The sequence below is a fragment of the Abiotrophia defectiva ATCC 49176 genome (assembly GCF_000160075.2).
Classification (GTDB): Bacteria; Bacillota; Bacilli; order Lactobacillales; family Aerococcaceae; genus Abiotrophia; species Abiotrophia defectiva.
The window spans coordinates 1380739-1496081 of the sequence record NZ_KI535340.1; the positions used below are offsets into that span (position 1 = coordinate 1380739).

Annotated in this window: 107 protein-coding genes (2 of these 107 only partly in view); 96 read left to right on the plus strand and 11 right to left on the minus strand. The window is 44.9% G+C overall.

The features are described 5' to 3' along the window. Window positions 1–479 carry the 3' portion of a hypothetical protein gene (locus GCWU000182_RS06395; protein ID WP_023391993.1) on the plus strand. It extends 985 nt beyond the left edge of the window, so the window shows 479 of its 1464 coding nt (coding positions 986–1464); its start codon lies beyond the left edge, outside the window; it ends in the stop codon at window positions 477–479. A 63-nt stretch (window positions 480–542) separates the two neighbouring features. Here the strand turns inward: GCWU000182_RS06395 and GCWU000182_RS06400 are convergent, their stop codons facing one another. Both GCWU000182_RS06400 and recU read right to left on the minus strand, forming a co-directional pair. Continuing rightward, complete coding sequence (locus GCWU000182_RS06400) at window positions 543–3140, minus strand: PBP1A family penicillin-binding protein (protein WP_023391994.1); 2598 nt, start codon at window positions 3138–3140, stop codon at window positions 543–545. Window positions 3141–3164: 24 nt separating this feature from the next. Next, a complete protein-coding gene (gene recU / locus GCWU000182_RS06405) occupies window positions 3165–3806 on the minus strand; it encodes a Holliday junction resolvase RecU (protein WP_023391995.1) in 642 nt (213 codons plus the stop codon). 197 nt (window positions 3807–4003) lie between these two features. Here recU and GCWU000182_RS06410 point away from each other — a divergent pair, with 197 nt between their 5' ends. From GCWU000182_RS06410 to GCWU000182_RS06495, 18 genes are all read left to right on the plus strand, one after another. Continuing rightward, window positions 4004–4681: a cytochrome c biogenesis CcdA family protein gene (locus GCWU000182_RS06410; protein ID WP_035364243.1), complete on the plus strand. Its 678-nt coding sequence runs from the start codon at window positions 4004–4006 to the stop codon at window positions 4679–4681. An 18-nt stretch (window positions 4682–4699) separates the two neighbouring features. Continuing rightward, a complete protein-coding gene (locus GCWU000182_RS06415; protein ID WP_023391997.1) occupies window positions 4700–5281 on the plus strand; it encodes a redoxin family protein in 582 nt (193 codons plus the stop codon). A gap of 35 nt (window positions 5282–5316) precedes the next feature. Further along, window positions 5317–6438 (plus strand): peptide-methionine (R)-S-oxide reductase MsrB, encoded by a 1122-nt coding sequence (gene msrB, locus GCWU000182_RS06420; RefSeq protein WP_023391998.1) that lies wholly within the window; start codon window positions 5317–5319, stop codon window positions 6436–6438. Between the two features lie 144 nt (window positions 6439–6582). Further along, a complete protein-coding gene (gene tig / locus GCWU000182_RS06425) occupies window positions 6583–7863 on the plus strand; it encodes a trigger factor (RefSeq protein ID WP_035364246.1) in 1281 nt (426 codons plus the stop codon). A gap of 108 nt (window positions 7864–7971) precedes the next feature. After that, window positions 7972–9246, plus strand: coding sequence for an ATP-dependent Clp protease ATP-binding subunit ClpX (clpX, locus tag GCWU000182_RS06430; protein WP_023392000.1), 1275 nt, complete (start codon window positions 7972–7974; stop codon window positions 9244–9246). Beyond that, window positions 9243–9830 carry a ribosome biogenesis GTP-binding protein YihA/YsxC gene (gene yihA / locus GCWU000182_RS06435; RefSeq protein WP_023392001.1) on the plus strand — a complete coding sequence of 196 codons (588 nt, stop codon included), beginning with the start codon at window positions 9243–9245 and terminating at the stop codon, window positions 9828–9830. Before clpX ends, yihA begins: the two co-directional genes overlap by 4 nt. Before the next feature lie 11 nt (window positions 9831–9841). Then, the gene (locus tag GCWU000182_RS06440) at window positions 9842–11092 is read left to right on the plus strand and encodes an MFS transporter (protein ID WP_023392002.1); all 1251 of its coding nucleotides are present in this window, start codon (window positions 9842–9844) and stop codon (window positions 11090–11092) included. A 26-nt stretch (window positions 11093–11118) separates the two neighbouring features. Then, on the plus strand, window positions 11119–13017 hold the full coding sequence (dnaG, locus tag GCWU000182_RS06445; RefSeq protein WP_023392003.1) for a DNA primase: 1899 nt from the start codon (window positions 11119–11121) through the stop codon (window positions 13015–13017). Window positions 13018–13027: 10 nt separating this feature from the next. Further along, on the plus strand, window positions 13028–14167 hold the full coding sequence (rpoD, locus tag GCWU000182_RS06450; RefSeq protein ID WP_023392004.1) for an RNA polymerase sigma factor RpoD: 1140 nt from the start codon (window positions 13028–13030) through the stop codon (window positions 14165–14167). A gap of 352 nt (window positions 14168–14519) precedes the next feature. Continuing rightward, window positions 14520–15413: a glycine--tRNA ligase subunit alpha gene (glyQ, locus tag GCWU000182_RS06455; RefSeq protein ID WP_023392005.1), complete on the plus strand. Its 894-nt coding sequence runs from the start codon at window positions 14520–14522 to the stop codon at window positions 15411–15413. Between the two features lie 3 nt (window positions 15414–15416). After that, window positions 15417–17462 carry a glycine--tRNA ligase subunit beta gene (gene glyS / locus GCWU000182_RS06460; protein WP_023392006.1) on the plus strand — a complete coding sequence of 682 codons (2046 nt, stop codon included), beginning with the start codon at window positions 15417–15419 and terminating at the stop codon, window positions 17460–17462. A 37-nt stretch (window positions 17463–17499) separates the two neighbouring features. Beyond that, window positions 17500–18804, plus strand: coding sequence for a GTPase ObgE (gene obgE / locus GCWU000182_RS06465; protein WP_023392007.1), 1305 nt, complete (start codon window positions 17500–17502; stop codon window positions 18802–18804). Window positions 18805–18813: 9 nt separating this feature from the next. Next, on the plus strand, window positions 18814–20667 hold the full coding sequence (locus tag GCWU000182_RS06470; protein WP_023392008.1) for an acyltransferase family protein: 1854 nt from the start codon (window positions 18814–18816) through the stop codon (window positions 20665–20667). Window positions 20668–20699: 32 nt separating this feature from the next. Continuing rightward, window positions 20700–21650, plus strand: coding sequence for a ribonuclease Z (gene rnz / locus GCWU000182_RS06475; protein ID WP_035364252.1), 951 nt, complete (start codon window positions 20700–20702; stop codon window positions 21648–21650). Further along, on the plus strand, window positions 21635–22444 hold the full coding sequence (locus GCWU000182_RS06480) for an SDR family NAD(P)-dependent oxidoreductase (protein WP_023392010.1): 810 nt from the start codon (window positions 21635–21637) through the stop codon (window positions 22442–22444). Before rnz ends, GCWU000182_RS06480 begins: the two co-directional genes overlap by 16 nt. A 3-nt stretch (window positions 22445–22447) precedes the next feature. After that, a complete protein-coding gene (locus GCWU000182_RS06485; protein ID WP_023392011.1) occupies window positions 22448–22969 on the plus strand; it encodes a LapA family protein in 522 nt (173 codons plus the stop codon). A 3-nt stretch (window positions 22970–22972) separates the two neighbouring features. After that, on the plus strand, window positions 22973–25306 hold the full coding sequence (gene recJ / locus GCWU000182_RS06490; RefSeq protein ID WP_023392012.1) for a single-stranded-DNA-specific exonuclease RecJ: 2334 nt from the start codon (window positions 22973–22975) through the stop codon (window positions 25304–25306). Further along, window positions 25306–25818, plus strand: coding sequence for an adenine phosphoribosyltransferase (locus GCWU000182_RS06495; RefSeq protein ID WP_023392013.1), 513 nt, complete (start codon window positions 25306–25308; stop codon window positions 25816–25818). Before recJ ends, GCWU000182_RS06495 begins: the two co-directional genes overlap by 1 nt. A gap of 53 nt (window positions 25819–25871) precedes the next feature. Here GCWU000182_RS06495 and lexA read toward each other — a convergent pair whose 3' ends face one another. After that, window positions 25872–26489 (minus strand): transcriptional repressor LexA, encoded by a 618-nt coding sequence (lexA, locus tag GCWU000182_RS06500; RefSeq protein ID WP_023392014.1) that lies wholly within the window; start codon window positions 26487–26489, stop codon window positions 25872–25874. 81 nt (window positions 26490–26570) lie between these two features. Between lexA and GCWU000182_RS06505 the strand changes: the two genes are divergently transcribed. The 16 genes from GCWU000182_RS06505 to aspS all read left to right on the plus strand — a co-directional run bounded on the left by GCWU000182_RS06505 (window position 26571) and on the right by aspS (window position 47774). Further along, entirely contained in the window at window positions 26571–26822 is a 252-nt protein-coding gene (locus GCWU000182_RS06505) for a DUF896 family protein (protein WP_023392015.1), read from the plus strand. Between the two features lie 67 nt (window positions 26823–26889). Next, a complete protein-coding gene (locus GCWU000182_RS06510) occupies window positions 26890–27105 on the plus strand; it encodes a YneF family protein (protein WP_023392016.1) in 216 nt (71 codons plus the stop codon). Window positions 27106–27232: 127 nt separating this feature from the next. Next, window positions 27233–27673 (plus strand): hypothetical protein, encoded by a 441-nt coding sequence (locus tag GCWU000182_RS06515; RefSeq protein WP_023392017.1) that lies wholly within the window; start codon window positions 27233–27235, stop codon window positions 27671–27673. Window positions 27674–27679: 6 nt separating this feature from the next. Next, entirely contained in the window at window positions 27680–28585 is a 906-nt protein-coding gene (locus GCWU000182_RS06520; protein ID WP_023392018.1) for a YitT family protein, read from the plus strand. Window positions 28586–28694: 109 nt separating this feature from the next. Next, window positions 28695–29426: an isoprenyl transferase gene (locus GCWU000182_RS06525; protein ID WP_023392019.1), complete on the plus strand. Its 732-nt coding sequence runs from the start codon at window positions 28695–28697 to the stop codon at window positions 29424–29426. Further along, complete coding sequence (locus GCWU000182_RS06530) at window positions 29423–30217, plus strand: phosphatidate cytidylyltransferase (RefSeq protein WP_023392020.1); 795 nt, start codon at window positions 29423–29425, stop codon at window positions 30215–30217. Before GCWU000182_RS06525 ends, GCWU000182_RS06530 begins: the two co-directional genes overlap by 4 nt. 131 nt (window positions 30218–30348) lie before the next feature. Beyond that, window positions 30349–31617, plus strand: a complete 1269-nt coding sequence (gene rseP / locus GCWU000182_RS06535) for an RIP metalloprotease RseP (protein ID WP_023392021.1) — start codon at window positions 30349–30351, stop codon at window positions 31615–31617. A 119-nt stretch (window positions 31618–31736) separates the two neighbouring features. Beyond that, complete coding sequence (locus GCWU000182_RS06540) at window positions 31737–36044, plus strand: PolC-type DNA polymerase III (protein WP_023392022.1); 4308 nt, start codon at window positions 31737–31739, stop codon at window positions 36042–36044. A 516-nt stretch (window positions 36045–36560) separates the two neighbouring features. Continuing rightward, a complete protein-coding gene (locus tag GCWU000182_RS09650; RefSeq protein WP_023392023.1) occupies window positions 36561–38414 on the plus strand; it encodes an SEC10/PgrA surface exclusion domain-containing protein in 1854 nt (617 codons plus the stop codon). Window positions 38415–38604: 190 nt separating this feature from the next. Beyond that, window positions 38605–40101 carry a YSIRK-type signal peptide-containing protein gene (locus tag GCWU000182_RS09655; protein WP_023392024.1) on the plus strand — a complete coding sequence of 499 codons (1497 nt, stop codon included), beginning with the start codon at window positions 38605–38607 and terminating at the stop codon, window positions 40099–40101. Window positions 40102–40216: 115 nt separating this feature from the next. Further along, window positions 40217–41419 (plus strand): hypothetical protein, encoded by a 1203-nt coding sequence (locus tag GCWU000182_RS09660; RefSeq protein ID WP_023392025.1) that lies wholly within the window; start codon window positions 40217–40219, stop codon window positions 41417–41419. 47 nt (window positions 41420–41466) lie between these two features. Continuing rightward, window positions 41467–42510: a serine hydrolase gene (locus GCWU000182_RS06560; protein WP_023392026.1), complete on the plus strand. Its 1044-nt coding sequence runs from the start codon at window positions 41467–41469 to the stop codon at window positions 42508–42510. Window positions 42511–42668: 158 nt separating this feature from the next. Continuing rightward, window positions 42669–42821, plus strand: a complete 153-nt coding sequence (gene rpmG / locus GCWU000182_RS06565; protein WP_035364257.1) for a 50S ribosomal protein L33 — start codon at window positions 42669–42671, stop codon at window positions 42819–42821. Window positions 42822–42990: 169 nt separating this feature from the next. Beyond that, window positions 42991–44367, plus strand: coding sequence for an N-acetylmuramoyl-L-alanine amidase (locus tag GCWU000182_RS06570; protein WP_023392027.1), 1377 nt, complete (start codon window positions 42991–42993; stop codon window positions 44365–44367). Between the two features lie 312 nt (window positions 44368–44679). After that, complete coding sequence (gene hisS / locus GCWU000182_RS06575) at window positions 44680–46008, plus strand: histidine--tRNA ligase (RefSeq protein ID WP_023392028.1); 1329 nt, start codon at window positions 44680–44682, stop codon at window positions 46006–46008. Beyond that, window positions 46008–47774 carry an aspartate--tRNA ligase gene (gene aspS / locus GCWU000182_RS06580; protein WP_023392029.1) on the plus strand — a complete coding sequence of 589 codons (1767 nt, stop codon included), beginning with the start codon at window positions 46008–46010 and terminating at the stop codon, window positions 47772–47774. The genes hisS and aspS overlap by 1 nt, the downstream gene beginning before the upstream one ends. Window positions 47775–47819: 45 nt before the next feature. Here aspS and GCWU000182_RS06585 read toward each other — a convergent pair whose 3' ends face one another. Further along, window positions 47820–48647, minus strand: a complete 828-nt coding sequence (locus GCWU000182_RS06585; RefSeq protein WP_023392030.1) for a pyruvate, water dikinase regulatory protein — start codon at window positions 48645–48647, stop codon at window positions 47820–47822. A 60-nt stretch (window positions 48648–48707) separates the two neighbouring features. On the opposite strand from GCWU000182_RS06585, the gene GCWU000182_RS06590 reads away from it, so the two are divergent. The 15 genes from GCWU000182_RS06590 to GCWU000182_RS06660 all read left to right on the plus strand — a co-directional run bounded on the left by GCWU000182_RS06590 (window position 48708) and on the right by GCWU000182_RS06660 (window position 63324). Further along, a complete protein-coding gene (locus tag GCWU000182_RS06590; protein ID WP_023392031.1) occupies window positions 48708–49223 on the plus strand; it encodes a Fur family transcriptional regulator in 516 nt (171 codons plus the stop codon). 138 nt (window positions 49224–49361) lie between these two features. After that, entirely contained in the window at window positions 49362–49535 is a 174-nt protein-coding gene (gene rpsU, locus GCWU000182_RS06595; protein ID WP_035364261.1) for a 30S ribosomal protein S21, read from the plus strand. Between the two features lie 142 nt (window positions 49536–49677). Next, a complete protein-coding gene (locus GCWU000182_RS06600; protein ID WP_035364263.1) occupies window positions 49678–50880 on the plus strand; it encodes a MalY/PatB family protein in 1203 nt (400 codons plus the stop codon). Window positions 50881–50892: 12 nt separating this feature from the next. Then, window positions 50893–51282: a Rid family detoxifying hydrolase gene (locus GCWU000182_RS06605; RefSeq protein ID WP_023392034.1), complete on the plus strand. Its 390-nt coding sequence runs from the start codon at window positions 50893–50895 to the stop codon at window positions 51280–51282. Further along, window positions 51282–51725 (plus strand): GatB/YqeY domain-containing protein, encoded by a 444-nt coding sequence (locus GCWU000182_RS06610; protein ID WP_023392035.1) that lies wholly within the window; start codon window positions 51282–51284, stop codon window positions 51723–51725. The genes GCWU000182_RS06605 and GCWU000182_RS06610 overlap by 1 nt, the downstream gene beginning before the upstream one ends. 162 nt (window positions 51726–51887) lie before the next feature. Next, complete coding sequence (locus tag GCWU000182_RS06615; protein ID WP_023392036.1) at window positions 51888–52874, plus strand: PhoH family protein; 987 nt, start codon at window positions 51888–51890, stop codon at window positions 52872–52874. Window positions 52875–52883: 9 nt separating this feature from the next. Beyond that, complete coding sequence (locus GCWU000182_RS06620; protein WP_035364266.1) at window positions 52884–55106, plus strand: HD family phosphohydrolase; 2223 nt, start codon at window positions 52884–52886, stop codon at window positions 55104–55106. Window positions 55107–55132: 26 nt separating this feature from the next. Then, window positions 55133–55663, plus strand: a complete 531-nt coding sequence (gene ybeY, locus GCWU000182_RS06625; protein WP_023392038.1) for an rRNA maturation RNase YbeY — start codon at window positions 55133–55135, stop codon at window positions 55661–55663. Continuing rightward, the gene (locus GCWU000182_RS06630; protein WP_023392039.1) at window positions 55647–56066 is read left to right on the plus strand and encodes a diacylglycerol kinase family protein; all 420 of its coding nucleotides are present in this window, start codon (window positions 55647–55649) and stop codon (window positions 56064–56066) included. Before ybeY ends, GCWU000182_RS06630 begins: the two co-directional genes overlap by 17 nt. 24 nt (window positions 56067–56090) lie before the next feature. After that, window positions 56091–56996 carry a GTPase Era gene (gene era / locus GCWU000182_RS06635; protein ID WP_023392040.1) on the plus strand — a complete coding sequence of 302 codons (906 nt, stop codon included), beginning with the start codon at window positions 56091–56093 and terminating at the stop codon, window positions 56994–56996. Between the two features lie 29 nt (window positions 56997–57025). After that, a complete protein-coding gene (gene recO, locus GCWU000182_RS06640; protein WP_035364270.1) occupies window positions 57026–57784 on the plus strand; it encodes a DNA repair protein RecO in 759 nt (252 codons plus the stop codon). 176 nt (window positions 57785–57960) lie between these two features. Beyond that, window positions 57961–59445, plus strand: coding sequence for an oligosaccharide flippase family protein (locus tag GCWU000182_RS06645; protein ID WP_035364272.1), 1485 nt, complete (start codon window positions 57961–57963; stop codon window positions 59443–59445). A 3-nt stretch (window positions 59446–59448) separates the two neighbouring features. After that, window positions 59449–60429, plus strand: a complete 981-nt coding sequence (locus GCWU000182_RS06650) for a glycosyltransferase family 2 protein (RefSeq protein ID WP_023392044.1) — start codon at window positions 59449–59451, stop codon at window positions 60427–60429. Beyond that, the gene (locus tag GCWU000182_RS06655) at window positions 60430–62607 is read left to right on the plus strand and encodes a LicD family protein (RefSeq protein ID WP_023392045.1); all 2178 of its coding nucleotides are present in this window, start codon (window positions 60430–60432) and stop codon (window positions 62605–62607) included. After that, window positions 62608–63324, plus strand: coding sequence for a LicD family protein (locus tag GCWU000182_RS06660; protein WP_023392046.1), 717 nt, complete (start codon window positions 62608–62610; stop codon window positions 63322–63324). It abuts the gene before it with no gap. A 64-nt stretch (window positions 63325–63388) separates the two neighbouring features. Here GCWU000182_RS06660 and GCWU000182_RS06665 read toward each other — a convergent pair whose 3' ends face one another. Beyond that, complete coding sequence (locus GCWU000182_RS06665) at window positions 63389–64792, minus strand: putative glycoside hydrolase (RefSeq protein WP_023392047.1); 1404 nt, start codon at window positions 64790–64792, stop codon at window positions 63389–63391. 16 nt (window positions 64793–64808) lie between these two features. Beyond that, window positions 64809–65447 (minus strand): YkyA family protein, encoded by a 639-nt coding sequence (locus GCWU000182_RS06670; protein WP_035364275.1) that lies wholly within the window; start codon window positions 65445–65447, stop codon window positions 64809–64811. A gap of 114 nt (window positions 65448–65561) precedes the next feature. Here GCWU000182_RS06670 and lspA point away from each other — a divergent pair, with 114 nt between their 5' ends. The 5 genes from lspA to GCWU000182_RS06695 all read left to right on the plus strand — a co-directional run bounded on the left by lspA (window position 65562) and on the right by GCWU000182_RS06695 (window position 72260). Continuing rightward, the gene (gene lspA / locus GCWU000182_RS06675) at window positions 65562–66014 is read left to right on the plus strand and encodes a signal peptidase II (protein ID WP_035364278.1); all 453 of its coding nucleotides are present in this window, start codon (window positions 65562–65564) and stop codon (window positions 66012–66014) included. 22 nt (window positions 66015–66036) lie between these two features. Then, a complete protein-coding gene (locus GCWU000182_RS06680; protein WP_023392050.1) occupies window positions 66037–66966 on the plus strand; it encodes an RluA family pseudouridine synthase in 930 nt (309 codons plus the stop codon). Window positions 66967–67002: 36 nt separating this feature from the next. Further along, entirely contained in the window at window positions 67003–67719 is a 717-nt protein-coding gene (locus GCWU000182_RS06685) for a DUF2786 domain-containing protein (protein WP_035364281.1), read from the plus strand. An 834-nt stretch (window positions 67720–68553) separates the two neighbouring features. Continuing rightward, window positions 68554–69372, plus strand: coding sequence for a hypothetical protein (locus tag GCWU000182_RS06690; protein WP_023392052.1), 819 nt, complete (start codon window positions 68554–68556; stop codon window positions 69370–69372). Window positions 69373–69404: 32 nt separating this feature from the next. Then, window positions 69405–72260, plus strand: a complete 2856-nt coding sequence (locus GCWU000182_RS06695) for a Cna B-type domain-containing protein (protein ID WP_023392053.1) — start codon at window positions 69405–69407, stop codon at window positions 72258–72260. A gap of 116 nt (window positions 72261–72376) precedes the next feature. Here the strand turns inward: GCWU000182_RS06695 and GCWU000182_RS06700 are convergent, their stop codons facing one another. Next, a complete protein-coding gene (locus GCWU000182_RS06700; protein ID WP_035364284.1) occupies window positions 72377–73186 on the minus strand; it encodes a Cof-type HAD-IIB family hydrolase in 810 nt (269 codons plus the stop codon). A 135-nt stretch (window positions 73187–73321) separates the two neighbouring features. Here GCWU000182_RS06700 and GCWU000182_RS06705 point away from each other — a divergent pair, with 135 nt between their 5' ends. The 30 genes from GCWU000182_RS06705 to dnaJ all read left to right on the plus strand — a co-directional run bounded on the left by GCWU000182_RS06705 (window position 73322) and on the right by dnaJ (window position 106420). Further along, a complete protein-coding gene (locus GCWU000182_RS06705) occupies window positions 73322–73645 on the plus strand; it encodes a metal-sulfur cluster assembly factor (RefSeq protein WP_023392055.1) in 324 nt (107 codons plus the stop codon). A 10-nt stretch (window positions 73646–73655) separates the two neighbouring features. Then, entirely contained in the window at window positions 73656–73940 is a 285-nt protein-coding gene (locus tag GCWU000182_RS06710) for a rhodanese-like domain-containing protein (protein ID WP_023392056.1), read from the plus strand. A 150-nt stretch (window positions 73941–74090) separates the two neighbouring features. Further along, a complete protein-coding gene (clpB, locus tag GCWU000182_RS06715) occupies window positions 74091–76694 on the plus strand; it encodes an ATP-dependent chaperone ClpB (RefSeq protein ID WP_023392057.1) in 2604 nt (867 codons plus the stop codon). A gap of 190 nt (window positions 76695–76884) precedes the next feature. Next, window positions 76885–78024, plus strand: coding sequence for an AI-2E family transporter (locus GCWU000182_RS06720; protein ID WP_023392058.1), 1140 nt, complete (start codon window positions 76885–76887; stop codon window positions 78022–78024). 122 nt (window positions 78025–78146) lie between these two features. Further along, window positions 78147–79760, plus strand: a complete 1614-nt coding sequence (locus GCWU000182_RS06725; RefSeq protein ID WP_023392059.1) for a DUF6612 family protein — start codon at window positions 78147–78149, stop codon at window positions 79758–79760. A gap of 74 nt (window positions 79761–79834) precedes the next feature. After that, complete coding sequence (locus GCWU000182_RS06730) at window positions 79835–80449, plus strand: NfeD family protein (RefSeq protein WP_023392060.1); 615 nt, start codon at window positions 79835–79837, stop codon at window positions 80447–80449. Continuing rightward, complete coding sequence (floA, locus tag GCWU000182_RS06735; RefSeq protein ID WP_023392061.1) at window positions 80449–81441, plus strand: flotillin-like protein FloA; 993 nt, start codon at window positions 80449–80451, stop codon at window positions 81439–81441. The genes GCWU000182_RS06730 and floA overlap by 1 nt, the downstream gene beginning before the upstream one ends. Before the next feature lie 34 nt (window positions 81442–81475). Then, window positions 81476–82057 (plus strand): hypothetical protein, encoded by a 582-nt coding sequence (locus GCWU000182_RS06740; protein WP_023392062.1) that lies wholly within the window; start codon window positions 81476–81478, stop codon window positions 82055–82057. 138 nt (window positions 82058–82195) lie between these two features. Continuing rightward, window positions 82196–83458, plus strand: coding sequence for an Mbeg1-like protein (locus GCWU000182_RS06745; RefSeq protein WP_023392063.1), 1263 nt, complete (start codon window positions 82196–82198; stop codon window positions 83456–83458). Next, window positions 83445–84971, plus strand: coding sequence for a class I adenylate-forming enzyme family protein (locus GCWU000182_RS06750; protein ID WP_023392064.1), 1527 nt, complete (start codon window positions 83445–83447; stop codon window positions 84969–84971). Before GCWU000182_RS06745 ends, GCWU000182_RS06750 begins: the two co-directional genes overlap by 14 nt. Window positions 84972–85173: 202 nt before the next feature. Then, window positions 85174–85938, plus strand: coding sequence for a 30S ribosomal protein S2 (gene rpsB / locus GCWU000182_RS06755; RefSeq protein ID WP_035364286.1), 765 nt, complete (start codon window positions 85174–85176; stop codon window positions 85936–85938). 119 nt (window positions 85939–86057) lie between these two features. After that, window positions 86058–86939: a translation elongation factor Ts gene (gene tsf, locus GCWU000182_RS06760; RefSeq protein ID WP_035364288.1), complete on the plus strand. Its 882-nt coding sequence runs from the start codon at window positions 86058–86060 to the stop codon at window positions 86937–86939. 87 nt (window positions 86940–87026) lie between these two features. Then, the gene (gene pyrH / locus GCWU000182_RS06765) at window positions 87027–87749 is read left to right on the plus strand and encodes a UMP kinase (protein ID WP_023392068.1); all 723 of its coding nucleotides are present in this window, start codon (window positions 87027–87029) and stop codon (window positions 87747–87749) included. A 156-nt stretch (window positions 87750–87905) separates the two neighbouring features. Then, a complete protein-coding gene (gene frr / locus GCWU000182_RS06770) occupies window positions 87906–88427 on the plus strand; it encodes a ribosome recycling factor (RefSeq protein WP_373690453.1) in 522 nt (173 codons plus the stop codon). Between the two features lie 110 nt (window positions 88428–88537). Continuing rightward, window positions 88538–89464 (plus strand): 2-dehydropantoate 2-reductase, encoded by a 927-nt coding sequence (locus GCWU000182_RS06775; RefSeq protein ID WP_023392070.1) that lies wholly within the window; start codon window positions 88538–88540, stop codon window positions 89462–89464. Between the two features lie 121 nt (window positions 89465–89585). Further along, window positions 89586–90059: a ribosome maturation factor RimP gene (rimP, locus tag GCWU000182_RS06780; protein ID WP_023392071.1), complete on the plus strand. Its 474-nt coding sequence runs from the start codon at window positions 89586–89588 to the stop codon at window positions 90057–90059. A 21-nt stretch (window positions 90060–90080) separates the two neighbouring features. Further along, window positions 90081–91274 (plus strand): transcription termination factor NusA, encoded by a 1194-nt coding sequence (gene nusA / locus GCWU000182_RS06785; RefSeq protein ID WP_023392072.1) that lies wholly within the window; start codon window positions 90081–90083, stop codon window positions 91272–91274. A 23-nt stretch (window positions 91275–91297) separates the two neighbouring features. Continuing rightward, window positions 91298–91603 (plus strand): RNase P modulator RnpM, encoded by a 306-nt coding sequence (gene rnpM / locus GCWU000182_RS06790; RefSeq protein WP_023392073.1) that lies wholly within the window; start codon window positions 91298–91300, stop codon window positions 91601–91603. Continuing rightward, window positions 91600–91896, plus strand: a complete 297-nt coding sequence (locus tag GCWU000182_RS06795; protein ID WP_023392074.1) for a L7Ae/L30e/S12e/Gadd45 family ribosomal protein — start codon at window positions 91600–91602, stop codon at window positions 91894–91896. Before rnpM ends, GCWU000182_RS06795 begins: the two co-directional genes overlap by 4 nt. A gap of 38 nt (window positions 91897–91934) precedes the next feature. After that, a complete protein-coding gene (infB, locus tag GCWU000182_RS06800) occupies window positions 91935–94232 on the plus strand; it encodes a translation initiation factor IF-2 (RefSeq protein ID WP_023392075.1) in 2298 nt (765 codons plus the stop codon). Between the two features lie 14 nt (window positions 94233–94246). Then, entirely contained in the window at window positions 94247–94606 is a 360-nt protein-coding gene (gene rbfA, locus GCWU000182_RS06805; protein WP_023392076.1) for a 30S ribosome-binding factor RbfA, read from the plus strand. A gap of 137 nt (window positions 94607–94743) precedes the next feature. Beyond that, a complete protein-coding gene (ppc, locus tag GCWU000182_RS06810; RefSeq protein ID WP_035364293.1) occupies window positions 94744–97440 on the plus strand; it encodes a phosphoenolpyruvate carboxylase in 2697 nt (898 codons plus the stop codon). Between the two features lie 99 nt (window positions 97441–97539). Continuing rightward, window positions 97540–98469 carry a tRNA pseudouridine(55) synthase TruB gene (gene truB, locus GCWU000182_RS06815; RefSeq protein ID WP_023392078.1) on the plus strand — a complete coding sequence of 310 codons (930 nt, stop codon included), beginning with the start codon at window positions 97540–97542 and terminating at the stop codon, window positions 98467–98469. Between the two features lie 5 nt (window positions 98470–98474). Beyond that, window positions 98475–99422 (plus strand): riboflavin biosynthesis protein RibF, encoded by a 948-nt coding sequence (gene ribF / locus GCWU000182_RS06820; protein ID WP_023392079.1) that lies wholly within the window; start codon window positions 98475–98477, stop codon window positions 99420–99422. 1 nt (window position 99423) lies between these two features. Beyond that, a complete protein-coding gene (hemW, locus tag GCWU000182_RS06825; protein ID WP_023392080.1) occupies window positions 99424–100596 on the plus strand; it encodes a radical SAM family heme chaperone HemW in 1173 nt (390 codons plus the stop codon). Window positions 100597–100599: 3 nt separating this feature from the next. Further along, entirely contained in the window at window positions 100600–101469 is an 870-nt protein-coding gene (locus GCWU000182_RS06830) for a YitT family protein (protein WP_023392081.1), read from the plus strand. 174 nt (window positions 101470–101643) lie between these two features. Next, complete coding sequence (gene hrcA / locus GCWU000182_RS06835) at window positions 101644–102633, plus strand: heat-inducible transcriptional repressor HrcA (protein ID WP_023392082.1); 990 nt, start codon at window positions 101644–101646, stop codon at window positions 102631–102633. A gap of 44 nt (window positions 102634–102677) precedes the next feature. Beyond that, window positions 102678–103274, plus strand: a complete 597-nt coding sequence (gene grpE, locus GCWU000182_RS06840; RefSeq protein WP_023392083.1) for a nucleotide exchange factor GrpE — start codon at window positions 102678–102680, stop codon at window positions 103272–103274. Window positions 103275–103331: 57 nt separating this feature from the next. Next, complete coding sequence (dnaK, locus tag GCWU000182_RS06845; protein ID WP_023392084.1) at window positions 103332–105164, plus strand: molecular chaperone DnaK; 1833 nt, start codon at window positions 103332–103334, stop codon at window positions 105162–105164. 98 nt (window positions 105165–105262) lie between these two features. Then, window positions 105263–106420 carry a molecular chaperone DnaJ gene (dnaJ, locus tag GCWU000182_RS06850; RefSeq protein WP_023392085.1) on the plus strand — a complete coding sequence of 386 codons (1158 nt, stop codon included), beginning with the start codon at window positions 105263–105265 and terminating at the stop codon, window positions 106418–106420. A 78-nt stretch (window positions 106421–106498) separates the two neighbouring features. On the opposite strand, the gene GCWU000182_RS06855 is transcribed toward dnaJ, so the two are convergent. The 4 genes from GCWU000182_RS06855 to GCWU000182_RS06870 form a co-directional block, all read right to left on the minus strand. Then, complete coding sequence (locus tag GCWU000182_RS06855; protein ID WP_023392086.1) at window positions 106499–107620, minus strand: tyrosine-type recombinase/integrase; 1122 nt, start codon at window positions 107618–107620, stop codon at window positions 106499–106501. Window positions 107621–107625: 5 nt separating this feature from the next. Then, window positions 107626–108105, minus strand: a complete 480-nt coding sequence (locus GCWU000182_RS06860) for a hypothetical protein (RefSeq protein WP_023392087.1) — start codon at window positions 108103–108105, stop codon at window positions 107626–107628. 14 nt (window positions 108106–108119) lie between these two features. Then, window positions 108120–108764 (minus strand): ImmA/IrrE family metallo-endopeptidase, encoded by a 645-nt coding sequence (locus tag GCWU000182_RS09665; protein WP_023392088.1) that lies wholly within the window; start codon window positions 108762–108764, stop codon window positions 108120–108122. 62 nt (window positions 108765–108826) lie between these two features. After that, on the minus strand, window positions 108827–109168 hold the full coding sequence (locus GCWU000182_RS06870; protein ID WP_023392089.1) for a helix-turn-helix domain-containing protein: 342 nt from the start codon (window positions 109166–109168) through the stop codon (window positions 108827–108829). Between the two features lie 326 nt (window positions 109169–109494). Here GCWU000182_RS06870 and GCWU000182_RS06875 point away from each other — a divergent pair, with 326 nt between their 5' ends. The 11 genes from GCWU000182_RS06875 to GCWU000182_RS06935 all read left to right on the plus strand — a co-directional run. Further along, window positions 109495–109725, plus strand: coding sequence for a hypothetical protein (locus GCWU000182_RS06875; protein WP_035364296.1), 231 nt, complete (start codon window positions 109495–109497; stop codon window positions 109723–109725). A 2-nt stretch (window positions 109726–109727) separates the two neighbouring features. Continuing rightward, a complete protein-coding gene (locus GCWU000182_RS06880; protein WP_023392090.1) occupies window positions 109728–111002 on the plus strand; it encodes an N-6 DNA methylase in 1275 nt (424 codons plus the stop codon). Beyond that, the gene (locus GCWU000182_RS06885; RefSeq protein ID WP_023392091.1) at window positions 111002–111424 is read left to right on the plus strand and encodes a restriction endonuclease subunit S; all 423 of its coding nucleotides are present in this window, start codon (window positions 111002–111004) and stop codon (window positions 111422–111424) included. Before GCWU000182_RS06880 ends, GCWU000182_RS06885 begins: the two co-directional genes overlap by 1 nt. 19 nt (window positions 111425–111443) lie before the next feature. Next, the gene (locus GCWU000182_RS06890; RefSeq protein ID WP_023392092.1) at window positions 111444–111635 is read left to right on the plus strand and encodes a helix-turn-helix domain-containing protein; all 192 of its coding nucleotides are present in this window, start codon (window positions 111444–111446) and stop codon (window positions 111633–111635) included. Window positions 111636–111645: 10 nt separating this feature from the next. Then, complete coding sequence (locus tag GCWU000182_RS06895; protein WP_023392093.1) at window positions 111646–111951, plus strand: hypothetical protein; 306 nt, start codon at window positions 111646–111648, stop codon at window positions 111949–111951. A 188-nt stretch (window positions 111952–112139) separates the two neighbouring features. Continuing rightward, window positions 112140–112352 carry a helix-turn-helix domain-containing protein gene (locus GCWU000182_RS06905; protein WP_023392095.1) on the plus strand — a complete coding sequence of 71 codons (213 nt, stop codon included), beginning with the start codon at window positions 112140–112142 and terminating at the stop codon, window positions 112350–112352. Between the two features lie 211 nt (window positions 112353–112563). Then, a complete protein-coding gene (locus tag GCWU000182_RS06915) occupies window positions 112564–112809 on the plus strand; it encodes a hypothetical protein (RefSeq protein ID WP_023392097.1) in 246 nt (81 codons plus the stop codon). Window positions 112810–112862: 53 nt separating this feature from the next. Further along, window positions 112863–113048 carry a hypothetical protein gene (locus GCWU000182_RS06920; RefSeq protein ID WP_023392098.1) on the plus strand — a complete coding sequence of 62 codons (186 nt, stop codon included), beginning with the start codon at window positions 112863–112865 and terminating at the stop codon, window positions 113046–113048. Continuing rightward, window positions 113048–113338: a VRR-NUC domain-containing protein gene (locus GCWU000182_RS06925; RefSeq protein ID WP_023392099.1), complete on the plus strand. Its 291-nt coding sequence runs from the start codon at window positions 113048–113050 to the stop codon at window positions 113336–113338. Before GCWU000182_RS06920 ends, GCWU000182_RS06925 begins: the two co-directional genes overlap by 1 nt. Further along, window positions 113328–114527 (plus strand): helicase-related protein, encoded by a 1200-nt coding sequence (locus tag GCWU000182_RS06930; protein WP_035364687.1) that lies wholly within the window; start codon window positions 113328–113330, stop codon window positions 114525–114527. Before GCWU000182_RS06925 ends, GCWU000182_RS06930 begins: the two co-directional genes overlap by 11 nt. 3 nt (window positions 114528–114530) lie before the next feature. Beyond that, window positions 114531–115343: the 5' portion of a lambda-exonuclease family protein gene (locus GCWU000182_RS06935; protein ID WP_023392101.1), read on the plus strand. The gene runs 99 nt beyond the window's last position; only the first 813 of its 912 coding nucleotides appear in the window; its start codon is at window positions 114531–114533; its stop codon lies off the right edge, out of view.

Sequence of the window (115343 nt, forward strand, 5' to 3'; positions counted from 1 at the left end):
ACCAGTACCAACTCGGTCAAAAGCGCTATAGCAAGACAGAAGATGGTAGCCTTAAAGAAGAAAGCGTGGAGCCAATCGATTTCTATTATTTAGCAGTGCAATCCTTGATAGATCATTCCGACCAGGTTCAAACCTTTAATCCAACTGATGAAGCTGGCCAACCCATTAATGACCCGGCAAGCGCCACAACGACAACCTATCGTTTGACCTTTGAGAATGACTACGATGGCCTAGCTAAATTAGCTGGCGCTATCGACATCTCCAATCTCAAACGCGAAGGGGAAGCCGTCTATGGCGTAGATTATGTGGTCAACAAGGCCAGTCTAGAGCTTGAAGGCTTCTACCTATGGAGTTTGACGGCAGAAGATACAGCTATCACGCATGTCAATCGCTATAGTTTCCGCCATCTCAATCAGCAGGCCCCATCTCTGATTCAGTTTTTGGTAGATCCTGAACTAGTTAAGGCAGTCAAACCATAAGAAATAAAACATAAGAAAATACCCCATCACCAAGAGGTGATGGGGTATTTTGATGAGCTTAGACTAAGGTTGCCCCGTGTTACCATTTTGACCAGGTTGATTTTGGTTGCCTGGCTGGTTACCGTTCTGGCCTGGGTGGTTTGGCTGACCTGGTTGACCTGGTTGGTTAGGTTGGTTTCCTCGGTTGTTAGGTGATTGCGGGTTATTTTCTCCTTGCTCATTCGGATTTGGTTGGCTACTTGAAGAGCTAGACTCGGACTTGAGACTCACAGTGATTACTAGCGTATCGGAACTACTGTTACCATCCACAATTCTCAGTCGTAAGACGTAATCCTGAATTTCATGGGCAGGAATATCAAAGCTTGTACCTGTCCCTTGGTAGACCACAGTCCCGTTGACGGATAATTCGAAGGTGCCGGAGCCAGTTAATGGTCCCCATGTGGCGTGAATGGTACGTGTTTGTTGGTTGTAGTTAGCGTCAAATCCAGTTGGTGCTGCAATATGGCGACCATAATTGAGGGATTGTTCCTTAGGTTCCGACCCCTTAATGAAAAGCTCGGAGGAAATCATTTCCCGCGGTGTATATGGGCCAGGGAGTAGCAAGGGCTCCGTGTATTTCTCAATATCAGCCTTGACCAAGCTGCTTGGCATGGTCCAGTCAGACTTGCTCTGGTTAGCCATAAGCGAGGTCATGAGTTTGGCATAGATTTTTTGAGGTAGGCGGGTTTGTTCTAAGGTCAGATAATTACCGGCTTCATAGGGATTATCGTAACCGACCCAAGTGACCATGGCATATTTGGTAGTAAAACCAGCAAACCAGCCATCTGGGGCAGCATAGGTGCTAGCATCCAGACCTAATTGGCTCAGTTGCTCTGCCGTATAGTTAGTTGTCCCGGTTTTACCCGCGTTAGGGATGCCATCTAGCTTGGCAGCCGCGGCGAATTCGCCAGGAACCCCTTTAAGGATATCGGTCAGCATATAAGCGGTAGAATCCTTCATGGCACGAGATCCTGGAGAATCGAAGTCACGCACAGTTCCAGCAGAGGTTACAACACGACGTACTGCATAAGGGGCATGGTATTCCCCGTAGTTGGCAATCGCCGCGTAAGCCGCTGAAAGCTGGATAGGGGAGACTTCCCCACCAATGGCGTTGGCTTCCACTAACTCTTTCTTGTCATTATTACTAATGTTAATGTTAAGTTTTTGCAGGAAGGCATAGGCATTGTCCATGCCGACTGCATGCAGCATCTTGAGGGCAGGGATATTGCGCGAACCAGCTAAGGCCTCACGGAGAGTCATCTTGCCCTTATATTCAAAGTCAAAGTTTTGGAGCTCGCCACCATTTTTATAGGTATAAGGCTCATCGACCACGGTGGTCCCGGTCGAGTAATTGAGGTACTCGAAGGCAGGCCCATAGTCAGCCAGTGGCTTCATGGTTGAGCCGATGCTACGGTTTAGCGTATTGGCCCGGTTGAGACCTAGATAGACGTTTTGCTTACGACCACCAATAACTGCTTGGAGCTGGCCATTAGTGACGTCCACAATGGAAATAGCTGTCTGCATCTTATCATTTGGGAAGAGAGAAGAGTCGTTGTTGACCAAGTCATAGGCTTGCTTTTGAGCATCCCAATTGAGGTTAGTATAGACTTCGACACCATCAGTGAAGATGTCCAGATTCATCTTATCCTTGACTTCCTTGGCGACCACATCCAAATAAGAATCTAAGACCATATCAGTGTTATCCATGGTGTTCTGATCCAATGGTTTGAGCATGGAGCTGACGGATTGGGCGACGGCCTCGTCGTATTGGGCTTGACTAATCAATTTGCGACGTAGCATGACACTCAGGACAGTATCACGACGTTCCTGAGCCGCTTCGGGAAAGGCATAAGGGTCATAAGATGATGGAGCTTGCGGAATCCCGGCTAAGAGGGCCGCTTCACCAACGGTTAACTGACTAAGCTCTTTGCCGAAGAAGAGGCGGGCAGCAGTCTTAGGGCCGTAGGTATTATTAGAATAGAAGAGCTTGTTGAGATAGAAGGTCAAAATTTGGTCCTTGGTGTACTCACGCTCAAGTTGCATGGCTAACCAGGCTTCCTGGACCTTACGTTTTAAGGTTTGGTCCTTAAAGTCAGTCGAGAAGACCGAGTTCTTGACTAATTGCTGGGTAATGGTCGAGCCACCTTCGGAGATTCGACCTCTGCGAATATTACGGACAAAGGCACCTGCAATCCGAATGGGATCAATCCCGTTGTGCTTGTAGAAACGACCGTCTTCAATGGCAATGACCGCATTTTTGAGGTTATCAGGAATCTCATTGGCCTGCATGAGGTCACGGCTCTGATTACCTAACTCTTTGATTAGATTGCCTTTTTGGTCATAGATTTTACTTGGCATCTGACCGACCAAATCTGCTTCCGTGATTTGTGGGGCAGAAGAGGAGTAGTAGATAAAGATGGCGGCCCCTGAGGCAACCGCTAGAATAAAGAGGCTGAAGAAGGCAATCAGGCAGTATCTAAGGATACGGCGCCAACGGGGTTTCTTACCAGCTTTTTTACCTTTCTTCTTTTGTCGGCCTTGATTCTCAGACGAATCAAGAGGCGTAGATTCTTGTTGGGAGGCTTGATATTTCTTGCGTTCGAGACGACTTCCAGTTACCAAGTCAATCCCTCCTTTCTTGTCAAACTAGTGAGCTTGGAGCCAGAGATCCACAGCTGCTAAATAATCAATCATAGGAAAGACCCCTTGTTGGCAGAGGTAGCCATGGCTTTCCAGATAAGTGAGGGGCAAGCTCTTACGCTTCTGACTTTCCAACCACTGATCGAGGGCAGGGAAGGGAAGTAAATAGACCTTGTCATGCACTTTGAAGCTAATTATGAGAAAGACGATACCGCCTTGTTGGTGGCATTGTCGCATGTGCTCAATCTGGTGGTCTGGTAAGTTGGCCAGTGGGAAACTAGTTTTATTAGTCGTTTCCTTGGCTTCAAAGTCTAGGTATCGACCTAGGTATAGACCGTTGTAGTCAGTAGTAGACGCTTGGCGATAGTAGGCCTCGGTAATCCGGGCAGCGCTACGACGCGGAAAATCCACCTTGACGACTTGAATCGGCGTCGGTTTCTTGTGGATCACCGCCAGGTTATGACTGAGGTAGTATTGGTTGGATTGATTAATACGATCTTCTAAGGACATACCTCGGCTACCATACTGAGTAGGTTTTTTGGATGCCTTGAGATTCTGCATAGTCCCAGCTTTAGGTGGCTCTATGCTTGGCCCTGCTGGTTTATTAATGGCTCTATGCCGGGCTGAACCAGCTGGATATTTAACCATTCCACTCACTCCTTCACCTTATTATACTAGAAGCAAGCCCCTCCCGCCTAGTATTTCGCTATAAGTGCCCTGAAATTACACAAAAAGTTCATAAATAGGCACTATTTTTAAGGAAGTAGCTTTTTCCAATCAAAATAAATGATAATCTAGCAATTAGGACTTATAATAGGTATGTAATTATTCGCAGGAGGGATTTTATGTCGATATCATATTATTTAACAGTCTTTGGGGCGGGAATACTTTCCTTTTTGTCCCCATGTGTCTTGCCACTATTTCCTTTGTATATGGGAACCTTTATGGGAGAAACCGGGGACAAGAAGGTAAAAATTGGCAATTATAGCTTTTATCTCTTGCCAGTCTTGAAGGTTTTGGCTTTCATGTCAGGTATTTCGCTGATTTTCTTCATGTTAGGCTTTGCGGCCAGTCTCTTGGGACAAATCGTCTATGGTCACTATACCCGCTATGTGCTAGGGGGCATTATCGTGCTGATGGGGATTTATCAGCTTGAATTAGTGGAGATTCCATGGCTTAGTCGCCAAAAGACCGTCCAGATGGAGGCTAAGAATGCTGGGGAATTAACGCGAAGCTTTCTCTTGGGCTTAAGCTTTAGCTTTGGTTGGACGCCTTGTGTCGGGCCAGTCTTGAGTTCTGTCTTGGCCTTAGTGACCACCACAGGGGCTAGTGCTTGGTACGGTGGCAGCTTACTCTTCGTCTATGCTTTGGGCCTGTCAGTGCCTTTCTTACTCTTGGCAGTGGTATCATCATCTCTCGTCAAATGGCTTAATGTGGCCAAACAACACATGATGCTGATTAAACGGGTGGGGGCCGTCCTCATCATATTGGTTGGTATTCTGGTTATGTTCAACAAAATCTAAGAAAAAGAGGCAAACAACATGTCACATTTTACACGTAAATTTTGGCAAGTCTTAGGTCTAGTAAGTTTAAGTTCAGGTTGTCTAGCAGCCTGCCAACCTCATCAGGAGGCGAGTAATGCCAAGCAAGCAGCTAGCGCCACACAAACAAACACGTCTTCCAAAAAGCAAGAAGCAGGGCAAAGCTTAAGCGGGACCTTTCAAGATATTCATGGTAAAACTTATAAGTTAGAAGATTTGCGAGGCAAGAAAGTCTACATTAAATTCTGGGCCTCATGGTGTTCTATCTGTCTAGCAGGACTCAAGGATGTCGACGCCTTAGCTGATGAAAGCAACCAAGGAAATGATGTGGTCGTCTTATCCATGGTGGCTCCTGAAATTCGAAATGAAAAGCCACTGGCCGATTTTACCAAGTGGTTTTCCGGCCTAGATTATACGCATTTGCCGGTCTTAGTGGACCAGTCGGGTGATTTTATGAAGCAATTAGGGGTTGTGGCCTATCCCACTTCTGCCTTTATCAATTCCAAGGGGGAACTAGTAAAGGTACAACTAGGGCATATGGATCGGCAAAGTGTCTTAGATCAATTGGCTAGCATGGACTAAGGAAGGTTCTTAAAATTTGAAAGAAGGAAACGATAATGGATAAACGTTATTTATTAACCGGCTTAATTGCGGTTCTAGGGGTAATTACGCTTGTCTGGTGGCGGACCTCTCATTCTGGCCTGACCGCCCAAAATATCGAAAGCCGGGTAGAAGCCGCCCTTGCGGCAAATACGACTAGTTCTTCTAGTACTTCAAGCAAGGAAGAAGTCAAAGCCGAGAATCTCAAGACTCTCTATCTAGCAGGTGGCTGTTTTTGGGGCCTAGAAGCTTATTTTGAGCAAATTGATGGGGTGCTTGATGTGGAATCTGGCTATGCCAATGGGACGTCAGACATCACCAACTATACCTTAATCGGTCAGACTGACCACGCAGAAACGGTTAAAATCACCTATGATGCCAGTAAACTAGATGTGCGTCAACTCTTACTCTATTACTTCCGGGTTGTAGATCCGCTTTCCCTTAATAAGCAAGGCAATGATGAGGGTCGACAATATCGGACGGGTATTTATTATGAGAGCGAAGAGGATAAGGCTGTCGCCCAAGCAGTAATGAAGGAAAAGGCGAATGAATTAGGCCAAGAACTCAAGGTTGAATTGGAGCCTCTTAAAAACTATGTTAAGGCTGAGGAAGAACATCAAGACTATCTGACCAAACATCCTAACGGTTACTGCCACATCGACCTCAAGAAGGCGCAGGATCCCTTGATTGATGTCAGCCTCTATCCCAAACCAAGTGATCAAGAACTGAAGGAAAAATTAAGCCCTGCTCAATACGCTGTGACCCAGGAAAATAACACCGAGCAGGCCTTTTCCAACCAATATTGGGATAATAAGGAGCCAGGTATCTATGTTGATGTCGCAACTGGGGAGCCACTCTTCTCCTCTAAGGATAAGTATGACTCGGGTTGCGGCTGGCCTAGCTTTACCAAGCCTATCTCAGCGGATGTAGCGCGCTATAAGGAAGACACTAGCTTTAACATGAGGCGGATTGAAGTCCGGTCACGTTCTGGTAACTCTCATTTGGGACATGTCTTTGATGATGGGCCTAAGGACAAGGGTGGCCTCCGCTATTGTATTAACTCAGCTTCCATCACCTTCATCCCTAAGGACCAGATGGAAAGTAAGGGCTATGGTTACTTACTTCCATACGTGGAATAGGTAGAGAAAATAGGCGGTCCCACTTAGTGGAGTCAAATCTGAGGAAAAGTCAGTAAAAATAGGGGAAATCTGTTTACAAATTGGACGCTTTCAGTTAAAATTGTGGAGTGTGTAAATAAACAAGAAGCTATGGAGGAAAGTTACATGGTAGCGAAATTCGAAAAACAAGCAACAAATACAGGGGTATTAACCTTTGAAATTCCAGTAGAAGATGTGAAGAAAGCTTTAGACACAGCATTCAAGAAGGTACAAAAACGTTTGTCAGTACCTGGTTTCCGTAAGGGGAAAGTGCCACGTCAAATCTTCAACAATGTATATGGGGAAGCAGCGCTCTACGAAGATGCCTTGAACGCTCTCTTACCAGTTCATTTATCTAAAGCTATCCAAGAGGCTGAATTAGAAGTGGTAACTGAACCAAAGATTGACATCGAAAAACTCGAAGCAGGTCAACCTTGGGTCTTAAAAGCTGAAGTTGTCTTAAAACCAGAAGTTAAATTAGGCGACTACAAGGGCTTAGAAGTAGAAGCACAAGACCGTCAAGTGTCTGATCAAGATGTTAAGGATGAATTAGAATCTCGTCGTTTAGGTTTGGCTGAACTCGTTGTTAAAGAGGGCGCAGCTGAATTAGGCGACACAGTGGTTATCGACTTCGAAGGTTTCTTGGGTGACCAAGCATTTGAAGGCGGTAAGGGTGAAAACCACTCATTAGAACTCGGTTCTAACAGCTTCATCCCAGGCTTTGAAGACCAATTAGTAGGGACTAAAGCAGGCGACCAAGTGGAAGTAAAAGTAACCTTCCCAGAAGCTTACCATGCAGAAAACCTCAAAGGTCAAGAGGCTGTCTTCAAAGTGACCGTTCACGAAGTAAAAGCCAAAGAATTACCTGAATTAGATGACGAATTTGCAAAAGACGTTGATTCAGAAGTTGAAAGCCTAGCTGAATTAGAAAATAAAATCCGTGTTCAATTAGAAGAGTCTAAAAAGACTGCTGCTAAGGAAGTTGTCGAAGACTTAGCTTTACGTCAAGCAGTTAAGAACGCTGAAATCGTTGAATTACCAGAAGTAATGGTAGAAGACGAAATCAACCGTCAAGTATCTCACTTCACCAATAACTTGAAACGTCAAGGGATTAATGAAGACTTATACTTCCAAATCACTGGTACTAACGCTGAAGGCTTACGTGCTCAATTCGCTGAAGAAGCTGAATTACGTACTAAGACTAACTTAGTATTAGAAGCCATTGTCAAGGCTGAAGACATTCAAGTAACGGATGCTGAAATCGACGCTGAAGTTGCTGACTTGGCATCTCAATACAACATGTCTGCTGACCAAGTCAAACAATTTGTATCAACTGATATGTTAACTGCTGACATCCGTATGAAGAAGGCAATGAGCTTAATTGTTGATTCTGCGGTAGAAAAATAATAAAATAAACCTATTAGAATAACTATAAATGAGGGTTGCGAGAGTCTTAAGTTCAACGATGACTATCTGCATCCCTCATTATGTACGTTAGAGGAAGGATCGATTACCATGACCAGTAACCATACCGGGAATCATGGCGGCTACTATTGCTCGTTCTGTGGCAAGTCCCAAGATGAAGTCAATAAGATTATAGCAGGGCCAGATGTCTATATTTGTGATGAATGTGTAGGCCTATGCGAGGAAATCATTCGTCAGGATATGGTCGGTGATTCAGAAGGTTTTAGTGGCGTGAGCGTCCTCAAACCTGCCGAAATCATGGCCCATCTTAACCAATACGTCATCGGCCAGACTGAAGCCAAGAAATCCTTGGCAGTTGCCGTCTACAACCACTACAAACGTATTAACGCTAGCATTGCCACACATGAAGCGGATATTGAATTACAAAAGAGCAATATCTGTCTGATTGGGCCAACGGGCTCTGGGAAGACTTTTCTTGCCCAGTCCTTGGCCAAGTTACTTAATGTGCCTTTTGCGATTGCTGATGCGACTAGCCTAACTGAAGCCGGCTATGTGGGGGAAGATGTGGAAAACATCTTACTCAAGTTGGTTCAAGCAGCAGACTATGATATTGAAAAAGCTCAACACGGCATTATCTATGTCGATGAAATCGACAAGATTGCCCGTAAGAGTGAGAATGTCTCCATTACCCGCGATGTCAGTGGGGAAGGGGTCCAACAAGCCTTGCTCAAGATTTTGGAAGGGACGATTGCTAACATCCCACCTAAGGGTGGCCGTAAGCATCCTAACCAAGAGTTCATCCAACTAGATACCTCGCAAATTCTCTTTATTGTAGGGGGCGCCTTTGATGGCATAGAGTCCATTGTCAAGGAACGCTTAGGTAGCAAGGTCATTGGTTTTGGCAGCAGTAATGGCAAGTTGGACCAATCCAAGTCGCTCATGCAACAAGTTACGTCAGAAGACCTCTTGAAGTTTGGTTTGATCCCAGAGTTTATTGGGCGTTTGCCTGTTATGGCCATGTTAGAGAAGTTAACCCAAGAGGACTTGGTTCGTATCTTAACAGAACCTAAGAATGCCTTGGTTAAACAATATCAACGCCTCTTCCAAATTGATGGTGTAGAGCTAGAATTCAAGGAAAAGGCCCTGATTGCCATTGCCAAGCAGGCGATTGAGCGCAATACTGGCGCACGTGGCCTCCGTTCTATCCTGGAATCCGTCATGTTGGATATTATGTTTATCGTCCCAAGTGACGAAAATATCAGCCGTATTGTCATTACAGAAGATACGGTGCTAGGTAGCCACCAGCCATTCTATTACAACAAGCACAACAAGCGTATCAAACCGCAGAAGGAGACTGCTTCATGAAGGTAAGTCAGGCAGAATTAGTCATTAGTGCCGTCAGCCCAAAGCAATATCCACAAGATGCCTTGCCTGAAGTGGCTCTGGCGGGACGCTCTAATGTGGGCAAGTCTTCTTTCATTAATAAAATGATTGGGCGAAAGGGTCTGGCACGTACTTCCAGCCAACCTGGTAAGACCCAAACCCTTAATTTCTATGACATTAATCAGACCTTCCGTTTTGTCGATGTGCCTGGCTATGGTTATGCTCGGGTCTCCAAGACTGCGCGGGCAGAGTGGGGCAAGATGATTGAACATTATCTCCTGAATCGGGACAATGTTCGCGTGCTCTTTCTCTTAATGGATTTCCGCCATGAGCCAACCGAGTTAGATAAGGCCATGAAGGACTTTGCCGATGAAGCTCAGATTCCTTATGCTATCATCCTGACCAAGGTGGATAAGATTAAGAAGAGCCAATGGAATAAGCATTTATCCATGTATAAGAAGGCTCTAGATTTGCCGACGGTCGATGCGCTTTTCCCATTCTCAGCCGAAACGGGTTATGGCGCGCAAGATATCTGGGACGTTATTGAAGCCCAAATTGAAGACTAGGGAGGCTTGCTATGAAGAAATTTCTCTCTGGCTATACAAAGAAGGAGTGGGCTTGGATTCTCCAAGACTGGGCTAACTCCGTCTATTCTTTGATGATTACAGCCGCTATTTTTCCTATTTTCTATAAGGCTGTCACGGATAGTGTGGGCATGGCACCGGCCACTTCCACAGCCTATCTGGGTTACGCCAATTCCCTGTCCACCATTGTCGTGGCCGTTATGTCACCATTCTTGGGGACTAGTGCTGACTACAAAGGGGTACGGGGACCGCTCTTTACCTTTGGGACCCTGCTTGGGGTAGGCAGTGTATTGGCCATGATTTTTGCTGGCCCAAATGCCTGGCTCTATCTCTTAGTAGTATATACCTTATCCGCTATTGGCTTCTCCTTATCCAATGTCTTTTACGACTCTTCCATTATGGATGTGACGACTGAACAACGTTTGGATATGGTCAGCTCAGCAGGTTATGCCTATGGTTATATTGGCAGTGTCTTTGCCTTTCTGATTTTCTTTGCCTTGCAAGTGTCTGGTTGGCTGTCATCCCGTGATCTAGTCAATGTTGGCTTCTTGATCACAGCCATTTGGTGGTTTGCTTTTACTGTGCCTTATTGGCGCCATGTTAAGCAAGTCTCCTACATTGAGCACCACGATGGCCTAGTCAAGTCCACCTTACGCTCGCTCAAGGAAACAGTAGGTGAGCTCAAGCACTATCCAACCATTTTATGGTTCTTAGTAGGTTACTTCCTCTATATTGACGGGGTAGGGACCATTATCAAGATGGCGACTTCTGTGGGGAGCGATTTGGGTTTGCCTGCCAACCAATTGATTATCGTTCTTTTGGTGGTACAGGTTGTGGCCTTCCCGTCATCCCTGGCCTATGGTGCCTTGGCTAAACGATATGGCAGCCGCGCTTTGCTCTTCTTCGGCATTGGAACCTATGTGGTCATCTGTGTCTTTGCACTCGGATTGTCTGGTTTCCGAGATTTCCTAATCTTGGCGATTCTAGTTGGTACGGCTCAAGGGGGCATTCAGGCCCTGAGTCGCTCTTACTTTGGCCAGTTAATTCCTAAGCAAAAGACCAACCAATTCTTTGGTTTCTATAATATTTTTGGTAAATTCTCTTCCGTACTAGGGACCACCATCTTGGCCCTAGTCGCACAGATGACAGGGGACTCGCTCAAGGGGCTCTTCGCCATCATTATTCAATTCTTATTGGGTGCTTACTGTCTCTATCGGGCTAAGCCCCGCACCAACTCTGTTTAAGCTAGTTCAGTAAGGGAGGGCATCAGATGGCGGGTATTCCGAATGACATCATTGAATCGGTCAAAAAAGAAGCCGATATCGTGGCCATTATCAACCAATATGTAGCCCTGACCAAGCGCGGTAATAATTATACTTGCTCTTGTCCTTTCCACGAAGATAACAATCCTTCCTTCTCGGTTAGCCCGGATAAGCAGATTTATAAATGCTTTTCCTGTGGTAGAGGGGGCAATGTCTTTGGCTTCCTACAGGAAATGGAAGGGATTAGCTTTCCAGAAGCAGTTAAGAAGGTGGCTGAGCTATCCAATATAGCCCTCGATAGTCGCTATTTTGAGACGGGACAGGCTGTCAGTCAGCCCCACCAACGTTTGCTTGATTTACATGAAAAAGCCCGTGACTTCTATCACTTCTACCTAACTCAGACGGTAGCGGGGGAGTCAGCCTATGCCTATTTGAAACAACGTGAGCTTAAGGAAGAAACCTTGTCAGACTTTCATTTGGGTCTAGCGCCTGATAATCCTCAGTTGTTGATTCAGTATCTGTCAGAAGCAGGCTTTAGCCAAGATGAAATGCTGCAATCAGGAATCTTCTATGAAGCTAGCCAAGGTTTGATGGATCGTTTCCATGGTCGCATTATTTTTCCCTTGGAAGACCGCCAGGGTAGAACGGTCGCCTTTTCGGGGCGTATCTACCAAGCCGATTCAGGCGACGAGCAAAAAGTTGCCAAATACGTCAACTCACCTGAGACCGATATTTTCCATAAATCATCCCTGATTTATCATTTTGCTCAGGCTCGACCGCATATTCGCCGTCTCAACCAGGTTCTGATCTGCGAAGGTTATCTGGATGTGATTGCCCTGAGTCAGGCCGGTTTCCCGCAGGCCGTGGCGACCATGGGGACTAGCTTGACCAGCCAACACCTTAGCCAGTTAGGCAAGGTGACCCAGGAAATTATCTTCGCCTTTGATGGCGATGCTGCCGGTCAAAAGGCGACTGCTCGGGCTTTTGAGCTTAGTCTTACTTTACCGCGTCATACCGTCAAGGCCGTTGCCATTCCAGGTAAGATGGACCCTGACGAATGGATTAAGTCGCGTGGGGCGGATAGCTTCAAGTCGCTGATTAACCAGGCTATCCCTCGTTATGAGTTCCTTAAGAATTATCTGCAACAGGAATACCAGTTAGCAGACCTTGAACAGCGGGCACTCTATATTAATCGACTTTTAGACTTAGTTGCCCAGTTACCGTCACCAATTGAACGAACCATGCGTTTGCAGGCCTTAGCCGAGGAATTCGGTTTAGACTTGGCCATGTTGGAAGAGCAACTGGCTCAAGTTTCCTATCGTCAGCGCAAGGATCAGGCTAAGGAGAGCGACAGCCCCAAGCAAGATTCAGCTGACAAGTGGGCTAAGGCCCATTCTTCGGGATTCTCGGATCAGGCACTTCCATCAAAACCAGTTCAAGCTAAACCAGGGGTATTAGATGGCCAGATTAAGTCGCTTAAGGCCTATCATTGCGAGCGTTATATCCTATCAAACCTTATTTTTAACGAACCTGCTTGGCAATTTATTGAAGGCTTGGAGCAACCTCTGCTCTTTGTCCATCCAAGCGCTCAAGCTATTTATTATCAGCTGGAACACTTCTATTATGAAAAAGGAGGCCGTCTGCCTCTGAATGGTATCTTAGATGTGGAAGCCAGCCCTGATGAGCAACAATACTTGGCCAGTCTGATTTGGGATCATGCCCAAACCGACTATTCGGAGCAGGCCATGCAAGATTGCCTTAAAACCATTGATGCTGCCTTTACTGAAATTCAGCTTAAGGAGCTACAAACCAAACTCAAACAAGCCCAAATTCGTGGAGATAAGACCAAGATGAATGAATATCTGGTCGAAATCCTCCGCCTAAGCCGGCAATTAAAGAAAAACTAGGAGGTTTTTTATGGCTGAAGAAAAAGATCTAAAGTTAACTCCAAATCAAGACGTCGCCTCACCTTATCTTGAGGCAGTCCAAGCCCTCATTCTTGCTAAAAAATCAGAAGGGCAAGTCCACTATGACGAATTAACGGAGAAAATCGCCAGCCCTTACGGATTAGATGCTGACGGGATTGATACCTTAATTCAAATCGTCGAAGATAATGGGGTCTCCGTTGTCGGTGATGATGGGGGACCAACCAAGCAACAAATGGTCCGCGAAGAAGAACAATTGCAGGCTGATTTAGCCGCTGAATCTAAAACCGCGACTTCCAAGCTCAAGGTGAGTGACCCAGTACGTATGTACCTTAAGGAAATTGGGAATGTGCCACTTTTGAGCGCTGAGGAAGAAATCAACCTGGCCGTTCGTATCCAAGGCGGCGACGACATTGCTAAGCAAGAATTGGCAGAAGCCAACCTGCGTTTAGTGGTATCCATTGCCAAACGATATGTGGGCCGTGGCATGCAGTTCCTGGATTTAATTCAAGAAGGGAACATGGGCTTGATGAAGGCCGTTGAAAAATTCGACCACACCAAGGGCTTTAAGTTCTCGACTTATGCTACCTGGTGGATTCGTCAGGCCATTACCCGGGCCATCGCCGACCAAGCCCGTACTATCCGGATTCCAGTTCACATGGTGGAAACCATTAACAAGCTGGTTCGGGTCCAAAGACAGCTACTGCAAGATTTAGGTCGCGAACCAACACCTGAAGAAATCGGAGCGGAAATGGACCTACCAACTGAAAAAGTCCGTGAAATCCTCAAGATTGCCCAAGAGCCTGTTTCCTTAGAAACACCAATCGGGGAAGAGGACGACTCTCATTTAGGTGACTTCATTGAAGATGAGGGGGCCATGAGTCCAGAAGTCTTCACTTCTTCGGCACTATTGCGTGAGCAATTAGAAGATGTCTTAGATACCTTAACCGACCGCGAAGAGAATGTCTTACGTCTTCGCTTTGGTTTAGACGACGGTAACATCCGGACCCTAGAACAAGTAGGGAAAGTCTTTGGCGTGACCCGTGAGCGGATTCGTCAGATTGAAGCCAAAGCCTTGCGCAAGCTTCGCCATCCAAGTCGTTCCAAACAATTAAAAGACTTCTTAGAATAAGCAAGATATCGAAGCCTGATAGGCGTCCTGTTTAAGCAAAATAACAGGGCGCCTATGGTCATTAAAAGCGCGACTTTGCTTGACTTAAAGGCCGTTATGCCCTATAATAAAAGGGATTAAAAGCGCAATTAAAAGAAGATAGCTTAGCGACTCTGGGACGGTGGAAGCCAGAGCGAATCGATGGTAGTTTTTAAGTCACTCATAGGCATAAATGAAGCGCTAGTTCAATGTAACTAGAAATAGGGTGGAACCGCGAAGTTATCTTCGTCCCTATGGTGGTCAGTGGATTACCATAGGGACTTTTTATTTGTCGCCAGGGGTTTGCCGTCCCCGCTATAAAGGAGGAAGCATCATGAAGAAGAAAACCATGCAAGACATTATCATGACCTTACAGCAATTTTGGGCTAAGCAAGGCTGTCTGGTTTTACAAAGCTATGATACGGAGAAAGGGGCAGGGACCATGAGCCCTTACACCTTCTTACGTGCCATTGGCCCAGAACCTTGGAATGCCTGCTACGTCGAACCTTCCAGACGACCAGCAGATGGTCGTTACGGGGAGAACCCTAACCGTCTCTTCCAGCACCACCAATTACAGGTCGTCATGAAGCCATCGCCCCTTAACGTGCAAGAGCTCTATCTTGAGAGTTTAGAAGCCATTGGGATTGATCCTTTGGAGCATGACATTCGTTTCGTTGAAGACAACTGGGAGAATCCTTCTCTGGGCTGTGCCGGCTTAGGTTGGGAAGTGTGGATTGATGGGATGGAGATTACCCAATTTACCTACTTCCAACAAGTAGGGGGGCTTAAGTGCCATCCTGTGACAAGCGAGATTACCTACGGTTTAGAGCGTTTGGCCATGTATATCTTGGACGTTGAAGATGTTTATGAACTGGAGTGGGTGGAAGGCGTCAAGTATGGCGATATCTTCCGTCAACCTGAACGTGAGCATTCTGTTTATGCCTTCGAACAAAGCAATAGCGACTTGCTCTTCACCTTGTTTACTGAGTTTGAGCAAGAAGCACTTAAATTGATTGACTTAGGTTTGGTCCATCCAGCCTATGACTACATCCTCAAGTGTAGCCATACCTTCAACTTACTCGATGCGCGTGGCATGATTTCCGTATCAGACCGGGCCGGCTACTTAGGTCGTATTCGTAAGATGGCGCGTTCCGTTGCCCAAGCCTTTGTGGCTGAGCGTGAAGCCCTCGGCTTCCCACTCCTTAAAAATTCAGAAAGCGAGGCCTAGACCATGGCAGAATTTTTACTTGAAATTGGCATGGAAGAAATTCCAGCACGCTTCCTCTTAGATTTATCACAACAATTAGAAAAACGGGTGGCTGACTTCTTAGCAGAAGAGCGCTTAGCTTACGAAAGTCTCAGCGCCTACGCTACACCACGCCGTTTGGCGGTCCTGGTCCACGGTTTGGCTGAGCGTAGTCAGGATGTATCGACCAAGGCAAAAGGCCCATCCCTAAAAATCGCCAAAGACGCAGAAGGCAATTGGACCAAAGCAGCCCTTGGCTTCATCAAAGGTCAAGGCGCTAGCCAAGAAGATGTAATCATAGAAAGCATCAAAGGCGAAGACTATATCTTCGTGAACAAGCATTTGCCAGGTCAAGCTGCAGACCAGGTCTTGTTAGGTCTTAACCGGGTCTTGGAAGCCATGACCTTCCCAGTCACCATGACTTGGCATGACTACGAGACCCCATTCATTCGTCCAATTCACTGGATTGTGGCCCTATTAGACCAAGCTTTGGTGCCATTAGAGTTTGTTGGCGTTAAATCAGACCGCATCTCTCGTGGCCATCGTTTCTTAGGCCATGATGTGACCTTAGCACAAGCTACAGACTATGTGGAGGCTTTACGTGAACAACACGTCCTAGTGGATTTTGAAGAACGCCGGGCCAATATCCGCCAACAATTGGCTAATTTAGCTTCAGCTCAAGGCTGGCAAGTACCAGTGGATGAAGATTTGCTTGAAGAAGTGACGGCTATTGTCGAATGGCCAACCGTCTTCTATGGCGACTTCGAAGACAAGTATTTATCAGTACCACACTGTGTCTTGATTACGGCTATGCGTGATCACCAACGTTATTTCTATGCCTTAGATGCTAAAGGTGAGCTCTTGCCTGTCTTCATCTCAGTACGTAACGGGAATGATCAGCACTTAGCCAACGTCGTCAAAGGTAACCAAAAAGTCCTGCGGGCTCGCTTGGAAGATGCCTTATTCTTCTATCAAGAAGACCTCAAGCATGACTTAAACTTCTTTGTCGATAAACTAGCCAACGTTAATGAACACTTTAAGTTAGGCACTTTGGCTGACAAGCAAGTCCGTGTTGGCGCCTTAATTCGTCAACTACAAAGTAATCTAAACTTAGATCAAGCGTCTTATGAGGCAGCTTTACGTGCTAGCCAGATCTACAAGTTTGACCTCATGACCCAAGTGGTTGGCGAGTTCGACGAACTCCAAGGTCAAATCGGGGAAATTTACGCCCGCCATTATGGGGAAGAGGCCTTGGTTGCCCAAGCCATTGGGACCCAATACCTGCCAACGACTAGCGGTGGTGCGCTACCAAACCAAGATGCGAGTGCGCTCTTGGCCTTGGCTGATAAGCTTGACACCTTGTTCCAATACTTCAAGGTTGGCTTAATTCCAACGGGTTCTAACGACCCTTACGCCCTTCGTCGTACGGCTATGGGGATTGTGGAGATTCTCTTAGATCGCGGTTGGGAATTAGACTTGTTACCAGTCTTTAAGCAGCTAGTGGAAGCCCAAGAAGGGGACCAAGAACTCTTGAAGCAGCTAGCAGACTTTGTCTGGGCACGGGTTGCTGTGCATTTACGTAACCAATCTGTCGATATGGACCAAATCCAAGGGATTGGAGCAGCTAAGCACTTAGAAGTGGGTAAGGCCAACTATGTGGCGCATTTCCTCAAGACCCACAAGGATAAGAACCCAACAGCCTATAAACGCTTCTTAGAAGCTATTACCCGGGTGGTCAATCTGGGAGCTAAGGTTCAAGAAGAAACTCAGCTTAACTTAGACTTAGCTCAAACTGATTCTGAGGCTAAGCTACTAGAAGCAGCTGCTAAAATTGACCAATACAAGATTTCAGTTGATGCCCTCTACATGTATCTGGATAACCTAGTGCCAGTTATTGAAGCCTACTTCGATGACAATAAGGTTAATGCCGACGATGAAACTATTCGAGCTAACCGTTTGGCTACCCTCAAGGTGCTGACAGAGGCAGTCTTGGAACTCTTTGATTCACGCTTATTGATTAATAAATTTTAAGACTCAACTAGATGAGTTAGAGAAAGGAGTGCTTTCAATGTCGACCTTTTTAGATCGTGCAAGGGTCACAGTCAAAGCCGGTAAAGGCGGCGACGGTATGGTGGCCTTCCGACGCGAAAAGTATGTCCCAGATGGCGGGCCGGCCGGCGGTGACGGCGGTCGGGGTGGCAGTGTCATCTTCCGAGTGGATGAAGGCCTGCGGACCCTGATGGATTTCCGTTATAATCGTCACTTTAAGGCCAAAAACGGCGAAAATGGTATGAGCAAAGGCATGTATGGTAAGGCTGCGGAAGACCTAATTGTGTCGGTTCCACCTGGTACCATTATCCGCGATGCTGCGACTGACAAATTGCTAGCCGACCTAGTAGAACAAGGCCAGGAATGTGTCGTTGCTAAGGGCGGTCGTGGTGGACGCGGCAATATTAAATTTGCTACCCATAAGAATCCGGCTCCTTCCATCGCCGAAAATGGCGAGCCAGGTGAAGAAGCCGACCTGCAATTAGAGCTAAAAGTTCTGGCTGATGTAGGCTTGGTAGGGTACCCAAGTGTAGGAAAATCGACGCTCTTGTCTGTTATTAGTAATGCCAAACCTAAAATCGCAGACTATCAATTTACGACCTTAACCCCTAACCTGGGCGTGGTCAAACTCAATTACGACCAGGAATTTATTGTGGCTGACATGCCAGGTCTGATTGAAGGAGCCTCGCAAGGGGTAGGCTTGGGGATTCACTTCCTCCGCCACATTGAGCGGACCAAGGTCTTGCTACATGTCATTGACATGGCAGCGACCCATGAACGGGATCCCTTCCAAGATTACCTCGATATCATGCATGAGCTAGCTTCCTATCACGAGAAATTACTTTTACGTCCTATGGTCATTGTGGCCAATAAGATGGACCAAAGCCAAGCCCAAGAGAATTTACCTAGCTTCAAGCAGCAGCTAGAAGCCTATTGCCAACAAGAAGGCTTAGCCTTGCCCGCTATTTTTGAAGTATCTGCTTGGCAAGCCAAGGGGCTCAAGCCACTCTTGGCCTTTACCTATGACTTGGTACAAAATTCTGACTTTATTCCTTTATTTGAGGAAGAGCCAGAAGAAGTGCATTACCAATTAGAAGAGGAAGTGCCGTTCACTTTAACCAAGCTTGATGCGGGTTACTGGCAATTGTCAGGGGCTAAGATTGAAAAACTCTATGCCATGACCAATATGGCCCACGACGAGAGCGTGGCGCGTTTTGCCCGCCAATTACGGTCTATGGGTGTAGACCAAGCCTTACGTGAAGCAGGGGCTGAATCCGGTGACCTAGTTGATTTAGCCGGCTATCAATTTGAATTCATGGATTAAGGGGAGGGGATGCGCGTGACCAATAAAACATCCACTAAAAGTCCTCGTTTGGCCTTCTTCGACGGCTATCGTGGGGTCTTAATCCTCTTAATTCTGACCTATTATTTCTTCCAGCATATCTTGCCTGGGGGCTTTCTGGCCGTTAATGCCTTCTTGATGGTAGCGGGTTTCTTCGCTTTCCGGCATTTCTATACGGCACCTACGCTGAGAAAATCAGTCTCGATTAAATCCTATCTTAAGTCCAGACTGGAACGAATTTTCTTCCCAACCTTGTTTATGGTCTTGCTGGTAGCAGCCTATATTGCCTTGTTTGCGCCGGATTATTTCTATAATTTGCGTAATATGGGTTTTTCTAGCCTTTTCTTCGTTAACAACTACTATCAGATTTTGTCCAACCAATCCTACTTTGTCCAGGCGGCCAATCCGAGTGCCTTTACCCATCTCTGGTACATTTCCATCTATGCCCAGCTGATTCTCTTGACGCCTTTTGTGGTCAAACTAGTCTATTCCTGGCATCGTAATCCAGCTACTGCTGCCATTATGTTGGTGGCTCTATCCATTGCCTCGGCAGTACTCTTAGGTTATCTCTATCAAGATGGCCAGGATCCAAGTCGGATTTACTATGATTTGTTAACAAGGGCCTTTGCCTTTACCTTTGGTGGGGCATTAGGTTATCTCTTCCCAGTCCATCTCAAGCCAAAAGTTATATCCAAGCGTCAGCAACAGGTCTTTAATGGGATTGGGATTGCCAGTGTCATCTTAATGACCTTTATGTTGCTCTTTATGTATGGGACGCAACCCTTTGCCTACCGTTTTGGGATGTTGCTTTTTACTTTGCTGTCCATGGTATTTGTCATTGTCAGTCTCCATCCCTCAACCTGGCTACATAAGCTCTTAAGTCTGCCAGTCTTTACCTTTTTCGGTAAACGCAGCTTATCTTACTACCTATGGTTTTACCCAATCCACTTGGTCATTCCAGACCGTTTGAATGGCTTCCATAATATTTGGATTTCAGTCGGAGTTCAGTTCCTATTGATTATGTTGATGGCGGAAATTTCCTACCAACTCTTCGAACGGCGTCGCTTGATCTTGCCATTTGGTCAAGATTTCAACTGGAAACAAACCCAAGCGCGAGTGCGTTACCTGGTTCAACACCGGGCTAGCCTTTGGGGCATTAAGACCCTGGCGATTAGCTATCTCTTAGTGTCAACCATTGGTTTAGTAGCTTTGGCTATTACGCCAGAACAGAAGAACAAGGCAGCCGATGAGTTAGCAACTGTTATTGAATCTAACCAAAAATTGGTGGAGGAGACTAAGGAGCCGGAAAGTCAGGAAACCAAGGTCATCAATAACATTGAAGGCCTTAACCGTCAAGAACTCCTACAAGCAAACGCCCTTGAAGTAACCTTTGTGGGGGACTCTATTCTCTTAGCGTCAGCTGATAAGGTTAAGGAAGTCTTTCCTAAGGCGATTGTTGATGGTCAGATTGGTCGTCAGCTCTACCAAAGTAATGAGGTTATCAATAGCCTTAAGGCCTCTGGTAAGCTCAAGGGGACGGTAGTGACCGTCCTAGGCTCTAACGGGACCTTTACAGATGGTCAGCTGAATGACTATATTAACGCTATTGGGACGGACCGGGAGCAGTACTTTGTGACTTCTTCGGTTGATAAGGTCTGGGTAGAAGATGCCAATAATCGTCTCTTCGCCGCAGCCAACCGCTACTCTAATGTCAAAGTCATTGACTGGCGGACCTACGCCAAGGGCCACGATGATTGGTACTATGAGGATGGCATCCATCCAAACCCAACCGGTGCCCTGGAATTTGCTAAATTCGTTGCCAATCAAATAGCGCAAAATCGCTAAGAAATTGGCAAATAAACAGAAAGGAAATGAGCATGAAGTTATTATTTTTAGGTACTGGGGCGGGTGTCCCAAGCCGCAATCGTAATGTGAGTGCTCTAGCCCTCAAACTCCTTGATGAACTCAATGAGGTTTGGCTATTTGATTGTGGTGAAGCTACCCAACATCAAATTTTAGAAACCTCTCTTAAACCTCGAAAAATCACCAAGATTTTCATTACCCACCTACATGGCGACCATATCTTTGGTCTGCCTGGTTTCCTTAGCTCGCGTTCCTTCCAAGGAGGCGATCAACCCCTGACCCTTTACGGGCCATCGGGGATTAAGGACTTTGTCGAGTCGGCCTTACGCTTGTCCAAATCACGTCTGCTATATCCCTTAGAGATTGTTGAACTATCCCCTAAGGGAGGTCGTCTAGATTTAGGCAAGGGTTGGTTGGTGGATTATCAGGCACTCAACCATGGTATTTTAAGCTTTGGCTATCGAATCATGGAGCCAAGAACCAGCGGCGAGCTTTTAGTCGATCGACTGGCTTCCTATCAGATTCCTAACGGGCCCATTTTTGGTCAGCTCAAACGCGGTGAGACCGTCACCTTAGCGGATGGCACCGTCCTTAACGGACAGGACTTTCTAGCGCCAGCCAGAGAGGGAAGAGTGGTCACCATCCTGGGAGATACCAAGACCTGTGATGCCATTCAAGAACTAGCTCAAGATGCAGATGCCTTAGTCCACGAATGTACATTTGAAGAAAGTGAAGCACGGATGGCGGCCTCTTATCATCATTCGACTAGCCGTCAGGCCGCTCAAGTGGCTCAGGCAAGCAATGTTAAAGCCCTCTACCTAACCCATATTAGCGCCCGCTATATGGGCAGGGACGCCAAGCAATTAGAAGACCAAGCACGCCGCATTTTTGAAGGTGCGCGACTGGTCTATGACTTTGATGAGTTTGATGTGATTGGAGGAGACAGCTCATGTCCAGAAGCTTAGATAAGCAAGTCGTCATCATCACGGGTGCGACGAGTGGTATTGGCCAAGCAGTGGCCCACCAATTGGCCCAAGAAGGCTGTAAGTTAGTATTGGCTGCCAGACGTCAGGACCGCCTGCAAGCCCTAGCTCAAGAGCTAGAAGATCAGTGGGGCACAGAGGTCCTAGTCCAAGTAACGGATATGTCTCAGCCTCAAGCAATTGAGACACTAGTTGAGGCGACACTTGGAGCCTTTGGTCGTATTGACATTCTCTTCAGTAATGCAGGCTATGGCGACTTCCAAGCCTTCTCAGATAATCAACCTCAAGCAGTAGTAGATATGTTCCAAGTCAATGTCTTCGGCATGATGTACTTGAGCCAGTTGGTGGCTATCCAGCAGTTGAACCAAGGTGGTCCGGGACAAATTCACTTAGTAGGCTCTATTGCGGGTAAAATCCCGACCGCTATGACTAGCGCTTATGCAGCGTCTAAGGCGGCTATTATCGCTTATGCTGATGCCCTGAGACTGGAACTCTATGAGACGCCTGTTCAAGTCTCCACCATCAATCCGGGGCCAGTTAAGACGGCTTTCTTCGATCGTTCGCCACAAATGTTAGCCTACGCCCAAGTAGTCGAGGCCTTCAGTCTTGAAGCGGATGAGCTGGCTAGTCGCATTGTAGCCAATATGAAACGCAAGCAAGTCAAACGAGAATTAAATCTGCCTTGGCAGTTAGCCTTTGCTTCAAAGCTCTACGGCTTATTCCCACAGGCTGGAGATTTCTTAGCCGCCCGCTTGTTTAATTTGAAGGAGGAATAGTCCATGCGTCAACAATGGAAATTAATTTTAGGAGTCTGTGCAGTTATTTTAGTGGTGGTTTTTGCCCTACAAAACGTTAACAATGTGCAGGTAACCTTCCTCTTCTTCCAAGCTCAGATGCCTATGGTCTTAGTCTTATTGATTTCGATTCTCTTTGGGCTCTTAATTGGTTTCTTGTCTTCTTTATCCAGTCACATGGCTAATCGTGCCGCTATCAAGAACTTGAATAAGGAGCGCGAAGCCCTTAGTAAAGAACAGTCTAGTTTTGAAACAACTAAGGCGGAATTAGAAGCCCAGTATCAGGCCAATCTTGAAGAAAAGAATCAAGAAATTGCCAATCTTCAAAAAGCCTTGGCTGATTTGAAGGCACAAGTAGAGGCTGATTCTCAAAGCCAAGCGCAAGAAGAAGAGACCAGTGACTTAGAGGCTGATTTGGACCAATCAGCTCAAGAACTTGAAGACAGTGTGGATGAATTTGAAGAGAGTTTGCAAGATGATGAGGATCCTCAGGTTTCGAGGGGGTAGAGCATGAACTTGACACACTATGAGTGGCAATACCGAAGCTTGCCGGACGATTGGCAAGACAAGGTGGCTGAATGGCAGCAAGCCGGTTTAGGCTATAGTGACACTTTTCTGCGGCTATGTTTGGCGCGTGGACTTGAGACTTTGGAAGAAATCAAGAACGCGACTAATCAGATGCCCCAAACCTTCCACGATGCTTTCCTACTTTATGACATGGAACGCGCTGTGGAAAGAATCCAGGCAGCCATCGAGGACCAAGAAGTCATCTTAATTTACGGTGACTACGATGCTGACGGCATTACCTCAACCTTGATTCTCTATGAGACCTTGGAGATGTTGGGTGCGCGAGTTATTTACTATGTGCCCAATCGTCTGGTAGATGGTTATGGGCCTAATTTGGCTCGCTACCAGGACTTTGTCAACCAAGGTGTTCAGTTGATTTTGACTTGCGATAATGGGGTGGCAGGTTTTGAAGCCATCAAATGGGCTATGCAAGCTGGTGTGGATGTCATTGTAACAGACCACCATGAGGTCCAAGCCACCTTGCCTTCAGCCTATGCTGTGGTTCACCCCAGACATCCACAAGGCCATTACCCCTTCCCAGATTTGAGTGGGGCAGGGGTTGCCCTGAAGTTGGCCACAGCCTTATTAGGCGAAGTACCAACTGAGTTAGTGGAATTAGCTGCCATTGGGACAGTCAGTGATGTAGTCTCCCTGCGTGACGAAAATCGGACCATTGTTCTGAGTGGTCTCCAGCTTATGCGCGATACCATGCGTATCGGGTTGCGATTAATGCTGGAAGAAGAGCAAGTCGATATGGAAAACATGACGGCCGATACAATTGGTTTTACCATTGGGCCTCGGCTTAATGCTATTGGCCGTTTAGGCGATCCGACGCCAGCCTTGGAACTGCTCAAAACCCAGGATGAGGAAGAAGCCCAAGAGCTATTAGCCTTAATTAACGAAAAAAACCAGGAACGTAAGGACCTGGTGGCTAAGATTATGGATCAGGTCAGCCAAAGACTGGGGCAGGGGCCGATTCCTCATATTATTATTGAGTCAGATCCTAGCTGGCCAGCTGGAGTTGTTGGGATTGTGGCCGGTCGCTTGAGCGAACACTACCAGCGTCCAGCCCTCATCTTCCAGTATCAGGCAGATGAAGGTCAATATAAGGGGAGTGGGCGTTCAACAGAAGCTGTCCATCTCTTTGACTGGTTGACCGATATTAAGGAGCATCTTGCTCAATTTGGTGGTCATGCCCAAGCAGCAGGTATGACCGTTGCCCAAGATCAATGGCAAGAATTTGTCTCAGCCTTGCAGGCCAAGGCCCAAGTTCAAACAGACATTGGGACCAGGAAAGCGCCACTGACCATTGATTTATCTTTAAAGTTAGGGGAAGTAGGGACTGATTTCATTCAAGAAGTTCAGTTACTGGGTCCTTTCGGCATGGATAATGATAAGCCTGTCTTTGCCATTGAGGAGGCCAAGATCAACCAAATGCGTTTGATTGGGACTAATGGCCAGCATGCTAAGCTAGTCCTAGGCCAGGATGGGCAAGAGCTTAATGCTATCGGTTTTGATTTTGCTGATCGCATGCGAGATCGACAAGTGGGAGATAGTCTGACAGCCGTAGGCCATTTGGATTTGAACAAATGGCAAAATCGAATCAGCCCTCAGCTACTCCTGTCTGATATTGGGGTCTCAGGTGCTGCCTGGTATGATTGGCGGGCAAGTGGCCAACAAGGTCGTCTCTGGCAGCTGGATCAAGTGGTCTATGTATGTCAGCGCGAGGCAGTTAAGGCTCAAGTTTCTTCTCGCCTTCAGCCTGGCTCTGGCCTGATGACCTACCAAGAAGCCCAAGAGGCCAATCTAGCCAATTATCAGGGGCTTGTGCTTTTAGAGCCACCCAAGCAAATGTCGGACTTGGACCAGATAGTGCTTAGTCAGGATTGGCAGGCCTTCTACTTGGTGCTCTATGCCAAAGAATCCAAATATTTGGCAGGTCTGCCACAAAGGGCTGACTTCGCTAAACTTTATCGCTGGTTAGTCAGCCAGGAGCCCTTCAATTTGCGGGCTAGGTTAGCAGAAATCAGCCAAGGACTGGCCATTAATCCAGTTCAACTCAAATTAATGTTTCATGTCTTCTATGAAGCAGGTTTTGTATCAATTGAAGAGGGGCAAGTGGCAGTCCAAGATGCTAGTCGTCATCAGAACACTAACTTGGAAGAAACTGCTGCCTACCGGGCTTATCAAGCCGCTATGGACAGCGAAGAAGCCTTAGTCTTTGCCACCCTCGAACAAATAAAAGAATATGTTAAAAAATTAGGAGTTAAGTCATAATGGAATTGAAGAATTATATTGCTAAAGTCATGGACTATCCAAAAGAAGGGATTGTTTTCCGTGATATTACCCCTCTCATGGCAGATGGCCCGGCTTATCACGAATCAGTTAAACAATTAGTAGACTACGCCCGTGAATTACAAGTAGATGTGATTGTAGGTCCAGAAGCGCGAGGTTTTATCGTGGGCTGTCCAGTTGCCTATGAATTAGAGATTGGGTTTGCGCCAGTCCGTAAGAAAGGTAAATTGCCTCGTCCAACAGTTGATGTGGACTATGAATTGGAGTATGGTACCGCAACTTTAACTATGCATGAAGATGCTATTAAACCAGGCCAACGTGTCCTCATTACCGATGACCTCTTGGCAACAGGTGGGACCATTAAGGCTTCCATCGACCTAGTTGAAAAATTAGGCGGCGTTGTCGTTGGTTGTGCCTTCCTAATTGAACTCGTTGACTTAAACGGGAAAGAAAAATTAGCAGGATATGACTACAAGGCTTTAATGCAATACTAAAAGCATCAAAAATATGCCCCCAGTCATAGACTGAGGGCATGGCTATAATAGACTTAGAAATAACGGTAAAGGGAGACAACCTTACCTAGGATGGTCACCTGAGGCAAAATGATATCGTCCATATGGTCGTTTTCTGGTCGTAGGATGACGTGATCGGATTTCTTGAAGAAGGTCTTACAGGTGGCTTCATTATCCTCGGTCATGGCAACTACGACATCACCATTATTGGCGCTTGCTTGACGGCGGACCGTGATGTAGTCGCCATCTAGAATGCCAATATTAACCATGGACTCACCCTTAATTTCTAGCATGAAGAGTTCGCTAGGTTCATAGCGCTCTAAGCCAGGTGGAATAGGGTAGTAATCTGTGGCATGTTCGATGGCCAGAATAGGCGCACCAGCAGCAACTTGACCTAGCAAGGGAATTTGTTGGGGTTGGATGCCCAAGGCTTCCTGAGCTAGGGGAGAAAGTTCGATGGCCCGGGTCTTGCTGGCGTCACGAATAATATAACCAGCCCGTTCTAAACGTGCTAGATGGCCGTGTACAGTTGAAGTAGAAGCAAGTCCTACTGCTGCACCGATTTCCCGCACAGTAGGGGGATAGCCGTTGGCTTCAATGGCCTCATGGATACATGAGAGTATGGTTAATTGTTTAGTGGATAATGTCGTCATGTCCTCACCTTCCTTATATCTTAAGCCTATTATAGCATACTTATCAATCGAAATGCAAACGAATGTTCGTGGAGGTGTCTAATGTTATCACAAGAAAAAATTGAGCGCATCAATGTCTTAGCTCGTAAGAAGAAAAGTGAGGGTTTAACCCCTGAAGAAGCCCAAGAACAAGCGGCTTTACGCCAAGAATACTTGGCTAGCTTACGCCATGGCATGCGCAATCATATTGAAGGTATGAAGATTGTCGACCAAGAGGGGACCGATGTGACCCCTGACAAACTCAAACAGATTCAAAAAGAAAAGAAAATTCATAACCGTCATTTAGAAGATTAGACTAGGCTTTTGACGGAAAGTTGTGTAAAATAGAAGAGTAATATGAAAAGAAAGTGAGGAGAAGGCAGTGCAAACATGGATTTGGTTAATCATTGTCGTAGTCGCCTTAATCGGCGGATTTGTTGGTGGCTTCTTTATGGCGCGCCGTTACATGATGAAATACTTTAAGGAAAACCCACCAATTGATGAGCGCATGATTACGCAAATGATGGCTTCAATGGGTCAAAAACCATCTAAGAAGAAGGTTCAACAAATCATGGCCCAAATGAAGGTTCGTCAATAATCAAGAGAATCAAAGTCCGCCTAATGGTGGACTTTTTCTTATCCAGGCGCTTTACTTACAGATGAAAAGTCCTAGCAAACGTGGTACACTATAAGAGTATTGAAAGTCAAATTGAGGAGGAAGCTCTATGTCTATTATCAAGGAAAATTTCGACAAACTCATTGCTGAGAAAGAACTACCAGCTGAATACTTGGAGATTGAAGGAGGCCACCATCTCTACCGTTTCCGTTTTGGTGTAACCCCAGTTCGGGACTTGATTGTGGAAGTCATTGTTCAAAATTCAGACTTACCATATTGTGATGCTCAAGTCATCTACCGTCACGTTCACATGTTGAAAGACTATAAGCAACGTGCGCAAGCCTTGGAATTGATTAACGAATTAAATGAAACTCGTACTGGTTATTTTGCCCTTTATTTAGCGGGCGATGGGGAAATCTTCCAACGTAACTTGATGCGGGCTAGCGTGGACCCACAACCGCTCTATGAAACCATTGTCTATGGTTCAGCTATTGCGAAGGATATGGTAGAAGCCTTAACTGCTGGTTTAGGACCTTCTGCTGAGGTGTAAAACTTCATGCTGACGTCTTTTGTTCGCTCCAGTCAAGGACAAAGAATCCTGTCTGGCCTTGTATTATGGCTTTCAGCCCTTTGTTTTGCAGTTGCCCTCAACTTGTTCTATGTCCCTAATCTGATTTTTTCTAATGGCGTGCCTGGTTTGGCGCAAATTATCTTGGCCGTCTTCAAGGATACTCCCTTAGCTAATCTCTTAACGGCCGGTAATCTCTATTTTATTCTCAATATTCCCTTGATGATTTTGAGTTGGCTCTATTTGGGACGGCGCTTTTCTATCTTAACCGTGACCAGTATTTTCTTGTCCACCTTGGTTAGTAACTGGGTGCCGATTCAACAGGTGACCGATAATACCCTGTTAGCTGCCATTGCAGGTGGGGTAATTTCGGGTATAGGGGTCGGCCTCTTGATTAAGTTTGGTATGTCCAGTGGTGGCTTTGATATTATTGCCCTCTTGATTGCTAAGAAAACAGGACGCAATGTCGGTTTTATGTCCTTTTTGACCAATGGTTTGGTCATAGTAGGAGCTGGTTTCCTCAATAGTTGGGAATATGCTCTCTATAGTTGTATTGCCATCTTTATTGCGGGGATGGTCATTGATGCTATCCATACAGGTGAGCAACGTTTGACTGCTTTTGTGATTTGCCAAGACCCTAACCAAGTGGTCAAGGCCATCCAGGAACGGGTCATCCGTGGCGTCACTCTCCTAGAAGGGCAGGGCGCCTTTTCGCATCAGCCCAAGCAAGTCCTAATGGTAGTCTTAAGTCGTTATGAACTCTATGATTTGCAGCAAGCAGTGCTTTCAGTTGATTCCCAGGCCTTCATTAATGTGGTCCAGTCCACCATGGTGACCGGTAATTTCTTAAATCGAGAGCAACAGGCCGACTTTAGAAAAGAATCAGTTGTTTAATGATCAAATCCCTTCTGATAGTTTCAGAGGGGATTTTTAGTTTAAATCGTTTCAATCAGAGGCAGAGTTTGTTATAATATAGTGGAATTTGAAGACAGGAGGGCTTGGCATGGCTGACTTAAGTAAGGTACCTGCGCACGTTGCGCTCATTATGGATGGGAATGGCCGTTGGGCTAAGAAACGCTTCCTACCTCGGGTAGCAGGACACAAAAAAGGTGTCGATACCATTAAGAAAATCACCAAACGTGCCAATCAACTGGGCGTTAAGATGCTGACGGTCTATGCCTTCTCAACTGAGAACTGGAAACGACCTGAACAAGAAGTCAGTTTCTTGATGAAGTTGCCTAAGGAGTTTTTTGCCAAGTTTGTGCCTGAGTTATTGGAACAGAATGTGCGGGTAGAGACCATTGGTGACTTGGAAGGCCTGCCAGAAGCCACTCGCAAGGTCCTCAAGCAAGCTATTGCCGATACGGCTCATTGTACTGGCCTGATTTTGAACTTTGCCATCAACTATGGCTCTCAAGACGAACTTTGCCATGCGGTTCAGACTTTAGCCCGTCAGGTAGCTAGTGGGACTTTGAAGCCGGAAGACATCACCCCTGACTTAATTGGCCAAAATTTGGAAACTGCCAAGTTTGGTTCATTAGCCAATCCGGACTTGATTATTCGGACCAGTGGGGAAGAGCGTCTCAGCAACTTCTTACTCTGGCAGGCGGCTTATAGTGAGTTTTATTTCACTGAACGTCTATGGCCTGATTTTGATGAAGGCGATTTTGACCAGGCCCTAGCGGTCTACGCCAGCCGACAACGAAGATTTGGAAAGGTGTTGGATACTGAATGAAAGTAAGAGTAATCAGCGCCCTGGCGGCCTTAGCCGTCCTGATTCCGGTTGTGGTGGTAGGGGGCAAGGTCTTTACGGGCATGTTCTTAATTTTAGGGATTATGGCCTTATTTGAACTAGCCAATATGAAGAAGATTGAATACTTTAACTTGGTTGGGGTCATTGCGACCATTGCCGTAGCCCTTATGATTCTGCCCAGTAACTATCAATCTGCCTTGATCCCAGGTCTGAAATTTACCTATCTCTTCTATATTTGCTGTATGTTACTTTTGGTCCTAACGGTCTACGAGTACAAGACCTTCAACATTGAAGAAGCAGCTCTTTTGATTTTTGGCGCCCTCTATATAGGCTATGGCTTCCGTTACTTGATTGAGTTACGACAAATTAGTTTGGACTTAGTTATTTTCCAATTTGCGATTATTTTTGCGACCGATTCTGGGGCTTATATCGTTGGCCGACGTTTCGGCAAGCATAAGCTAGCGCCTCAATTGAGTCCTAATAAGACCATTGAAGGTTCGCTAGGTGGAATTGTCAGTGCGGTCGTCATCGCAGTGCTCTATAATTACTTCTTCGATCCACATTTAGGGGGCTCAGAGCACTATATTTTACTGGCCATGGCCTTGTCAGTTTTAGGTCAGCTAGGAGATTTGGTAGAGTCAGCCTTTAAGCGGCATTTTGGGGTCAAGGACTCTGGTAAGTTCCTGCCCGGCCATGGCGGGGTCTTAGATCGCTTTGATTCAACCCTTTTTACCAGTTTTCTACTCATGACCTGGTTTAACTGGTTAAAATAGTCCTCGTGTCAACCAAACTCTATCTTTTGAGTTTGGTTGACTATTTTTGCATTATGAGCCTAATTAGGGTATATTTAAGAGGTTAAGTTAAGCAAATTTTTTTGAATTGAAATAGATAAAGGAAGTTGACCATGCAAGCATTGATTGTCTTTTTACTTGTTTTTACCGTGATCGTAAGTATTCATGAATTCGGCCATTTTTACTTTGCCCGTAAGGCTGGTATCCTGGTGCGCGAATTTGCCATTGGGATGGGGCCTAAGCTCTTCAGCCATCAGGGCAAGGACGGCGTACTCTATACCATTCGCATGATTCCCCTAGGAGGCTATGTTCGTCTAGCAGGGCTAGGTGAGGATCAAGATGCAGTTCAAGCCGGTATGCAAGTAGGCCTTGTCTTGAATGAAGCCGGGCTAGTGACCCGCATTAATACCTCGAAAGTGGCCCTTGAAGACGAAGTACCCGTGCAAGTGGATCAGTTGGATTTAACAGATGCCATGACTATTACAGGCTTACCGCTCGGCAGTCAAGACTTGGTAACCTATCAAGTTGACCACAAGGCCCGCATCATTGAAGCAGACGGGTCTAGTATCCAAGTGGCGCCGCGTCAAGTCACTTATGGCGCCGCTAAGCCATGGGCTAAGTTCATGACCAATGTAGCGGGACCGATGAATAACTTTATTCTTTCTATTTTGATCTTTGTTGTGGTGGCCTTTGTCCGCCCAGGTGGAGTACCGGTTGAGGCCAATGTCTTAGGTTATATTGAACCAGATTCGCCTGCTGCTCAAGCAGGGCTACAGTCAGGTGACCGGATTGATGCCATTGGGGAAAGCAAGGTTTCCAACTGGCGTCAAATGGTGCAAGCTATTCAATCCAAGCCAGGTCAAACGGTAGATTTCTCAGTCCATCGTGGCGACCAAGACTTAACATTACCAGTTGCTATCCGGGCTGACCAAGTGGATCAAGCAACGATTGGGCGAATTGGCGTAGCGCAACCAGAGACTCAAGATCTCTGGGCAAAGATTGCTTATGGCTTCACCGCAACTTGGTCTCAAATCACGGGTGTAGCTGCCGCTATTGTGGGTATCTTCCTTCGTGGACTCAACCTCAATCAGTTCGGTGGACCTGTGGCAATTGCTCAGATTACCTCTAAAGCAGCTTCTGAGGGCTTTATGCCAGTGCTGTTCCTAACCGGCTTGCTGTCAGCCAATATTGGCGCCTTCAACCTATTACCAATTCCTGCCTTGGATGGAGGTAAGATTGTGCTTAATGCCATTGAGGGTGTGCGAGGTAAGCCTCTATCTCAAGAAAAAGAAGGGATTTTAACTATCATTGGGGCCCTAATCTTAGTGGCCTTTATGCTGGCTGTCACCTGGAATGATATCAGCCGACTCTTCCAACCATAATTTTGAGTAAGAGATCTACCGAGTGTAGGTCTCTTTTTTAGCATTGCCCTCAGGTGATTTTAAAGGGGGCGTATGCTATAATAAGAAGGTATGCAAATCACCGTGGACGGAGGGAACTTATGGCCAAGAATCGCCAATTATTTGAACATCTATTGGACCAAATTGGGCTGCAGGACGCAGACATGCTGGCCCAACTGGCCCAGACTCAGATTGAATCGGTTAAGGTTCACGCTAAATCTGGGGAATGGCATTTTACCTTAAGTCAGGTGGAACGCCTCCATCCCCACGTCTATGAAGCCCTTATGCACCATATGCGTCTAGCCTTCGAGGGCATTGCCAAGACTGAAGTCTGGTGGAATTATCAAGCACCGACTAAACTAGATGAGAGTCAAATGCTTGATTACTGGCAATCCATTTTAGGGGTAATGGGACAGGAATCGAGCTTTATTAAGCGCGCTTTGGCCAATGCCACCTATCAGGTCAAGGATGGCCAAATCCAAGTTGGCTTGGCGACTGAAGATCAAGTTCAGGTGGTTAAAACCCGCTATGACCAAGCCTTCAAACTCAAACTGGCCCAAAACCAATTGAATGACTGGGAACTAGTCTATCTGGTAGATGATCAGGCCAGCGAGCAGGCTAAGCTTCAGGCTCAACAACATCTAGCCTCTGAGGTGGAGCGCGATCGGCAAGAACTGGCTCAATTAGAACAACGACGCCAAGAACAAAGCAAGGTGGTCGTAGAGAATACAGACATTCCTCAAATTGGTAAGGACATTCCGGATACGCCAGCCATTTCAATTCAGGATGTCTACGACAATCCCTTTAATCAGATCATTGAAGGTTATATTTTTGACTATGAAGTCCGCGAGCTCCGCTCAGGTTCCCAGCTCATGATTATGAAGGTGACCGACTATACTTCCTCCATTACGGCCAAACTAATGGCGGGGCGTAACATTAAGAAGGAGTCCTTTGGCCTCTTCAAGAAGGGGGATTGGGTCCGCCTAGAAGGTAGCCTTAAGGCCGATAACTTCACGGGAGAGATGGACTTCTCGCCGCGTAGTATTCGCAAAATCTCCAAGGCCGCCCGCCAAGACCAGGGAGTGGACGGTGCCAAACGGATTGAGCTCCATTTGCACTCCAATATGAGCCAAATGGATGCCACCAACAAGGTGGGGGATTTGATTGCCCAAGCAGCTGCCTGGGGCCATTCAGCTATTGCTATTACCGACCATGCAGGCGCACAGGCCTTTCCTGATGCCTATGCGGCAGGTAAGAAACATGGCATTAAGGTTCTCTATGGGATTGAAGCTAATGTGGTTAATGACGGTGAGCCGATTGCCTATAATCCGCAAGCCATTGACTTAGATCTGGCGACCTATGTTGTCTTCGACGTGGAGACCACGGGTCTGTCTTCTGTTTATGACCGCATCATTGAGTTAGCAGCGGTTAAAATGAGGAATGGCGAGGTGATCGATACTTTTGAAGCCTTTATCAACCCAGGTTACCATTTGTCGGCCATGATTACTGAATTGACCGGGATTACGGATGCTATGTTAGCCGATGCGCCGCCAGAAGCAGAGGTTATGGCGCGCTTCGCTGAATTTTCCAAAGATACCATTCTCGTGGCTCACAATGCCAGCTTCGATATGGGCTTCTTGAATAAGACCTATGCGCGTCTGGGCATGCCAGTGCCTGATCAGCCCGTCATCGATACGCTGGAACTGTCACGTTTGGTTAACCCTGACATGCGCTCCCATCGTCTCAATGTTTTGGCTAAGCATTATGGCGTGACCTTGGAGCAACACCACCGGGCCGTTTACGACTCTGAGACAACCGGTTATGTCTGCTACAAGCTATTGGATCAAGCCAAAGAACAATATGGCATGGTCCGTCATGAACAGCTTAACGAGCAAGTAGGGAAAGGGGATAGCTATAAACAGGCTCGACCTTTCCATGCCACTTTGATTGCTAAAAACCAAGAAGGGCTTAAAGATCTCTTTAAGTTAATTTCAGCCTCCAACGTTCAATACTTCTTCCGCGAACCTCGTATTCCGCGTAGCTTGTTGACCAAGTATCGGGACAATCTCTTAGTTGGGACAGCTTGTTCCAATGGGGAAGTCTTTACTGCCATGATGCAAAAGGGCTACGATGAAGCGGAGAAACTGGTTGATTTCTATGATTACATCGAGCTCCAACCTAAGTCTGTCTATGGCCCCTTAATCGAGACGGAATTAATTCGTAGCGAAGCTGACTTAGAAACCATCATGAAAGAGATGGTCCGTCTGGGTCAAGACAAGAACAAGCTAGTTGTGGCGACAGGGGATGTTCATTATTTAGAACCTAAGGACGCTATCTACCGCGAAATTCTCTTGCGTTCCATGAAGATTAATGCCAACCGGACCCTGCATCTGCCGCCTGTTCATTTCCGGACGACCGACGAGATGATGGCAGAATTCGACTTTTTAGGACGGGACTTAGCCTATGAGCTAGTCATCACCAATCCTCAGAAGATTGCGGATATGGTAGAAGAAGTCGAAGTTATCAAGGACAAGCTTTACACGCCAAACATTCCTGGCGCCAACGAAGAGATTACGGAACTCTCCTATACACGGGCCAGAGAGCTCTATGGCGACCCTCTGCCTGAGATTGTAGAGAAGCGGATTGAAAAGGAACTCAAGTCCATTATTGGGAATGGATTTGCGGTTATTTATCTGATTTCACAGAAATTGGTACACAAGTCAGTGTCTGACGGTTATCTCGTGGGTTCCCGTGGTTCGGTGGGCTCTTCCCTAGTGGCGACCTTGACGGGTATTACCGAGGTTAACCCATTGGCTCCACATTATTATTGTCCAAACTGCCAATACTCAGAGTTTATTGCTGACGGTTCGGTTGGTTCGGGTTATGACCTGCCAGCCAAAGACTGTCCTCACTGTGGCCACGCCCTTAATAAGGATGGGCAGGATATCCCATTCGAAACCTTCCTTGGTTTCTATGGTGACAAGGTACCTGATATTGATTTGAACTTCTCTGGGGCATATCAACCGCGCGCCCACGCCTACACCAAGGAACTCTTTGGTGAAGACTATGTCTATCGGGCAGGAACTATTTCGACGGTTGCGGAACGAACTGCCTTTGGTTATGTTAAAGGCTATCTAGAGGTAGCCCAACAATTCTTACCACAAGCTGAAAAGGAACGTCTGGCTAAGGGGATTGAAGGGGTTAAACGGACAACCGGTCAGCACCCGGGTGGGATTATCGTAATTCCCGACTATATGGATGTCTATGACTTTACCCCAATTCAATATCCTGCTGATGAAGTGACAGCCGAGTGGCGGACTACCCACTTCGACTTCCATTCCATTCACGATAACGTTCTCAAGCTAGATATTCTGGGGCACGATGACCCAACCGTGATTCGTATGTTACAAGACTTATCGGGGATAGATCCTAAGACTATTCCACCGACCGATCCGGATGTCATGAAGATCTTTTCTAGTCCCGAAGTCCTAGGGGTAACACCAGAGCAAATCTTCTCTAAAACTGGTACGCTAGGGATTCCTGAGTTTGGAACAGGCTTCGTACGCGGTATGTTGGAAGAATCCAAACCGGCTACCTTTGCCGAGCTACTGCAAATTTCCGGACTCTCTCATGGGACCGATGTTTGGTTGGGAAATGCCCAAGAACTCATCAAGAATAAGATTGCGCCACTGGCTAAGGTAATCGGCTGTCGTGACGATATTATGGTCACCCTGATTTACTATGGTTTAGAGGATGGCTTAGCCTTCAAGATTATGGAGTCAGTCCGTAAAGGGAAGGGGATTCCAGAGGATTGGCAGGCAGAAATGCGGGCCAAGAAGGTGCCTGAGTGGTATATTGATTCCTGCTTGAAGATTAAGTATATGTTCCCTAAAGCCCACGCAGCTGCCTATGTCCTCATGGCCTTGCGGGTTGCTTATTTCAAGGTTCACATGCCTATTATGTACTATGCTGCCTACTTCTCAGTGCGGGCAGATGACTTTGACATCGTGGCCATGCACCAAGGAAAGGAAATGGTTAAGCGCCGTATTCGCGAAATCAATGATAAGGGCTTTGATGCTTCAGTCAAGGACAAGAACCTCTTAACGGTCTTAGAATTGGCTAATGAGATGTTGGAGCGTGGCCTTAGCTTCCAAATGATCAGTCTAGAGAAGTCTGATGCCGATTGCTTTATCATTGAGGGCAATAGCTTAATTCCACCTTTCCGAGCTGTACCTGGTTTGGGTGCCAACGTGGCCCAACAGATCATTAAGGCGCGTCAGGAAGCACCGTTCTTATCTAAGGAGGACTTGCAGAAACGCGGTAAGGTCTCAAAGACCATTCTTGATTACTTAAGTGAACAAGGTGTCCTTAATGGCCTGCCTGACTCAGATCAACTTAGTCTCTTTTAATGCATGACAACGTCTGCCTAGTGGCAGGCGTTTTTTACTGTTTTGACACCTGCTTGTAATATAGGCAGATGTTCTCCTTTCTAACTTTGCTATCCTTTAGTCGTCCTATCTGCAATTGTCTATCACTATATTTAATCTGTTTTAGAACAGCTAACTGGCTATTAACTACTAGAAAAGCGATGTGAAAGGGGATTCGCTTAAGTGGAACGTTCGTCTTTTTTATGGCGATGCCTTTTAGTTTTAGATATATAGGAGTAAATCTAGTCTATTAATGAGAAACTATCTCACAAATCCTAGTATAAAATTTACAGCAAGTAATAGGTGTTTAAGTTACAGCTTGTTTCCTTCTAAGTCTATGATTAAGTCTTAGAAACCTTGATATATAGAGTATAGTAAGGCTTTTTTACAGGTGTTAAGTATGTTTCAGTCTAGTGAAGAAAGCCCTGATGGCATTGTGACATAATAAATTTCTAGATATAATAGAAGCATAACTTAAAAAACATTGGAGGTTTTATAATGAAGCACACCAATACGGTTTATCGCTATGCGATCCGTAAGCTCAAAGTCGGCACTGCTTCAATCGCAGTAGCGGCCTTGATGTTCCTGGGTTCTGGAAATAACCTAGTCAACGCGGCAGATTTGAACCAAGAATCAGCTTTCGTTGCCAATGCAGGTTCATCAGAAATCGAGCAAATAGAAGAGAAGCTTCCGAGTCAAGAGCTCCCTAACTCTGACTTAGAAGTGGACACTAAGGCACTGGAAGCAGACAAAGCGCCTGTTACTAATACCGAAGCCGTTGAAATCAACACCCCCCTTCCGGTAGAAGAAGCAGAATCCATTGCCTCTGAACTAGCTAATTTAGACCTACCTGAGGATGTAGAATCACAAGATTCAGCGACTCAAGAGGCAACAATTAAGGCTTTGGCTAAGGATGTTTCAGATGCAAAAGAAAATCCAGCAGAAGAAGCAACTAGTTCAGACCAAAAGGCTTCCCTAGCAGAAGCAGAATCAACGGTTGCTAAACAAGTGGCAGTGGTTAATGGCGCCAATGAGACGGAAGAAGTTAAACCATTGGCTAATGCTAACAATACTTCTGATAACAAGCTAGTCTTGCCTCCTGGCTTTACGCCAGATTTATTTAAGGAAGGGGCCTATACAGCCAGTCAAATTGACGCAATAGCTAAACCAGGTCGTGCCCTTAACACCTATAAGTCTAATGAAGCAGACAAGAATCGCATTGTCGACGTCAACAACTTGACTGAGGAACAACGTAAGGAGTTATCTCTCTATATTGCCAACTTAATCAACCCAATCCGCCAACAATTTGGCAAACAACCTTTTAAGGTAAATGCGGGTTCATTGAACGCGGCGCAGAAGGTAGCTAATGCTTACCAAGAAGATAACTGGTATGCTTGGACTAATAGCCATGATGTCAATGCAACGACACGTGCCTTGGCTAATGTGGCCAATGGTTGGGGTGAAAACTTAGCGACCATTAGTCCAAATACGACGACCATGGATTCGCTTAAGCAACAATTCCATTACCAAACGGTTTGGATGCTTTTTGATGATAGCCATGCCAACTTCGGGCACGCAAGAAACTTCTTGCTCTTCGAAAACCCGTATGGTAACCATGATGTCTACCTAGGGGTTGCGACCAACCGTGCGGGTGCAAACGACAGTAGCAAGTATGGTACCCAGTACTATACCATGTTCGCACCAAAAGATGGCGCGACAGAGTTTACGCCTGGTAATGACTACTCGAACGATAGTCAACCAACGCAACCGACTGAGCCAACTCAGCCAACGCAGCCGACAGAACCGACTCAGCCAACGCAACCGACTGAGCCTACTCAGCCAACGCAACCAACTGAACCGACTCAGCCGACACAACCGACTGAACCAACTCAGCCAACTCAGCCGACAGAACCGACTCAGCCGACACAACCGACAGAACCGACTCAGCCGACACAACCGACTGAACCAACTCAGCCGACACAACCGACTGAACCAACTCAGCCGACACAGCCGACTGAGCCAACTCAGCCGACACAACCAACGACTCCGACAGTTCCAACCCAGCCAGAACAACCGAACAAACCTGGCAATCATAATGGAACAGGTCTGAACGACAAGCAAGACCCAAGTCAAAACGATGGGACTAGCCAAATTCAAGGCCAAAACGATCCAGCTGATAAGGCGACTTCTACCACTCCGAACATGGTAGCGCCGAAAGCAGGTGAGGCTCAAGCAGATGGCAAGCAACTGCCAGATACAGGTGAAAGCTCCAACCTCATTATTATTGGAGCGGCCATCATTAGTGCCTTAGCAGGTCTTGCGCTCATGGCCTTACGACGTCGTAAAATCTAATACGTCGTAAAATCTAATATTGAGAAAAAGACAGCTTTTTGGCTGTCTTTTTTCTTTTCAAACGCGAATGTTAACAATATGTCAGACAGGTAAAGTTTGAATATTATATCGGTTTTTTGGTGGGTTTTATAGCCAGAGATTGCTATAATAGGAAACAGAATACAAGAACAATAGTAAGGAGGTTAGCCCAATGAAAGAGATGAACAAGCCTTATGCCATTCGTAAATTAAGCATGGGAATAGTGTCAATTGCAGTTGCTTCCTTTATTTGGTTAACTTCCTTAAGTCATCAGACGCATGCTCAGGAGCAGAAATCTGCCTACACTTCTGGGAATTCTTCCGACCAAGGTCAGACTACAGGTCTGGCTGAGTCTGTGGGAAGTATAGAAGCAAGCGATAATTCAAGCAGTGATAGTCAAACTCAAATGAACCAAGCTTCTTTAAACTTACCTGAGGGTTATACCGAAACAGAACTTAAGCAGGCTAGCCCTAATTTAAGTCAGAATGGTCAAAGTGCCTTAGAAGGAAATAAATCCTACCAACCTAGTCAAGCTGAGACAGAATCTCCAATATCCCCAGAAGGGCTCCAACCAAAACAAGCATTAGAACTAAGCCAATGGCTAGCTAAGCTGATTAATCCTATACGTATTAGCTGGGGCCATCAAGCCTATCAGGCTGATCCTAGCTTGCAAGCTGCTAGTCAAACCTTGTCAGACCGTTACCAAGCCCAGAATTGGAATCCTATTACACAAGGACGTCAAACTCAGTTAGAGCAAGATAGTCTAGGCGAGCTATCAACTTCTGTCAAACACTACTGGTTGAACTTTAAAACACCAAAGGCTATTGAGAATCTAGGACAACTAAAGCAAGCAATCCATCAACAGCTTTTGAGCGTCTTATTCCAAGGTCAAGCCGATAACTATCAAGCTGCGCGATATTTATTAAGTTTAGACAGTGCAGTTGCCAGCCGTCGACCTAGCCTGGCGCTGACCCTAAACAAGGCAGCTGGCACAGACCAAACCAGTGAATACCTCATGTCATTGACATTTCTAACGCCGCTAAAAGAGGCTGGGCCTGTTCAAACCGATGACGCTTCTGATTCAAGCCAATCTTCTGATTCAAGCCAATCTTCTGATTCAAGCCAATCAGAACTTCCAGCTAATCCAATCATTCCGCAGGATCCTGTTCTTCCGATAGACCCAATTTATCCACTAGACCCTGTCTTACCAGCTGATCCGGTTAGTCCACCAGACCCGGTGTCACCTCAACCGGAGCCACCACAAGAACCTAATAAGCCAGAGCCAAGTCAAGCGCCAGATCAGTTAGGTCAGGATCAAGTTCAAGACCAAACCCCTTACCAGTTGGATCAACGTCCGCGTCGAGACTTGCCTAGCCTAGTGGAAAAGGGCAATCTTATGGCACAAAAACAGCAAGCAAGTAATGAATCGCTTGAAGAAGAAGAGGAATCTAGTTCAAGCTCGACTCAGGTTTCGCATTCTTCGTCTGTTAGTGCAAGTTCTTCAGTGGAAATGTCAGAGCGTCATACAGTAAGTAGCTCAGAACCTGATTTGACAAGTTCTGGCGAAGATGATGGCTATTGGTTACTTCTTGGGGGTGTGTCTGCAGTAGCAGCAGCTGCTGGGCTTATCTACCTCAAGCAAGTTGAAATCAGAAGACGTCAGGGATAGAACAAGCATTATTTGACTAGAGAGTAGCTACTTTCTAGTCTTTTTTAGAATGACTTGTAGCTGCTTGGTAACTTTGTTATAATGATACCAAGATCTATGAAATGAGGTATAGGGTATGAAGCCTAAACTCGCATTCCTTTTTATGTTGTTAGGCTTAGGAATAAGTCATCCTTTGTCAGTTATCCAAGCCAGCGAAAGTAGTGAAATAAGTACTAGTGCAGTGAACAATAGTCAAGACGAATCTCCGTCTAAGGAAAAGGGCTCTCGTCAAAATCCTATCCCGGTAGGAGAGGTCTATGATTATGTAAAAAAATCCCGCGAAGGGGCAGAAAGCCATCTTTCCTTTACCATTCTGGAATCTTGGCGAGGAGCGCAAGCTGAGAAACAATTGCAGAAACTTGCGCCATCCTATCAAGCCACTCGTCAGCCTTTAGATGACGACCAAGAGTTGCTCTTATTGCATCTAAAACTAGCTTACAAGTCGGGCGATGAAAATCACGAAGAGCATACCAACGCCGGTATCATTAATCCATTTTTTGATTTGTCTGCGAGCGGGATTCCAAATGAATATGTTGCCGACTTGCCAGACCATTTGGCCTTTGATATGTTGTCTTTATATCCTGGTAATGAGCATGATGGCTATTTGGTCGCAATTGTTCCCAAAGATACTCCGCTTATTTTTAGTTATTTCAAGGGCGGTCTAACTGATCGAGTTTTCTTCCAAGTAGAGAAGGGACAAGACACTACAGTTCCTACTAAGGAAGTCCAATCAGAAACTCCTGAACAAGCACAATGGGGAACAAAGGAAAAGCCAGTTCCTTTCACAGAAACCAAGCCAATTAACTACGTCGTTCCCTATGAGGCTAGTGATAGTGGTTACGGTATCCTCGCTATATCTCACAGGATAACCGTTTTAAATGCTTGGCGTGGAGATCAAGCTAATCAAAAGGCTATGGATTTACTTAGCCCGGATGATTACCAACACATGGCTGATGATATGAAGTCAGACCAAGAATTTTTAGTTTTACATATGGAGTCTAGCTTGGCGCCAACTCTCGAAGACAAGTTGTTTGAGTCCAGTCCAAGTAAAAGTTATTTATCCTTAGTGGATAGTCAAGGTCAAGACCATGTCTTTAAGGGATTCTACCAATTTAAGAAGGCTAGAGACCAATATGAATTGCGTTATATGCTGGGTGGAGGAAGTGTAAAAGGCTATGTCATTTTACCTGCACCAAAAGGGGAAAATCTGCTCTTAAAGGTTAAGAACGAATTTGCCAATAAGGAGATCTATTTCGAGATAGGCTCTAAAAATCCATAGGATGCTGACAAGTAAGTTGACTTTCAAGTTATAGAAGGAGGAATTCAATGTCATCACATCGCCAAGCTGATTACAGTCGCGCTGTACTAATTATCTTGATTTTAGTGGCTGGGATCGCAATGTTGGGGCTCGGCTTTCTCCTTTATCAAGCCATGACGCAAAGTCCTAAGGAGCCTGAAGTTTCAAGCTCAGTCTTGGTATCCAGTCAGGAATCGGAGGCCTCGAGCAGTCTATCAGTCGCGTCTACAGAGAGCCAGTCTGTCGCATCTAGTCAGAACGAGTCCCTGTCTGATAAAAATCAAGCCGTCCAGGCTGCTTTTGCTAGTCTATACGAGTCTAAGGAAATAAAGCATGCCTATTATTTCCAAGAAGTGACGCCAAATAGTCAAGGGGCTGCCTTGGTGAGTCAGTCAGGGCCTATCAAATCGGCTAGCATCATCAAACTCTTCATCATGCAAGTCCTGTTAGAGGAAATTAAGGCTGAGCGCTTGAGCTGGCAAGAGATGATTACCATGATGGCTGAAGACCAGGTAGGCGGGACAGGCAATCTTCAAGCGGCAGAACCTGGTACTTCCTATAGCCTTGAGGACTTGGCCTTAGAAATGTTAATTCATTCGGATAATACCGCAACCAATCTGATTATCGAGCGTCTAGGTGGCCTATCTGCGGTTCAAGCCAAGATCCAGTCCCTTGGCTATCAAGATACTCGTTTGCAGCGCTTGATGATGGACCAAGTCGCGATTGCTGAAGGCAGGGAAAACTTCACCAGTGCGCGTGAAGTCGGTCAGCTCTTAGCCAAGCTCTATCAGCATAAACTAGTAGGGCAAGCCCAAGATCAAATTTTCTTAGATTTTTTAGCCCAACAAACAGATCGGCAAGGGGTGGTAGCGACACTTCCTCAAGGTGTCATCAGCTATAATAAAACAGGAAGCAACTCAGCCCAGGGCTTACAACATGATGCGGCACTTGTTCAGCTAACTAATCAATCAGCCTATGTATTAGTGGTGTTGCAGGAAGGTCCAGGTGATGGCGACTTGTTAAAGCCACTCCAAGAGATTGGCCAGCGGGTCTATGAGCTTATGAATGACTAAAAGACTGGGCTCAGCGAGTTAGTCTTGAACTTATGAGCAAGCAAGTGCTAGAATTTCAAGTTTTTTCAAAAAAGGCTTGAGATTTATAAAGTGTTCGTGCTATAATACTTGAGTACTGTTGAGGTATCAGCAAGAAATGATTTGAGGAGGTTGTGACAATGCGTGTTAACATTAACTTAGAATGTACAGAATGCGGCGATCGTAATTACTTAACTAACAAAAACAAACGTAATAACCCAGATCGTTTAGAAGTAAAAAAATACTGCCCAAGATTGCGTAAAGTAACTTTACACCGTGAAGTGAAGAAGTAAGGCGCGGCATAAGATACAAGCCACAGCTCGTAGTACTGACTACGAGCTGTTTTCTTACTATTTGTCCAGAAACTATATTACGTTTAGATGACAAGCACAATCATAAGTTGAAAATACAGGAAAACGCTTGATATAATAGATTAGCATTAGTGAAAGGAGGGGAAATAAAGTGCAAAAGGTCAATAAATTAGGACAAGCCATGCGGTCACCACGCTATTTCCCCTTGCTAGTCTTGCTAGTCATTCTGACCCTATCTAGCCTGGTGGTTTTCTGGGTTCAAACCTCTAGTCAGTTAACCATTCAAAATGCTAGTGTGACCCTGCGACAAGCACCAGATACCAATTCCAAGGCTATTAGTGCTATTAGCAAAGATCAAGTAGTCCATGTCATTAAGAAGGAAGAGAACTGGCTTAATGTTCGCTATCGTCAACGGGAAGGTTGGCTACCCCAATGGCTATTAGACCAACCAAGTCTGTCATCTGACCAAGGCTTGACAGCACAAGTTAAGAAAACTACGCCTTTCTACCAAAGGGCATCCACTTCGAGCGCCAAGATTCGGGATTTGACCGAAGGCTACCAGTATGATGTGGTCAGTGAGTCTAAGGGCTGGACTGAATTGATTGTCAATAACCAACCGGGCTATGTAGCGACGGCTGATTTAAACCTTTCTACCAAGGAGCAAATCCAAGCTCAACAGGAGACCATCCGGCCTGAGGATATTGACATTACCAATGCCCAATATATTCAAGTTCGGTCAGAAGGTCAGGCCTTCCACAGTGAGCCAAATCTTGAGAGCACGCCTTACTACAACCCAAGCTTTAATCAACGATTCAAATATCTAGGAACGGTTAATGGTGACGACGGGACAGAATTCTATCATGTAGAGGACCAAAATGGCCAACGTGGTTATGTAGAATCTCGGATTGTGGCCTTTGAGGATGCGTCTAAAGACCATGTGGATGGGCCAATTGCACGTTCGCTCAATGGCGCAGTTATCTTAATTGATGCCGGTCACGGCGGTAGTGATCCAGGTGCCATAAGTCAAGATCCTTATGCTCAAGAGAAGGCCGTCACCTTGGCTGCTTCGAATGTCTTAAAAGCCAAACTGGAAGCTCAAGGCGCGGTTGTCATCATGAGCCGTACTACCGACACAGATGTCAGCTTAGAAGAGCGGGCTCAGCTAGCTAATCAGGAAAAAGTCGATGCCTTTATCAGTATTCACTTTGATGAGGCCAGCAGCAATATCGCCTCAGGCATTACGACCTACTACTATCATACCCAAGATGAATCTTTGGCTAATTTAGTCAACACAGAATTGGGTAAAATTCAACTCAATAATCAAGCTGTTGGTAATAACGGGGTTCACTTCGGGAACTATTATGTCTTAAGAGAAAATCATCAGCCAAGTCTGCTCTTAGAATTAGGTTACATGAGTAATAAGGACGACTTGAAACTGATTCAAAATTCTGGCTACTACGATGCAGTTGCGGAGGCCATTGTTAAGGGACTGGAGCAGTATTTAGAATCTTCATCTAGCTCACAATAGGCTTGACGTATGGAATAAAACGCGGTAAAATACAGAGAAATAAGCAAAGAAATCGATGACGTAGACAAGTAGAGGTTCTAACATCAGAGAGTGTTCCCTAGGCTGCAAGGACACAAATATAACCTTCAAGACACTACCGAGATGAATAAGTGAAAACTTGTTCCGCTGACCCCGTTACGGTCCAAAGGCATGTTTGAATCATGCGAAGAATAGGTGGTACCACGTTTTGACACGTCCTATAATCCTCAGGGATTATAGGACGTGTTTGCTTTTATAGAGAACTATCACCAATATTACTAGGAGGGAATAATCATGGCACAAGTGAAAAGAATGAAGGGCACGGTTGATATCTTGCCAGCAGAAAGTCGAATCTGGCAGTATATAGAAGATTCAGCCCGCGCTGTTTTTGAAACCTATAATTTCCAAGAAATCCGGACTCCCTTATTTGAAGCCTATGAGCTATTTGCTCGCTCATCAGGGGATACTTCGGAGATTGTATCCAAAGAAATGTATGACTTTAAGGATAAGGGTGACCGCCATTGCGCTTTGCGTCCGGAAGGAACGGCAGGGGTTGTTCGGGCCTTTGTTGAGAACAAACTTTTTGGCCCCGAGCATGCTAAACCATACAAAGTCTACTATATGGGGTCTATGTTCCGTTATGAACGCCCTCAAGCAGGTCGACAACGTCAATTTAATCAGATTGGGGTAGAAGTCTTTGGTTCGACCAATCCGGCGACAGATGCCGAGACTATTGCGTTGGCATGGGACTTCTTCCAGGAATTGGGCATTGAAGGCTTAACTCTCTATATCAATTCCTTGGGCTCTAGCCAGGACCGGGCGCGCTATCGTCAAGCCTTGGTCGATTATTTCACACCATTGGCCGACCAGTTAAGTGCGGACTCACAACGACGCCTGACGGATAACCCTATGCGGATTTTAGATTCCAAGGCGCCAGAAGATAAGGCTCTAGTAGCCAATGCGCCAAAAATTCCGGACTACCTCAGCCCAGAAAGTAAGGATCATTTCGAAACTGTAAAGGCTATGCTAGAGGCTCTTGAGATTCCATATCTTGTGGATCCATCAGTAGTTCGTGGTTTGGATTACTATCAAGATACGATTTTTGAAATCATGGTGGATGACCAAGCCATCGGAGCTAAATCAACTATCTGTGGTGGTGGCCGTTATGATGGTCTAGTAGAGGCTCTTGGTGGACCTGCTACACCTGGTTTTGGCTTCGGGATTGGGGTAGAACGTCTCTTGCTACTTCTTAAGCAACAGGAAGTGGAAGTGCCTGAAGCTGAACCTTTGGACGTTTATGTTATGGGCTTAGGTCAGGCAAGCAATATCATGGCCTTGCGTCTAGTGCAAGCAGCTCGTAAAGAAGGCTTGTTGGCAGAGCGGGATTACCTGGATCGCAGCCTTAAGGCTCAATTCAAGCAAGCAGATAAGCTTAAAGCCCAAGTGATTTTAACGATTGGGGAAGACGAGTTAGCAGCTGGGACCGTACAAGCCAAGCATCCAACCAGTGGTAAGCAAGTTACACTGCCACTTGATCAAGTATTAGAAGATTTTATGGGGACATATCGCCAATTAACAGTGGATACCTCAGTCATTGATAAGTATTTTAAGGGGGAATTTTAATGACCACACAACGTTTATACTGTGGGCAAGTCGGCCAAGAACAAGTTGGCCAAACCATTACACTTAAAGGTTGGATACAAAAACGACGCGATCTAGGGGGCTTAATCTTTATCGACTTAAGAGACCGTGAAGGTTTCTGCCAGGTGGTGCTCAATGGCGATCACCTAGGGGATGCCATGGCTGAGGCTGAGCGTATCCGTAGCGAGTATGTCCTAGAAGTGACGGGGACGCTACAATACCGTGATGAGAAACAACGTAACGCCAAAATTCCAACGGGTGATTTTGAATTGATGGCTGAGAAGCTGACTATTCTAGCCACTTCTAAGACACCACCTATCTACTTAGACGATGAGGCTGAGATTCAAGATGATCTCCGTATGCGTCATCGCTTCTTAGACCTTCGTCGTCCACGTATGCAGGCTAACTTACGCCTCCGTCACCAAGTTACGAGCGCCATCCGTCGTTATTTAGATGATTTAGGCTTTATCGATGTTGAGACACCTTATTTAACTAAGTCTACGCCTGAAGGGGCGCGTGACTACTTGGTTGCGACTCGTGAAGCGGGTAAGTTCTTCGCCTTACCTCAATCACCTCAATTATTCAAGCAACTATTGATGGGAGCTGGCTTTGACCGTTACTATCAAATCGTGCGTTGCTTCCGTGATGAAGACTTGCGGGGTGACCGCCAACCAGAATTTACCCAGATTGACTTGGAAACTAGCTTCTTAAATCAAGCTGACATCCAAGAAATCGTGGAACAAATGCTTAAAGAAGTGGTCAAGGCCACAAGAGGTCTGGATATGACTGAAGCCTTCCCAAGCATGACCTATGCTCATGCCATGGCTCATTATGGGGTAGATAAACCAGATATTCGCTTTGACATGACCTTGAAAGATTTAAGTGACTTTGCTGCCAACTGTCAATTTTCTGTCTTTGCTAACACGGTCAAAGAGGGTGGCCAAGTTAAGGCAATTAACCTCAAGGGGCAAGCCGATGCCTACACCCGTAAGACCGCGGATGCTTTAGTAGAAGTAGTCAAGCCATATGGCGCCAAAGGCCTTGCCTGGTTGAAAGTAACCGAAGAAGGCTTGAACGGTCCTATTGCTAAGTTCTTTGCTGAACCAGCTGACACACAAGCTATTCTTGACTTAACCCAGGGGGAACCTGGTGATATTCTCTTCTTCGTAGCGGATAAACCTCAAGTGGTTGCTGCCGCTCTGGGTGAGTTACGGGTTAACCTAGCCAAAGCTCATCAACTCTTTGATGAGGATGCCTTGGCCTTTGTCTGGATTACGGACTGGCCGCTCTTCGAATATGACGAAGAAGCAGGACGCTACTTCGCAGCCCACCACCCATTTACTTCGCCACAAAACCTAGATTTAGAAGCCCTTAAGGCCAACCCTGATCAAGCCTTGGCGCAGGCCTATGACATCGTGCTTAACGGCTATGAAATTGGTGGGGGTTCCATCCGGATTCACACCCGTCCTATGCAAGAGCAAATGTTTGACTTGCTTGGTTTCACACCAGAAGAAGCACAAAGTCAATTTGGCTTCCTCTTGGATGCCTTAGACTACGGCTTCCCACCACATGGTGGTTTGGCGCTAGGTCTAGACCGTTTGGTCATGCTTTTAGCCAAAGAGCCAAACATCCGGGAAGTCATTGCCTTTCCTAAGAATGGTCGTGGGGTGGATACCTTTATCCAAGCTCCAAGTCATGTTGCTAGCGCTCAATTACAAGAGTTACATCTTCAAGTAGAGGCAGAATAAGCATAAAAAATGCCCTGACAGAATGTTCTGTCAGGGCATTTTGCCTTAGCTTTCATGTTTGTGTAGGTCTAGCATCTTGAGAATAATAGCAGCCGATTCTTCAATGCTGCGTTGGGAGACGTCTAGAGTTTGGCAACCGATGCGTTCGTATACTTCTTGGGCAAAGTCAAATTCTTCCTGAATACGGTCAAAAGAAGCGTACTTGGTTGGGCTGGTGATGCCATATTCCCGCATGCGGGCATCCCGGTGGCGGTTAATGACTTCAACCCGGTTGGTCAGACCGACAATCTTGTTAGGGTCTAGCTTGAAGAGGATTTCGGGTAATTCATTTTCTGGAATCAGTGGCAGGTTAGCTGCCTTATAACCTAACATGGCCAGATACATGGAGAGGGGCGTCTTACCTGTACGAGAGACACCTAGCAAAATAATATCGGCTTCTTCAAAACCTTTAGGGTCTTTACCATCGTCAAAAGACATACAGTATTCCATGGCCCGGATCTTGTCGAAGTAGCGGTCAGATAGCTCGTGTTGGGCACCAATAATCTTGCTAGGCTTCATGTTGATACGGTAGCCAATCTCGTCCACAATGGGTTGAATGAGGTTGTAGTAGGTCAGCTGGTGCTTGTTAAAAAAGCGTTCAGCATAGGCAGCCATCTCGTTATCAATCATGGTCATAAAGATTAAGCCATCATGGGCTGCTGCATCTTCTAGGGCAATATCTAAATCGTTTATATTTGAAATAAAGTTGTATTTGTGACATACTTTATGTGCAGACGGATATTGAACAAGGGATGACTGCGCAACTTTTTGAGCAGTTTCTCCAATCGCATCCGAAATAATAAAGTAGTGTAAAGTTGGACGTGTGTCTTCCATGGTGAGTCGCCTCCAATTCTTAATCACTTACATCATAGCATATCAGAAGGGGGCTTGTATATGGTTGATCATCACCATCATGATTGTCATGGGCATCATCACTGCCAGGCGCATGACCATCAGGAGACTGAGGACATGTCAGTGGATGAGATTGTTCAACGTGGCATGGCACAATTAAAAGCTGCTGGCTATAAAATGACCAAGAAGCGACAAGAAATTCTGCATTTATTCGCAGAGAATCAACGCTATCTGAGCGCTAAGTATATTCATCAGCAATTAGCCAAAGACTATCCAACCATGAGTTATAATACGACTTATCGTAATATTTATGATTTTGTAGACGAAGGCCTCTTAGAAGCAACAGAGTATAATGGTGAGCAAATGTTCCGCATCAATTGTTGGAACTGTGATCATGGTCACCACCATCATCATTTCATCTGCACTGTGTGTGGCCGGACCATCCCCTTGGATGCTTGCCCTATGGATCAGGTCAAGACTGACTTGTCCCAAGTGGAAATCGAATGGCATCGCTTTGATGTCTTTGGTAAGTGTGCGCAATGTAAAGGTAAATCATGAAAATTATGGTAATAAAACCTTAAAAAATGAAAAAAGCCTATTGAAAAATAGGTAAGAAGTAGGCTATAATAGACAAGGAATCTTATTTAGATGCTTTATCTAGGAAAGGTTACTAAAAGCTCGGAGGGAGGGAAACCCATGTCTAAAACAGTCGTTCGTGAAAACGAATCTCTAGATGACGCTCTTCGTCGCTTTAAGCGTAACGTTTCTAAAACAGGTACTTTAAGAGAGGCACGTAAACGTGAGTTTTACGAAAAACCATCTGTACGTCGTAAGAAGAAATCAGAAGCAGCTCGTAAACGTAAGTTTTAATAACATTACGCTAGCTTATAAATAGCGATACATAGCGATTTAAAACACCCAATGGCTAAGGTCATTGGGTGTTTTACTTTACTTGCAAATTTAGCCTGAAAAGGGGATAATAATAACATCATTAGGACAAGGTGGGATGATCATGAATCAACAAGTAGCGGATTTTTGCCAACGTTATTTTACAGACCGTCGTGGCAGTAACTGTAAGAAATGGGACTTAAGTCAAGAGCTTTTTGGGGCCCCTGATTTACTAGGTATGTGGATTGCCGATATGGAGTTTAAGGTGCCTGAAGCAGTCCAAAAGGTTTTACATGAGCGAGTAGACCATGGTGTTTTTGGTTATTCCTATCCTTGCCCTGAATACTATCAAGCCTATATCAAGTGGCAGCAAGAAAGAGCTGGCGTTGAGATTGAGCCTGACTGGGTTCGCTTTTCACCCGGAGTTGTCAGCAGCTTTTATTGGCTAGTTCAAATTTTGACTCAGCCGGGTGATGGGGTCATGATTATGACGCCTGTTTATCCACCTTTCCATGGCGCTGCCAAAGACACGGGCCGTAAATTAGTGGATTATCAGTTGCAATTGCGTCATAACCGCTATGAAATTGACTTCAATGCCTTGGAGCAACAAATTGTAGCGGAAGAGGTTAAGCTACTCATTCATTGCTCTCCACACAATCCAACGGGTCGTCTCTGGAGCCTAGAAGAGTTGGAACAACTCCTAGCCATTTGCCGTCGTCATCATGTTTATCTTATTTCTGATGAAATCCATCAAGACTTTGTAGCGGCAGGCAACCAGTTTGTATCTGTCTTGGATGACCGGTTAAGCGCCTATCGTGACCTAGTTATTGTTTTAAACTCACCATCTAAGACCTTTAACTTAGCGGGCCTGCTCAATTCGCATGTGGTTATTCCAGATGAAAAATTGCGTCAAGTATACGACCGAGGCGTGGCACCTTATCAGCAAGCCAGTCACTCGCTGATGGGATTATTAGCCACACAAGCGGCCTATGAATCAGGTAGCCAGTGGTTAGAAGGTCTTAATGCAACAGTGGATTACAATGATGACTACTTACGCCGAACCCTATTAGCTGCCTTCCCAGATTTGGTGATACCGGAACGTCAAGCCACCTATGTGACTTTTATTGATTTTGGCGCTTATTTGCCAGCAAGCCAGATTAAGGACTTCATGATTCATGAAGCAGGGCTAGCGGTTAACTTTGGGGTGACCTTTGGCCGTCAAACTGCCACCTTCGTTCGTCTCAACTGTGCTACCCATCCAGATTTTGTGGCGGAGGCTGCAGACCGCATCATTTCAGCTTTGAATAAACGATTAAACCAAGAGTAAAGGAGTTTACTTATGTCAATCCAACGTATTATCTCAGACAAATTACCTAAAGCAGTTGGACCCTATTCGCATGCTAGTTACGTCAATGGTTGGCTCTATGCCTCAGGTCAATTGCCAATCGACCCTGTGTCGGGTAATATGCCAGCTACTATTGGGGATCAAACCCATCAAGTCTTTGCCAATCTCAAGGCCTTATTGGCTGAAAAGGGTATGACCTTTGATCATGTAGTTAAGACGACCGTCTTTCTCAATGATATTTCCGACTTCGCGACAGTCAATGGGGTCTATGGCCAATACTTTAGCCAAGAACATTATCCAGCCCGCTCAGCCTTTCAAGTTGGGAAACTTCCACTCAATGCTGGTATTGAAATCGAATTGGTAGCCTATAAGGAGGAAGCCTAATGACTTTAACAGAACGGATTAACCAAGATATTAAAACTGCCATGAAGGCCAAGGACAAAGACAGCCTTAAGGTCTTACGCATGCTCAAGGCAGCGCTCCAGAAAGAGGCGCTAGAACAGCCTGAGCCACTTAGTCAAGACCAAGAGATTACCATTATTTCTCGGGAACTCAAGCAACGCCGTGATTCCTTAGCTGAATTTGAGAAGGCGGGACGCGAGGATTTGGTGTCGGCAACCCAGGATGAAATTGTCATTGTCCAAAAATACCTGCCAGAACAGCTAAGTCCTGAAGCTTTAGAGGCTAAGGTTCGCGAGATTATGGCGCAAGTAGGGGCCACTAGTAAGGCCGACTTTGGTAAGGTCATGGGTTTAGCTGCTAGCAGCCTTAAGGGTCAAGCTGAAGGTAAGGCCATCAATGAGACAGTTAAACGTCTCTTAGGCTAACTTATACACAACAGGAGCTAGGCTCCTGTTTTTCTTTTAGACGGAGAAAATGTCACAAATCATGACTTTTAGAGCAAGACAAGGTATAATAGAATCAGCCTAGTGTGTCCACTAGTAACTAGCCTGACGTCGTCTGAGACGTGAAGAAAAGAGGGATTGCTTATGACGGAACAACACCCATATAGTCAGACATTAATTATTTCCAATCCGGATTGGCTTTTAGCCATTTTGGGCAATCAAGATCACCATATACAATTACTTGAAGAACACTTTGAAGTGCTGATCACGACGCGTGGTGAGCAATTAACCATTACGGGGCGTCAAGCAGCTGTTGAATTAACTTTAGAGGTAGTTAACCAATTAGTGCAGTTGCTAGAACGCCATATTACACCGCACACTATGGATATCGTGACGGCGATTAAGATGGCCCAGAATAATACCTTGGATTATTTCCTCAATCTCTATGAGGAAGTCATTGGCCGTGCTGCAGATGGTCGGGCTATCCGGGTCAAGAACTTTGGTCAGTTACAATATACACGCGCTATCGCCAAACAGGACGTGGTCTTCGGCATTGGGCCTGCAGGGACAGGTAAGACCTTCTTAGCCGTGGTACTAGCGGTTCAAGCCTTGAAGGAAGGGCGTGTTAAGAAGATTATCCTAACTCGACCAGCAGTAGAAGCTGGGGAAAGCTTAGGTTTCTTGCCTGGTGACCTTAAGGAAAAGGTCGACCCTTATTTGCGACCGGTTTATGATGCCCTCTACACCATCTATGGAGCGGAGCAAACCAACCGCCTGATGGAACGTGGCGTTATTGAGATTGCACCTTTGGCCTATATGCGGGGCCGTACCTTGGATGATGCCTTTGTTATCTTAGATGAGGCTCAAAATACCACCATTGCCCAAATGAAAATGTTCCTTACCCGTTTAGGCTTCGGCTCTAAGATGATTATTAATGGGGATAGAACGCAAATCGACTTGCCAAAAGGGGTAAAATCAGGTTTGGTTGATGCTCAAAGTAAGCTTAAGGGCATTGATCGCATCCAATTTGTGACCTTTGACGCCTTTGATGTGGTGCGTCACCCTGTAGTGGCCGATATTATCAAGGCTTACAGTCGCAAGTTGCCCGATGAGAACATGGGCGAAGTGTAGGTGATGGCCATGAATCGTCGATTAGAGCGGCTTCAAGCCAAGATGGGTCTTAGCTACCAAATAATGGTTGGCCTGATTCTGGCTCTTTGGCTTTTGCTTTTAGGCTATTCCAGTGTCCAACCCAGAACCTATAATTTCACCCTCAATCGCGTGGCCGATATTACTGTTCGGGCGCCTAAGACAGTAGAAGATAGTGAGCGTACGGAAGAACTTCGCCAACATGCGCGGAGTCGAGTCTCTGATGTGCGCCTCTATTCTCCTGAGGTTAAAAACCAGCAGGTTGATTTATTGAATCAGTATTTTGCCTTTGTTAAAAGTGTCAGACAGAAAGACTATCGTGCCAGCGATCTCGAAGCGGCTGCACGTGCTCAAGCTTGGTCTGATACTGACATTGAGACCTTAAAGGCATCCTTTACTAGCACGAGTCAACGGCTCTATTGGACGCAATTAACTGAGGCTGAGCGGCTCTTACTCTATAATCAGAGTCTGAAGCAAGGCTCCGTCGCCCTCATGAGCTTGAATGAATCCTTGCCAGATAATGCCCGTAATCTCTGGCTATCAGTCGATGATAAGCAGTTTGAATCTATGTCCACTTATGTCGTTGATCTCTTGAGTCAAACCTTAAGTCAGGAGATTGAACCTGCTAATACTACGGCCAACCTCAGCAAGTTGCGGGCCAGTCTTCGCGAGGCAGGGCAGTATAGTCAATATCAATCAGCCCTGGTAGATTTCATTCAGCCCTTGATTGTGCCAACCTTGGTCTACAATCAGGAAGAAACCAATCGCTTAAAAGAAGAAGCGGCAGCTGCTGTTCAGCCTGCTTATATTCTGCAAGGTCAAATTATTGTCCAAGAAGGCCACGTCATTGACTCAACAGTTTTGCGCCAACTTAAACTCTTTGGTTACTTGGACGCTAGTGTAGGGCGCTATAATGCTTATATCTTCTACGGTTTGATTATTGCTCACTTTTTCTTGCTCCTTGGTCTTAATACCCAAGGCTTCCGTTTCAAGCAAGCGCCAAGTGCCAAGCGGCAAATGGCTATGACCATCTATGCACTGGCCTTTGGGGGGCTCTTCGCCGTCTTGAAGGCTCTCGAAGTCCTTCAAGTAGGGGGCTTTGCCTGGGCAACGCTCTTGTTACCCATTAGTCTCTGGCCACTACTTGTAGTGCCCAAAACTAGTATGCGTGATGGCTTAATTGGTTTGGTATCTTTCAATGTGATGGCACTGTTCGTCTTAAGCGATATCTTTAATATTTTGGAAAGTCTCATGCCCTTGGTCTTTTATTGTTTCACTGGTTTAATCGGTATGATTTTGGTAAATGCCAAGGTTTGGTTAGGGCGTAAACGACGTTTTGTGCCAGCCTATATTGGCCTACAGTTATTGACCATTCTACCTTTATTGCTGGGCTTCAACATGGATTTAACAACCTTCCAAGGTCGACGTATGGCAGGACTAATGTTGGCTAATATCTTGATGACAATCATTTTTTACTTGTCCTTGTCTCCTTACTGGGAGCGCCTCTTTAATCCTAGCGCCGAATTGAGCCTACAGCAGCTAGCCAATCTTAATCATCCCTTGCTTAAGGACTTGATTGAGAAGGCACCAGGTACCTACCACCACAGCATGATGGTAGCTAATTTGAGTGCCAATGCGGTTGAAGCCATTGGTGGAGATTCCCTTCTCACACGGGTGGCTAGCTATTACCATGATGTGGGCAAGACACTGCATCCACTCTTTTTCGTTGAGAATTTGCCTGCAGGCGTTGAAAATCCACATAAAATGATTAAGCCAATTGAAAGTGCCCAGATTATCACAGATCACGTGACCGCTGGGGTAAAAATTATGGAGGCTCATGATTTGCCTGCTTCCATTCAGGATATTTGCTGGCAACATCATGGGACCACACTGGTCCAATACTTCTACTATCAGGCCCAACAGGAAGGGCATCCTGTCAATCAGGCAGATTTCCGCTATCCTGGTCCTAAGCCACGGACCAAGGAGGCTGCCGTTATCATGATTGCTGACTCGGTTGAAGCGGCCAGCCGTAGCCTCAAGGAGTATAGCCAAGCAAGTATCGAAGGACTTGTAGGTGCTATTATCCAAGGGAAAGTGGCGGACGATCAGTTTTCTGAATGTGACTTAACCGTTAATGAATTAAAAATCGTACAAGCGTCTCTGATTCAAGGCGTCGCAAGTATGTATCACACCCGTATAGAATATCCTAAGTAGATCATTTGGGATTAGAAAGGACATTTATGTTAGTTGATATTATCGATGACCAAGCCTATCTTGCAGCAGGTCAAGAAAAATTGCTTCATGAGGTCATTGAAGCTGCTGCCAAGTATCTAAAATTACCAGGGGGGATTGAATTAGATCTTTCCATCGTCTCTAATGAAGAAATCCAAGCGCTTAACCGAGACTACCGTGGTTTAGACAAACCGACGGATGTTTTGAGCTTTGCCTTGACTGAAGTATCCAGTGAGTATGATGTAGACTTTGCTCATTTAGACCTTGCTGAGGAAGCGGAAGAGACAGAAGATTTAGAGGAGACTGAGTTTGAGGAAGAAGAAGCTATTCCTCAACACTTGGGAGATATCATCATTTCTTACCCTCGTGCTCAAGAACAGGCACAGGACTATGGGCACAGCCTAGACCGTGAACTGGCTTTTCTAGCAGTTCATGGCTTCCTTCATCTCAATGGTTATGACCATCAGACAGAAGAAGAAGCGCAGGAAATGTTTAGAATCCAAGAAGAGGTGTTGACGACTTATGGTCTCACGCGATAAACAGCCCTATAAGCATCATGCTAATCCAAGCATTTTGGCTTCCTTCCGGGCTTCATTGTCCGGTTTGGGCTATGCCTTAGCCAATGAACGTAATCTTAAGGTGCATGCAGGGGTGACAGTCTTAGTCCTCATCATAGCTGGTCTACTTGGCGTCAATGCCATTGAGGCCTGTCTCTTGCTACTTGTAACTGGCTTAGTCTGGTGTATGGAATTGGTCAATAGTGCCATTGAAGCCACCGTTGATTTGGTAGTAGGGGAGCAATTGCATCCCTTGGCCAAGGTAGCTAAGGACGTTGCGGCGGCAGCAGTTGTCATTGCGGCCCTAGTAGCGGTTAGTGTCGGGCTCCTAGTCCTAGGGCCAAAAGCCTGGCAAGTTTTGGCTACTTTGCTTGGTCTTACTTAGTTATAGAGAAAGAGAGTGTGAAACGTGAGTAAAGAAGCATTCAAATCGGGGTTTGTAGCCATTATTGGTCGTCCTAATGTGGGTAAGTCAACCTTGCTGAACCGTTTTGTGGGGCAGAAGATTGCTATTATGTCCGATAAAGCTCAGACCACTCGGAATCGAATCCAGGGGGTCTTAACAACTGACCAGGCTCAAATTGTTTTCATCGATACACCGGGTATTCATAAGCCTAAACATGCCTTAGGTGATTTCATGGTCAACACGGCTTATAGCGCCCTCAAAGGGGTAGATGCCGTCTTGTTTGTGGTCAATGCTGCCGAAAAGATGGGGCCTGGTGACCGTTTAATTATGGAGCGTATTCAAAACGTTAAGGTACCTGTTTTTTTAGTCATCAATAAGATTGACTTAGTCAAACCTGATGATTTACTGCCTATTATTGAAGGCTATCAAGCAGTCAGAAGCTTTGACCAAGTCTTTCCAATTTCGGCTACTCAAGGTAACAATGTACCGGAATTGGTGGCTAAGTTGCAAGAAGCCCTACCGGAAGGACCTAAGTACTATCCTGATAGTCAGATTATGGACCATCCCGAATATTTCGTTGTGGCTGAATTTATCCGTGAAAAAATCTTATTGTTAACCCAAGAAGAGATTCCTCATTCCGTTGCCGTTCAAGTTCAAAGCATGCAACGCAACGAGAATGGCAAGATTGAAGTTCAAGCTTCTATTATTGTCGAACGCAAGAGCCAAAAGGGAATTATCATTGGGGCTGGAGGTCAAATGATTAAGAAAATCGGCCAATTGGCCCGGCGTGATATTGAACAATTATTGGATGACAAGGTTTATTTAGATTTGTGGGTCAAGGTTCAAAAGAATTGGCGCGATCGTCAAACCAATCTGAGTGACTTTGGCTATCGTCCAGATAACTACTAGACAGATGAATTAAGAAGGGAGGAGGGGGCATGAATGAACGATTTGAGGGCATTGTCCTCTTCAAGCGCCCTCACCGCGAACATGATGGCTTGGTTAAAATCTTCACCCAAGAGTTTGGGACCAAGATGTTCTTTGTTCGCGGTCTTTACCGGGGCCATCATCGGCTGACAAGCGCCTGCCTTCCTATGACCCATCATGCCTATATTGGTGACATTCAAGATGAAGGGCTCTCTTTTCTGAAAGAAAGTCAGCCGATTCAGCTCTTCCAAGCTCTGCAACAGGATATGCTACTTCAGGCTTATGGCATTTATGTCCTACAACTAGTAGATGCCGCACTGGAAGATAATCAAGCCAATCCCAAAGTCTATCAGCTTCTCTTACAAGTGCTAGAGGCCTTAAACCAAGGCTTAACCGCTCAAGTCATTGTGGCTTATCTTGAGATTCATTTACTGCCTATCTTTGGCATTCATATTCAGTGGGCTTCTTGTGCCACATGTCAAACCAATGATCGACCGCTAAGGTTCAGCCTTAAGCGTCAAGCCGTCTTGTGTGACCGCCATGCCTTTTTGGATGTTCATTGCCTACCTGTTTCCAGTCGAGCAGTACACGTGGCCCGACGTCTATCCCAAGTGGATTTGAAACAAATCCAGAACATTAACTTAAGTGATCAGACGCTTAAGGATCTGCGAACACTCATGGATGCTATCTATCAAGAATATGTCGGTATTCGTCTCAAGAGTAAATCCTATTTGGATCAGATTAGCCAGTTGGAGTGGCCTAGTGCTTAGTTTAGCCTTTTCCATCCTAAAATTGGTGATCAACTTATAACAAATATCCTAGGTTCGAGTCAGTTAGCAATGCCCTAAAAGTTTAAGAATTAGGAAATCAGGTGAATAATTCGCCTTTTCGTGGTAAAATAGGTGGAGACAAATTTCAATTAGCAAAAAATGCTAGGGGAGGTTCCATGAAAAACATCAAAACCAATGCCCTCGCGAATTTCTTAGTGCGATTTGCGAACGTAGTGGTGCCTGTCCTCACAGGAACCTATATTAACCGGGTCTTCCAAAACTCGGTAGAATATAACTACTTTAATGCTGGCGACACGCTGATGAACATTTTCTTACCATTTGCCTCTTTAGGGGTTTATTATTTTGGTGTCCGCCAAATTAGTAAGGTCAAGCATGATCGTGATCAGGTCAATTACTTCTTCTCGAGCCTGTTCTACATTACGGTTATTTCATCCATCCTAACGACGCTATTCTATGTGGGCTATGTCTATGCGACCGTTCACCAGAAGAGTCAGTTGGCAATTTACTTAGTTTTGGGAAGTCAGATTCTATCTAGCTTCCTCTATATTGAGTGGATGGTGGAGGCCTTCGAGAATTATCGCTTTATCTTAATTAAGACCATCATCTTGCGGATTATTATGATTGTGGCGCTCTTTGGATTTGTTAGAACAGCCGAGGATATTATCATTTATGCAATGGTCATGTCTGGCGCTCAAATTCTCAACTATCTCTTCGGTTTTGTCTGGATTAAGCGTCAAGTCAAGCTAGTCAAGGTCAAGGTTAAAGACATGCTGTCCATGATTCTGCCTTTAATTAGTTTGCTACTTATGTCCAGTGCTGTGACCCTATATACGGCTTTGGACAAGCTCTTCCTATCCTATACAGATTCAGAGGATGCCGTCAGCCTTTATAGCCAAGGCCAAAAAATTTCAACTATGATCGCGACTCTGATTAGTAGTCCGATTTCGGTGAGTATCCCGCGCTTAGGGTACTACCTAGGCCAGAATAACCGTCAAGCCTATGACAACCTAGTCTATAAAGGGGCACGTCTCTTTGCCTTCTTGATTGCGCCAATTAGTTTAGGGCTCTTCATAACAGGCGATTATGCTGTCTTGCTTTATGGTGGGGGCGCCTATATGGGAGCCGCGACTGTAACAGCTATCTTCGGGATTCGGAGTATTACTTGGTCTATTGAGACCCTTCTCGCTAATCAGATTATCTTCATTCATGGCTATGAACGGAGTTTGACCCTTTATTATTTCGCCTGTGGCTTACTCAACCTAGCCTTCAAGTTCCTACTCCTTAATATGCATTTCTCATCTCCAGAAATCTATATCTTAACCACTTGGTTGTCAGAAGGAGTCCTAATTGCTCTCGAAATCTACTTTATCAAACGTCATGGCTTAATTAAGTTAAAACCTGTGATTGGCAGTTTCTTACGCTATGGGCTGATTGCTGCAGGGTTTATCCCAATCAGCATAGTGGTTAACGCACTATCTCCAGTGCGAATGACGCATTTAAACTTCGCCGTCTTAGTAAACCTTGCAATTCTAATGACCTTATGCGGGGTGTATTACATTGCAGCCCTTTGGTTACTTAAGGATCCAGTGCTGACCGGTATGGTAGAAGCAGTCGGCAATAAATTAAGAAGAAGGGGATAGACCATGTCAGATTTAATTACGGTTGTTGTGCCGGTTTACAATGTTGAATCTTACTTAGAGCGTTGTGTGACTAGCATTCGCAATCAAAGTCATACCAACCTTGAAATTCTGCTAGTCAATGATGGCTCTACAGATAAGAGTTTAGAAATCTGTCAGCGTCTAGAGCAAGAAGATCAACGTATTCGCCTGATTTCGCAGGTTAATGGCGGTTTATCGGCTGCAAGAAATACGGGCATTGCTCAAGCCAAAGGGCAGTACATTGCCTTTATTGATAGTGATGATGTTATTTCTTTGGATATGATGAAGACTCTTTATCAAGAGATGGTCTCTGCCCAAGCAGACTTGGCCATGTGCTCTCACTATGATATTTATGATGACCAGATTCCAAGCGGACCAGAAGCAGAAGCACAGACTTGGATCTATACAGCCAAAGAGGCTATTGGTCATGTCATGGCGGCTAAAGGCTTTACGGTCATGGCCCCAACTAAACTCTATAAGCGTTCACTCTTCGATGACTTGAATTTTGAGTTAGGTAAGATTGCTGAAGATGCCTTCATCATGATTCGCTTGCTAGCCAAGTGTCAGCGAGTGGTGGCGACGGATGCTAAGCTCTATTACTATATGCATCGACCAAATAGCATTACCACTCAAAAGTTCTCACTAAAGTTCCTCAATGTGATTGAGGCTTATCAACAAAACTATGAAATTATCAAACGGGACTACCCAGATTTGTTGCCAGTTGCCATGACTCGGCTTTATTGGGCGCATTTCTATGTCTACGATCGTTTGTTGCTGGATTCAGACTATCAAGATGAAAGTCTTAAAAAACGCCTACGGTCCTATCTAACAGACCACTTTTGGCAGATCATGCGTGATCCGCTTTTCACCAAAGGGCGTAAACTTAGTATGCTTGCTTTACAGATTAGTCCTGCTCTCTATAAGCAAATCATTAGTAAGAAATACAAAAAGGAGTTGCATGGATAAATGATACGATTAGATTGGATTGAGAAACATTACTACCAAATCAATACTTGCTTTCTTTTAGCATTGATGATGTATTGTATGGCAGGGTTGATTGTACCCTTACAATTTCTCAGTGCCCATCCTTTAGTATATGGTACCATCACCTTGATAGGGTGCTTATTAGGGCTCTATAATTTATTATCCAAGAAGGTTCATCTCAAACTTAGCTTACTACCGTGGCTAGTTGCCTTCTTCCTCTTGAATATTGTGACAAGTCTCTTGGTAGTCAACTTTGGTTATATGGCAAACTTCAAGAATATGGTCATATTCTTCCTTTATTTCTTTGCCATTTACCCAATCTTTATTAATTTGGGTCAAGGACAAGCCAAGCGCTTGCTGTATAACATGTTCTGGCTAGTCGTCATCGTGAATACTATCGGGGATTTGATTTCCATTGGGCAATTCGTGGCCTTGATTGGCTATCATGTTAGCGACTATAAAGGTTTAATTATTCGTCAAGGCTTTATTGAGTCGCGATTATTTGGGATTTTGGCTAGCCCTAACTATTTGGCAATCATCTCGCTCTTAGTAGTTCTCTTCCTCTTAAGCCAATGGCGTAAGAATCAAGTGACTTGGATGAAAGTGGCAATCGTCTCGTCTATTGTCATTAACTTCGTTTACATTGTCTTATCTGGTTCTAGAACGGCCTTGCTATGCTTACTAGCAGCGACCTTGATTTATAGTATGGTCAACATTTCCGGTTGGCAGTTGAAGAAACGTTTCTTAACTATCTGTGTGGTCTTTGCTGCTATTGGGGTCGGAGTCTACAGTGTTGACACAGTAGGGGAGTTTTACTTACAACAATCAGGTGGTATTCGCATTCTCAACGATGAAGCCAGCGTGACAGGTAATCAAAAGGTCACCACTGGTGAAGGGACTTTGAAACGGTCAGATACTGAAGAAACCAATATCTCTAACAACCGTTTCGATATTTGGAAGTCAACCTTGGCTTTAGTCCCTTACCGTCCGGTCTTAGGGTTTTCTTCAGGGAACTGGCACAGTGTAGCTAAGTCTTATGATGCCAATAGTTATGTGGTTAAGCAGCACTATTTGACTCATAATGGATATATTGAAGTCCTATTCTACAATGGTATCTTAGGTTTTATCACCTTAGGCTTCTTTATCTTGTCATCTACAAAGCGCCTTTTAGCCAAATGGTGGGCCCTCAACAAGAAAGGAGTTAGCCGCCAGGATTTAGATATGATTCTAGCCATGATGGCCGTCATCTTTACTTCTAACTTGTTCTTGAGTTCGACCTTATACGGGATTTCTTTCTTAGGTGTCATTCTATTTGCTATCTTAGGCTATTACGAAGCAGTTATAGCCAAGGATTATGCCGGTTATCGTCAGTTGAATGACCAAGAAGTTCGTCAGGTTGAACTTGAAATCATGGACTATATCCATGCCATTTGTCAACGTGAGAAAATCCAATATAGCTTAGCTTATGGAACTTTACTGGGAGCTGTTCGCCATCAAGGCTTCATTCCTTGGGATGATGATATGGATATTGCCTTGGTTCGTTCTGAGTATGAGCGTCTCTATCAAGCCATTAAGGCAGACCGCCACCCCGTTTACCAGGTGACGGGCTTCCAAGATGTTTGGCATTATCCTTTCCCATTTTATCGTGTGGTCGATAAGCGTACTTTCTATGAAAATAATACTTTGGCATGGCCAAGTAAATTAGGCATCTGCGTAGATGTCTTCCCCTTTGACCATGCTAAGGGAGACCAAGCAAAAATGGACCGCCTTGATCAGTTGCGGCAACTCTCTGCCTATTCTTGGAATGGCATTCGTAATGAAGAGGGCGGCTTAGGTAACCTTATTCGCTATGCCGTTAATTTCTTCTTCCGTCTCTTGCCACCTCGTATTTGGAACCAAAAAATGGACCAATTAGCACAGAAGGGGAGCGACTCTAATCGACTTGATTATTTGATGGAGAAGAAGCGGCGCGATACAAGTTTTGCTAAGACGGCACATGAACAGGTTCAAGAGGCTGTATTTGAAAACCGTCGCTATAAAATTCTTTCAGATTACGATCAGGTTCTAACGGCTATTTATGGAGCAGATTACATGCAATTGCCTGCAGAAGAAGACCGCGTCCAACATGCGCCATTTACTGCTTACAGGGAGGAAGCCTAAATGTCACTTATGCAATGGGCTAAACGGAGTTTGGCTAGCCTTTTAGGTAAACACAAGGATAGCATTAAAAAATTGCCGCTTATTAAGCAGTTAAATCAAAAGGCTAACAAAGAGCTAGATGAAGGGCGACAAGCCCTATTGAAGGCTAATTTTGACCAAATTTTAGAGATTGTCTATGATCAAGACCACTTAAACTTTGATTTATGGTTGGATTTTGGTAGTCTACTAGGTTATTACCGTGAAGGTGGACGCATTGAGCATGATATTGATATGGACTTTGCCCTCAAAGTCAGCGACTTAGAGGCCTTTGATGTCTATGAAGCTCATCTCTTAGCTAATGGCTTCCGTAAACGCAAGGACTTTACCTATGAGGGAAAAGTGGTGGAAAGGGCTTATGATTTCAATGGGCTAAACATTGACTTTATCTTCTATGAGGCCACTGAGAGTCATTTTACGAGTGTCACCATTGACTTTAAGATTAATGCCATTGGACAGCCAACGCGCTTGATGGCTTATCGCTATCAATTACCTCTGATGGAGATTGATTGGGCCAAGATTGAAGCGCATAAGGTCATGGTACCGCAAGATTGCCATCGCTATCTGTCCTTACTTTATGGCGCTGATTTTATGGAGCCAAACACTCACTATCATTGGCAAGCTAACCCGATTTATCAGCAAGTTTCATCTCAACCAGCTCAAGTTAAGCTTTTGCCTTAATGATGTAGAAAATCCCCGTCACTGAATTAATCAGTGACGGGGATTTTGTGTTGTGCTATCTAGCCTAGCGATTGCCATTATTTTGATTCTGTTGCGTGTTCTGCATCTGTTGATTGGAACCCTGATTGATGGTTGGGTTATTGGTGTTGCTACCACTGACATCAATTCCTTCCGAATAATCACCATTAGCATTCCAGAGTAAGAACTCGTGAATATTATGTTTAGCTAGCGCATTGATCTGTGCCTGAACCTGTAGGGTGCCGTATTCTTGATAGGTACCTACTGGTTTGCTAGAGTCGGTAAAGTCTTGAATCCAAGGACGACTGATTACCTTATTTTGAACGTTTTTAAGTACCTGCTCCTCTGAGAACATGTATTCATCAACTAACTCATAAGGATGTAAGTCAGGTAACTCAATTCCGAAGAAGGCTGTACCCCAGTGAGAAGGGTAAATCATACTTGAAATAACATCCAATTGTTCGGCCATTTTAGCAAAGTCCTGACCAATCCCGGTTGTTTCAGTTTGACCACTGGTAACGGCTGTAATACCGAAGACGTCGGCACCAACTTTAACACCATATGGCGCAAGTTGTTCCTTGGCGAGTTTCAAGAAGTCGGTAATAGCCGCCACACGGTCTTCACCTTCAATCTTATTACCACTAGCAGAAACATAGTTGCTGTAGTTGCCTTTGTCAAAACGTAAATCTTCAGCAAAAGTCTCAAAACCTTCTGGGAAGCGGACGTAGTCAAACTGGATTTCCTTGAAGCCCATCTTAGCTGCTGCAATGGAAACGTCAATGTTGTACTTCCAAACTTCTTCTAGGTAGGGGTTAATGAACTGAGAGCCGTTGCCATCTGACCAGATATTGCCGGTCTCACGTGAATGGAAGGAAAGGTCTGGGTGTTTTTCTGCCATCATATTATCCTTGAAGGTAACAATACGAGCAATCGGATAGATTTGGTTGTCTTCCAAGGTCTTGAGAGCAGCTTTTAAATCAGCAACTTGGACAATGTTTTCTTTAACCATGGCATTGTCAGTGTCGATTTGGGTGACAATTTGGCCATAGTCATCCTTAAAGTCAATGACGGCTGTATTAAGGCCGTTACGTTTCATCATGGCGATGACTTTCTGGAATTTGGCTTCGTTGGCAATAATCTCTGGTGACAGATAGATACCTTTGACGCCATTTTGCGGGTAGGCGATATTAATCCCGCTATCGTAGAAGAGGGCTTTTGGTAGATTGGTTGGCGTATCTAGGATACGTCCTTCTTCTATCTTGATCCCTTCATAACGGTTAGTTTTGCCTTGGTTACGGCGATTGTTGAAGTCTGCAATCTCATCTGCTGAGTATTTAGACTGAACTTGGGGGAGCGACTGATAAGTCGTTTGGTTGGCTTCTTGCTTCTGACAAGCGGTCAAAAAGAGCATCAAGAGCAGCAAGAGAGCGCCGGATTTGACATATTTCATGCGTTACCTCCTGAGGCTATTTTTTCTGTTCTTTCAATTTCACTAGGTCAACCTTAAGATTGACTAAGTTGGCGTTGAGTTTCTCAAAATGGGGGAGGACCTTATCTAGATTCATCAGATTCGTCGTAGAGAGTGTGTTAACATTCTTTAAGACATCGAAGAATGATTGGTAGTTAGATTCAGGATTAGCAATGGATTTAAAGGATTGAGATTCCAAGGCCAAGTTAGCCGTATAGTCGTTAACGTAGGTGGCTAAGTCCTGATCTAATTGGTTAATGGCACTATTAATGTCCTGGAATTTGTCAGTAGGGAGATTCTTATTATCGGTCCCTTGAGTTAATTCCTTCAGCATCTCTTGGAGATGGGTCCGTTTCTTATTAATACTTTCAAGATGTGATTTACGTTCCTGAATGTTTTTTTCAACTTGGCTATCATTAGAATTGAAAAGTGCCAAATTGTTTTGGCTTAAGTCTGTTTCAAAAGCTGCTTGCAAATTCTTTTCTTGCGTTTGAATTTCGGTTAAATCATTGATGATGCCCGTAGTATCTTCTTGAATCAAGCCAACTGCTCGATCGACACGGGCCAAGGAATTATCACAGGCCGCGAGGAAAAGACAGCTACAGATCAAAATCAAAAGATATTTGATTCGCTTCATAAAGACTCCTTTGCTTTTTGTCACCTAGGTGTTTTCTTCACCATTTTGAGGTATAATAGTACTTATACTTCTTTATTATACCAAAAAGAAAACGCATTTAACAAGGAGAACGCTATGTTAGTCGCATTCGCTACCGTACTAGGCCTTTTGATAGTGGACCAAGGACTTAAATTTTGGGTGTTAACCCATCTAGCCTTAGGTCAGCAGATGGAATTAGTGCCCGGTTTTTTAAGCTTAACTCATATCCAGAATAGAGGCGCATCTTGGGGTATCTTGCCGGGAGCTCAAGGCTTGTTTATCGGCATCAGTTTATTAGCAGTGGCTTTCTTCAGCTATAAAATCTACCGTCGACAAGCTAGTTCTACTTGGGTCAATCTAGCTTATGCCTGTTTAGTGGGAGGCGCTGTGGGGAATCTCCTTGATCGCCTGCTAAACGGCTATGTGGTCGATATGCTACAATTAGACTTTGTATCTTTCCCAATATTTAACCTAGCGGACACGGCTTTGACAGTGGGGGTCTTGATACTCTTATTGATGGCCAAGGACCATGATTTAAGTTTATACTAAAAGAAAGTCTAAAGGAGATCGTATGACAAAGGAAAAATTTCAATTAGAAGGGCAGGCGGGGCGCTTGGACAAGGTCTTAACTGACTTGTTACCAGGTGAAAGCCGCTCAACTATTCAAAAAATCATTAAAGACGGCCTGGTAAGTGTCAATGGTCAAGAGCAAAAGGCTAATTTCAAACTAAAGGGTGATGAGACCCTCTTGGTAGCACGCCGAAACCTAGCAGTAGAAGAGGACTCCCTACCAGAGCCCGAAGCCATGGATTTGGACATTATTTATGAAGATGAAGATATTCTAGTCATTAACAAGCCGGCTGGGCTGGTGGTACATCCCTCTAAGGGGCATCTCAAGGGAACCCTTGTTAATGGCTTGCTCCATTATCTAAATGGCAATCTATCCACTGGTTCGGATTTTTATCGCCCAGGTATTGTTCACCGAATTGATAAGGATACTTCAGGCCTTTTAGTAGTAGCTAAACATAATGCTGCCCACCAAGCCCTAGCAGATCAGTTACTCAATCATGATATGCGCCGTTCTTATATAGCATTGGTACACGGCCAGGTCAAGGCTCCCCAGGGGACCATTGAAGCGCCGTTGCAACGCGATCCTGCTAATCGCCTACGTTGGACAGTGGCCAAAGAGGGCAAGTATGCCTTAACTCGATTCCAAGTCATGGAAAACTTTGAGAATGCTACCTTACTAGATCTTGAACTTGAAACAGGGCGGACCCATCAGATTCGTGTCCATCTAGAGTTTATTGGACATCCACTAGTTGGAGATCCTGTTTACCGCAAAGGATTAGACCATATCAAGGGCTCCTTAGTCCATGATATGACTGGCCAACTGCTGCATGCCTATGCCTTAAAGTTACAACACCCTAGAAGTGGCGAATGGCTTGAGTTTAAGGCGCCACTTCCAAGGCGCTTTGAAGAGGCGTTAGACCAGTTAAGATAAAATCCAATGATTCTAAGACAGAAAGGAAGGGATGTCATGAATCCAAATGATAAGATTCTGGATAAAATCCGCAATCTGCTTGAACTAGCAGAAGATGGTAACCAGGATGAGGAGAGTCAGACGGCCCTCCTGATGGCCCAGAAACTCATGCTCAAGCATAAAATTTCGCAACAAGAGTTAGATGCTGCGACTAGTCTGGATGCGATTGTGACGCGTTCCTTATCTGTTTACAAAACCCTCTTCTGGTGGGAAAAAATATTAGCTCGGACCATTGCAGATAATTTTCGTATCATGCTCTATGTTCAGAGTACTCGATTGCCACACCAGTCAAAAACCCAACGTAAAATTGTTTATATGGGCTATCAGTCTGATGTGGACTTGGCCTATCATGTCTTTCAACTAGCAGCTAATGCCATGAAGTTCCATGCCGGACAACACCTGAAATTAGATCATGACGGCTTGACTAGCTCGCAAAAGCAGAATCAGCGTCGGGCCTATTACCAAGGCTTTATGGATGGTTTAGCGGCTAAATATGAGCAGCAGCGCCAAAGTATGGTGGCAGAAGAGGCCGGCTATGCCCTAGTCATTCAAGTACCTGAAGCGGTTAAGGAAGCCTTTCATGCTCAGGTTCAAGGACAGATTGTTTTTAAGCAACCTGTTGTTAATGAACAGACCTTAGCCTATGAACGAGGCTACCATCAAGCTAAATCCATGTCTTTAGACGCCAAGCAACTGGATAGTGGATTAAAATGAGAATTCTAGGTGAATAACGTTTTTAGCTTTAGTAGTTAAACGGATGGTTTAGCTACTTTTTTTATGCCATAAATTGCATCTTGACTAAGCTAATGTTCATATTAAGCAGGGAAATATATATGAAATCACAATGATATTTACAGGCAAACACCTTTATATAGGTGTTTAGTCTATCAAAAATGTCTTAACAATTATATATGAAATAGACACCTGTCCAAATATCTAGACAAGTTGCGTACGATATTTTGGGGTCATGAACTTAAAGTTCGTGTTTTATCATATGCAATATGTCAGCATTACTACAGCTATGAAACAAGAGCCCAGAATCCCCTATATATAGGGGATGATAGCTATATATAGGGCGTATTCCGAATGATGATAACAAGATATAGTGATAATTAACGTATTTTTCATTTACACAGCGTAACCTTTTTGTTATAATATCTGTGACTAGTTATATATGCAAAAGTTTTCTACAGTAATTGTCATTAGACTGTCTTGAAGTCCTGAGATGTCTGCCATGTTCGTTCGATGTTAATATCTAACTAAGAAAGATAATGGTCATTGTTGCATTTAGGGAGGACCTTTAAATAGTCTTATGGGAGTTGAAACTGTATAAGATGGGTCGGCACTCTTTGCAGGAGAACGATATATAACGAATAGGTATTTAGGTTAACCTAGTGAATTCAGGCAACCTGAATGTAACTAGTCAACGAATAGCGATTAAGAACTTGGCTACTCATTCTGATAGAAACAGGGCTTTGCCCCACAAGGGCCTTCGTAAAAGAGTGTTCTGTTGCCATAAGAATGTCTTAATCAAAAGGAGGAGAATAAATGAAGCAAAATGTTAAATGGACAAAGCTGTTTGCTATTTTAATGCTGGTTTTTAGCGTTTTAACAGGTCCGTTAGAGGCATTTGCCCAGGATGTCAGTAGCGCATCCGACGTCGAGGAGTTGGTCTCTTCGTCCGTAAATTCTGCATCAACTAATGATGCTACCGAAAACTCTTCATCAGAAGCTGAAGAAGAAGCAGCCTTACCTCAGGCTCAAGCTGTTAATGTTAATGGGACTCCCAAGGTTCTACACAATGCGGTTAAAAGTGCCATTGTTTGGGACTACAACAATGCACGTGAAGCGAGTAAAGACGCGAATGGCAACTATGTCTTAAGAGAAGGCTCACTCTTCGGTTTTGAAATGGAGTTTGACCTAGCAGACTATGACTATAACTTGAACAATGGGGATTACTTTGAGTATGAAATCCCAGCACCCCTGACTGTTCAAGAAGGTCGCTTTGCCTTAATCGACCGTCCAACGGGTATCTCTGTTGGTGTTGCGGAAGTAACATCTAATGGTGATGGCCAAGGTGGTTCGGTTCATATTAGCATGCAAAACTTAGAAAAATACCTTGAAGCCAAGAAGGCAGATGCTGCCTATGGTGTAAAAGGGAGTTTCTTTGTGCAGTTCAGATCTGATACCATTAAAACCCCTATTACTGTACGCCTTAAAGAAAAAGGTGTAGGGGCAGGTGTTGATATCGTCTTAAAAGTAGATCCTCGTGGCCCAGCCTCAGACAATGGTCCATACTTACAAGGTGAGAACTTTAACAAATACTGGGGTGTCATGATTGAAGCCCTTGGGAATCTGCTGCCTTAGGTACTACGGGTACCTATGCCCACCCATGGCGTGTGCGTCTGAATGCAAGTAAAGCTAATTACAACAAATATGTAGTTAATGATGAAATTTCAGCTGATAGTGCCGGCATGCAATTCATTCCTGAAACTTTCCGTCTCTTGTCTGGTAGCAAGATTAACCAGAACTGGGGCTTGGATGGTGAATACATGTTGCGTGAAGGTGTTGACTATTCTATTCGTTTCAGCGATAACTACACTAAGTTTTCTATGACCATCTTTGATCCATCTGGCAAGCCATTTATTCTTGATTATAAGACTACGGCGCCAGGTGACGGTACTAATGTAGGGAACGTGATTTCTGTTCAAGGTGATGACAAACCTATTGTGAACAATGCCTATAACAATAGTACCAGAGAAGAAGTGCGTCGTCGCAGTCGTTTGACTGAAGGTGGGGCTATTCAACTGAATGTTGCCTACCGCATTGTGATTAATAAGGTAGATGCTGAAACTAAGAAACCTTTAGCGGGCGCTGTATTTAAAGTAACTGACCCAGATGGTAATGAGTTCCGCCTAGCGCCTACTGGTGCGGATGGTTCTACTATTTCTGATGAAATTAAAGATTCCTTAGCTGCCAAAGGGACCTTTAAGATTCAAGAAGAAACTGCCCCAGAAGGTTATGAGTTATCTACTGACGTGACAGAAGTAACCGTAACTGAATCAGGCGTCATTCGTACAATTGAGAACAAGAAACGTTCAACCGAATTCAAAGCAACCAAAGTATGGGCTGGCGACCAAGACGCAAGCAAACGTCCAGCTACTAAGCTCCAACTCAAACGTGATGGCGCTAACTACGGTGATGCCAAAGACGTGCCACAAGCAGGCGGGGAAGTAAGCTGGTCTAACTTGCCATACTACCAAGATGGCAAGAATGAGCCTTCTGTCTACACAGTTGAAGAAACTGGCGTAGAAGGGACTGGCTATGAAGTAGCTTATAGTGATCAAACCGCAACCAGTGCAACTGTAACCAACACCTACCGTAACACTGAATTTAAAGCAACCAAAGTATGGGCTGGCGACCAAGATGCGACCAAGCGTCCAGCTGTCAAGTTCCAACTCAAACGTGATGGCGCTAACTATGGTGATGCCAAAGACGTGCCACAAGCAGGCGGGGAAGTTAGCTGGACTAACTTACCATACTACCAAGATGGCAAGACTGACCCATCTGTCTACACTGTTGAAGAAACTGGAGTAGAAGGTACTGGCTATGATGTAGCTTATAGCGATCAAACCGCAACAAGCACTACTGTAACCAACACCTACCGAAGCACTGAATTTAAAGCAACCAAAGTATGGGCTGGCGACCAAGATGCGACCAAGCGTCCAGCTGTCAAGTTCCAACTCAAACGTGATGGTGCTAACTATGGTGATGCCAAAGACGTACCTCAAGCAGGCGGGGAAGTAACTTGGTCTAACTTGCCATACTACCAAGATGGTAAGACTGACCCATCTGTCTACACTGTTGAAGAAACAGGTGTAGAAGGTACTGGCTATGATGTAGCTTATAGCGATCAAACCGCAACAAGTGCAACTGTAACCAACACCTACCGCAGCACTGAATTTAAAGCAACCAAAGTATGGGCTGGTGACCAAGACACTACTAAGCGTCCAGCAGCTAAGTTCCAACTTAAGCGTGATGGTGCTAACTATGGCGATGCCAAAGACGTACCTCAAGCAGGCGGTGAAGTAACTTGGTCTAACTTACCATACTACCAAGATGGTAAGACTGACCCATCTGTCTACACTGTTGAAGAAACAGGCGTAGAAGGTACTGGCTATGATGTAGCTTATAGCAACCAAACCGCTACAAGCGCGACTGTAACCAATACTTACCGTACTACCGAGTTCAAAGTAACCAAGGTATGGGCTGGCGACCAAGATGCAACGAAGCGTCCGTCTGTCAAGTTCCAATTAAAACGTGACGGTGCTAACTATGGCGAAGCTAAGGATGTACCAAAAGAAGGCGGTTTAGTCACATGGACTAACTTGCCATACTACCAAGATGGTAAGACTGAGGCTTCTGTCTACACTGTTGAAGAATTAACTGAAACACCAAATGGCTATGAAGTAACCTACACTTCTGATGCTAATGGTAGTGTGACCGTCACAAACACCTTCAAGACAACTGGTTTTGTTGCAAGCAAAGTTTGGAAAGGCGATAAAGATCCTTCAGTTCGTCCTCAAGCTCAATTCCAACTCTACCGTGATGGGGTAGCATATGGCCAACCGCAAGCTGTTCCAACAGTTGATGGTCAAGTTGCTTGGACTAACTTACCTTACTACCAAGAAGGTAAGAATGAAGCAAGTGTCTACACTGTTCAAGAAGTACAAGCAGTGGATTCACCATATGCAGCGACCTATGCTGATCAAACAGCAAGCACTGTGACTGTAACTAACACACTTCAAAACAAAACAACTAGCTTCACTGTTAATAAGCAATGGCGTGGTTTTGAATCTAACATGAAACGTCCAAATGCTAAATTCCAATTAAAACGTGACGGCCAAGCTTATGGCGAACTTCGTGATGTGCCAAAAGAAGACGGTCAAGTTGTTTGGACTGATTTACCACTCTATCAAGATGGGACTACTACACCAAGTGTCTACACTGTTGATGAGTTAGATCCAACTAACCAAGGTGGCTATGAATGGAAGGTTGAGAACTTAACCGCTTCTTCAGCGACGGTTATTAACTCACGTAAGCCAGTCGATCAACCACCAACCCCACCAACTCCTTCTGGTAAGCGTGAATTACCTAAGACTGGTGAACATGATACATTCTTAACTGGTTTAGCAGGCTTAAGCTTCTTATTAGCAGCAGCTTATGTCATTTCTCCAGTACGTCGTCGTAACTAAGTTAGTGCGACCAATAGACGCAAACCCTAAATGCGTAAAAACTCAGAGCTTGAGCTCTGAGTTTTTTTGTACTTAGGGCCTAAAAAAACTCCCCTTCGTATAGGGGAGGGATTTGCTTATAGTTTGAAGAATTCAACCAAGTAACGAGCTAAGCCGTCTTGATCATTTGTGTAAGATGTTATATCGTTAGCAATTGCTTTAAGTGGTTCAATGGCATTTGCCATGGCTACACCACGTCCGGCATAAGCTATCATCGATAGGTCATTGTGTTGGTCGCCAAAAGCCATGATATGAGAATTGGGAATATGGTAGAACTGGGCTAAGCGATCAATCCCATAAGCTTTGTTAACTCCTTTTTGGACGACTTCTAAGAAGGGAAGGTTGCCGCCCCAAGTATCAATATCCACCTGTTGTCCATATTCTTTTAAGAGTAATTTCTTAATTGACTCTTGAGTCTCAGCGGTTGAAAAGACGCTAAGTGATGTCGGGCCAAAGGTCAAACTCTCTGGAGTCATCAAGGTAAGATCATTTGGATCAACCTGGAAAAAGGGACTATCCGGAATATCATAACTAGAGACAAAGACGTAACCGGGACCTTCAGCACAGACTAGGGAAACACCTAGGTCTCGACTTTGATCCATAATTTTGAGCGCTAATTCCCGTGGGACTTCTGCTTCATAGCGTGCTTGCCAGTTGGGACGGCCAGGATAGTGGCCATAAGCTCCATTAAGGTTAAGAATTGGTGCCTGAGGGTCAATCGCCTTGTAAAACTGTTGGCTATTGCGGTAAGGCCGCCCAGTGGCGATAACGACGAGGTGTCCCATATCCCGTACTTGTTGCAGTACTTGAATGGTGTAGGGACTTAATTGTGATTGGTTATTTAAGGTTGTGCCATCTAAATCAATGGCGATGAGATAGGCTTGCATGGAAATCCTCCTTATCATCTTAGTATAGCCATTTCTGCCTTGGCTTTCAACTCTTAATGACAAGCAAGATGCTTGATTTTTCTATTAAATAGCTTAAAATGAAGGAGTAATTGCCAAGGAAAGGGGCTTGTGACCATGAGTCAAGAACTAACAGAAAAACTACAGACCCAGATTCAAACCGCTTTGGAAGAAGTGATTGACCCAGAACTGGGAATTGATATCGTCAATCTTGGCTTGGTTTATGAAGTCGATTTAAGCGAAGAAGGGGTCTGTGAAGTTCAGATGACCTTGACCACAATTGGTTGTCCTTTAGCAGACGTTATCATCAATGATGTCAAACGAGCTTTGCTTAAGATTGACCAAATTAAAGAAGTTAAGGTTGAGTTGGTTTGGTATCCAGCTTGGGACCCAAGTCGCATGAGTCGCTATGCCCGTATCGCCTTAGGCGTTAAATTATAGGAGGGATATTATGCGTGAGTTAGCAGATTTACGAGCCGTTGAGGATTTCAAAGCACAAAATCCAGAGGGACTAGTCATTGATGTTCGGTCTCAAGCGGACTATGAAGAAGGGCATATGGAGGGAGCACTGCATCATCCTGAGGAAACTATCTTGACGGATTTAGCTGATAGAGACAAGACTTTACCAATTGCGGTTTACTGTAACCGAGGTATTAAGTCACGCCGTGTAGCCCAAAGTCTCGAAGCAGCTGGCTTCAGCAACATTTATAATTATACACCTGGTTTAAAAGGTTAAGAAAAGTTTAAAGTCAAAAAAGGTCAGATAAAACTCTTGACCTTTTTTGACTTTTGGTCTATACTAAGAATGTGCCCAAGATTGGGCTATTATTAAACACTAAAAACACTGACTATTTTTGACCAAATAACGATAAAGGAAGGTGCTAAGATGATTGAAAAAATGACAACAACCATGCAAGAAGCTTTGGGTCAAGCGCAACAGATTGCCATAACCCGGCAACATCAGGAAATTGATATTCCTCATCTCTGGCATGTTCTGATTCAACCTAATGAATTTGCGGCCCGTCTCTATGAAGAAATTGGCGTCCCTATGGAAGAGTTCCGACACTTAGTCAATAAAGAGATTGACGCGCTTAGCGTTGTATCAGGAAGTAATGTTCAGTATGGCCAAGCGATTAGCCAACGACTTAACCAGCTTTTTGTAGCAGCAAATCAGATTGCTAAAGACAATCAGGATGAATTTTTATCTACTGAAGTTGTTCTATTAGCGCTTTACAAGCAAAAGGGTAATCCCTTGACTCAATTCTTGAATCAACATGATATCAGTGAGTCTAGATTAAAAGAACGTATCGATCAATTGAGAGGAGGATCACGCGTGACATCACAAAATCAAGAAGAAACCTATGAAGCTTTGGCCAAGTATGCTACAAACCTTGTCCAAGCCGTAAGAGAAAATAAACTAGATCCAGTCATCGGACGTGACGAAGAAATTCGCGATGTTATCCGAATTCTATCACGTAAGACTAAGAATAATCCAGTCTTAATCGGGGAACCAGGTGTTGGTAAGACTGCCATTGTGGAAGGCTTGGCCCATCGTATTGTAAGACGCGATGTACCTGAAAACCTCAAAGACAAGGAAATCTATAGCCTTGATATGGGGGCCTTGATTGCAGGCGCCAAGTATCGCGGTGAATTTGAAGAACGTCTTAAGGCCGTTCTCAAAGAAGTGAAGCAATCAGAAGGTAGAATCTTGCTCTTCATTGATGAGATTCACCTGATTGTAGGGGCAGGTAAGACAGATGGCGCTATGGACGCCGGTAACTTGCTCAAACCTATGTTAGCGCGTGGGGAGTTACACTGTATTGGTGCCACTACCTTAGACGAATACCGTGAGAACATTGAAAAGGATAAGGCCTTGGAACGTCGTTTCCAACGGGTGCTAGTTCAAGAGCCAACTGTGGAAGATACTATTTCCATCTTACGGGGGCTTAAGGAACGCTTCGAAATCCACCACGGGGTTAACATTCATGACAATGCCTTGGTGGCAGCGGCTATCCTGTCCAACCGCTACATTACTGATCGCTTCTTACCTGATAAGGCCATCGACTTAGTTGACGAAGCCTGTGCTACCATTCGGGTGGAAATTAACTCTATGCCGACAGAAATGGACCAAGTCAATCGGCGTCTCATGCAACTTGAAATCGAAGAAGCGGCACTTAAGAAGGAACATGACGAAGCAAGTAAGAAACGCTTAGAGAACTTACAAGAAGAATTGGCTGATTTACGCGAACAAGCCAACATGCTCAAAATGCGTTGGGAAATCGAGAAAGAAGCTTCAAACAAAATGCGTGACAAACGCCTTGAGTTAGAAGCGGCTCGCCATCAACTCGAAGAAGCAGAGGCTAGCTACGATCTGGAAAAAGCAGCCGTACTCCGTCATGGTAAAATTCCACAATTAGAGAAGGAATTAGCAGAACTTGAAGCCAAAGAAACGGTGCCACGTCATGAACGTCTGACCCAAGAATCAGTGACTGACGAGGAAATCGCGCAAGTGGTAGGTCGATTGACAGGTATTCCAGTTAATCGACTGGTTGAAGGTGAGCGGGAGAAATTACTCAAGCTTAGCGACACCCTACATGAACGCGTCATTGGTCAGGATGAAGCGGTTGATAAGGTAGCAGAAGCTGTCCTACGTTCTCGTGCCGGCTTACAAAACCCTAACCGTCCAATTGGGTCCTTCCTCTTCTTAGGACCTACCGGGGTAGGGAAGACAGAGTTAGCCAAAGCCTTGGCTGAAACTCTCTTTGACTCTGAGAGCCATCTGGTTCGGATTGATATGTCCGAGTATATGGAGAAACACAATGTCTCTCGTCTAGTAGGGGCTCCTCCAGGCTATGTGGGTTATGAAGAGGGCGGTCAATTAACGGAAGCCGTACGTCGGACACCTTATACCATTGTCTTATTAGATGAAATTGAAAAGGCCCACCCAGACGTCTTCAATATCCTGCTCCAAGTTCTTGACGACGGTCGCTTGACCGACTCTAAAGGTCGGACTGTTGACTTCAAGAATACAGTGCTGATTATGACCTCTAATATTGGCTCAAGCCTCTTGTTAGAAGGAGTAGAGGACGATGGCAGCATCAATCCAGAGACCGCATCTCAAGTGCGCCAACTCTTGCGTCAACACTTCAAGCCAGAGTTCCTCAACCGGATTGACGACACCGTACTCTTTACACCATTGGCTCAAAGCCACATGAATAAGATTGTCTTCAAGCTCCTGAAGGGACTGCAAGAACGTTTGGCTTACCAAGATATTAGCCTTGAATTAGATGATCAAGCAGCCACTTGGTTAGCTCATAATGGCTATGATCCTGTCTATGGGGCACGTCCACTTATGCGCTACATGACGCGTGAATTAGAAACGCCATTAGCTAAGGCCATCATTGCAGGGGACATTCAACCTAACTCTCATGTGACGGTGCACTTAGAGGATGACCACCTAGTCTTTGAATCTAAACCTAATCAAGAATAAGGTCAAAAAAGATGACTAAGTTAACTTAGTCATCTTTTTTTATGTTTAAATTTTGCTTGAGCTAACTTCTAAGTTACTTGACTTTCCTTTTTAGCTGGCGTAAGGTAAAATTAAGAAGAAAGAGTTTATTTTATACGATGATTCCAATCCCAAGCCTGGTTTCAAGCTTAGGATTGCTAGGAGGAGCGCTATGGCACGCTACGATAAATATATAATGAAATACATTGGTTTAGTCACCTTAATTGTCTTAGGGGTCTGGAACTGGAACTCCCTTATGGGTCTTGTCGGATCCATCTATAAGACCTTAGGGCCTATTATTAATGGGGCGATTTTCGCCTATATCTTGAATCTACTCATGGTGCGCTATGAGGGGTTACTGACCAAAGTCCAAGGACAAGTACCTGGTGTCAAATCACTAAAACGCCCGGTATCTATGTTTTTATCACTTTTAACCTTTGTCCTAGCAGTGATTATGATTTTGGTTCTGGTTTTGCCGCAATTGTCAACAGCCATCAGCCGCTTTATTGAGGTAATTCCAGGTGTCAGCACTTGGCTTCAGAGAGCGATTGAAGAATACGATGCTTATTTCCCTCAGTTGCAGACCCTCATGTCCCAGCTTAATATCAACTGGGGGAGTTTGATTCAACAGTCCATGACGGTGCTCAATACCTTGTCTTCTAATTTTCTCAATATTACCTTCAACACCATTACTGGCGTGGCCTCCAATACCATTAACTCCATCCTGTCCTTGATGGTGGCCCTCTATATTTTGGGGTCTAAGGAACGTCTTTTGCTACAGGGTAAGCGAGTGATTATGGCCTACTTGAAACCTAGTCACGCTCAGACTTTATTAGACATTATTCGCCTAATGAATGAATCCTTCACCAATTTCTTCGTGGGGATGACCTTGGAAGGCATCATTCTGGGCAGCCTAGTCACCGTTGCTGCCAGCATCTTCAATCTGCCATATGCGGGGATGTTAGGAGTGATTGCTGGGGTTATGGCCCTAATTCCAATTATTGGTGGCTATATCTCTGCAGCAGTAGGGACTTTGATGCTGTTGGCTGTTTCACCAAGCCAGGCCCTCTTTTACTTAGTCATGGTCATCATTATCATGCAGCTGGAAGGGAACCTAATCTATCCACGTGTGGTCGGGGGATCTATTGGGTTACCAGGTCTCTGGGTCTTAGTGGCCTTCACAGTCGGTGGCGGCTTAATGGGAATCTCAGGTATGATTCTGGGGATCCCATTAGCGGCGACCCTCTACAAACTATTGGGTCGAGATGTCCTCATGCGGGAGAAGCGTCAAACCTTGACTATTCTTGAATAAGTTAGATAGCGAGAGCATGGCTGCTCTCGCTATTTTGATAGGATTATTTGGTGACTGGAGAGGCTTTATGTTATAATTGAACTAACAATTTTATCCTTTTCGAGGGTAAGGAGGTTAATAATATGAAACACTTGACTAAGCATTTGTTAGTTGGCTGTTTAGGATTGAGTTTTCTTGTCAACTATACGGGCCAAAGTGTCGCTGCACGCCCACCCATTTTAGATACTTCCTCTGAGGAAAGTTCTAAAGCAAGTGAGGGAAGTTCACTGATATCTGAAGAGACTGAGCGTATGACCTTCCCTGAATTACAGGATAAGCTAGAGAAAGCGCGACAAAAGGTGTTAAATGTTAAACTCACCGCAAAGACCTCTCGAAAAACTAAGGAGATGTCTGTGCCAAGTGAAGATGCCTATATAGCCTGGAACAAATTTGAAGTCAGTGATGACCAGAAGAGTGAGCCGATACTTTCCTTTAATCATGAAGAATTCAATTTGGCTGGCATACTCAAATTTGAGTATTACTTGACTAAGAAAGCTCAAGATGACTATCTTTTGTATACGAAATCAGAGAACGATCAGGCTAGATATAGGCAGATAAGTTCTCCCTTTGCCTATGTCAATTACCAGGATATTCTTACGTCCATTATATTACTTGACGCCCCATACTCTAAGGTTGAACTTAAGGGTTCGAGTTATCATGTCTATATCAGTGACAAGGACCAGTCCTTAACCCACCTTTTCCTCTTTAGTATTGGGCGAGATAAAGTCGGTCAAGAAAAAAGTAGTCTTGAGCTCATAATCGACCAGAAGGATTTTAATCTTAAGGGCTTAAGCTATTACTATCAAGACGATCAAGAACAGCGGTCCGCAGAGCTATCGGTAGCAGATATTAATCAAGTCTCTGAGAAAAATCTGACCTTGGCTCCATGGACGCAAGAGGCTGTCTTGGAAGAGGACAGCAGTTCTGATAGGTCTGAATCAAGTGATGAAACAAGTGAAGCTACCGACTCTAGCCAAAGTCGTGACTCCTCTCCTAAGGCTAGTCAAATCATGGAAGAAGCATGGCGAGAGCGGCTACTTTCTTCGGTTTTCATGTCCTTCGAGAAAATTATCTTATCAGATGACAAGACCAATGTCACAGCCTTAGAAGGTGATATGGCCTATGATAAGGTTGGGCAAATCATCGGTCTTCATTACTTTGGTATTCTAGATCATAGCTATCCTGATGGACGTTTCGTTGAAATCATAAAGAGCTTGAATGACAAAACCTTTTATGGGCGTCTCAATACCCAATGGTACACGGTATCGGCAGCTAAAACAGAGGATATCAAACCAGAATACCAGCGTCTGCTGACAGTCTTAGCAGACAAAAAGTTAACTGAAAAAATGACCCTTGAAGAATCGGAAACAAGTTACTTGCTGAAATTGCAAGGCCATGAACTTGGGCTCCTTGGTAAACTGTCAAGAGACTTGCTAATGGATTTGACGGAGACAGACTCAAATGAAAGGCAAGGTAAGTTTAGTTTGACTTTAGAAGTTTCTAAAAAGGAACATTATCTCCAATCACTTGATTTGAAGGTAGAGACCCAAATAGGAGGGAGCCCTCAAATCCAGCATGCTAAAATTTCCTTTAGTCGCCATAATAAGGTCTCAGATATGAAATTTGAGCTTCCTAGCGAGGCCAAAGATGCTAGACCAATTGAAGAGCTCTCATCTTCTGAAGAATCGAATTGGTAAGCTTGTGTAAATAGTTTTCAGACTTTAGTGAAAGTGCTATAATAGACTTAGAAACTTGAGAGGAGGAATAACTCGTGTATCTACTTATCTTGTTGGGGGTTGCTTTTGCGACGGCAACGCTCTTCTTCAAGCAGAAGTTGCCGACAGCACTTTTAGCATTAGCTTCCTTTGCTTGGTATTTTGAAGCTTGGCAGTCTGACGGACTCTTACCCTTTATCATTTTCTCAGTTGGGGTAGTGATGGTCATCTTAGAGTTCTACTTACCACAAACAGGTTTTGCCGGTCTTATTGGCTCAGTTGTCATGGGCTTGGTACTCCAATACCACACACAGAATTGGCAAGAGACCTGGCTCTTACTCTTCGGGATTGGACTTGTCAGTGTGACCGTCTTCTTCGTCCTATTGAAGTTGGGCCTGTCTATTAAGGTCAATGAAGCCTTAATTCTAGATGCGCAGATTAACTCTCATGCTCGAGGAAGACAAGGAGACCAGGCAGCTAGCGCCGATCACCCACTCATTGGTCACTCAGGACATGCTATTTCAGATTTGAAGCCGATCGGTAAAGTCGAAGTAGATGGCCAGGTCTATGAAGCGCGGAGTGCCCACAACTTTATTAGTCAAGGGGCGACGATTGCGGTTCAAGCTGTCAGCCAAGGGGCACTTGTTGTTAGAAAAGGAGGAGAAGCATAATGAATGGATGGATTCCATTAGGTTTATTAATTGTCGTCTTATTAGTACTGATTAGCCTCTTCTTCCGCTTTGTACCAGTAGGTTTATGGATTACCGCCTACTTCTCTGGTGTTAAAGTGGGGATTGGGAATTTAATCGGGATGCGTTTGCGGCGGGTTGTGCCAAAAATGATTATTAACCCAATGATTAAGGCAACCAAAGCAGGCTTAGTCATTAATACAAATGAACTTGAAGCTCACTACTTAGCAGGTGGGAATGTCAACATGGTCATTGATGCCTTAATTGCGGCTCAACGTGCCAATATTGACTTGGAATTCGAACAAGCAGCTGCCATTGATTTGGCAGGGCGTAACGTTTTTGAAGCCGTTCAAGTATCGGTTAACCCTAAGGTAATTGAAACCCCAATTATTGCGGGTGTAGCTATGGACGGGATTGAAGTTAAGGCCAAAGCCAAAGTGACTGTTCGCGCCAACATTGAACGTTTAGTCGGGGGTGCTGGTGAAGAAACCATCATTGCCCGTGTTGGTGAAGGGATTGTTACGACCGTAGGTAGTGCCGCTAAGCACTCCATTGTCCTAGAGAACCCAGACTCTATTTCCCAAACTGTTTTACGTAAAGGTTTAGACTCAGGGACTGCCTTTGAGATTCTATCCATTGATATTGCGGACGTTGATGTGGGCCGTAACATCGGGGCTAAATTGCAAGCTGACCAAGCTGTAGCAGACAAGAAGATTGCTCAAGCTAAGGCTGAAGAACGTCGTGCCTTCGCGGTTGCCCAAGAACAAGAAATGTTGGCCGAAGTACAACGCATGCGAGCTAAAGTGGTTGAAGCAGAATCTGAAGTGCCATTAGCTATTGCCGAAGCTTTCCGTAAAGGCAACTTAGGTATTCATGATTACTATCAATTACAAAATATCCAAGCCGATACTGCTATGCGTGAATCCATTGCTAAGGATGAAAAACCAGCCGGCGACACAGTGATTTCTGAATAGGACACTTAAGTCATGATGAAAGGGGAGTGAACCAATGAGAGGCTATATCTTTTTGATGATTTTCCTTGCGTCTTTCCTCATCCCTAAAATTCGGGACATGATTCGTGATAATGCGGCGGGTAAGCAAGCAAGATTCCGCCAGAACCCAATGCCTCAAGTAGACCCTCAGTATTCACTAAGAAATCTGTCAGCTCAATTGAATGTGCTCATGGCTGCCGCACAGGATCCTAATCTTACTGATCAGGAGAGAGCCTCATTAGAAGATAAGATTGATTATCTTAACCAAGAATTAGACCAAGCTCTAGGTGCTGAGGAAATTGAGGCTGATAATCTCTTACAAGCAAAAGGCGAAGCTGGCCAGTCTATGTTGGACGAGGTTGAATTTGATCAGACTCAAGCTCAAATGGAAGCGTCCTTGGCTGATCAGTGGGGTGACAGTGACCAAGATTGGTCCTTGGCCGAATCTGATGCAGATGCCATTCAACTTGAACGTATAGGTGCTTCTAATCACCACCATACAGGGCGTGGTTCTAAACTCACCAAGCTCAATCGCAAGAACCTTAAGGATGCGGTTATTTATAGTGAGATTCTCAAACCAAAGTATCAATCTAAATGATATGGAATGGAGGTAGGAAGTGATTCCTGCCTCTTTTTGTGTATAGTTAGACACAAAATAATCAGGAAACTTGCTTTTATTGCTTAAAGTGCTAGGATGAAAGTAGGATTACTATGTCCAGAAAAGAGGGATGACTAAATGTCAGATTTTAAACAGTATATTAAGAATATCGGCCATGTTGATTTTGAGCTCCAACCTCTCAATGAGGTGGATATTGCAGTTATGGTTGAAATGGTCTATCTCAAGTTAGATGATTATGTCAGTCATGTTATATCCGAATCAAAAGCCATTTCTGTGATGGATTTTTACCAGCAGTTTGCTCAAGACAAAAAAGAAATTCAAGAAGAAAATCCTTTCTTAATTTCCAAGGGACGGCTTGAGGTAGCCAAGGCCGCAGCCCAAGCATCACGCTATCGTAATATTCAGATTTTCGGCTTTCAATCCGACTTAGACCTCAAGTTAGAGAAGCAGTTTGCGGCGGCAACCTTCTATATTCCGGAAGTTAATACCTATTTGGTAGTCTTCCGTGGGACAGATGAAACGATTGTGGGTTGGAAAGAAGACTTCAATATGAGCCACCAAACCCAGGTGCCGGCTCAGGATGCTGCTAGAGAATACCTGACCAAAGTCATGACTGAATTTGATGGTCAATATATTATAGCCGGTCACTCCAAAGGAGCCAACTTAGCAATTTATGCCGCTAGTCAACTTGATAAAAAGTTACAGAATCAAGTGTCGGCTATTTATGCTTATGACGGCCCTGGATATCAACGTGAATTTCTAGAGTCAGAGGGCTATTTGGGCATTGAGTCCAAGATTCATGCCTTCCAGCCAGAGGATGCGGTGGTCAGTCAGATTCTCTTCCATACAGTTCAAGCCAAGGTGGTCGCCTGCAAAGGCATTAGTATGATGCAACACCTGCTAGAGAACTGGCAAATTGATAAGGTGAGTTTCAAGGAAGTAGAGTCGGTAACTCCAGGTAGTCAGCGTCTTCAAGCTACCCTTGGGCAATGGGTTGACCAGCATTCTGCCCAAGAGTTAGAAGAATTCTTCGGTGCCATATTTGGCATTATTGAGGCTACAGGTATTGAAACCTTGAATGAGATAGGCGACAATTTCCTCATGTTTCTTATCTCTCTACAACGTGAAATTCGTGATACAGAAGATAGTGACTTGCTTAAAGAAGGATTTGCTCAGCTCCAAGCCATCTATAAGGAGCAGGGGGATGAAACAAACGCTAACTTCTTGGAAGTTGTCCAAGGCAAGATAGATAGTGCAGCAAACTTCATCAAGGACCTAGTTCCTGACGCCCTATTGCCAGGTAAATCTGAAGATAAGCAAGTAGAAGAAGAAGGGGAGCCACAAGCTAACAGCGAGGAAATAGAGCATGGCGCGATTTGATTATGAGCCTCTCAATCTCTATGATAATTTTGCGACCGCAAGTCGTAAATGGCCTCATGTTCCCATTTATTTTGATCAGATTTTAGCTGCTTTCCCGGAATTAGGTCTTGAAACTAGCTATCAGGATGCTTTAAAATCCATTGATCGATGTGCTAAGCAGTTAGCAAGATTAGGTATCAAGCCTGGCACTAAGGTCATGGTCTACAAATCGCCCGCTTTTGATACCTATCTTTTAGCGCTTGCTTTAACTAAACTTGGTGCGGTGCCAGTTATGGTGTCCTATCACTTAGGAGCTGAGGTTATTAAGGTCTTCGGTCAAAGACTGGGGCAAGGACATGCCTTAATTTACGATCAGAAAACGGCTAAAAATGTGTCACAACTTGCCACTCCAAATGGCTCAAGTTACTTAAGTCTTGACTCTATACTAGATGCGAAAGAAGTAAATGAGCTTGAGTCAACTAAATTCGATTTAGATGCCATTGCCTATATGACGCATACTTCAGGCACAACAGGAGTTCCCAAGCTTATCTGCCACTCTTACCGCAGCATGGGCTGGCGAACCCTCTGGCAGAAGCGGGTCCTAGACCAAATGCAGGAGAGAAAGCTGTGTAGCTTCCTAGTCAGTCCGGTTCATTCTCGCTTCAATATTGGAGTTTCCAGCCTTATGTCTTTGGGCTTTCCCATGATGCCGCTATCGAATCCTGACCTAGCTTCAGTTGAGGCTGCTTTCAGAGCACATCCACCCTACGCTGTAGAAACTCATCCTAATCATTTTGTCCAATGGCGTGGTCTAGCGCAGGACAAACCGGAACTATTCAAGGAGACTAAATACTTTCATTCGACCTTCGATGCCATTAATGGCGATACCATGGCGTCCTTCTTGAAGGCAGCTAAGGCTAACCATCCTGTCTTCCTACAGGTCTACGGACAAAGTGAATGTGGGCCTATGATTTTAAGATCCCATCGCTTAAGAAGCTTAGCTAATCTCGAAGCCAGAGACATGGGACTAGGCCTAGGCGACTTAACCAAGGCCAGAATATGTGATGCTGAGGGTAATCCTGTCAAACAAGGCCAACCAGGCCATATCCAACTCTATTCCAGAGGCAGGGCTCTAACTTACTATCAAGAAGAAGGGCGCTTTGCTGAAAATGTTTATGGTGACTGGTGGGATAGTGGGGACCACGGTTATCTAGATCAGCGGGGCCATCTCTTTCTTCAAGATCGCCAAGTGGACCTAGTGGAGGCCTTACCTAGCACACTGGCAATAGAGGATAGGCTATTGGATAAATTAGATTTCTTGGCTGAAGCAGTCATTATTAGAGACCCCAAGGGCTATGCCCAGCCAGTTATTGCCATCAAGGATGGTATGAGCATAGACTGGCAAGCCTGGTGGCACTTGACTGCGGATATGCCTCACCTCAACCAACCGATTATTATGGAGTGGAGCGATATTCCCCGAACTGCGACCATGAAAGTTCAACGTCTAGCGCTTAGACAAGAGCTATTTAATTGAGTAACTAAGAGATATAATGCAAGGCTTGACCTAACTTAGGCCTTGCTTTTTCTTTTGAGATGGTGTATATTGTATAAGGTTGCATCACTTGATGCACCAATTCGCACGTTCGTTGATAGTGAGGACGGTGCTTGGGTAACCAAGTTTCCTTGCTAGGTGACACGTTCGGAGGAAAAATATTAAACCAAATGGAGGTATAGAAATGTCAGTAATTTCTATGAAGCAATTATTAGAAGCTGGTGTACACTTCGGTCACCAGACTCGTCGTTGGAACCCTAAGATGAAGCGTTACATCTTTACAGAACGTAACGGTATCTACATCATCGACTTACAAAAAACTGTTAAATTAGTTGACGAAGCATACAACTACATGCGTGAAGCAGCTGCTGACGGCGGTGTAGTACTCTTCGTTGGTACTAAGAAACAAGCTCAAAAAGCTGTTGAAGAACATGCAGTACGTTCAGGTCAATACTACATCAACCACCGTTGGTTGGGTGGTCTCTTGACTAACTGGGATACTATCCAAGGCCGTATCCGTCGCTTGAAAGCAATCGAAAAAATGGCTGAAGACGGGACCTTCGAAGTACTTCCTAAGAAAGAAGTTATCGAAATCCGTAAGGAACAAGAGCGTTTAGAGAAATTCTTAGGCGGGATTAAAGACATGCCAAGAATTCCAGATGTTATCTTCATCGTGGACCCTCGTAAAGAGCGCATCGCGGTTCAAGAAGCTCAAAAATTAAACATTCCAATCGTTGCTATGGTCGACACTAACTGTGACCCAGACGAAATCGACGTAGTAATCCCATCTAACGATGACGCTATCCGCGCTATCAGCTTAATCGCTGGTGCTATGGCTGACGCTGTTATCGAAAGCAACCAAGGGGTTGTAGAAGCTGTCGCTGAAGAATCAACTGACAAAGCTTTCTTCGACAACTTGTTCGAATCAAACGAAGGCCAAGAAGCCTAAGCGTTACTTAACTTAGTATAAGCATGAACTGTCTTAATTCAGGAGGATAACCATAGGCTCAAGGCTAGGGACCTGTGTTGAGACAGTTTTTTATAAGACCTGAGGAGGAAACAAACAAAATGGCAAACATTACTGCAAAATTAGTAAAAGAATTACGCGACATGACTGGCGTCGGTATGATGGACGCTAAAAAAGCTTTAGTTGAAGTTGAAGGCGACATCGACAAAGCGGTAGACTTCTTGCGTGAAAAAGGTTTAGCTAAAGCTGCTAAAAAAGCTGACCGTATCGCAGCTGAAGGGGTTACTGCTACTTATGTAGACGGCAACACTGCTGCCTTGATCGAATTGAACTCTGAAACTGACTTCGTGGCTAAGAACGACAAGTTCCAAGCTTTAGTAGCAACTGTTGTTAAAGCTATTGCTGAAGCAAAACCAGCTACTATGGAAGAAGCTTTAGCTGTTAAAGTTGGCGACAAGACAATCGAAGAATTAATCTTAGAAGGTACAACCGTTATCGGTGAAAAACTTTCTCTTCGTCGTTTCGAAGTATTATCTAAAGCTGATGGCGATGCTTTCGGTGAATACCTCCACATGGGTGGCCGTATTGGTGTCTTAACTGTTATCGAAGGTTCTGACGATTCTGTGGCTGCTAAAGACGTTGCCATGCACGTTGCAGCGATCAACCCACGTTACGTAAGCCGTGAAGATGTATCTGAAGAAGACTACAAACACGAAGAAAAGATCCAAACCGAAATCGCCCTCAACGAAGGCAAACCAGCTAACATCGTTGAGAAAATGATTAAAGGTCGTATGAACAAATACTTAGCTGAAATCAGCTTAACTGAACAAGCATTCGTTAAGAATCCTGACCAAACAGTTGCTGAATTCGTAGCTTCTAAGGGCGGCAAAGTGAAAACTTTTGTCCGTTATGAAGTCGGCGAAGGTATGGAAAAACGTCAAGATAACTTTGCAGACGAAGTGGCTGCCCAAATGGGTAAATAAGCTCGTCTAATTGACTAAGCCCCAAGTGATTGGGGCTTTTTCTGAAAAACGGACTCATCAGGCAAATCAAGGTAAGGAGTAAGGAAAATGGTAGAACCGAAATACAAACGTGTCGTCTTGAAATTAAGCGGCGAAGCCATGGCTGGACAATCTGGCTTTGGTATTGATCCAGCAACCATCAAAGAAATGGTCAAGGAAATTAAAGAAGTTCACGCCTTAGGCGTAGAAATCGCCATTATTGTCGGTGGTGGCAATATTTGGCGAGGGATTACAGGGGCTGAGATGGGCATGGAACGGGCGCAAGCCGATTACATGGGCATGTTGGCGACTGTCATGAACTCCTTAGCCTTACAAGATGTTCTGGAGAACAATGGCGTGCCAACTCGGGTTCAAACCTCTATCGACATGCGCCAAATTGCGGAACCATTTATCCGTCGTCGTGCTATCCGCCACTTGGAAAAGGGCCGCGTGGTTATCTTTGCTGCAGGTACCGGGAACCCTTACTTCTCAACTGATACTCTAGCCGCTTTGCGCGCTGCGGAAGTGAACGCAGACGTTATCTTGATGGCTAAGAATAATGTGGATGGCGTCTACGATGCTGATCCACGCCAGGATGCCAATGCAACTAAGTTCGACAACTTGTCCCACTTAGATGTTATTGCTAAGGGCCTAAAGGTTATGGACTCTACCGCTAGCTCCCTCAGCATGGATAACGATATTCCATTGGTTGTCTTCAACTTGAATGAACCTGGTAACATTCGTCGGGTAGTTTTGGGTGAATCCATCGGGACGGTCGTTGGCGGCAAATAATGATTTTTAAGAGCGTCTCCTAGTCTCTGAGGCGCTCTTTTTGGATAAAAATAGGCTATACTCAAGCTAGATTAAATATGCTATAATAAGTTAGTACAAAATATGCAGGAGGCTGTCTCAATGACTACTGAATTAATCAAAGATACTAAGCAACGTATGCAAAAGACCGTTGACGCCTACCAACGCGAGTTAGGTTCTATTCGGGCTGGGCGTGCTAATGCCAGCATTTTAGACCGTATTAGCGTTGAATACTATGGCGTGCCAACTCCCCTCAACCAATTAGCATCCATCACCATTCCAGAGGCGCGTATGCTTTTGATTACGCCTTATGACAAAGGAACCCTAGGGGATATCGAGAAAGCAATCTTAATGAGTGATGTGGGCATTACGCCATCTAACGATGGGTCTGTGGTGCGTTTGGTCATTCCTGCCTTGACCCAAGAGCGTCGTCAAGAATTGGCTAAAACCGTTGGTAAGGAACAAGAAGGGGCTAAGGTCCGTGTTCGTAACATCCGTCGTGATGCCATTGACCATGCTAAGAAGGCAGAGAAGAACAAGGAAATCACCGAAGATGATTTGAAAGGTCTGGAAAAAGACATTCAAAAGTTAACAGACGACTTCGTCAAAGAAATCGAAAAATTAACGGCTGAGAAAGAAAAAGAAATCTTAGAAAAATAAGACTTTATCGACGTGGATTCTGTTGTATAGCAGGATTTGCGTCTTTTTTTCTTACCTAAAAAATGCTATAATGAAGTTAGTTAATAAACTTACATAGGAGGGGACTTGTTATGTTAACCTATATTGTAGGTGCCGGCGCAATGGGTTGCCGTTTCGGCTACCAAATGGCTGAAGCTGGCCAAAAAGTTGTCTTGTTCGATGGCTGGCAAGATCACATTCAAGCAATCAAAGAAAAAGGACTAATTATTACCGGTGACCAAGACAAGACGGTAGCCTTAGATATTCGGCCTTTTGGTCAGGATGCGTCTGTCTGTGACCTCATGATTCTTTTCGTCAAAGCCCACCAATTGGAGACAACCTTGCAGGAAACGGCTCACTTACGTGATCAGCACACCAAGGTTTTCTGTTTACTTAATGGTTTAGGACATGAAGAAGTCATTAAACGATACGTGGATCCACACAATATTATGATGGGGGTAACCGTTTGGACTGCTGTCCTTCTTGGTCCGGGGCAAGTTCGTCTCAAAGATTCGGGAACCATTAATTTCTGTGCGCTTGACCCAAGCGGTAAAGAAGTTGGCCTAGAGGTAGAAGCTTTACTTAACCAAGCTGGGCTTAATGCGACATATGACCAAGAAGTCTTTAAGGCTATCTGGACTAAGGCCTGTGTCAATGGGACCATGAACTCTACTTGTGCCTTAACAGATTGTACCATTGCAGAGTTCTTCTCTTCGGAAGAGGGGCGCTTAATCGTTCGTCAACTTATGCACGAGTTCATCACTGTAGCCAAAGCCAAAGGTATCGCCCTCGATGAAGAGAAAATCTACCAGTACCTTATGGACTTATCTGTTAAGCTAGCAGGTCACTATCCATCTATGCACCAAGATCTGGTTCAACAAAAACGCCTAACTGAAATTGACTACATCAATGGGGCTGTTGCACGTATGGGGGCCGACTTAGGCATTGATACACCTTACTGTAAAATGGTGACGGAGTTCATCCATGTTAAGGAGCGACAAATTGGGGTGCGCGCCTAGTAACTAAGCCCAAAGGCTTGACACTTAGGCTCTTTATGGTATAATGAATACAGTCGAAATCAAGTTGGAAAGGAGTGAGCGGTGACGCTTGCTCTTTTTGCATGAGAGAATGAGGTGAACTATGAGTGCAATTTTAGATAAGGTGACACCAGCCATTACCGAGATAGTAGAAGCCAACGGCTGCTACTTGGTTGACATGGAATATGTCAAGGAAGGTAAGTCTTGGTTCCTTCGCATCTATGCGGATAAACCAGGACGGATTGACATTGATGACTGTGCGGCCATCAGTGAGCAAATCAGCGAACATCTGGATAGTATTAAGCCTGATCCATTTCCTGAGGCTTATTTCTTAGAGGTCTCATCACCAGGGGCGGAACGGCCATTGAAAACTGATCAAGCCTTGCGAGAGGCAATAGGTGAGTATGTGCATTTAGACTACTATGCGCCACAACACGGTGCTAAGAGCCATGAAGGGACTTTAGAAGCTGTGACAGATGACAAAGTTGCGCTGACTGTCCAAATTAAAACTGTCAAAAAACAACTAGAAATCGAACGCCAAGCCATCGCCAAAGCGCGTCTGGCTATTAAGTTCTAATAGACTACTGGAGGATAGACAATGAGTAAGGAACTTGTTAAAGCAATGCAGGTTTTAGAAGAAGAAAAGGGGATTTCTCGCCAAGTCATTAAGGAAGCCCTGGAATCTGCCTTAGCTCTAGCATATAAGAAAAACTATGACCAAGCCCAAAACGTGGAAGTCCAATTCGATGAGAATAAGGGCACCATTAAGGTCTACTCGGTCAAAGAAGTTGTAGAAACCAACTATGATTCGACCTTAGAAATCAGCCTAGAAGAAGCGCTCAAGATTAACCGCGCTTACGAAATTGGCGACAAAATCAAATTCGAAGTGACACCTAAGGACTTCGGTCGTATTGCGACTCAGACAGCTAAGCACGTCATCATGCAACGTATTCGCGAAGCAGAGCGGGAAAACATCTTCGAAGAATTCAGCCAATATGTAGATGAAATCATGACCGGGACGGTAGAACGTCAAGATCACCGCTTTATCTATGTCAATATTGGTCGTGTGGAAGCTATCATGCCACTTGGAGAACAAATTCCTAGCGAACAATTTGAACCTGATCAACGTATTAAGGTTTATGTAGCCAAGGTTGATAAGACAAGCAAGGGCCCACAAATCGTGGTCAGCCGTGCTCACAATGATTTCTTGCGCCGCCTCTTCGAACAGGAAGTACCAGAAATCTACGATGGTACGGTTGAAGTCATGGCCATCGCTCGTGAAGCAGGTGACCGTGCCAAAGTAGCAGTGCGTTCACGCGACAAGAATATCGACCCTGTTGGGACCTGTGTGGGCCCACGTGGTCAACGTGTTCAAGCCATCGTTAACGAACTCAACGGCGAAAACATGGACATCATCGAATGGAATGAAGATCCAGTTGTCTTCATCCAAAATGCTTTGAGCCCTGCTCAAGTTATCAAGGTTGATTTCAACGAAGAAGCGCATGCTTGCATCGTGGTAGTACCGGATAACCAATTATCCTTGGCCATCGGTAAACGAGGTCAAAATGCCCGCCTTGCTGCTCGATTGACTACCTATAAGATTGACATCAAGTCAGAATCTTCTTATGCTGACTACTTAGAAGAGCAAGCCGCCTTAGCCTTAGAAGCTCAAGCTGCAGCTGAAGCCGCTCAAGACCAAGATTCAACAGATGATTCTGTAGTCGAGGCGCGTGATCAAGCTGTAGAAGCGGAAGAGGCAGTGCTTGAAGCTGAACCTGCTAGCGATCAATAAGGCTAAGTGAAGGAGGGGACCCGATGCAAACGAAGAAACAGCAAGCACCACGTAAGGTGCCAATGCGTAAATGTATTGTATCCCAGACCATGTTCCCTAAGAAGGAACTGGTCCGGGTGGTCAAATCCAAAGAAGGACAGATTTCGATTGACCCAAGCGGTCGTCAAAATGGTCGTGGTGCCTATATTGGCCTAGACCGCAATCTAGCCTTGGAAGCCAAGAAGAAACGGACTTTTGACCGTGCTTTCAGTATGAAAGTGGAAGACGCCTTCTACGATGAGCTCTATGCCTATATTGATCATCAACAGGCGCGTAAAGAATTACTATGACACCAGAACAAAAGAAATTGAACATGTTAGGCTTGGCCAACCGGTCGGGTAACCTGATTAGTGGTGACGAACTGGTCGAGAAAGCCATTAAACGCGGACGTGTTGCCTTGGTCCTCTGTGCCCAAGATGTCAGCGACGCCACCAGTGCACGTTATCAGGATTGGTCCCAGCGCTATCATGTTCCACTAGAAATGACATTTAACCGAGAACAAATCAGTCACGCTGTGGGAAAGACTCGTTCGATTGTGGCCATCACCAATCAGGGCATGGCCAAGACCTATCTTTCCTACTAGCCCTACTGACCATTTCTTAGGAATAGGAAGGTGAGACAATGACAGTTAGTCGCGTATATGAATTTGCCAAAGCGCATAATATGAGCTCTAAGGCTGTATTAGAATTGGCTAAAAAGAATGGTATTGAATTCAATAGCCATATGTCCTCCATGACCGAGGGCCAAACTCAAGAATTGGAACGCTTATTGCGTCAACCAAAAGCTGCGCCTGCAGAGAAAGCAGCATCTAAACCAAAACAAGACAAGCCAGCACCTAAGGCTAAGTCTGAAGCTAAGCAAGGCCACAAACAAACCGACAACAAGGGCCAAAATCAAGGCCACCAAGGTCACAAGCAAGCTAAGAAGCCACATGGCCAGGAGTCTGCTAAAAACCACGAAGGCCAAGCCAAGGCTAAGCCTGAAGGCAACCGCCACAATGGCCAACAGTCTAACAACCAAAATCAACGTCACAATCAAGCAGACTTTGATGGCAATCGTCGGGCTGGCGGTAGCCGCCGTAAGAACCGCGGTCGTCACAACCGTCAAAATGCCAACGTAACGGAATCCAAGGGGATTACAGCGCGTAAGCATAAGGAATTGCCAGAGAAGTTAGTTTACACGGAAGGCATGAATATCCAGGAGATTGCTAAGCTCTTCCACCGTGACGCCAGTGAAATCATCAAGAAACTCCTCATGCTAGGAGTTATGGCCAACCAAAACCAAGCCCTTTCCAAGGAAGTCATTGAATTAATTGCCATGGAATATGGGGTAGAAGCGGAAGAAAAAGTGGTCATTGATAATGCTGACTTGGAACGTCACTTTGCCCAAGAAGAAATTAAGCCTGAAAACTTAGTAGCACGTCCACCAGTTGTAACCATCATGGGTCACGTCGACCATGGTAAAACCACGCTCTTGGACCAATTGCGTAACACCAATGTGTCTGAAGGCGAAGCCGGCGGGATTACCCAACATATTGGGGCCTACCAAGTTAAGATTAACGACAAGTTAATTACCTTCTTGGATACACCTGGTCACGAGGCCTTCACTACCATGCGTGCCCGTGGTGCTGATGTTACCGACATCACTATTATCGTGGTAGCAGCAGATGACGGGGTCATGCCACAAACAGTTGAAGCCATCAACCACGCTAAAGCGGCTGAGGTTCCAATCATCGTAGCTATTAACAAGATTGATAAGCCAGGTGCTAACCCTGATCGTGTCATGCAAGAATTAACCGAGTACGGTTTGATTCCTGAAGCATGGGGTGGGGAAACCATCTTTGTGCCAATTTCTGCCAAGTTCAATCAAAACATTGAAGAACTCTTAGAAATGATTCTCTTAGTTTCTGAAGTGGAAGAATTGAAGGCTGATCCTAATCGCTTGGCTATCGGGACCGTTATCGAAGCTCGTTTAGACAAGTCTCAAGGGTCAACCGCAACCCTCTTGGTACAACAAGGGACCCTAAATGTCGGTGATCCAATCGTTGTCGGGAACACCTTTGGTAAAGTCCGGACCATGGTTAACGATGCCGGTCGTCGTATTCGTCAGGCTGGTCCAGCTACACCAGTGGAAATTACTGGTTTGAATGACGCCCCACAAGCAGGTGATCTCTTTGTCGTCTTCCCAGACGAAAAATCTGCGCGTGCAGCGGGTGAAGAACGTGCTAAACGTGCTCAATTGGCTATGCGTGACCTTAAGAAGAAGGTGACCTTGGACAACTTGTTCGAGAGCCTGCAAGAAGGCGAGCTCAAGTCTGTTAATGTCATCATCAAAGGGGACGTACAAGGTTCCGTTGAAGCCTTGTCCGCTAGTCTTCAGAAGATTGATGTTGAAGGCGTCCGCGTGGACATTATCCACCAAGCGGTAGGGGCCATCAACGAAAGTGATATCACCTTAGCTCAAGCTTCAGGTGCCATCGTAGTCGGCTTTAACGTCCGTCCTACGCCACAAGCGCGTTCCTTGGCTAACGATAACGAAATCGATATTCGTCTTCACCGCATTATCTATAATGTCATCGAGGAAATCGAAACAGCCATGAAGGGTATGTTAGATCCTGAATACGTGGAAGAAATTACCGGTCAAGTAGTTGTTCGTGAAACCTTCGTAGTTTCTAAGGTTGGGACCATTGCAGGTTCTTATGTCTTAGATGGTTTCATCCAACGTAACAGCAAGGTTCGGATTATTCGTGACAACATCGTCATCTACGAAGGCGAATTAGCAAGCCTCAAGCGCTTCAAAGACGATGCCAAAGAAGTATCTAAGGGCTTTGAGTGCGGGATTATGATTGAAAACTATAACGACATTAAGATTGACGACATCATCGAACCATACCGTATGGTTGAAGTCAAACGTAGCTAGGAGGGAGTAAGCCTATGGCAAACTATCGTGTAGGCCGTGTTCGCCAAGAAATCATGCGTGAAGTCAACCGTATTTTGCTACGCGAAGCCAAAGATCCGCGTATCGAAGGCGTGACTATTACCGATGTGGACTTAACTGGTGACTTGCAACAGGCTACCATCTTCTACTCAACACTCAGCGATAAGGCGGGGCAACGTCAGAAGACGGAAGCAGGGCTTAAGGCTGTAACTGGTCTGGTTCGAAGTGAACTGGGCAAGGTTCTCAAGCTCTACAAGACACCTGAAATCCGCTTTGAACGTGACCGTTCGGTGGATTACGGCAATCGTATTGATCAATTACTCAATCAAATTCACCAAAAAGATCAAGCAGAATAAACCAAAGAGACTAGGTCAGCCTAGTCTCTTTTTTATGCGCTAAAATGTGACCATGTCAGCACAAGTATGAGGAGGGCGACTTGTTTAACTAGCCTATTTAACCTATAATAAGAGTAAGATATTTTGCTAAAGAGAAGGTGACATCCGTGAATATTGAAAACCAGATTCAACAGAGTCAAGTCGCACATTTATCTCAGCTTCTTACAGATGCTCTTGAGCGAGCCTTTACTTCCATGACCTCACCCCAACAGCAAGCCTTATTAGCCAAGCTCAAGCATTTAGCAGACCAAGGAGACTACGCAGCCTATGTGGCGGCTATTCAGCCCTTGGCTGAAGAAGATTTGGCGCTAGTAGCCCGTTACTTTTCGGCCTTGCCACTCTTGATTAACATTGCGGAAGACGTTGAGTTAGCAAGTCAAATCAAAATGAAACGTTGTCGTCACGCTGATTTAGAAGGGGAGTTGCCCGCTACTTTGGCCGCCATCAAGCAAGCAGGCAAGGGACAAGTTCTCCAACGTCCCATGACCATTGAGCCAGTTCTCACTGCTCATCCTACTCAGGTCCAACGTAAGTCCATGCTAGATCTCATGGATAAGCTTTACGGCTTATTGACGGACTATCGCAATACAAGGCCTGAGTTTTTAGACCGTCAGGCTTGGCAACACGAGCTTGAAGCAGTCATCGAAATTATCTTAGGTACAGACTTGATTCGTGAACAGAAGTTACAAGTCGCGAATGAAATTGCCAATGTTATGACCTATTATCAGAAATCTCTGATTGAAAGTATCACGGATATTACCCTCAATTATCGGCAAGCCTTGTCGGATCTGGAGATTGAGTCTCAGCAAGTTCTGCCCATTACCATGGGCATGTGGATTGGCGGGGATCGCGACGGCAATCCCTATGTCACCGCCGAAACCCTTAGATTGACCGCCAGCATTCAATCACAAGTCATTTTAGACTATTACTTAAGCAGTCTGGACCAACTTTATCGTCGCTATTCTTTCTCGAGTGATTTAGTTGCTGTGACGCCCGAATTAGCTGCATTAGCGGAAGAATCTGAAGATTACTCAATTTTCCGCCAAAAAGAACCCTATCGTAAAGCCTTAAACACTATTAAGAATCGCCTTTGCGCTAGCAAAGCCTTGATTTTAGGGGAGGCTTGTCAAGTAGAAGCCCAAGCCTATCCAGATGCTGAGAGCTTCAAGGCTGATTTAGTCCTTGTTTCAGAGGCGCTTAAAGCCGATGGTAAGGAGTCACACACTTTAGCTCCTCTAGAATCCTTAATTGTCTGTTTGGAAATCTTTGGTTTTCATTTAGCTAGTATCGATCTGAGACAGGACTCTAGTATTAATGAAACCTGTGTAGCTGAATTATTGGCACAAGCCAAGGTGGAGGAAGCTTATAGTCAGCTAGACGAAGCCAGCAAGGTTCAATGCCTCTTGCACCAGCTAACCCAAGAGCCACGTCGCTTATCCAGCGCCTTAAATCAAGCATCAGCTATTCTGACTCGTGAGTTGGCTATTTACCAAGCTGTCGCGGACCTACAAAAACGCCTAGGACACCGCATCATTAAACGCCACATTATTTCCCATACTACTTCCGTCTCAGACTTACTAGAACTGGCCTTACTCTTCAAAGAAGTGGGCTTGGTCGGACCCGACTTTGCTCATGTCCAATTAGTGCCACTCTTTGAGACTATTGAAGACTTAGAAGAAGCTCTAGAGGTCATGACCACTTACTTGCGCCTGCCTCTTGTTCAGAAATGGTTAGCAAGCCAAGATTGGTGTCAGGAAATTATGCTGGGCTACTCAGATTCCAACAAGGATGGAGGCTATCTGGCATCTGGTTGGGCCCTCTATTTGGCTCAGAATAAATTAACTCGTTTGGGCAAGCAGGAGGGCATTACCATTAGCTTCTTCCACGGTCGTGGGGGAACGGTCGGACGTGGCGGTGGGCCAAGTTATGAGGCGATTATGTCGCAACCTATTGGAACCATTAACCGTCTTATGCGAGTAACAGAGCAGGGCGAAGTCATCGGGACCAAGTATGGTAATCCCGATACAGCCTATTACCAATTAGAAAACATGTTAGTCGCTTCGCTCTCTCACGTCCTCTTAGCACATGAGGTCCATGACAGCAGTCCTTACGAGGCAGTCATGAATCGCTTGGTTGACTGGAGCTACCAAGCCTATCGTCAGCTTGTTTTTGCAACACCTGGCTTCTCTGAATTCTTCTTCCAAGCAACACCAATTAAGGAAGTGAGCCAACTCAATATTGGCTCTCGTCCAGCCTCACGTAAGAAAGTGACCGATATTGATGGCTTGCGGGCTATTCCTTGGGTCTTCTCTTGGTCACAGAGCCGCATGATGTTTCCAGGTTGGTATGGGGTTGGGACTGCCTTTCAACGTTTTATCGAGGAAGACCCTAGTCATCTAGCATTGTTGCAAGAAATGTATGCTGAGTGGCCATTCTTCCGAGCCTTACTGTCAAATGTAGACATGGTCTTGGCTAAGTCTGATATGGAAGTGGCCTCTTACTACAGCCAACTAGTTGAGGAACCTGAGGGACAAGCTATTTTCCAAAAACTAGAGGCAGAGTGGCAGCGTACTAAGGATCTCCTCTTACAAATAGAAGGGGAAGAACAGCTCTTGGCACAAAATAATTACTTGCGTGACTCCTTAGCCATGCGTCTACCTTACTTCAATGCCCTTAATTACTTACAGGTAGAACTGATTAGACGGTCCCGCCAAGAGGCGCTCAGTCCTTTGGCTAGCAAGATTCTGCACATCACCATTAATGGGATAGCGACAGGCTTGCGTAATTCAGGTTGATAGCTCTTCAAAAAGCACTGTCTAAGCGGATTTGTTAGTCTTTTGGGGCTAAATCTGATATAATAAATCGTTATTAAATTTAAAGGAGCGTCGCAACCTATGTATCACGGAATCTTGGTAATCAATAAACCAGTTGGCATGACCAGTCACGATGTTGTCTTTAAATTACGCAAAATTCTCAGAACCAAACGCATTGGCCACACCGGTACCTTGGATCCTAACGTAGCAGGCGTCTTAGTCTGTTGTATAGGGCAGGCTACTAAGCTAGTGGAGGATCTCATGGACGGACAAAAGGGCTACCGAGGTGAAATTACCTTAGGATTTTCTACCGAGACAGAGGATGCCGACGGGGCGCCTGTCGAGCGGAAGCGACTTGAAGATCCAGTGTCTGATGCCGAAATTGACGCCGCTATGGCGACTTTTCTGGGAGAAATTGTTCAGATTCCACCTTACTATTCGGCAGTTAAGGTAGCCGGCAAGCGCCTCTATGAATATGCCCGTGCGGGTCAGCAAGTAGAACGTCCGCGCCGAATAGCTCGGATTGACCGCTTTGAACGACTGGGGGCCAGTGAATTCGACCCACAAGAAGGTCTACAACGTTGGTCTTTTGATGTTCAATGCGGTAAGGGGACCTATGTCAGAACGCTTGCAGTTGATTTAGGCGCTAAGTTAGGCTATCCAAGTCACATGTCCCATCTGGTCCGCTACCTAACGGGGGGCTACAGCCTGTCTCAGGCCCATAGCCTAGAAGAAGTAGCCCAAGCGGCAGATCAAGGGCGGGTGGGCCAGATCCTAGTGCCACTGGATCAAGCGATCAACTTCTGCCCACACTACCACTTGCAAGATTCAGAGTGGCCTATGGTCAAGAATGGGCAGGTTGTGCCAGGCACGGCCTTCAGCCAAACTATTCAGCAGGCCACTGCTTGCTTCTACCAAGGCAAAGTACAAGCTATTTATGGACCACATCCAAGCAAACCCGGCATGGTCAAGCCTTTAAAGATGTTTACCTATGAAGAGGAGTCACGATAGACAACATGGAAATTATTCGTATACACCATCCAAATATTCCGCAGCTTAAGGGGCCTATTGTCCTAGTCTTAGGCTTCTTCGATGGCGTGCACCGGGGGCATCAGGCAGTCATTCAAGCCGGACGCCGCCAAGCAGACCGTTTAGGCCTACCTTTGGCGGTTATGACCTTCAACCAACATCCTAAAATCGTCTATAGTCGCCTGACCGCAGCCGAGATGGATTACCTGTCAGACTTAGACCGTAAGATGGACTTGCTTGAAGCTAATCAGGTGGACATGGTCTTCTTAGTTGACTTTACCTATCCCTTTGGCTCCCAATCTCCTCAGGCCTTTGTTGAAAATTACATTGTCGGGCTTAAGGCTCAGGTGGTGGTAGCGGGCTTTGACTATACTTATGGTCCAAAGGAAGAAGCCAACATGTCCACCTTGCCACAACATGCGGCTGGTCGCTTCCAGATTATTGAAGTGCCTGAACTTGTACTTAATCAAGAGAAAATTGGCTCGACGCCCATCCGTGAACTCTTACTAGAAGGGAAAATTGATGAGGCCAATTTGGCTCTAGGCTATGTCTATGAGACAAGTGGTGTAGTTGTTCATGGTGAGAAGAGAGGGCGAACCATTGGATTCCCAACGGCTAATATTCGTCCCCAAGCTGGCCAAGTCCAACCAGGGCCGGGTATCTATGTGGTCGAGATTCAAGTCAACGGCATTTGGCATCAAGGCATGGCGTCGATTGGCTATAATGTGACCTTTGAGACGGATACCGGTTTGACCTGTGAGGTGCATATTTTTAACTTCAACCAGCTCATTTATGGTGAAACTGTCAAGGTGCGTTGGCATCACTACCTCCGTGGCGAAGTCAAATTTGAATCAGTGCAAGGCCTGATTCAACAACTGCAGGCTGACCAAGCGGCTTCTCAAGCTTACTTCCAAGAAATCAAGAAGGAGGGTTAGCATGCAAGCCAAGGCCGCCTATATCCATATTCCTTTCTGCAAGAAAATTTGCCATTATTGTGCTTTTAATAAGTTCTTCTATGATGGTCAACCAGTTGGGGATTATCTGGCTTCCTTGGACCAGGAAATGGCTGCCTATGATTTGGATCAAAAGCAGCCCCTGGATACCCTCTACATAGGCGGCGGGACCCCAAGTTGCTTGTCTCTATCTGAGTTAGACTACTTGCTAGCTTCTATTCACCGGCGCTTGCCCCTGACGGACAAGACCGAATTTTCTTTTGAGATTAACCCAGGTGAACTTAGCCTAGAAAAATGCCGTTTGCTCAAAGACCAAGGAGTCAACCGTATTAGTATGGGAGTCCAGACCTTCAATGACCGACTGTTGCGTAAAATCGGACGTAACCATCGGGAAAAGCAAATCTATCAGTCCATTGACTGGTTTCGTCAGGTAGGCTTTGATAATCTCAGTATTGATTTGATTTTTCGCCTACCAGAGCAGACTTTGGCAGACTTCGATGAGAGCTTAACCAAGGCCTTATCCTTGGATTTGCCGCATTATTCCCTCTATTCTCTGATTATTGAGAATCAGACGGTCTTTCAGCAGCTCATGCGTCAGGGCAAATTACCCCTACCTAGCGAGGATGTAGATGCTGATATGTTCCAATTAGCCATTGACCGGCTGAGGGAAGCAGGAATTGAGCAGTACGAAGTCTCTAACTTTGCTAAACCTGGCTTTGAATCGCAACACAATTTAGGTTATTGGCGTTATACGCCTTATTATGGCTTTGGGGCGGGGGCCCATGGATTCTTAGATGGCACCCGCTACTACAATCACGGACCTGTTCACCATTATCTCAAACAATTGAGAGCGGGCAATAAGCCCATTATTGACGCCAGTCCCCTGGACTTAGTGGACCAGATGGAAGAATTTCTTTTCTTAGCCTTACGGACCACGCAAGGTGTCTGCCTGACAGACTTCTATGACCGCTTTGGCCATCGCGCAGAAGTTTTGTTTGCTGATTTCTTCAGACAGCAAGCTGAGCGAGGACTTTTAATAGAAGAAAGTAATCGCATTTATTTAACTACAAGAGGACTTTTCCTAGCCGATCTAGTCTTTCGGGACTTAATTGGCTGGCTCAAGGAGAGACCACAAATAATGAATAAGGAGGATTAATTGATGAATCGTAAATTTTTAAAGAATTTATTTCTAGTAGTAGTAGGGAGTTTAATCTTCGCCTATGCTATTAATTTGTTACTCTTACCTAACCATATGGGGGAGGGCGGCGTGACCGGGGTCACTTTGCTACTCAAGTATACGCTAGGTTGGGATAACGCCATTACTTACTGGATTATCAACGTGGTCCTCTTGATTATTGGCTGGCGCTATTTAGAAAGAGAAACCCTCTATCTAACCATTGTTTCAGTGATGTGTATTTCTATCTTCCAGAAGATTCTGCCTTCCACAGGCTTTATTCCAGATAACTCTATGATTATTCCTCTTATGGGTGGGGCCATGATTGGGGTAGGGCTTGGTTTGGTCTTCCTAGGCGGCGGGACTACTGCTGGGGCTGACATTATTGTGATGATTCTTAATAAATACTTTGGGATTAACACCTCTGCTGGCTTCCTCATGATTGATACGGTCGTCGTACTTTCAACTTCCTTTGTTATCGGCCTAGAAAAGACTGTCTTAACCTTAGCCATGTTGGTTGTCTTTACCCGCATCATGAACTTCATCTTAGAAGGTTTCAACCCTAAGAAGTCCGTTACCATTATCTCCAAGGAATCGGATAAAGTGGCACAGGCTATTTCCCAACGCATTCAGCGTGGGATCACCATCCTCAAAGGGGAAGGTTACTACACCCGCAATGAGAAAGATGTCCTCTTCATTGTGCTTAGCCGTAACCAAATCCTGCCTCTGCAACGGACGGTGCTTGAGATTGATCCAACTGCCTTTATGATTATCTCCAATGTCCAACAAGTACACGGGGAAGGCTTCTCATTCTATCTAGATGCTGAGACTGGTCAACAGATTCCTCATCGCTAAAAAGCTTATAAACTCGCGCTTTTGACCAGTGCGAGTTTTTATTCTGAGTAAAATTAGCACTCTAATAAAAAGAGTGCTAAAATTTATGACCAAAAGGGTTGACAGGGGGTAAAATAGGGTGTATACTAGCATTAGCACTTGAGGTAAAAGAGTGCTAAAAAAGAGGTGAGAACAATGTTAACAGCCAGGCAACAACAAATTTTACAGTTGATTGTGCAGCTGTATGGCCAGTATGAAGAACCGATTGGGTCTAAGACCCTGCTTCAGAAGAGTCTATTGGATGTCTCACCGGCAACCGTACGAAACGATATGTTGGCACTTGAGCGCATTGGCTATCTCAAGAAGGCTCATTCTTCTAGTGGACGGATTCCATCCTTTGATGGCTACCGCTACTATGTAGATCAACTGATTGAGGATCAAGCAGATATTCAAATGGCCAAGCAAGATAGTGAAGTAATTCAATCTATCTTCCGAGATCGCCATTTTGACGCTATGCAGCACGCCCAATTGGCGGCTGATATCTTGGTCTCCTTAACTGGCTATACGGCCGTCGTTTTGGGAGAATCCAAGGAACAATATCATTTAAGTGAGTTCCGCTTGATACAACTTAGCGAGAGTCGGATTGTGGCCATCGTCTTGACTGACAAGGGAAGCGTTGAAAGTGATCTAGTAGATTTACCAAGATCCTTAAGCCGAGAGGACTTGGGTCGTCTGACTCAAGCTATCAACCAGGAAATTGTTGGCTTATCCTTACTAGAAGCACAGCAACGACTTAAATTGACCTTGCCACTCTTGATGCAGCGCTTAGTTGGCTTCCAAGTCGACTTTTCGTCAGTTATCACCAAATTAATGCGCCATTTAAAGGGGCGTAGTTACTATGTCAGTGGTAAGAATAACTTATTCGATTCAGTAGAAGTGTCAGATTACAAGCGACTCTTCAACCTAATCGATGGGTCAGCAGAAATGTTCCAACTACTTGAAGCCAAGCAAGGCTTAGCAGTTGAACTGGGATTGGGAGGCCTAGCAGACGTCAGTCTAGTGACCTCATCCTATCAGTATCAAGCACAACAGGTCATCATCGGCCTAGTTGGTCCCGCTACTATGCCTTATCAGCGTGTACTGGGCTTGATGCATCACATCACGCATGAACTGGCCCATTATTAAGTAGCCATACCCAGAATTACCAAACCCTTAAAGGAGGCGATTACGTGTCAAACACAGAAAAAGAAGTGCTCAAGCAAGACACGCCTGTTCAAGATGAAATGCTTGATAAGATTCAAGACAGTGCTGATCAAGCAGAGGTTCAAGTTGATCAATCAAGCGAGAGCCTAGATCAAGCTATTGAAGAAGCGGAGGACCAAGTCAGTCAGTTAGAGGCTGAAAAAGAAGCTTTATCCGACCAACTCTTACGCTTGCAAGCAGAAATCCAGAACATGCGACGCATTAACCAACGTGAACGCCAAGATGCAGCCAAATATCGCTCGCAAAGCTTGGCCAGCCATCTCTTAGATGTAGCTGATAACTTGGAACGCGCCTTGGCAACCCCAGCTGAGTCTGAAGATGCCAAAGCCATCCATAAGGGCATCGAGATGGTTTATAAGCAGTTCCAACAAGCCTTTGAAAAAGAAGGCATTAGCGTTATTGACCCATTGAACCAAGCCTTTGATCCTAATTTCCATCAGGCAGTTAGTATGATGCCTGCAGGCGAGGGTCAGGAAGCTGATACCGTCATTAATGTCTTGCAAAAAGGCTATATGCTACAAGACCGGGTCTTAAGACCTGCCATGGTCATTGTCGCTCAGTAACAATTTAATGAATATTCCAGACTAAAAAATCAAACTAAAAGAAAAGAGGAAACTATTATGGCAAAAATTATTGGTATTGACTTAGGGACTACAAACTCTGCCGTATCTGTCTTAGAAGGCGGCGAAGCAAAAATTATCCCAAACCCAGAAGGAAACCGTACAACGCCATCTGTTGTGGCTTTCAAAAATGGTGAAATCCAAGTAGGGGAAGTAGCTAAGCGTCAAGCCGTTACCAACCCATCAACCGTAAGCTCTATCAAACGTCACATGGGTGACGGCAGCTACAAGGTCCACATGGATGGTAAAGACTACACACCACAAGAAATCTCTGCTATGATTCTGCAATACTTGAAGTCTTATGCAGAAGACTACTTAGGTGAGAAAGTCGATAAAGCGGTTATCACGGTACCTGCTTACTTCAACGACGCACAACGTCAAGCAACCAAAGATGCTGGTAAAATCGCTGGTTTAGAAGTTGAACGTATTGTCAACGAACCAACAGCCGCTGCTTTGGCCTATGGTTTAGACAAGACTGACAAGGAAGAAAAAGTCCTGGTCTTCGACTTAGGGGGCGGTACCTTCGACGTATCCATCCTAGAGTTAGGTGATGGCGTCTTCGACGTATTGTCAACTTCAGGGGACAACCACTTAGGTGGGGACGACTTCGACCAAAAGATCATGGATTACTTAGTAGCTGAATTCAAGAAAGAACATGGTGTAGACCTTTCTAAAGATAAGATGGCTCTCCAACGTCTAAAAGACGCTGCGGAAAAAGCTAAGAAGGACTTATCTGGTGTGTCTACTACCCAAATCAGCTTACCATTTATCACTGCGTCAGCTGAAGGCCCACTTCACTTGGAATTAACCTTGACGCGTGCAAAATTCGAAGAATTAACACACGATTTAGTAGAACGTACTAAACAACCTGTTCGCCAAGCCCTCAAAGATGCTGGCTTATCTCAATCCGATATCGACGAAGTCATCTTGGTTGGTGGTTCTACTCGTATTCCAGCCGTTGTAGAAGCGGTTCGTAAGGAAACTGGCAAAGAACCTAACAAATCTGTTAACCCTGACGAAGTAGTGGCGATGGGTGCTGCTATTCAAGGTGGGGTTATCTCCGGTGACGTGAAAGACATCGTCCTCTTAGACGTAACACCACTGTCATTAGGGATTGAAACCATGGGTGGCGTCTTCACTAAGTTGATTGACCGCAACACGACCATCCCAACTAGCAAGTCACAAGTCTTCTCAACAGCAGCTGACAACCAACCTGCGGTAGACGTACACGTCCTCCAAGGGGAGCGTCAAATGGCGGCTGACAACAAGACCCTCGGTCGCTTCCAATTGACCGATATTCCACCTGCACCACGTGGTATCCCACAAATCGAAGTTACCTTTGACATCGACAAGAACGGGATTGTTAACGTAAGTGCTAAGGACTTAGGGACTGGTAAAGAACAAACCATCACCATCAAGTCTAGCTCAGGTCTAACTGACGAAGAAATCGACCGCATGGTCAAAGACGCGGAAGCTAACGCTGAAGCCGACAAGAAACGTCGTGAAGAAGCTGACCTCCGTAACGAAGTAGACCAATTAGTCTTCCAAACTGACAAAGTTTTAGCTGACCTTAAAGACAAGGTTTCTGAAGAAGAAGTTAAGAAGGCTGAAGCAGCTCGTGACGAACTCAAGGCAGCCATCGAAGCCAATGATTTAGATCAAATGAAGGCTAAACGTGACGCCCTCAATGAAATCGTCCAAAACTTAACCGTTAAACTCTATGAGCAAGCCGCAGCCCAAGCTCAAGCAGCTCAAGGCAATGGGCAAGCTCAAGCTGATACAAATGCCTCTGGCGATGACGTTGTAGACGCTGAGTTCGAAGAAATCGACTAATATATGAGGTAAGGAACAACGCCAGAGCTTGTCTTTGGCGTTTCCTTTCTAATCTAACTGTGTCATAAGCCCTAGGGCTTGAAAAAAGGAGTGGGAAAATGGCAGATAAACGTGATTACTACGACGTCCTAGGGGTCTCTCGAGACGCTAGTGACGCCGAAATCAAAAAAGCCTATCGCAAACTATCCAAACAATATCATCCAGACATTAACAAAGAAGCAGATGCAGCTGATAAATTCAAGGAAATTACCGAAGCCTACGAAGTCTTAAGTGACGCTGATAAACGCTCCATGTATGACCAATACGGTCACGCAGCCACTGACGGCTCCTATGGTGCCGGCGGCTTTGGCGGTGGCGGATTTGGTGGCTTCAGTGGCGGAGGATTTAGTGGCTTTGAAGATATCTTCGAGTCCTTCTTCGGTGGCGGTATGGGTGGTGCCGGCGCTTCAAGAGCCAGTGCAGCCCGTAGGGGTGATGACCTTCAATATCGGGTTAAACTCAAATTCGAGGAAGCCATTTTTGGTAAGGAAGTAACCATCACCTACAACCGCAAGCAAGAATGTCATACCTGTCATGGTTCTGGTGCCAAGGAAGGAACCGAGCCAGTGACCTGTCACAAGTGTCATGGTTCTGGGGTAATCAATGTTCAACGTAATACCCCATTTGGTGCTATGATGTCTCAGGCAACCTGTGACGTCTGCCACGGGACTGGTAAAGAAATCAAGGAAAAATGTAGCACCTGTCATGGTGCTGGGACAGAAACCCAAGCGCATTCAGTTAAAGTCACCGTCCCTGCAGGAGTAGAAGACAACCAACAAATGCGGGTATCTGGTCAAGGTGAAGCCGGCACTAATGGCGGCCCATACGGCGACCTCTATGTGGTCTTCCAGGTCGAAGAGAGTGATATCTTTGAACGTGAAGGCACTGAAATCTTCTACGAACTGCCAATTAGCTTTAGCCAGGCAGCCCTAGGGGATGAAGTCAAGGTGCCAACCGTTCATGGTAACGTCAAACTGAAAATCCCGGCTGGTACCCAAACTGGTACCACCTTCCGTTTACGTGAGAAGGGAGCCCCAAGTCTTCGCGGTGGCCGCAAGGGGGATCAACACGTGTCCGTCAAAGTCGTGACACCTAAACGCTTAACAGATCGTCAAAAGGATCTCTTCAAGCAATTGGCTGAATCTAGTGGCGAATCTGTCAAGGGCCATGAAGGTGGCTTCTTCGATAAGATGAAGGATATGTTTGAAGGCAAATAATTAATACGCAATAAAAAAGACCGTCAGAACGATGTTTCTGTCGGTCTTTTTTTGTCTATGGGGCAAACGTGGGGCAGTTTAGATAAAATTCACTGTCATCCTCTCGATTGATTGCCGTAAAGAATCATCTAATTTTTGAGAGTGATGGGCATAGATTTTTTCAATCATTTTAGTATCTGTATGCCCCACATGATGCGCAATAAGATGCAGGGGGATACCATGTTCAATCGCTAGGGTTACAAAGGTGTGTCTAAAATAATGCGTGGTTACTCTTTTGCCTGGTATGTTAACCTTTGATAGTTCTCTATTGAACTGAAGCAAAGAATAAGGCTTGCCGGTTCTAGTGGTGAATAGTAGAGTGTTATCAGGAGAAATAGACTTATATCTCAACTTCTTTGTCTTAGAAATAAGTATCTGTTTCTTTATTAAGGCGATTGTGTCATCGTTGATATGTATCACTCTGTCTTTGCCAGTTTTAGTTGGCCCAAAATCATTAACCATGTGACTCCAACTTTTGTTAATGGTAATAGTCCTGGATGTCAAATCAATGTCCTGTTCGTAATCTATTGCAACAGCTTCTCCAATTCGAACGCCTGTCAGCATCTGAAACATGCTTAGATTAGCAACTTCCGGTTTTCCCATTTCTTCCAGTTGCTGAACGAGAGATTTAATCTCATCGTGCTCCAGGTATTTATAGGTGTTTTCTTTCGGCATGTTAATTCGCTCGACTACCAGTTTTTCACTAAAATCATTGTCATAGTACCCATACTTCACACCGAACTTAATGATATGTTTAAGTACTTCTCTACGTTTGTTAGTATAAGAGTAAGGTCTGCCTGACTTTGATAATCTAAGCAAGTGCTGATTCATCATAATGTCATCAACTTTACTTGCCAAAAAGTGACCGAGATCAGATTTGATATGATCCACAACGTTTCGCCGGTTAATCGCTGTGCTCTTCCTTACTGTTTGGACATACACAGAGAACCACTCATCTACTAACTCACCAAAGCTAACCTCAGATGATGCGCTAGTAGCCCCTAGCGTGGCTGTGTAGGCTTCATATAACTTAACAGACATATTTGCCTTGTCGTTCTTTTTAGAGCTAACAAGGCTTATTTTTTTGACTTTTCCAGTGTGTGGGTTTTTGAACCGTTCGCAGTATCGGTACTTGCCGTTTGGTAGTTGTTCTATCCACATGGGTATCAGTCCTTGTCTATGGTGTCCATAAAATCACTAATTGTACCTTGGTTGTAAACCACCATAAGTAAAAAGATATCTGAGTCCTTAGCAAAGATTATCATCTTATCTGATGTAACAACATGGTATCCTTCTAATTTACCGTCTAAAACATCAATAATATTTTTGCTGACCCCGAAACCTATATCATTTAGCATGTTTTTCGCTTCTCTTTTTGAATTGAAGAAAAACTCTACCATTGCAACTTTATTCTCTTTAACTCGAATTGTAGCTGACCCTTTTTCGAAGTGAAGAAGTGTATGAATTCTATTAAATTTACCGCTAGTGTCGGCCTCATCCGTCCACTCATTTTTACCATCTAACCTTTCGGCAAGGGTCTGCTTTGTCCATTCGATATCATCAATATGAACCAGGTCTTTTTCTTTCGGCATTGTAAACCCACTCAGCATCAAGAAGAAGGGGAGCAATAAAAATAGTTTTCTCATAATTGGGTCATCTCCTAAATGTAATCTAGCGAATTATTAATTGCTTGCTTCAGTGTAATCTCATTGTGCTTAAATAAGTCCACAGCTTTATTGGCAGCGTTATAAGAGAATCCGTGATGGAACATCAAATAGTTTATCAGGCGATTGCTTAGTGCTGCATAACTCATGCAGAATTCAAAGCACAAGTTGTTAAAAGGACTCTCTACCTCAATAAAATGTTCGAGTGCATGGGTATTCATCATCAGGATGCTCGCTCCAAAGTTAGCTTCTAGTTCAAGCTCTTTATCCTCATAAGAATAACCGCCTTCGTTGATAAGTTGAGAGAATACTTGTGTTCCTGTTTTGTTATGCTCCAGGAGTGCGTGACATATCTCATGAGATATAGACCAGTTAACTCTTCCAGTGTTTCTAACGTTAGGGTTATACATAATAATTGGGCCAACCTCAGTGAATTGGATAAAAGCCTCTAGTTTTCGTTGGCTGATATATCCAGTGATCTTAGGGTGGAATTCGAAACCAAGGGCAAGGTCGCAATATTCTCTAAAATGAGTGTGCCGTAATTTTGATGGGGGAAGGTCGAAGTAGTTGGATACATCTTGCATTACTTCATCTAGTTTCCGTTCGACCTTAAAATATACATGCTCACTGTTAATGTACATGGCGTCATCTCCAATCGAATATATGTTCGTAAAATACTCAAAAAAAGAGAAAGTGTGGGGACTTAATCTTTTTGTGCCTTCCGAATACGAATGCGCTCAGCAATAAAATCACTCATGGCCTGCATCTCTTGCTCGAACTCTTCTTTCTCTGAGTCAGTTAAGTCAGAGACGTCCACTCGGAAAAATTGGGCGTACGTAGGGTGTGTGTCCACCTCTCTGGATAACAAATAATCGGCACTAACTTGGAAGTAATCTGCCAATTCTTTGATTCTTTCTGCACTAGGTGTTTGGGTCTTCATTTTGTACAGGGTATTTCGACTATAACCCAAATCAGACTCCACCTTTGCAATCGAAATCTTGCGTTGGCGACATAAATCTTTGATAATTTCGAACGTCGAAAACATTGATATATCAACCTTTCTATCGTACGAAACAAAATATTTATCCAAAAGGTTAATTTTACGCTTGCAAAAACAACCAAAAAGGTGTAATATATGTTTCGTAAGGTATTCCTGTTAAAGATTTCGTAACTAAAAGCGTTAATAAAAAGACCTTGCAACATAGCCTAAATCGTTGGGGAACGGTGATAAGGTTAATACAGGCGCCTATTTATTAGTCTTATTTAATCACGCCTATATATTAACCTAAAGGTTGTGACATGTCAATAGTTTTAACCGATTCGGTTACGAAATCTTTAACACCCCTTACATTCAAGAAAGGAGAGGTTGAAATGGAAACCGAGATTTTGAACGTTAAAGAAAGAATCAAAAACGGCCCTTACCCATTTACTTACTATATGGGTGACAGATGTAACACGCCATCCGATATGCGTTTTGAAACTTGTTTAGGGACATCGGAGTTATGTCACGCAACAAGAAAAGTAAGAGTGGACGGACCAAATATTTCTGATCATTGGTTTGAATACGAAGACCGATACGGCGACTTGCACTATGGACGGTAATCATGAAAGCAGAGGACGTAAATAAAATAATCGGTATAGCAGAGAACTACGAGTTGCCTAGTAAGTTACTTGACTTAATGCTAAGCAATCAGAGAGAAAACATCTTTAATCAGTTTTTAGAACTGGAGCAAGACCTAAGCTTTGACTGGTTCACTGACTACTTCCAACAAGAACACGGTGACCGAGATAAGTTAAAGCAGGACTTCACACCTAAAGAGGTGGCTCACCTAGTCAACTCAATCAGCGGGCCAGCAACATCGGTTGCTGACATATGTGCAGGTACTGGCGGTCTAACAATCAAGAAATGGAACGAGCAACGTGAAGCTGAATGCTTCTACTACATGGAAGAATTTGCTAGCCGTGCAATTCCTATCTTAATTTTCAATATCGCCATCCGGAATATGAATGCAGAAATAGTCCACTGCGACGCGCTAACTCAAGAAGTGTTCGGTATCTATCGACTAATACCAGGCGATAGATTTAGCACTGTTGAGAAGGTCACAGAACGGACTGGACGAACAGACTTCGATGCGGTCATTATGAATCCTCCTTACTCGCTAACCTGGTCGGGTGATAAGAGTCTTATAAACGACCCTCGCTTCTCCGGTTACGGTGTCGCACCTAAGTCCAAAGCTGACTACGCCTTTATCTTACACGGACTAGCAATTCTAAAGGAAACTGGCACATTAGTGGCCATCTTACCGCACGGTGTGCTGTTCCGCGGGGCTGCTGAAGGAGAAATACGAACTGAGCTTATTAGACGACGCCAACTGGAAACAGTTATAGGACTGCCTGATAATCTGTTCCTTAACACAAGCATTCCAGTTGCTCTTCTGATTCTTAAGAAAAAAAGGGAAGATGAAGACGTATACTTCATCGACGCATCCAAAGAGTTTATCAAAGGTAAGGCCCAGAACAATTTAAGCGACGAACACGTCGACAATATCCTCACCGCTTACCGACTCAGACGCAACATTGATAAATTTAGTAATTTAGCAAAACCACATGAAATTGAGAGCAATGACTATAACCTTAATATCCCTCGTTACGTTGATACATTCGAGCCAGAGCCAATTATTCCGATGCAAGAACTCTTGGACAGTTTGATTCAAACGGAACGTGAAATTCAAACAACCGAGTTAGAGTTATTAAATTTCATGCGGCAGTTGGTGGGGACCACACCAGAGGCTCAGAACCAGCAAAAAGAATGCGTTGAGAAGTTTGAAGAGCTAATTGAAAACCGTCAGGAATTTTACAAGCAAATGGAGTTGTTTTGATGAAGAGAGAACGGTTAACAGACATCGCTCATATAGAACGAGCAAAGAAGGGCAAGATATACCCTGCCGGGGTCATCTTAATTCAATTGTCTGCGTCTCGTGGGCAGTGCCTGCTTCAAATGGAAGACGGCGAGGTAGACGCACGGTATGCGGTAGTGCAACCGACTATTGATTGTGTTCCTTACTACTTGTGGAATGTCATTCAAATGGAAATGCCAGAGTTTTGTGCACAGTGGCAAACTGGAATCAACCTACAGTTTGAGAATCTCAAATTTCTCAGCATACCACTCCACAGCTTTGAGGAACAAAAAAAGATAGCCGACAAGTTAACTAAATATGACGCCTGGATACAGGCAGAGCAGAAACAGCTAGACCTGTGGAAAGGCGTCAAGAAAAATATGTTAGATAAGATGTTTATCTAAAAGAAAGGAGGAACCTATAATGAGCAGTTTAGATAGCGGGAGAGAGAAGATTCTCAAGTTCCTGGACGAGCACAAAATGTCGGTTGCTGATCTAGCGTCAGCATACAGTGTCAACCGAAGCGAGATGTCCAACTACCTCAATGGAAACATCGAGAGCGAAAAGGGCAACAAGCTAATTCTAAAAATCATTTCTGACTTCAAGATTAGATAGGGGTGTAAGCATGCAACTCATTGAGTCTAAAAAGGTTTCTCAAGCCTGGGTTTATCCAGAGCAAGTAAAAGAAATCTTCAACTACAAGGACCCTAGCAAAAAGCTAAGAGCCTTTCGTGAGTTCGTAGAAAGTCACCCTCACTACTACAAGTGGTTCAAACAGTGCTGGCTAGGTAAGTCGATAAAAGACTTCCAATACGCCTTCATCCCACTGGCTCATTTTTGGGAGAACCAATCGCTACTCGAAGCGGGTAGCCGGTCAATTAAGTTTGACCTGTCAGAAATAGAAAGGATACGGATAACTTATGGCTTATAAAGGTTTTGTATTGGTCGACATAGAAGCGGTGATTCATTACCAAGACGGCAGTCACGTGAGAGTGGCCACACAGTTTGAGGAGAACACAACTCTTAAGAACGTGCATGCCTACTTTGAAGCAGCAGCCAAGTTCTTGAACCCGAACGTAACAATTGGAAACATCACCATGAAATACGGAGGTGTTGAGTATGTTGAAGGATGACCACTCGGTCGGTTCCAACATCCGAGATATACGAGAACAGCTAGGTATCAGCAAAGTAGGGTTAGCAGAACGCATCGGAATTCATCGCAATGCAGTGGCTAAGATTGAGTCAGGTGAGCGTAAGCTCAATCAAAAAGGACTTAAAGTCTTTGCTAGAGCATTGGGTGTGACGGTACAGGATATCCTAGCAGGTATTTGAAAGGTGGTGAGGAAAATGAAACTAAGTCTTAAGAACATTCACATCTACATGCTTATGACGCTTCTCATTCTAGGCGCACTAACTATGGTATGGGCCTGGTGGTGTAATGATTGCAAGCCTGGTGGAGACGGTCTAGCGAACGGAGTCGTTATCATCGGGTGGGCCATCGCAATAGTTGCTGCAGGTTTGTATGACTTGGAGGTGAAACAGAATGTTGTTTGAGGACTTGTCCCAGTCAGCAAAACTGAGAGCTCTTAAGCAAATACCTAACGGACACACAACAAGTGACTACCGCTTCACCGAAGATGGCATCATCCTGGTATGTGTCAGAGAGCAACAACACCAAATCGCATTAGAGGAATTAATGAAGTCAGTAAGGTTCTATGATGCGACGCGAGACAAGAGTCATATTGAGGACATCTTGTACTTCGCAGACAAATTAAAAAAGACCATGTAGCCGGCAAGCAAAACATGGTCAGAACATAATATCACATAGGGAGTGTATCACAAATGAGTGGAAAAATCAAAATCAAAAAGGAAAAAGAACCAAAGGCAACATCCGCAGTGTTTATTGATGTTGACCTAATTGAACAACTTAAAGACATCAAGTCCGAAACAGGGATGCCTATCAGCAAGCTTGTTGAAATGTTTGTTGCTTACGGTATCGAAAACCACGAAGTAGTGGAGGAAGACTGATGCTTCCCGAAAAGAAAGTGGAGAATGAGATAAAAAAATACCTAGATCATATCGGGGCCTACCACATTAAGATACATGGCTCAGCTTTCATGCCTGCGGGCACACCTGACATCTTGGCCTGTGTAAAAGGAGTCTTCGTCGGTATCGAAGTGAAGAAACCAAAAGGCGGGCGAGTCAGTGATCTGCAGAAATTGAAAATCAAGCAAATAGAACAGGCAGGAGGGATAGGCATTGTCGCAAACGATGTACTCGTCGTACAGGAACGCTTCGAGCGAGAGCATCTTGTATGAGTTTCAGAAAGAAGTATTAGCAGGCGCAAAACCTAATTACTTACTTGCTATGGACACAGGGACCGGTAAGACCATCACTAGCCTGCATCATTACCTTAAGTTTTCAAAAGGTGAACCGCTTATTATCTTCGCCCCGGCCCAGAAAGTTAAAGAGGGTGGTTGGGAACGAGATATTGAATTCATCGAAAAACACTATCACATTAAGATACCGCACAGAGTGATTAGCTACGGTGTCTTAGCTAAGCAGAAAGTGCCTAGCAAACAATTCTTCGTTATCTTTGACGAAGCACACTACATCAAGAACCCCACCTCACAACGAGGGAAGGTTGGCCAACAGTTCGCTAAAGCAGCTACACATTTCTGCTTGCTAACTGCTACGCCACTCTCAAACGGTTGGGAAGATAGTTATAACTACTTCATCATGTTCGGATACTTCCGAAACAAAACGGACATGAACCGACAACATGCAGTCTACGAAGATTTACACTTCGGACCGAAGGTAGTGAAGAAGATTGTAGCTTGGCGAAACGAAGCCTTACTCAAATCATACTTCAACCGGTTCACCGTCAGCATCAGTAAAGATGATGCGCTAGATCTTCCACCGTTAGTAGAGCGTCGTGTGACCTTCCAACCGTCTAAAGAGTACAAGACCTTGCGCAAGACAAGGGTGCTCAACGATGAAGCCTTTGACAACATCCCAAAACTTATCCATGGGTTGCGTTACTGGGCCAATCAAGAAGATAAGCTATCTTACATCGAGATGCTGCTTCAAGGGACCAACCGCAATGTGATTATCTTCTACCAGTACAAAGAAGAATACGAGCGACTGCATGAGATAGCACTCAAGCTAGGTAAGCAAATCTACGTTGTCAATGGTAAGGCATCGCACCTTCCACCTAGAGACATTTGGCAGAGCCTTAAATCATCCGTAACACTGGTTCAATATCAGTCAGGTAGTTCAGGTATTGAACTCCAGTACGCATCAGAGGTTGTGTTCTACACACCAACTTATAGCTACCAGGACTACGAACAGTCCTTAGGTCGAGCCTACCGAAACGGTCAGACAAAGAAAGTAACGGTCTACCAGTTCGAGACTCAGCATACGATTGAGTCAGAGGTTTGGGAAGCCTTGGCCAATAAGAAAGATTTTAGCACGCAGTTATACGCAATGACAAAATTAGGAGGTTAAAAAATGTTTGGACTAGAAAAGCAAGACCTAAACGTAACTCAGAACCGCAACTTATATGTAGGTGGTTCGGATGTTCCAACGATTTTAGGCATCAACAAGTACAAGAGCCAGTTTGAATTGGCCAAAGAAAAGCTAGGTATCATCGAGCGTGAGTTCCATGGCAACGAGTACACTGCATACGGTAACCAGTTGGAACCACAGATTAGAGATTATATCAACGCGGTGAACCAGATGAACTTCATCGTGAATACCTTCATCGACGAAGAAAAGAGTATCCGGTCCAATGTCGACGGTATCGACCTAGACCACAAGATACTTCTGGAAATCAAAACGCACGGTAAGAAGCCTGATATTAAGGTTTACCGAGCGCAGATGCAACTATACATGGCGCAAACAGGCTGCCAAGTTGGTTGGTTGGCTATGTATAACCGGCCTGAGAACTTTGACACCGAGTTCGATGTCGAGCGTCTCCAAATCATCGAGGTAGAACGGGACGAGGAAGAGATTAAGCAAATCTTAGATGCTATCGAAACATTCTGGGTCCGTTGCGAGTACCTGCGTGATCAGCATGACATGTCAGAGACGGAGTTTATGACGAAAGGAACGGATGTCGATAAGACACTGATGAAACTCAACCGAGTGGCTCCAGACATTGTGGCCTTTAAGAAACAACTCAAAGAGATGGAAGCTATCGAAGCTGACCTCAAGAAAGAACTCTATGACAAGATGACGGAATACGACATCAAACAACTGGACACTCCGCTCATGAAGGTAACAAGAGTGCTGCCAACCGTATCAAAAGGCTTTGATAAAAAG

What these genes read in the sequence shown, in the direction of transcription:
- GCWU000182_RS06670 (WP_035364275.1), bottom strand. Translation starts at nt 65,447, where the DNA reads ATGAAGCGAATCAAATATCTTTTGATTTTGATCTGTAGCTGTCTTTTC.
- rnz (WP_035364252.1), top strand. Translation starts at nt 20,700, where the DNA reads ATGAAGTTATTATTTTTAGGTACTGGGGCGGGTGTCCCAAGCCGCAAT.
- GCWU000182_RS06655 (WP_023392045.1), top strand. Translation starts at nt 60,430, where the DNA reads ATGATACGATTAGATTGGATTGAGAAACATTACTACCAAATCAATACT.
- infB (WP_023392075.1), top strand. Translation starts at nt 91,935, where the DNA reads ATGACAGTTAGTCGCGTATATGAATTTGCCAAAGCGCATAATATGAGC.
- GCWU000182_RS06585 (WP_023392030.1), bottom strand. Translation starts at nt 48,647, where the DNA reads ATGGAAGACACACGTCCAACTTTACACTACTTTATTATTTCGGATGCG.
- GCWU000182_RS06905 (WP_023392095.1), top strand. Translation starts at nt 112,140, where the DNA reads ATGTTGAAGGATGACCACTCGGTCGGTTCCAACATCCGAGATATACGA.
- GCWU000182_RS06775 (WP_023392070.1), top strand. Translation starts at nt 88,538, where the DNA reads ATGTTAACCTATATTGTAGGTGCCGGCGCAATGGGTTGCCGTTTCGGC.
- truB (WP_023392078.1), top strand. Translation starts at nt 97,540, where the DNA reads ATGTATCACGGAATCTTGGTAATCAATAAACCAGTTGGCATGACCAGT.
- GCWU000182_RS06855 (WP_023392086.1), bottom strand. Translation starts at nt 107,620, where the DNA reads ATGTGGATAGAACAACTACCAAACGGCAAGTACCGATACTGCGAACGG.
- GCWU000182_RS06485 (WP_023392011.1), top strand. Translation starts at nt 22,448, where the DNA reads ATGCGTCAACAATGGAAATTAATTTTAGGAGTCTGTGCAGTTATTTTA.
- lspA (WP_035364278.1), top strand. Translation starts at nt 65,562, where the DNA reads ATGTTAGTCGCATTCGCTACCGTACTAGGCCTTTTGATAGTGGACCAA.
- GCWU000182_RS06690 (WP_023392052.1), top strand. Translation starts at nt 68,554, where the DNA reads ATGAAGCAAAATGTTAAATGGACAAAGCTGTTTGCTATTTTAATGCTG.
- GCWU000182_RS06665 (WP_023392047.1), bottom strand. Translation starts at nt 64,792, where the DNA reads ATGAAATATGTCAAATCCGGCGCTCTCTTGCTGCTCTTGATGCTCTTT.
- GCWU000182_RS06530 (WP_023392020.1), top strand. Translation starts at nt 29,423, where the DNA reads ATGAAAGTAAGAGTAATCAGCGCCCTGGCGGCCTTAGCCGTCCTGATT.
- GCWU000182_RS06495 (WP_023392013.1), top strand. Translation starts at nt 25,306, where the DNA reads ATGGAATTGAAGAATTATATTGCTAAAGTCATGGACTATCCAAAAGAA.
- GCWU000182_RS06440 (WP_023392002.1), top strand. Translation starts at nt 9,842, where the DNA reads ATGAAGAAATTTCTCTCTGGCTATACAAAGAAGGAGTGGGCTTGGATT.
- GCWU000182_RS06885 (WP_023392091.1), top strand. Translation starts at nt 111,002, where the DNA reads ATGAAGAGAGAACGGTTAACAGACATCGCTCATATAGAACGAGCAAAG.
- obgE (WP_023392007.1), top strand. Translation starts at nt 17,500, where the DNA reads ATGTCGACCTTTTTAGATCGTGCAAGGGTCACAGTCAAAGCCGGTAAA.
- dnaJ (WP_023392085.1), top strand. Translation starts at nt 105,263, where the DNA reads ATGGCAGATAAACGTGATTACTACGACGTCCTAGGGGTCTCTCGAGAC.
- recU (WP_023391995.1), bottom strand. Translation starts at nt 3,806, where the DNA reads ATGGTTAAATATCCAGCTGGTTCAGCCCGGCATAGAGCCATTAATAAA.
- GCWU000182_RS06685 (WP_035364281.1), top strand. Translation starts at nt 67,003, where the DNA reads ATGAATCCAAATGATAAGATTCTGGATAAAATCCGCAATCTGCTTGAA.
- ribF (WP_023392079.1), top strand. Translation starts at nt 98,475, where the DNA reads ATGGAAATTATTCGTATACACCATCCAAATATTCCGCAGCTTAAGGGG.
- lexA (WP_023392014.1), bottom strand. Translation starts at nt 26,489, where the DNA reads ATGACGACATTATCCACTAAACAATTAACCATACTCTCATGTATCCAT.
- rimP (WP_023392071.1), top strand. Translation starts at nt 89,586, where the DNA reads ATGAGTGCAATTTTAGATAAGGTGACACCAGCCATTACCGAGATAGTA.
- glyQ (WP_023392005.1), top strand. Translation starts at nt 14,520, where the DNA reads ATGAAGAAGAAAACCATGCAAGACATTATCATGACCTTACAGCAATTT.
- GCWU000182_RS06650 (WP_023392044.1), top strand. Translation starts at nt 59,449, where the DNA reads ATGTCAGATTTAATTACGGTTGTTGTGCCGGTTTACAATGTTGAATCT.
- floA (WP_023392061.1), top strand. Translation starts at nt 80,449, where the DNA reads ATGAATGGATGGATTCCATTAGGTTTATTAATTGTCGTCTTATTAGTA.
- GCWU000182_RS06615 (WP_023392036.1), top strand. Translation starts at nt 51,888, where the DNA reads ATGACGGAACAACACCCATATAGTCAGACATTAATTATTTCCAATCCG.
- GCWU000182_RS06830 (WP_023392081.1), top strand. Translation starts at nt 100,600, where the DNA reads ATGAATCGTAAATTTTTAAAGAATTTATTTCTAGTAGTAGTAGGGAGT.
- GCWU000182_RS06860 (WP_023392087.1), bottom strand. Translation starts at nt 108,105, where the DNA reads ATGAGAAAACTATTTTTATTGCTCCCCTTCTTCTTGATGCTGAGTGGG.
- GCWU000182_RS06610 (WP_023392035.1), top strand. Translation starts at nt 51,282, where the DNA reads ATGACTTTAACAGAACGGATTAACCAAGATATTAAAACTGCCATGAAG.
- clpB (WP_023392057.1), top strand. Translation starts at nt 74,091, where the DNA reads ATGATTGAAAAAATGACAACAACCATGCAAGAAGCTTTGGGTCAAGCG.
- frr (WP_373690453.1), top strand. Translation starts at nt 87,906, where the DNA reads ATGCAAAAGACCGTTGACGCCTACCAACGCGAGTTAGGTTCTATTCGG.
- clpX (WP_023392000.1), top strand. Translation starts at nt 7,972, where the DNA reads ATGACCAGTAACCATACCGGGAATCATGGCGGCTACTATTGCTCGTTC.
- GCWU000182_RS06605 (WP_023392034.1), top strand. Translation starts at nt 50,893, where the DNA reads ATGTCAATCCAACGTATTATCTCAGACAAATTACCTAAAGCAGTTGGA.
- GCWU000182_RS06620 (WP_035364266.1), top strand. Translation starts at nt 52,884, where the DNA reads ATGAATCGTCGATTAGAGCGGCTTCAAGCCAAGATGGGTCTTAGCTAC.
- recO (WP_035364270.1), top strand. Translation starts at nt 57,026, where the DNA reads ATGAATGAACGATTTGAGGGCATTGTCCTCTTCAAGCGCCCTCACCGC.
- GCWU000182_RS06925 (WP_023392099.1), top strand. Translation starts at nt 113,048, where the DNA reads ATGCTTCCCGAAAAGAAAGTGGAGAATGAGATAAAAAAATACCTAGAT.
- rbfA (WP_023392076.1), top strand. Translation starts at nt 94,247, where the DNA reads ATGGCAAACTATCGTGTAGGCCGTGTTCGCCAAGAAATCATGCGTGAA.
- GCWU000182_RS09650 (WP_023392023.1), top strand. Translation starts at nt 36,561, where the DNA reads ATGAAGCACACCAATACGGTTTATCGCTATGCGATCCGTAAGCTCAAA.
- glyS (WP_023392006.1), top strand. Translation starts at nt 15,417, where the DNA reads ATGGCAGAATTTTTACTTGAAATTGGCATGGAAGAAATTCCAGCACGC.
- GCWU000182_RS09660 (WP_023392025.1), top strand. Translation starts at nt 40,217, where the DNA reads ATGAAGCCTAAACTCGCATTCCTTTTTATGTTGTTAGGCTTAGGAATA.
- GCWU000182_RS06415 (WP_023391997.1), top strand. Translation starts at nt 4,700, where the DNA reads ATGTCACATTTTACACGTAAATTTTGGCAAGTCTTAGGTCTAGTAAGT.
- GCWU000182_RS09665 (WP_023392088.1), bottom strand. Translation starts at nt 108,764, where the DNA reads ATGTACATTAACAGTGAGCATGTATATTTTAAGGTCGAACGGAAACTA.
- GCWU000182_RS06410 (WP_035364243.1), top strand. Translation starts at nt 4,004, where the DNA reads ATGTCGATATCATATTATTTAACAGTCTTTGGGGCGGGAATACTTTCC.
- GCWU000182_RS06515 (WP_023392017.1), top strand. Translation starts at nt 27,233, where the DNA reads ATGTCTATTATCAAGGAAAATTTCGACAAACTCATTGCTGAGAAAGAA.
- aspS (WP_023392029.1), top strand. Translation starts at nt 46,008, where the DNA reads ATGACCACACAACGTTTATACTGTGGGCAAGTCGGCCAAGAACAAGTT.
- rseP (WP_023392021.1), top strand. Translation starts at nt 30,349, where the DNA reads ATGCAAGCATTGATTGTCTTTTTACTTGTTTTTACCGTGATCGTAAGT.
- GCWU000182_RS06680 (WP_023392050.1), top strand. Translation starts at nt 66,037, where the DNA reads ATGACAAAGGAAAAATTTCAATTAGAAGGGCAGGCGGGGCGCTTGGAC.
- GCWU000182_RS06870 (WP_023392089.1), bottom strand. Translation starts at nt 109,168, where the DNA reads ATGTTTTCGACGTTCGAAATTATCAAAGATTTATGTCGCCAACGCAAG.
- rpoD (WP_023392004.1), top strand. Translation starts at nt 13,028, where the DNA reads ATGGCTGAAGAAAAAGATCTAAAGTTAACTCCAAATCAAGACGTCGCC.
- msrB (WP_023391998.1), top strand. Translation starts at nt 5,317, where the DNA reads ATGGATAAACGTTATTTATTAACCGGCTTAATTGCGGTTCTAGGGGTA.
- GCWU000182_RS06480 (WP_023392010.1), top strand. Translation starts at nt 21,635, where the DNA reads ATGTCCAGAAGCTTAGATAAGCAAGTCGTCATCATCACGGGTGCGACG.
- GCWU000182_RS06720 (WP_023392058.1), top strand. Translation starts at nt 76,885, where the DNA reads ATGGCACGCTACGATAAATATATAATGAAATACATTGGTTTAGTCACC.
- tig (WP_035364246.1), top strand. Translation starts at nt 6,583, where the DNA reads ATGGTAGCGAAATTCGAAAAACAAGCAACAAATACAGGGGTATTAACC.
- rpmG (WP_035364257.1), top strand. Translation starts at nt 42,669, where the DNA reads ATGCGTGTTAACATTAACTTAGAATGTACAGAATGCGGCGATCGTAAT.
- GCWU000182_RS06890 (WP_023392092.1), top strand. Translation starts at nt 111,444, where the DNA reads ATGAGCAGTTTAGATAGCGGGAGAGAGAAGATTCTCAAGTTCCTGGAC.
- GCWU000182_RS06750 (WP_023392064.1), top strand. Translation starts at nt 83,445, where the DNA reads ATGGCGCGATTTGATTATGAGCCTCTCAATCTCTATGATAATTTTGCG.
- dnaK (WP_023392084.1), top strand. Translation starts at nt 103,332, where the DNA reads ATGGCAAAAATTATTGGTATTGACTTAGGGACTACAAACTCTGCCGTA.
- GCWU000182_RS06660 (WP_023392046.1), top strand. Translation starts at nt 62,608, where the DNA reads ATGTCACTTATGCAATGGGCTAAACGGAGTTTGGCTAGCCTTTTAGGT.
- hisS (WP_023392028.1), top strand. Translation starts at nt 44,680, where the DNA reads ATGGCACAAGTGAAAAGAATGAAGGGCACGGTTGATATCTTGCCAGCA.
- GCWU000182_RS06560 (WP_023392026.1), top strand. Translation starts at nt 41,467, where the DNA reads ATGTCATCACATCGCCAAGCTGATTACAGTCGCGCTGTACTAATTATC.
- GCWU000182_RS06505 (WP_023392015.1), top strand. Translation starts at nt 26,571, where the DNA reads ATGTTATCACAAGAAAAAATTGAGCGCATCAATGTCTTAGCTCGTAAG.
- GCWU000182_RS06710 (WP_023392056.1), top strand. Translation starts at nt 73,656, where the DNA reads ATGCGTGAGTTAGCAGATTTACGAGCCGTTGAGGATTTCAAAGCACAA.
- GCWU000182_RS06725 (WP_023392059.1), top strand. Translation starts at nt 78,147, where the DNA reads ATGAAACACTTGACTAAGCATTTGTTAGTTGGCTGTTTAGGATTGAGT.
- rpsU (WP_035364261.1), top strand. Translation starts at nt 49,362, where the DNA reads ATGTCTAAAACAGTCGTTCGTGAAAACGAATCTCTAGATGACGCTCTT.
- nusA (WP_023392072.1), top strand. Translation starts at nt 90,081, where the DNA reads ATGAGTAAGGAACTTGTTAAAGCAATGCAGGTTTTAGAAGAAGAAAAG.
- rpsB (WP_035364286.1), top strand. Translation starts at nt 85,174, where the DNA reads ATGTCAGTAATTTCTATGAAGCAATTATTAGAAGCTGGTGTACACTTC.
- GCWU000182_RS06875 (WP_035364296.1), top strand. Translation starts at nt 109,495, where the DNA reads ATGGAAACCGAGATTTTGAACGTTAAAGAAAGAATCAAAAACGGCCCT.
- GCWU000182_RS06645 (WP_035364272.1), top strand. Translation starts at nt 57,961, where the DNA reads ATGAAAAACATCAAAACCAATGCCCTCGCGAATTTCTTAGTGCGATTT.
- hrcA (WP_023392082.1), top strand. Translation starts at nt 101,644, where the DNA reads ATGTTAACAGCCAGGCAACAACAAATTTTACAGTTGATTGTGCAGCTG.
- GCWU000182_RS06520 (WP_023392018.1), top strand. Translation starts at nt 27,680, where the DNA reads ATGCTGACGTCTTTTGTTCGCTCCAGTCAAGGACAAAGAATCCTGTCT.
- GCWU000182_RS06880 (WP_023392090.1), top strand. Translation starts at nt 109,728, where the DNA reads ATGAAAGCAGAGGACGTAAATAAAATAATCGGTATAGCAGAGAACTAC.
- GCWU000182_RS06600 (WP_035364263.1), top strand. Translation starts at nt 49,678, where the DNA reads ATGAATCAACAAGTAGCGGATTTTTGCCAACGTTATTTTACAGACCGT.
- GCWU000182_RS06745 (WP_023392063.1), top strand. Translation starts at nt 82,196, where the DNA reads ATGTCAGATTTTAAACAGTATATTAAGAATATCGGCCATGTTGATTTT.
- GCWU000182_RS06795 (WP_023392074.1), top strand. Translation starts at nt 91,600, where the DNA reads ATGACACCAGAACAAAAGAAATTGAACATGTTAGGCTTGGCCAACCGG.
- GCWU000182_RS06590 (WP_023392031.1), top strand. Translation starts at nt 48,708, where the DNA reads ATGGTTGATCATCACCATCATGATTGTCATGGGCATCATCACTGCCAG.
- pyrH (WP_023392068.1), top strand. Translation starts at nt 87,027, where the DNA reads ATGGTAGAACCGAAATACAAACGTGTCGTCTTGAAATTAAGCGGCGAA.
- GCWU000182_RS06525 (WP_023392019.1), top strand. Translation starts at nt 28,695, where the DNA reads ATGGCTGACTTAAGTAAGGTACCTGCGCACGTTGCGCTCATTATGGAT.
- GCWU000182_RS06700 (WP_035364284.1), bottom strand. Translation starts at nt 73,186, where the DNA reads ATGCAAGCCTATCTCATCGCCATTGATTTAGATGGCACAACCTTAAAT.
- GCWU000182_RS09655 (WP_023392024.1), top strand. Translation starts at nt 38,605, where the DNA reads ATGAAAGAGATGAACAAGCCTTATGCCATTCGTAAATTAAGCATGGGA.
- GCWU000182_RS06920 (WP_023392098.1), top strand. Translation starts at nt 112,863, where the DNA reads ATGAGTGGAAAAATCAAAATCAAAAAGGAAAAAGAACCAAAGGCAACA.
- rnpM (WP_023392073.1), top strand. Translation starts at nt 91,298, where the DNA reads ATGCAAACGAAGAAACAGCAAGCACCACGTAAGGTGCCAATGCGTAAA.
- ybeY (WP_023392038.1), top strand. Translation starts at nt 55,133, where the DNA reads ATGTTAGTTGATATTATCGATGACCAAGCCTATCTTGCAGCAGGTCAA.
- GCWU000182_RS06540 (WP_023392022.1), top strand. Translation starts at nt 31,737, where the DNA reads ATGGCCAAGAATCGCCAATTATTTGAACATCTATTGGACCAAATTGGG.
- hemW (WP_023392080.1), top strand. Translation starts at nt 99,424, where the DNA reads ATGCAAGCCAAGGCCGCCTATATCCATATTCCTTTCTGCAAGAAAATT.
- GCWU000182_RS06740 (WP_023392062.1), top strand. Translation starts at nt 81,476, where the DNA reads ATGAGAGGCTATATCTTTTTGATGATTTTCCTTGCGTCTTTCCTCATC.
- dnaG (WP_023392003.1), top strand. Translation starts at nt 11,119, where the DNA reads ATGGCGGGTATTCCGAATGACATCATTGAATCGGTCAAAAAAGAAGCC.
- GCWU000182_RS06915 (WP_023392097.1), top strand. Translation starts at nt 112,564, where the DNA reads ATGTTGTTTGAGGACTTGTCCCAGTCAGCAAAACTGAGAGCTCTTAAG.
- GCWU000182_RS06630 (WP_023392039.1), top strand. Translation starts at nt 55,647, where the DNA reads ATGGTCTCACGCGATAAACAGCCCTATAAGCATCATGCTAATCCAAGC.
- GCWU000182_RS06470 (WP_023392008.1), top strand. Translation starts at nt 18,814, where the DNA reads ATGCGCGTGACCAATAAAACATCCACTAAAAGTCCTCGTTTGGCCTTC.
- recJ (WP_023392012.1), top strand. Translation starts at nt 22,973, where the DNA reads ATGAACTTGACACACTATGAGTGGCAATACCGAAGCTTGCCGGACGAT.
- yihA (WP_023392001.1), top strand. Translation starts at nt 9,243, where the DNA reads ATGAAGGTAAGTCAGGCAGAATTAGTCATTAGTGCCGTCAGCCCAAAG.
- GCWU000182_RS06895 (WP_023392093.1), top strand. Translation starts at nt 111,646, where the DNA reads ATGCAACTCATTGAGTCTAAAAAGGTTTCTCAAGCCTGGGTTTATCCA.
- tsf (WP_035364288.1), top strand. Translation starts at nt 86,058, where the DNA reads ATGGCAAACATTACTGCAAAATTAGTAAAAGAATTACGCGACATGACT.
- GCWU000182_RS06705 (WP_023392055.1), top strand. Translation starts at nt 73,322, where the DNA reads ATGAGTCAAGAACTAACAGAAAAACTACAGACCCAGATTCAAACCGCT.